Consider the following 113080-nt stretch of genomic DNA (forward strand, 5'->3'; position numbering starts at 1 on the left):
CGGGTCTAGCCGACGGCACCCAGCCAAGTCTGTCCGCCGCAGACGTGCGGGACGGGTACAGGAAGGCGCTGACTGGAATGCATGTCGTGTTCTTCAGGGAATCGGAAGCGTTGATCGACGTCATCCGCATCCTGCATCAACAGATGGATATCCCCCGTAGGCTCGGCGACGACAACTAGGTGTGTCGGCACGCTGGTGCTACCCGCGAAGGCGGCGTTCTGACTTTTGCACTTCTGCTACGCGATCGTCCGGCGCCAGGCCATGGCCTCTCGTGCCGCTCGTAACGACAGGGCGAAGGGGCATCTCACATAGATAACATCCGTACGGCTTCACGAGGCTGCCGGCAGCGTCTGGCGCGGTCCCCCGCGATTGCATGTACACCCCCGATACCTGGGGCGCGATACGGTGGATCACGCATCACTGATGCTCAACGCCTGAAGGTGCGATGTGGCCTGGCGCGGCATCCCCAAAATGTGCGCTGACTGGTGGCCCATTGAGGGTTGCACGCACGGCGCGCGCTACGCGGTTTCCTTCCCGGAAAAGCAGCGCCGATTCCGTCTGGTCAATCACGACGTAGGGCGGGTCGGGCCGCCAACGCAGAAGCACTTGCCCGCCTGGCGTATCTGCGAGGATCGCAGGCACGCGTTTCGGATCGTCAAACTGTAGATAGATCCGCTGGCCGTCGTCAAATACCTGATATGGCCTGACTTCGGCTGCGCCGCTTATACGCCAGTCAAAGTCGTAGACCGGCCCAGTCACGGGCGACGGTTCGGCACAGGCCGATTGAAGCAGACAACCAGCGACCATCAGTGCCGCGCAAAGCGGGGGAACGAAAGGTTTCATCGATGGCAACTCCCGTCAGTCGTGCTGGGCGGCAGCAGCATGTCTCGCTGGGTGATGAACGTGATGCGCTGGCCCGGCTCCAGCCGCAACGTCGGCTGGATGTTCATGTTGCGTTGAAGGATCGTCTGGGTGGTCTGGGACAGCGATTGGGCCGCTGCCTCCGACAGATCGGTCGACATGCCGCCGTTGATGTTGATCGTCGTGCCGTTCGACTGGCTCTGGTCGTGACCGATCCAGGCCGCTATACCTGCGATGAGGAACGTCGATCCGAAGATCTTGAAGAAGTGGTTATTGACGTCGGCGCTGACACCCGCTTCACCATCGGGATCGTTGCCGGTCAGTCCGTCGAGCCGCATCGTGGCGTGGCGGAAGATCATCCGCGTGGCGGCAATCAGCATCAGGTCCTGACCGATCGCCACATCGTTGTTCGTGCGACCGAGGATCCGCGTGCCCTTCGGGATCAGCATGCAGCTTCCATTGATGCTGTCGTAGATGTCGCGATCGACCATCGCGCGGAACGTGCCTGGCATATCGCTCTTCGCGCCCTGCAGGATCACGGTGGGGATCGGTGTACCGCCCATCACCATGTAGGGCGAACTGACCGGGACAGGGACCAGTGGCGCGCTGTCGTCGTTCCCTTCGCCCTGCTGCCTGATCCAGTCGACGTTGCGATGATCGGTTGCACTGGATACGCTCACGGACTGTGGCCCTGATACGGGTGGTTCTCCACCGCCGCTCGTAGAGGCGTGGCCCGCCGCCGTTTGCTGGTCCAGGTGTTGCGACAGGTTGTCCGCGATGCGATCGAGTGGGGAGACGTTGCCGGCGGGCGCGGTGCTGGCGACGCTGCTGGTGTCTTCGTAGGCGACGAGCGACTGGCTCTGCATGGCCTCGATCTGCCGCTGCAAGGCGAGACGATCCGCGTCGCCCAATCCCGGAGCCTCACCACCATTCCGGTAGTTTCGGGGGAGTGGTCCGCTGTCGTCTCCGGGTGCGCCCTTGGGGATGCCATCGAGCGGCGTACCGCCCAGCGGGGCGCTCGCGCCCGATGCCGCATCACCCGCACGAGCCCGCGCCAGGTTGCGCTGGTCTTCGAGGCGCTTGCGGATCGCATCCGGCGAAGCCTTGGGCTGCCGGGCGTCCGCCTCGATCTGTTCGCGCTCGCGCCGTTCGGCCGCGGTCTCGTGGGGATGGGACAGCGCATGGACGAGGACGATTGCAAGCAGCGCCGAGCACAGGACAACGAGCAGCGTTTGCGCGAGGTTGCGGCGAATGCGTGTGAGCTTCGCCGGTTCCTGCGTGAGCGGGGCACCGCTGTTTTCGGGAGCGGCCATGATCACGACTTCCCGTAGATGTTCTTCATGCGGGTCGAGTCACAGCCGAACAGGCCACACCCGTGACCGCGACCATTGAAGACCCGGACTTCTTCCTTGCCGCGTCTGAGGAGCAGACCGTAAATCGTGATCTGCTGCACTTCAAAGAAGTCGCTCCCGAGCGGGATGAAGCTCGCGATTTCGGCCTGGCCTTTTTCATCCATGACGAGGATGGCGGGCAGCTCGGCGTGATGGGGAAACTGCAGGTATGTGAAGCGCCCGTCGTCGAATACGGTCACCGGCGCAAACGGCGCGCTACCCTCGACCCGATAGTCGAAGTTCGCGCGATCGAGGGGGATGCTCGGGCCGGCCGCGTGCGTGTCGCCGGGCGCGGATGAGTCCGGCGGTGTGCTTCCATCCGACTGCGTCGCGACATTCGCGCCGGGAACGTTGGCCGGGTACTCAATGCCGAAGGGCGAAACCTGTCCCGCGGTCATCTGCAAGTCGGTATCCAGGTATTGCCAGGAGACGCGTTGATACGCGGCGTCATGGTCCGACGAACGGAGGTCCAGTTCGTAGCGCCGGCGCGTCGTGATGACCGTCGCTGCGTTGTCGAGTGCGGGCAGGCGCGCCTCGATGAATACGTCGCGCTTCGTGAGGGCGGTATGTTCGAGCCAGCGTTTGCCGGTGTCGGACAGATAGACCCCAACGACCTCTTCGTCGGGACCGAAGACCAGATGGGTCTCTTCGTTCGTGCGCACGAGGACTGGATACCGGTAATCCGGATCATAGTCATAAACCACCAGCGACGAATCGTCGGGTGCAGGGTACGGGCCATTGACGTAGGGGCGGTTCGTCGACGTGCGGGAAGTCAACGGATTGGATGCTCGTCGACGCCGCGCTGGCGCGGGGCTCGTGTCCACGGTCGGCTGCGGTGAGATGGCTGTCACCGCGTTCGCGGGAAGCGGCGCGAGGGGCGTGGATTCTGACGCTGGGACCTGCGCCGCTGCTGAGCAGATGCATGCGGTGAACAATGCCGCGCAGCACGCGGCAGAAACGACGGGATTCATTGCGTTGCTCCCGGATTGACGCCCGCATAGGGCGTGAGGCTGAAGTGGGTGATGCGCAGCCCGATGGGGTTGTCCTTTTCTTCGCCGGGTTTCAGCGTTTCGGGCGCGAGCAGGAAGCTGGCCGTGAGCAGCATCTGTTTCGGTCGGGACGGTTTGCCGTTCAAGCTCTCGACCAGCGTGAAGATCAGGTAAGCGACCCGACCGTCCGGCGAGAACGACGTCGAGTTCTCGACGAATTCGCGGGTGAGACCAGGCGTCTGCACGACGCGCTGCGCGACCGGGTCGGTTGCGGTGATGTACGTTTCGAGTTCCTGCGTCGCGGCGCCCGACGTCCAGCCGAACGCTGCCGGTATCTGACGGGTGAGGGTATCCTGGCTGTCCGCCTCGATCGTGAACACGCGCGAGGCCCACTTCACGAGGAAGTAACGTTTGTTCGCCGCGGTGACAGAATAGGTTTCCGCATAACGGTCCGAAACCCACACTGCGCCGCCTTTCTCGTCGTGCTCGACAAAATAAGGGCGGGGACCGCTGTGTGCGCTCTGCACGATCAGCGCCGCGCATTCACCGGCGGCAATCAGCGCGAACGCGACGGCCACCTTGATCGCGAGCCGCTTTTCCCAGATGGGGCGCTGGAATGCCGCGAACCAGGCGGAGACCGCCTCACCCGTATTCGGTGGTGGCGTGAGATTGGCGCCCGATATTTTGGTGCCGGAAGAGGTGTGCACGCGTTTGCGCATCGCCTATTCCCTCCGGCGCGGGTACGCCCGCGGTGCTACACTGGGATCCAGTTCACCTGCTGCGAAGGTGCAGCCATGGCCAAGCTCAAGATCATCCTGCTCTATTTCGTGCTGCCGATCCTGCTGTTCGCGGCGTTCGTCCTGTATCAGGTCGGCGCGCAGCATTTCGGCGTCGCGATGATGCTTGCGGGTGCAATCGCATTCATCGCCTGGGCGTGGATCAGCACCACACCCAAGGAGCGAGAGGAGTCGCTTTGCGCCGACATGGAGCGGCAGCGTCGCCTTGACGATGAGCGGACAACCTACTATGTGATTCAGGAAGGTTCGAGGCATCAGCATCATTGAACTCACCTCAGCGGCTTGGGCGTAACGTTTCGGCCGAGTAGCCCTTTGCCGAACCCGGCGGACCCACCACCGCCGCTGCCCGATACAAGAGCGCGTGCAATATCCGGCACCTGCCACATCATGAAAGCCCCCACGCCGCATACCAGCGCGAGCGCGAGCATCGCGAGGTAGTTCGTCGCGTAGTAGGCGTCACTGTTCGTACCGTTCTGTGCGGCGGCCTGTTGCACGAGGCTCTGGATGCCAGGCAGTACACCGCTGTTGACGATCGCCATCATCAGCCACGCGACGACCTTGAAGAGCCCTGCGGAAATCGTGAAGCGGAGCCATCCATTGAAAAGAAATTCGCCCGCTGGCAGGACATACCAAGGAATCAGCACCGGTCCAAGACAGAAGGCAATGTCGAGCAGGAACGAGCCGAACTGCACGACCACCACGAAGATCATCGTCATCAGCGCGATCGCGATGACCGCGAGCGCCTTCGCGAGAAATGCGAGCAGGATCAACGGCAGGTTTTTGACGAGGGTCCAGATTGAGTTCAAGCCTGCGGAGTTCGCTCCGGCATCATTCGCGGCTCCGCACACCTGATGGTCGGTGTTCGGAATCACCACGCCGTCGGGCGTGATGTCCGGCACCTGCTCGCACACCTGGGCCGCTTCCGTGCGTACACCCTGCATGATGGTCGAGGCGGCGTTGACGAGCGCGCGCAGGAGGTCACCGGGACTGCCCTCGCCACCGGACACACGTGACGCCATCGTCTGCATGTTGTCGACGAAATAGCTGTGTACGGTGCTCGACCAGGCCGTGAGCAGCACGAGAATCACCGCGCACCGGATCAGATGCCGGAACATGTTCGCGAAGAAACCTGGGAAGTCACCTTCGAGCAGCCACAGGAACACGTGCCACGTCGCCATGACGAGGCCGAGCGCGGCAAGCAGATCCATGCCGTCGGAGAGGAACAGCGTCTGCAGGCTCGTCCCCTTCGCCTGCATCGCGGCGAAGAGCGCATTGAGCACGGAGATGACGTCGTTCATGGTCGTGACCTGTTCGCATCGTGGTGAGCGGTTCGCTATCGCAGGGCGCCGCCGAGCCGCAGCAACGCGAGCAGCAGGGCGAGCGGCAGCGCGATCCAGGCCGCCGCAAATACCTGTGGGCTCTCGACATGCACGACCAGCAGTCCGACGAGAAGCGACAGACGTACGCTGCGGGTGATACGCCGGTCGAACGACCAGTGCGGGTCGCGCTCCTCGAACGGCACGCGGTTGTGCAAACGGTATTGCTGCAGGGCGTGCAGCACCACGCGCAACTCGGCGGGCGTCGCACAGAGATGGCGGATCAGCCAGCGCAGCAGCATTCCCGGTTCTCCTACTGGTCCTGCAGCAGATCGAAATCGGGCGCGCCCTGCATCGTCTGCTGCTCCTGCTGGTTGGTCTGGCCCAGCGCTGCCGCACGGGCGGCCGCAAGCTGTGCCGCATTGCCCTGGGCCCGCGACTCTGCGATCCTGTCCTGCATCTGCTGCGCAACCTGGCGCTGCACGAGTGCATGCAGGTCGACCATCTCACCAGCGAGCACGTTCGACTGCTGGTTGAGCATCTGCAGGCCCTGCACATTGCCCGTGACACCAGGAATCTGCGACTGAATCTGCTGCAGGTTCTGCGCACGCTGCGCGAGCGTGTCCACGTTCTGCATGTCCTGTGTCAGTTGTTGCTGGTATAGGCCGCCACGAGTCGAGGCGAGGGACGTGTAGGCCGACAGCCACTGCGAGGGCGACATGCCCGTCGTGTTCATCTCGGAGAGGCTGCGACCGAAGAGCCCATTCGTGGCAGTGGCAGCCTGCTGCAGTTGCGTGACAGCGGTGGACAACGACTGGAAGCTCGCAAGCTGCGTGCGGTAGGGAGCGATGGTCTGGTCGATCAGTGAGGTGGGAACCTGCTTCAGGTTCTGGACCATCGTCACGTACTGCTGAATGCGGGTGATCTGCGCCTGGACGTTCTGCTCGACCATCTGCGCCTGCTGGGCGACCGAAGAAGCCAGCTCGGCATGGTTGAGCAACTGTGTGATTTCGGTGGCACCCCCGTCAATGCCGCCACCGGCGTGAGCCGCTCCAGCGTGCAGCATCATCGAAAGGAAAGCGACGAGCGCCGCGCCGGGAATTGTTGGCTTAAGCATGATGGGCTTCCTGTTCCGATGCTGAAATCGCACTCCCGCTGGACTGATTCATCGCATCCTCTATGTAGCGATCTTTCCAGTCAGGACGCCCGGAATGCAGGTGCCGGTCGAACATGAGCTGGGCGCTCATCTCGGATCGCAGGATGGCGATCGACGTCGGGTCCAGTGGCACCGAGATGCGACGTGACGCGCCGCCCTGTTCGATCACGAAGTAGTCGCGTTTGGCGACAAGTTGCTGGATCGTGCGGATCTGGGTGTCGGACAGACCGAAATCGCGCTGATACGCAGTTTTCGCGGACGGGGTGAAATTTTCGACCGGCACGAACACGCGCACGAGCACGTTGTCGCGGATCTGCGGCCAGATCTTCGAGGTCGAGACCTGCTCGGGCGATTGCGCATCCATCCACACGCAGCCGAGCTTCTTACGCATCGTGACGATCCAGTTGCCGATCTGCGCGGCGAACGTATCGTCGTCCAGCAGGTTCCAGATCTCCGGAAGCATCACGAGCGTGGGACCGATGACACCCGTGGCGCGCCGCTGCTCGAGCGAATCCTGGATGCGATAGGTCACGTACGACAGGAACGGGCGGGCAATGGCCGGACTGGCGAGAATCCGGTCCGTCGCCATCGACACCCAGCGGCCAGCGTTCGAGTCATGGTCGAAGCTGTCGTGCACATTGTCGAAATAGTGCGCGTGGACGGCTGGACCAACCCACAGTGCCAGTTCGTCGGCGAGTGGACCGGCGGGCAGAGACGCGTGGACCGTACGCAGTCGCCACAGCCGCTGGTCGCTGCGGCTGCGCGTCGCGGCGAGCGCGGTTTCGAGCTCGCGGCGGTCTCCCGCCGTTACCCGGTAGGTGCCGCGCTGCTGGACGAGCATCACGATCCACTCGACGAGGAATTCCCGGTGACGGAGGTCCGCGAGCAGCACGAGCGGGTTCATCTGTGCACGTTCGTCATCGGAAGCGCCGGCTGCGGCATGATCGAACTGCAGGTATCGTCCGCCCTGGAGGATCGTCGGGATACGCATCGACAGGTCCTTGTCGAACCCGTACAGCCACGCACCCGGATACTTGCGGAACAGCGTCGCGCACAGCAGCATGAAGATCGTCTTGCCAAATCCGGTGCGCCCGCAAATCAGCATGTGCCCGACGTCGGCGAGAAACGCGGTGAACCAGTAGGGCGTGCCGAACTCGGTGGGAAAGGCGGCCAGCGCGGGACAGAGGGTACCGGTCTCTTTCGTGAGGTGCGCGTTGATCCGGTGGCCGTCCGACACGCCGCGTAGCGGCAACAGGCGCGCCAGTGCAGCGGTGTCGATGAACGACCATCGCGCGCATTCGCGCCACATGCCCGGGATGCTCGTCGCGAAGGCGGAGAAGGCGTGGAGAGTTTCGCGTACCGGCGTGAAGTGCGCCGAGCGCAGCGCTTCCTCGACAGCCCGGTGCGTCGTGACTGCCTGCGTCCACGCGGTTTCGACGGTGATGTCATCATCGAATGGCGTGGTCTCGAAAACGGGCGAGAAGGAGAGGACTGACAGGTTGTAATACCCGTACATTTCCTCGGCCATCTCGACCTTGCCGATACGTCGGTTGGCGTCGTCCGCAGCAGTCGAGCGGGACTGGTTCTGGCGGGCACCCGAGGTGTCTCCGCCGCGCAGCGTAGCGGCCAGCAGCGAGCGCGTGTCGAGCCGTCGTCCTTCGTGATAGCGGCGGACGCCGTCGATGAAGCGCATCGCGGCAGTCGGCGTGGTGAGCCGGAAGCAGTGACTGACCGTCAGTTCCCCGGGCACCTTCAGCAGGCCGTCGAGGCTCTTGGGTCGTACGCTGTCCGGCCAGAAGTCACGCCGGGCAGGGATGCTGGCCGCGATCGCGAAGCGCTGGCGGCCGTGCGAGTAGAAGTGCAGGTAATCGTGACCGGGACGGACCTCGGTGTCGCACATCGCGAGATCCAGTGCCGGAATATCCGGTACCGGTACGGTGTGCACGTGATCGCTGGGCGGCGAGCAGCATGCGTGCATGAATGCACCCAGTGCGTCACCGCGGAGTCGCCGGCAGGCCAGTCGCGGATTGCCGGCGACGAATCCGAACAGGATATTCTCGAAGGTCTCGACGACGGCAGCCAGTTCCGAAGCTGTATACGCGAAAAGGTACTGGTCGGAAAAGGTGCCGCGCACGGCCTGCATCAGCGCCTGCGCGATCGACAGCCTGTCATGCGTCATGCCGTGCGTCACCTTGCCCGCAAACCGGTCGAGTCCGACCTCGGGGGCCAGCGCAAAGGTGACGAAGTGGCGGTTCGCATAGTTCGCACCGCGCTCGAACGTGTCGCGCCGTGCATCGTCAACGCGCTGCGAGATGGGGTCAGGCATCGGCGCGCTCAGATACCGGGCACTGCGGCGGCGGTGCACGGTCCACCACATCGTTACGGGCCGGCGCGCGATATCGCGCAACGACGTGATCAGGTTGTCCATGAGTTCGAGCACGTGGCCGGTCGAGAGCGCATCGGCATCGGGACCCGAGAACTCATACGTCGCCATCACCGACGAGTCCTTGTTGACGACCAGCGAGTCACTGAAGCGGAACAGCCACGGCACCATCTCGGCGGTCGAGCGGCGGTCACCATCGGTACGCTGCGCGACCCGCTCAAGCGATTCCGCATCGTACGGAGAGAGGGGTAATGGCGAGAGCGTGACAGAGGGCTTCAGCACGGTATCCCCCGGGCGAAGCCTTTCGGTCGGGCGTTGATCTTCTGGCGCAGCAGTTGACGGGGCTCGTAGTAGTCGCCCTGACGGCTGTATTTCGTATAGCAGCGGATCTGGTCGGGATCATGCCGCACGGCGAGCCAGAGCACAGGGTGCGTGATCAGTACCGCGAGCAGCACCCAGCCGTTGCGCAGACCTGCTGCGAACGTGATGACGATGGCGCATTCGGCAATGCACCATTTGCGGTCGATCCCGAACAGCAGGAAGGGTTCAAGCATCGTCTTGCGGACGCGTGTCGAAAGCGGGTCCGCCGGATCCTGCGGATCGGGTGGTTCGCCGGATGCGTCGTGCCCGGAGGAACGAAGCGTTTCCATATCAGCCCCCTCAGATGCTGCCCGTGCATGCGGCACCATGGTTGAACACCTGCGCCCAGAGCAGCGGCATGTTCAGGATCGCCAGCGTGCCGAGCACGCCGCGCAGCACATGCGTCTTGATGTTGCTGCGGCCGTCGTCGAGCAGCCACAGCACAATCGAGCCGACGAGCGCGGAGAGCGAGACGACCTCCAGCAGTTCGTTATCGAGCACGTCCTGGTAGACGGTGCACAGGCCACCGTTCCAGATGCCGGCATGCGCGATGGCGGGAATCGTGCCGAGCCAGAGGGCCGCGAAAATCAGGCGCAGCGCCCGCTGGTGCCGGACGACGAGGGTTCGCCATGCATCGCGCAGATCCGCGCCGTGCTGGGAGAATGCGGAGATGACCCGGCTGGCGCTGCGTGGCAGGCGGGCGCGACGATGCTGATCATGCATGGACCATCTCCTCATGCGAGGCGAAACGGGAGAAGAGACAACGGGTCTGGTAGCGCCCATTCCCGGCGCCGAGCACTTCGCGGATTTCGACCGGGCCACGCACTGCACCCTGGCGCTCGGCGTGCACGAAGAACCGGAATGTGGAGGCGATCTTCTGGCGCAGGTCGTCGATGGAGAGGAGCCGGCCTTCGTCGCTCATCCGGATCAGCGATTCCAGTCGGGCGGGCGCGGTGTCGGAAGAGTCGGCGTGGAACGAGACGATGGAGCCGGGATGTCCGGTGTTCAGCGCTTCCATCAGGTCGAAAGCCTCGGCACCACGGACCTCACCGACGATGATCCGGTCCGGGCGCACGCGCAGCGAAAAGCGCACGAGGTCGCGGATTGTGATGCCGAGATTGGTTTCGAACGCAACGTGATTGGGCGTATGCACCTGCAGCTCAGCCGTGTCCTCGATCGTGACGACGCGATCTTCCTCCGGCACGGCATCGATCATCGCGTTGAGCAGTGTGGTCTTGCCGGAAGAGGTTCCGCCTGAGAACGCGACATTGATGCGCTCGCGCATGACCCATTCGAAGAACTCGCGCAGCGCAGCGCCACCCGTAGCCAGACGCTCCAGCAGCGCGGCATGGCGGCGGCGCGCGGTGAGCGGTGACGCACCTCGAAGCACCTCGAACGCGCCGCTGCGCTCATAGTCGGCAAGGCCGATACGTCGACGCGAATGCTTTCTGATCGACATCATGTCGCCGTGTACGGCAACCGGATGACGGGCGGCAGCGAGGCGCAGGCCAGGCAGGCGCGCGTCGAGCAGCGGCGTCTGCGGCTTCGCATTGACGTTCGCGAGGATCGTGATGGCGCGGTCGAGCGCATCGGGATCGAGCTTGCACCCGGCGACGTATGTGACGCTCCCGTTGCGCTCGACGAAGATCGCGTCGGCGCGGTTGACCATGATTTCCTGCACGTCGGGATCCGCGAGCATCGGTTGCAGCGGACAGAGGTAGTCGTTCAGTACCTCGATCGCGTATTCGTAGGTGAGCCGGCTCATCGAATGCGTCCCCATGTGAGAGGCTGGAACAGCTTCGTGATCAGCCCGGAAGCCGGCGCACCTTGCTGAACGACCGTGGGATCGGACGATGCAGAAGGCAGGTGTGAGGCCGCCGTGTTGAGTGCCCGATACACGCGGCGCGCGTACGCGATGCGCTTCTCGTGCGCCCCGGCGTTGTAGGCGCCCACGGCGTCCCAGTTCACGCCGAGTCGGTGAAGATTCTGCGACAGGATCCATGCGCCGACATAGGCGTTGGTGCAGCCGTCGTGAAGATCGGCACGCGAGATGTCAAAGCGCGAGAGCGTCGCCAGCCACCGGCTGTTGATCTGCATCAGGCCGATATCGGTGCTGCCGTCGGCATTCAGATGGACGACGTTCGCGTGCTGTCCGGACTCGACGGTGACAATCGCGCGGACGAGCGGCACGTTCACGTGATGAAAGCGCGCGGCGTCATCGATGCAGTCGGCCCGGCAACTGAACGTCAGCCCGGACATCACTGCACCCACCAGAACGATCCACACACACCTCACCGTTGATCTCCGTTGTTGCCAATCCCCACGTCGCGCCGATGATCACGAAAACCAGAAAAAGAGCCTGCCGGACGCGGGGAGCATCCCGGCAGGCCAACAGCGCGCGTCGGCCCAGGGGGAGCGGACCGACGGGTTCACTGTAGGCAGCGATGGCGCGCGGAGTGGCCGGATACCTGCCCGCGTGTGCGTCCGGGCCGGCAGGTTTTTGCGGACTGCCTGGTCGCCAGGTCGTTGCCAGGACAGACTGTCCAGCGCGATACAAAGGCGTTGGCGGAAGGCTGCAAAGGCAAGGGGAACAAAGGGCGACGAAAAGGGAAGGGCCTTATCCAAAGGCCGCGGGTGAAGCTTGGGATGAGTCGCTTCACCCGCTGAAAGGCGCAAAGGGTGAAGGGTAAAAAAGGCGCTTGCAGCAAGGGAGAAAAACGCCGCGGCGCACGCCGGGAAAGGTCGGAAAGGGCCAGGAAGGGACAGCGTGGCCGACCGAGATTTCCGGTCTCCGCGCGTTCGACATGACTGCATGCGACGTCCGCTTGCCGTGCAGTTATTTTGGACCGGGAGTGAGGGCGACTGCGTACTGTGGGGACAGTCGAGCGAGGCACTGCGCACGCCGCGCAGCCCAATTGCACTTATCTCCTGCGAGCCCACATGGCACTCAGTACCGCCCTGACCTGGCTGGGACGCGCTTCAGCGGCCTCCACGAGGCTCTCCCAGCCAGCGTTGCCTGCTGCACCCGTCGCCGCTCCGACACCGCGGCGCTCGCAGCCGTCTGCGCAGCATCTGCCAGTGCTCGCGTCCGGTGAGCTCCTTGTGCGAACCGGCATGCAGGGCACAGTGCGCAGTATCGGAAGCAGCCTGGGCCTGTCGGCGCAGAGTGAACGGAGGGACGTCGAGCCGCTGATCCAGCAACTCGCCGAATTCGTGCAGCTATTGCCCGCATCGGAATCCCATCATCATGCACAGCCCGGTGGCCTGCTGATCCATCTGCTCGAGGTGGCACGGTCTGCGCTGCATTTCCGCGAAGGCTACCGGCTGCCACTCGGCGCCAGTCCCGAGGACCAGATGCAGCACGGCGCGCGCTGCAGTTATGCCGTGCTGGTCGCCGCGCTGCTGCACGACATCGGCAAACCCCTGGCAGACCTGAACATTGAAATGGTGAGCGGCACGAACGCCCGGCCCTGGGTGCCGCTGGCGGGCAGCATGATCGCGCAAGGCGGCGAGTGGTACCAGGTAGATTTCCCGGAGCCTGCACAGCGCGACTATGCCGAGCACGCGCGGCTGTCCATCGTGCTGCTCCAGCGTCTCGTTCCCTCGGCATCGCTCGCCTGGCTCGCTCAATATCCGCCAGTCATCGATGAACTGGCAGCGTATCTCTCCGGCGACGCCAATGCAAAGGACGGGGCACTCGCGAAGATTGTGGGGGAGGCGGACCGGCGTTCGGTTGCGCAGAATCTGCTCTCGGGCCCTCGCACCCGCTTTGCGACAGCGCGCGCGGTTCCGCTGATCGAGCGGTTGATGGGCGGGTTGCGGCGGTTGCTCGCCGAAGGCGAGCTGCCGATGAACCGTGCGGGCGCCACCTGTTACTGCGACGGCGAATCCCTGTGGTGCGTCGCGAAGACGCTTGCCGAGGCCGTGCGCGCGTGGCTGGCCCGAAACGAACGGCAGCAGCCTGGTGCGGCCGGTATTCCGGCTGACAACAACCGGCTCTTCGACACCTGGCAGGAGTACGGCGCGCTCGTTCCCACACCGGAGGGCGGTGCGATCTGGACAGTGGCGGTCACGGTCGGCGCCTGGAAGCAGACCTTTACGGTGCTGCGCTTTCCGCTCGATCGGTTGTACGCTAACCCGGACCAGTGTCCGCGTGCGCTGTCGCCCGGAGCGGTGCAGATGGTCGAGACCGCCGAGGCTGGAATGGACGTTAAGCCGCCGCCGGTTGACGATGTGTCACCGGTGCCGCATGGCAACACGATCGATGTCCAGTCCGCTTCGCTGGCTGCGGACGAGCCGGAGCACTTGGGAACTGCTGAGGCAACGGCTGATCGCGGCGGAACGCCTACGGCCGAATCCGACGCAGCGTTGCCCATGTTGCTCATGATGCCTGATCTGACTGGCGCAGCAGTCGATGAGCCCAGCCCGGTCTCGACTGCTACTGTTCCGCTGCCGGCTTCGCGCGTCGACTCGCCAGATTTTCTGCCTGACGTCGAGAGCGCATCGACGTTGCAGGCCGAAGCCGTAGGCGGCGGGAAGGCGGACACGGCAGACAACCCTGTGCCCGACCAGGTCACTTCACCAATGCGCCCGAAGCAGAAAGCGAAGGCGCCGGCGAGGTCCGTGGCTGCGCGCGAGGGTGGCCGGCAACCGCGACCGAACGCCGAGCGTTTCATGGCCTGGGTCCAGAAAGGGATTGCAACCGGCGCACTACCGTACAACGAGTCGATGGCGCGGGTGCACTTTGTGCCGGAGGGCATGCTGCTCGTGACACCAGCCGTCTTCCGCGACTTCGCGCATGCGCACCCCGAGGCGATCGAACAGACGCCCGCTGAGGACGGGAGAGCGCCTGAACCGTGGAAGCAGCTACAGCGCGATTTCCAGAAGTCGGGCTATCCGGTGGCGGCGGATTCGGGCGGTGCCGCGCGATCCTACCTGCTTCATTACACGATCAAGGGTGCGGGTGGACGGCAACTGTCCGTGATGCTCGTGCCCGAGCCCGAGCGGTTCTTCAATCCCGTTCCGTCTCCGAACGCGATGATCCAGTCGAAGCAGAAGCCGGTGCAGGACGCCGACGGCGTGCCGCATCCGTCGCAGCCATAGACGTTGAGTGCGAGCGGACAGGCGATGGGCTATCCAGTCGAGAACCGCTTTCGCAGACCCGTCGAACTGCTGTCGTCGTTTGCCGCGCTTGCCGCTACGGGTGTGCTCTGGTCCCACCCCGCGCTGTTTCTGCTCACCCCAGCGACCGGCGGTGTGACGACTCTCGGGTTGCTCGCCCTGGCCTGGGTGCGTGCCAGGCAGGCGTGGCAACTGATCCGTTTCCAGCGTAACCTGCGGCGCCTGCCGCAGTACGTGATCCCGGCCGCGGTCATCCCGTGCTCCAGCAGGGAGGTATTTCTGGGCCGCGGTTTCCGGTGGAGCGGTATCCACACACAGCGCCTGTATCAGGCCCGTCTTCCCGAGAACCGGCGACTGCTTGCCCGCAACGATCTCTACGACCACGCACGGGACCACGAGCGGCGCTATCCCGACGGCCGGCTTGCGCGTCTCACACGACGGCAGGGCTGGTGGAATCCGGTCGAGCCACTGCCACCGGTCGGCGGCGATCCCGGGTTGCATGGCGTTGAGCCCGAAGAGCGCGATGTCTGGTTCGACCTTGGCGAGCGCGTCGGTCATATGGCGGTGCTCGGCACGACGCGTGTGGGCAAGACCCGCCTGTGCGAGGTCCTGGTCGCCCAGGATATCCGCCGTGGCGATATCGTCATCGTGTTCGATCCTAAGGGCGACGTGGACCTGCTGCTGCGCATGTACGCGGAGGCGAAGCGGTGCGGTCGCGACGGCGAATTCACGTTCTTCCATCTGGGCTACCCGGACCGTTCCGCACGCTACAGTCCGATCGGCACCTACTCGCGGATCACGGAGGTCGCGACCCGCATCGCGGGCAACCTGCCGAAGGAAGGCCAGTCGGCTGCGTTCCGCGATTTCGTCTGGCGCTTCGTGAACGTGATGGCCCGTGCAATGAGCGCGCTCGGTATTCGCCCGACCTACGAGATGATCTACCAGAACGCGGTGAATATCGACGGGCTGGCGCTGCGGTATTTCCGCTTCTGGCTCGATCGTGATCACCCAGGCTGGGAAGACGGGCTGGAGCCGCTCGAGAAGGAGGAAGCGAAGCAGGCGATGCGCCTTCAGCGCAATCAGGAGGTGCTGCAGGTCGCGAACCTGATCCGTCAGCAGGGCTGGACCGATCCAATCGCGAACGGTCTGCTGTCGGTGATCAGTAACGAGCGTTCTTACTTCGACAAGCTGATCTCCTCCCTCTACCCCCTCCTGGAAAAGCTCACCACAGGGCGCACATCGGAGCTGCTGTCACCCGATTACAGCGATCCGGACGACCCGCGCCCGGTGTTCGACTGGAACCGGGTGATGGACCGCGGCGGGATCGTATACGTCGGGCTCGATGCGTTGTCCGACTTCGAGGTCGCGGGCGTGGTCGGCAACGCGATGTTTGCGGATCTGACGTCCACTGCCGGCCGGATTTACAAGTATGGGCACGGTTACGGCCAGAGCACAGCCGGCGGCAGGCGCCGCGTATCGATCCACGCGGACGAATTCAACGAACTGGTCGGCGACGAATTCGTGCCGATGGTCAACAAGGCCGGTGGGGCAGGCTACCAGGTGACGGCCTACACGCAGACGAGCGCCGACGTGGAAGCGAAGATCGGTTCGCGTGCCAAGGCCGAGCAGATCTTCGGCAACTTCAACACGATCGTGATGCTGCGTGTGAAATACGTGACGACCGCGAAGATCCTCACCGACCAGTTGCCGATGGTCGACGTGAAGACGCTCACGCTCGCCTCGTCGGCAACGGATGCGGTGCGACGCGGGGAGGGTGTGCATTTCACGGCGCAGACGCACGACCAGATTTCGGTACGCCCTGTGCCTATGCTGCAGCCCGCCGATCTCACGCAGTTGCCAAAGGGGCAGGCCTTTGCGCTGATTGAGGGCGGCCAACTGGTGAAGGTTCGGCTACCGCTACTGGAGGAGAACGATCCCATCATGCTGCCCGGGCTGGATGAAGTGGTGGCAGATATGCGGGCGAAATACGCGTCCTATGTACAGGCAGTCTCGCCGTTCGACGAGGCGGGCGGGGTGGCGCCGGATGTTATCGGAGGCGTAGTGGGCAGTTTCCTGCCAGTCGTCAGTCACACCCAGCCTTCAGCCGGCGAGCCCTGGGCGGTTGAGGGCAAGGGTGCGGGATTCTGAGAGGAGCGGGCATGAGCGCGACGCGCCGGGATGGGAACGCTGACGGTGTGAAGTCGTTTTTCTGGATTGTCGATCTGGCGATTCATGCAATGCTATGGCTGCTGCTGGCATCGCTCCTGTCGGTGCTGGCTGACGTCGCAGCAGCCCACCTTTTATGGCGGGATCATCCCGTGGGCGGGATTGAGACGCTGCTTCGCTATTACCTGGAACAGACATCGGATCGCGAACTCGCAAGGCGCGCAGCAGACCTTGCGTACTGGAGCTGGTTTGGCTGGACGGGCGTCGATGCCTCAGCGCAGGCGTGGCAGGCCGGGACATTGTCTGCCCAGGGGCTCGGCTCCATGCTGCGGCCCGCATTTACCGGATCGACACGCGAGGTGTTGATCGTGGCGATGGTCGGAGTGAAGCTGTTCGGCGTTCGCGTCTCGATGTTGCTGATGACGGTCCCGCAGTTTCTGCTGGCCATTGCGGTCGCGCTCACGGATGGACTGGTGGCGCGTCACGTCAGGCGGGCGCAGGGCGGCCACGAATCTGCGACCCGCTATCACCATGCAAAGCGTGGGCTGGCATTTGGGGTGATACCGCTGACGGCCATCGTGTGGCTTGTCGCGCCGCTGTGCCTGCCGGTCTATCTTCTCTTCTGGCCGGTCTCGGTGATGATGCTGCTCGCGGTCTGGAACATGGCCAAGTACTTCAAGAAATATACATAGGAAGTAAGGGCCACCCTATACTTCACTTCGACAATGAGAGAAAGGAAAGGCAGGTCATGCAGCGACGTGTGGTGGTCCGGCGCTCGCTCGTGCACGGGCGAGGCGTATTCGCGCTTCAGGCGCTCGAACCCGGCGAGCGGATTCTCGAATACAAGGGTGATCTGATCAGGTGGCAAACAGCGGTCAGGCAACACAGGAAGTCGGGCGTGTCTGGTCACACTTACTTCTTCGGGCTGTCTGACGGACGCGTGATCGATGGTGGGCAACGGGGAAACAGCGCGCGCTGGCTCAATCACTCGTGCGATGCAAATTGTGAGGCCATCGAAATTGATGATCGCGTCTTCATCCATGCGTCGGCCGCGATCGCGCCTGGCGACGAGCTCTTTCTGGACTACCAGTTAGTGACCGACGAGCCGGCCGACGACGAGATCAGGCGGTGCTACGTCTGCCGGTGCGGCGCTCCCCGGTGCAGGGGAACGATGCTCGTAGCGAGCGAGGCGTAGCTCCCGCAAGGCAGGATCAGTGACTCCGGGGAAAGGGGGGTGCTGGCTCTCTCGCCTCTGACCGCCTGGCAAGCCACGCTTCCAGTTCAGACTCACGCCATCCGGTCGCGCGCTCACCGATGCGGATGGGGCGCGGGAATTCTCCCCGGCCGATCATCGCGTAAATGGTTGCACGGCACAGGCCGATTTTCTTGACGACGTCCTTCATGCGCATTACCTGGTCCATTTTGCACGACTCCGGATTGCATTTGTCGTAGCCGATTATCCGCAAAGCCTGCTCTTGTGCAACGGACGCGCCGGGGCGTCGGCGTGATGTGGAAAGCGTCAGAGGGAGATTGTGTCGATGTTCCCGACACTGATAGACACCGGAGCTTTACATCTGGTTACCTATTTGTTCTCGAACCGTCCAGCCCAAAGATGGAAGAGGATGCGTGAGCCAGCGCTCGATCGCGTTGACCGGACCAGCAAGGCGTGGAGACACTCGCATGAGGTTCGCCATCTGGTGGTGCAGCGCCTCGTTGATCTGTCCGGTCTGCTGGGAAACCTGTCAACGGGGAGCCGCAATTTCTGCTGAGTCGTGCCGTTGGCCGTTCAGGCGCTCGGGAAATAATCCGGCGGTTGGCGCGGCAATGAATTTTCCGAGGTTGGCAGGTTTGGCGCGGCTTTGAGATTCATTGTGATCATCTGTTATGCGAAGTACTATCTGAGTAGTCCACGAAGCGGAATTTTCACGGATGGCCAAAGCACCTGTTGTTGAAGAACATGATTTGCGCCGCATGCTAAAGATCGCGGCCGTAACGGGGGAGTCGCCGCTTCGCGACGTCGCCCTGTTATACGTCCTTTACGGGACCGGCGCGATGCTGACCAAACTGGCCCAACTGAAAGTGGCGGACTATTTGACGGAAGCCAGCTAGGTGCGTCGCGACAGCGTTATCCGTGCGGAGATCGCGCACAACAACGTGGAGCGACCAGTGTTCTGGGTCAACGCCAAGGTCGTAGCGGCCATAGATGCTTACCTTGCCTTTAGGGCATCGAGCGGCCAGGGAGTGACGACACGCAAGGCGGCGTATCGCTCACTCGACCCGGAGAGCTATCTTTTTCTCCGCGCCGATGGGGAGCCGTATGGGTTGACGGCACGGCGGTCGGCGAGTGGTGTCGTCAACTATTCATGTGATTCCCTGAGCCAGGTATTCCGTCGGTTGCATTCGCAAGCGGGTGTCGAGGGGCACGCATTGGCCGGGCGGCGCACGTTTGCCGTCAGGCTTTATCGCAAGGGCTACGACCTGCGTCATATAGCTGCGTTAACCGGTCACCAGACGCTCACGGCAGTACGTAGGCTCGTCGACAGCGACCCAGTCAAGCTGGGTGATCTCGTGTCTGGGGTGGTATGAGCGGCATCTCACACCGGTATCGGTTTGGCCATCATCTTGTTCGCTAAAGCAGTTGCAGCATCGAGTGGACCGCGTCATGTTCTTCGCATGAAGCCACTCGTCATGGTCCGCAGGCCACAGGATGTCGACCGAGCGATTTTCGTGTCTGGAGCAGTGCATGTGCCCGATAACGGCGTGGCCCTCGGCGTCAGCCATCGTGACGCCGGTCAGGGGCCCCTGAGGCGTCTCGTTGCGTTTCCCAACGGCGAACGGCCCGCCGTGGGCCAGGTCACACCGATGGCAGCCGTGCTTGCCCCTCTCCCAGTTCAGCTCGACTGCGTGGCGACCAGCCGCACCCGACAGGAGGATTTTTCTTGCCTTCTCCGACGCCTTACCATAAAGTAAGTAATATTGGAGGGACCAATCATGCCGTCTGCAACCATTACATCGAAGGGCCAGGTCACGATCCCGGTGGACGTGCGCAACCAGCTTGGCTTGGAATCCGGCGACCGGATCGAATTCAGCTTCAACGAGGAATCGGGCCGGTACGAAGTTTATCCAGCCACGCGGGCACTCGCGTCGCTCAAGGGCATTGTGAAGAAGCCCGCCAAGCCAGTGTCGATCGAGGACATGAACCGCGCCATCGCCGAGCAGGGAGCGTCCGCACGATGATCGGACTGGATACGAACGTACTGGTCCGCTACTTCGCTCAGGACGACGCCGTGCAGTCGAAGCGGGCGACGGCGTTCATGGAGTCCCTGTCGGCCGAGCGCCCCGGTTACGTCTCGCAGATCGCGTTGGTCGAACTGGTGTGGGTGCTCGCGCGTTGCTACGGCGTCGAGCGCGGACAATTGAAGGACATCCTCGAATCCATGGTCGGGACGAAGGAACTGCTCGTCGAAGGAGCGGATACGGTGCGCAAGGCGCTGCGGGTTTTTGTGGCGTCCGACAAGGCAGATTTTGCGGATTGCCTGATCGAGCGGTCCGGGCACGTGGCCGACTGTGAATACACGGCAACCTTCGATGTAACTGCATCGAAAGTCGCAGGAATGCAGTTGATCAAGTAATCACGTCTCAAGCCGATATCAGGGAATGCGAGGACCAGAAAATGGATGTGCTGTTTTCCGCCAATGCGGCGGTACAGGAAGTCGTGCCAGCGGTGGTGCAGCGTCACCGCGCCGCGGGTGTGCTCACGTGGGCGCTCCTGCACAAGATTGAGGCGGAAGTACTCGCGCAGGTGGCAGCGACCGGCAAGCACAGCATGCGCATTCTCGACATGCTTCGTGCGCCTGCCGCGCTCGACTACCCGAAGGACGACCGGCCGGTGTCGTTCGAAGGCCATGATTTTGTTCCAATTGTTTTCGGTGCGATTGATGACGCATGGCGCCGGGTTCACTGATCACGGAAAGCAAGAAGGGGCTGAGTGTTGATAGAAATGGCGCTTACGCCAAAAAAGGGCTCCAGCTTCGAGAAAGCGACGAAACGAAGAGGCGGATACTTAAGATATCCGTGCCCTCGTTTCAGGGCAGGACGCATGGCGCAGTCTTTTCGTAGAAACCGGGCGGAGCACCAGACAGGCAAGGCACTACAGCGACGTGGTCGCAACCGCATGGCGGTGGCCGGAGGGGTACTAGCCACCTCCAAGGGCTAGACGCGGTGCGCCACAGCCACAGCCGCAGCCGCAGCCGCAGCCGCAGCCGCAGCCGCAGCCGCAGCCGCAGCCAGAAATTATGCGGGGTTGATGCACAGACTCCTTCCGTCACAACGATAATTCGGCTTCTAACTTTTTCGCTGTCTTGAGCTATACATGTCGACGCTTCGTCCGAACCAGCTTGTCATCAAACCGGGGGCTTTGCCGCCCTCGCTGATGGTTCGTCATTTCAAACCGGACGAATGGGAGGAGTTCATTGAGCGCAGTGCATTGCAGCGTGAGGTGAACGGTCGCAGATATCACCAGGTCAAGCGCTTTGGCGGACCAGGTGACGCCGGTCGGGATGTTGAGGCTAGACTTGCGGGCGCGCTGGTTGCGTACGAGTGGGACCTGTACCAAGCGAAGCACTACAAGGCGCCGCTGACCCCGGGCGAGTTCTTTCCGGAACTCGCCAAATTCTTTCGCCATCTCGCCGCAGGTACCTATCCGCCTCCGCGCCGGTACTTTGTGTGTTCGCCGCAGAATGCCGGACCGGATCTGCATGATCTGATCGCCAACCCGGCGGCGCTCAAACAGCGGTTTCTGGCCGATTGGGCCGCCGGCAAGACGGGTATGAAAGGGCTGGTGAGCGGCCTGAGCCCTGAGGTCCGGGCGGTGATTGACTCATTCGAATTTGCGCGGATTGAGGAATGCCTGCTGCGTGATCTGCTCGCGTGGCACGCGATCGATCATGCCAGCCACTGCAGGATCTTCCATATCGAGGCGGAACGGGGCGACGATCCGGCGATGCCGGCATTGCCAACCGAGGACGAGTTGATCTACGTCGAAGAGCTTGTCGCGGTGTACGCCGAACAGGGGAGCGCCGCGCACACGGTCGAAGAGATCATGCAGACGCCGTACGCCGAACATTTCACCGACTGCCGCGTGGAGTTTTACTGTGCCGAGGGCCTGAAGAGATTCAGCCGCGACCTGTTCGAACGCGACGAGTTCGCGACGCTGCTCGATATGGTCCTGAAGGGCGTGCGCACCGCCGTATCCAGCCCGCGTCATCGCATCGGTCTGGACCGGCTGGACGCGGCGGTCACTCGTGCCGCGTCTCTCGCGCTGACGGACAGTGCATTGCACGGCCGGCTGCGCGGCGGGGATCTCCCCGGCACCTGCCATCATCTGGTCAACGAGAAGAAACTGAGGTGGATCAAATGACGCGCACGCACACGACGCGTGTGTTCAACTCGCCGTTTGAGCTCGGCTTTCGCATGGTCTATCTGCTCAGCGCGCTCCGCCCGGCGGGCGCGGACCTGCAGAAGCTCATCCTGCTCGACTATGCCGTCGTGTATTCGGGCGATCTGGGCGGACCTGAAAGCCTGCACACCCCGGTTCCCTACCGCGGCAGCGAGCTGCTCAGCCGTCGGACTCTCATTGAGCAGGGGTTGCATCTAATGAGCAGTCGCGGGCTGGTGACGGCGCGGATGGACGATGAAGGGATCACGTATGTTGCCGGACCGGCGGCCCTGTCACTCGTTGGCTCCGTGACGGCGTCCTATTTCACGCGCCTTAACCGCCGTTGCGAATGGGCAGTCAGCCAGTTTGGACAGACCGATACCGAGGCGCTGACGCGGCAATTTACCGAGCAGGGCCATCGCTGGGGCGCGGAGCTGGAAGGTCTCACACTGGAGGGGAGCGGGCAGTGGCGATTCGACTGATACGACTGGCGGCATCGGGACCGGACCGACCGGTCGCAGAGATTGAGTTTTCGCCGCTGCATTGCCTCATTCGCGGTCCGAGCGACACTGGCAAGTCCTACATCCGTGACTGCCTGTGGTATCTACTCGGAGGCGAGAAGACACCGAAGAAGGTACCCGAAGACGATGGATACGAGTCGCTGGAACTTGAGTTCGCGGACGGCACGGATACTTACATTGTGCGGCGCGCGCTGCGCGGTGGCGGGGCCCACATTTTCCGTACGAAGCGCGCGACAGACGCGGCGGACGGTGCTCGGGCCGACGACGGCTCGGCAGAAGGCGCGGCCGTGCTCATGGATGCACCCGAGGGGATGGAACCCATCGATGCGGACCTGTCGGAACTCGTCGTCGAACTGTCTGGTGCAGCCGGAAAGCAGATCCTGAGATCGAAAAGCAAACGGGGGCCCGTCACGGGGTCGGACATCAGGCACTGGTTCATGCTTTCGCAGCCGACTGTAATCAGCGAAGATCCGACGAGCGGGGCGAGCCACAGCGATCGGCCGCAGCGCATGGCCGCGTTCCACCTCTTTCTGACGGGAAATGACGATTCGGCCGTTGCGCTCGTCAAATCCCAAGCAGAAAAGGATCGTCTCTTCGGGCAGCTTACGTCTGCCCAAGACGCGCTTAAGCGGGTCTTGGCCGGCGTCGACCCCGAAGCAACGCGTGTCGACATCGAGGACGCGATCGAACGTGTGGACGAGACGCTTACAGAAATTACCCGACAATACGACGCGCGTGCCGTGCAGCTGCGTGATGTTCGCGGCCAGATCGTTGAATCAACGGACGCGCTGCGCAAGCATGCCACGCGAGCCAGCCATTCCCAGTCGATGCTTGATCGATTCAAGTTGCTCGACCAGAAGTATGTGAGCGATCTTGAACGCCTCGGCGCCCTTAATGAGGGCGTAGCCCACTTTGCGGCGCTCGAAGCGGTACCTTGCCCGATTTGTGCGACGCCGGTCGAGCTTCACGTCGCCCCCCCTGATCTTGGAAAGCGCGCACCGGGCAGCTATCGGAAGGCGGTCGCGGCTGAGTCCCAGAAAATCACCGGGCTTCGAGCGGGCCTGCTGCATTCGATAGCAATCGAGCAGCGGCGTCTTGCCGATGCAACGGAGCAAGCCGATCTGAGCAGGCGACGGCTGCGCGAGCTTGAGAAGGAAGAAACCAGACGGATCAGTGGCGCGCGCGTGGAATTCCAGGCAGATCCGAAGGAGCTCGCCGTGCGCCGCAGCGAGCTCGCGAAGCAGCTAGGTGCCTTCGACGAAAAGGCGCGACTTGAAGCAGAAATCGAGAGGCTGAAGAAACTGCGGGTGTCGAAGGCGGCGCCCATCACACGTGATGCCGGCGAGCCGGCGAAAGTGGTTGCCACTCTGGTGAAATCGCTGCTTGTCGAGTGGGGATTCGACGATGTCCAGCAGGTGACACTCGATACGGGCGAATGCGACCTTGTCATCAATGATCGCGCTCGTCTGAGTTACGGGGCCGGCAAGCGCGGCATCTTCCTGACCGCGTTAGCCATCGGCCTGATGAAATATGCGCTCGAGGCCGGCAATCCGCATCTGGGCCTGGTCGTGATCGATTCCCCGCTCAAGGCCTACGCTGATCCAGATTCAGGAGAGGAGCGCGCGCTGCCAACCCGGACGCTGACTGACAGGTTTTATGCTTGGCTGTCGACGTGGAGCGGACCGGGGCAGGTTGTGGTTGCGGAAAACGAGAAGATTCGGACCGCGACTGCTGATGTGTTGAAGCCGATCGAGTTCACGCGTCGCAATGATTCGGGGCGTGCGGGCTTCTATCTAAAGAGCGTTGTACCAATGCAGACGGCGGACGATACCCGCCACGAATAGAGGTCTCTGCCGGAGGTTGGAATCCACAGATGGACGCATACGAACTCGGGACCCTGCACGATAGTCAGGGAAGCATAGTGGCGTTTCAGGCCCATGCAAAGACGTTGAGTACGGCGGTCGCATGATGGCCGATCACCAGTACACAGTCGGAATGCGCGATGGACGCTACGTTGTGCTCCGGGACGGCGTGATGACTTCCGGGAGGTTCGCCTCGATCCAACAAGCCAGGGCCGAGATGGATCGCTTGTGCGCGATCGACGAGGACCGTCGGCGAGCGTTCGGGGAGCGAATGGCCGATCTGGTGACGCGAAATTTAGCGTACACCGTCGATGGAGTACCAGAATTTGATGATTGGGAAACAGCTTGGGCCTGGTTCTACGAGCAGCCCCAAGACGTTCGAGAGCGTATCGACAGGGCGGCACAAGAGTTGAAGGCGGCGGCCACTTCAGTGAAGGACGGCGCCAAGAAGTAGCGGCTGCGAGATACTGAAAACAACGGAAAATATGCGTTGTGCATGCAAGGATGTGATCTGACAGCCGACTACAATAAGGCAGGATCTTGAATCCTATCCCCGATGGGGATATAAATCTCAAAGTAACTGCGAGGCAACAAAATAGATGACGCCAAAGGAGGATCTCGCGACTCTTGCCCAACAGGATCTCCTGCGCGTGGCGATGGAGCGACTAGGTATGACGCGCGCCGAATTTGCGGCACGCTTGAGCATTGCCGTACGCACGCTAGACAAATGGCTGCTCCCGAGTGACTCTGCGGATGCACGGACGATGCCCGAAATGGGGCGGTCGTACGTGTGCGAAATCTTGAAATGGCAAAAGAAGTGAACTGCTTCGGATTATCCCAGAATGGGGATATACGCTGATGATACTTTGGAACATCTGCTATCAACGTCGGGACGAGCGGTAACGACGCTATACCTGGAGGTTGCAATGAAACGGGTGAAGCGGTTCGCGGAATACGACGGCTGGAAGATCGAGGCATCGCCGATCATTCTCGCGAAGCAGCGACTTTTCCAGGCTGGTGCAGTCATCGAACATGCTGACGGCGTGCGCTTCGTGTTTTCGGATCTCGGCAATCGAGCCTATCGATGGCAAGCCTATGAGCGGGGCATCGAATGGGCAAAGCAGTGGATCGACATCAACTACAGGTACGGGACTGTCGGCCGCAGCAGTTGCGAAAACGTGCGATGACGCGGCATGCGTGAACGCGCCGAGTAAAGTCAACGCGCTGACCATAGAAAAAATGGGCGCGTTGTCGAGCGATTCGAATAGGAAAAAGCTGTGATCGTGGAAGCTATCGCATTGACCAGAGTCGCGTTGCTGCTGGCCGCATGCACGGATATGCGTGCAGTTGCTCACGCGTGAGGCCTGCGCTACGGGCATCGACCTCCGGATGGACAAGGCGAGCGGTTGGCGTCTCGTTCGACAACTGACCAACGACTAGGTGAAGGAGTAAGTGTCGATGGAGAAGGAAGGATCAGAATCAGCTGATAGGCCCGAAAAGGCGCCTACGGCCATCTACATCGAATCACATCGCTCGGCAAATGCCCTCATATCGCCCTTGCCGCCTCCTCAAATCGATGCTGCGCTAGTCGGTAGAACACGGACGTTGCTGGAGCCCGTTTGGATGCAAAGGTTGCAATCGACGTGGAAACCTGATGGCATCGTAGGCACTGTTCTGAGCAAGCTACAACTGGCACCCGCTGGACTGGTGCCGCTCATGGAGCGTACCACCCAGATCGCGAACCAAATTGGGAATAGCATTGCTCGATTCGAGGGTCCATGGCGAAAGATCGTCGAAGATATCGGAGCGATTGCTAAGCAATTTGAAGCCTATCCTGACGAGATGCGTGCAGGACTTCTGGCTATGAGCCGTTCCGGCTGGTACCTCGACCTCGAAATGGGTGCAGGGGAGCCGATTCGGTTCAAGCAGGCCGTAGACGTTGGGCGGGAGGTTGACGCAGAGCGCGAGATGATCGATCACTTCGACCGGCGAGCAGATGGTATTCGCACTGAATTGATCCAAAAATATCCTCATCGCCGGAGGATTTTCGAAGCTGCATTCGATGCGCACGCAAACGGCCAATACGTCCTCTCGATACCAGTGTTACTAGCACAGGTGGACGGGATCTGCTTCGATGTGGCGAAGGCCCACTTCTTCATGGGAAGAGAGCGCGCCAAGGTAGTCGAACACGCCGTCGAATTAGCCGGATCAGAAATCGCAAAGGCATTCCTCGCACCGTTCCAAACCGAAATGTCGGTGACCTTTTCGGAGAAATCCCGCCCGGAAGGTTTTGCTGGGCTGAACCGGCACACGGTACTACACGGCGAATCTGTGGATTACGGTACTCGGGAGAACGGGTTGCGCGCGATTTCCCTGCTGAACTATATGTCACAGTCTCTCCAGCATGAGATCGACAAGCCTGATGAGGATACGTGCGACTCGAGCGGGAACGACGCACAGAACGCCAGAAGTTAGCGAGACCACGGAAAACTGAACGAGTCAGTCGATGACCAAAACTATCGAGTTCGACATCCCTGACGTGCCCGCGCCGACAAATCCGTTTCTCGGGTACTGGGGCGCCCAGTTGATCGTCGGGCACTTTTCGGATTCACCGAAGGTCATCACGCTCTCTTCGACCTTTGTGCGCTGCGTTTTTTCGGCACGCGAAGACTATCTGGCAGCCACGAACCATCTCCGTGCCGCATTTCAATCGACTCGGGCGTTGCAGCTCAGTGAAATGTATAGGAGCATCTCGCGGTTCGAGTTGTGTATCAGTAGCATGTATCTCGCCTCGCGTGCGTTCCGTCGGCTTCGCCGGTGCGCTGAACTACCTCCCGATAGCTATGTGGTAGTAAACGGCGAAAAGCCTGCGTTCATCGCACCGAGGATCGGGGACAGGCTCAAGGTCATGCGTGACACGATGCAGCACATTGAGGAAAGGCTGGCCAAGGGAGAATTGAGGAATGATCTTCCCTACATGGTGCAGCCCACGGGCGAAGAACGCACGCGGAATGATTCCTCCCAACTTGCACAGACCGTTTTGACCATCGACCGGCTCCGCATTGCTGAGCACGAGGTGCGATTTGCAGAAGTCGTTGAGTGGCTCGGTGAGATGATCGTATATGTGGAAAAACTTCGGTCGCTGATGCCGACACGCTGGACGTCAAGCTTGGCAGCCACGGCTGGTTGAGGAAGTGCTAACACAACGGAAAACGGGGGCGATATGCCGCAAAAAGCGCGACTACGAATTCACGGGTACGGATCCGTCGAGCTCAAATATACAACCGAATACTTGGTCGACCTTGAGCACGCGTATGAATCGATTTTCCACTTCGAATCATTGCTCGACGATGCTCGTCGTATCCCAAGATACCTTAAACCGTGGGACTTCTTTGACTTGACGGTGTGGCCGGAACGCATCATTCGCGGCGGGCGGTCCGATACGGTGCGCGTAAACATTCCGCATTCCGAGCAGCTCATACTTGCGAGGACGCAGCTCAATTCACCCGGCTTCTGGGAGTTTCTCGGCGCACTCAATCCGCTGGAGGTGATTCGTCAGTACCTGAACGACCGTCACGAGAGGCGCAAGGATAAGGACTATCGAGAATCTGCCGAGGAACGTCGACTGATCTTGGAAAACCTGAAATTAGAGAACGAAGTTATGTCAGAGCGCGTGAGGCTGGCAAGGGACCTTGGTGCAACGAACAGTGATCTCGCCTTGATGTGGGATCAATTGATTTATCAGCCGCTCCGTGCACTTGACCGCCATCAGGACAGAGGAGTGATCGACGGAGCTGAGATTACGGTTGTCGATGAAGACGACAAAGCATCGGAGTGATCGGAAAACAGGAGGATCGGCAGATGGCGAAGTGACAAGGCGTGCCCACTCACTGGACTGGCATTTCGATCACGATTGGCGGCGTTGAGGTGACCGGCTCATACAGCGTGGACAGGACGGACTGGATGACAGTCCGGATGGCGGGCGGTGGTACGAAGAGCGCAAGGGGTGGTCCAGCCGCCGAAAGCGTCGCGCGCCTCATTTTGGGCGAGCTGTATGCCGAAGCGCACCGGACGCAGAAATAGGAAAGCGAAAAATGAGGCAGGGGCTGACGAGCACGCCGCATCCGATAGCAATCGCACTTGCCATTGCGGCCCTCATCGTGGGCCTGGTAGGGGCGTGGTATTGGCTGCGTTCGGCACGCGTACCACTAGCTTTGCCCGAAAGCGAGGCTTACGATCCAAACGTGATTGAACCGGTCGAGCTGGAACTCAAAGTGCTCACCTGGCATGTGGAGCAGTTTCGAGCGAATCAATCCACGTGGGAAGCGCAGGTCCGTGCGAGTGGGGAGATCGGGCGCTTAAACGCAATCGCCGCGGTGTTGACCGCGTTGGCCCTCGTGCTCAGCACAGTGTCGGCCGTGATCGCGGCCTTGTGATTAGTGCCGGACATTTAGTGCAATAAAAGTTGAGACGGAAACTACAGATGACAAAGATCAGCGAAACCGAATGGAAGGCAAGGTTAAAGCAAGCCGAGAGCCTTGCAGAAGCCGGCACTGAATGTGCCTTGTGTGGCGGAACTGGAGGATGGCCTGGCTTGGCCGGTTTCGTCGCTTGTAAGCCGTGCAATGGGACTGGCTCGACGGTTCCAACCAGCATGAACGTGAACTAGGAAAACACGAGCAATACGGGGGATTGATCTATGGAATATTACCGTTTCAACATCGGCAAGCCGAATACAGCTCACGAGACTAATGAGTGGTGGGCAGAGAATCTTGTCCGTGGTGTCATCACCGCTGGATTCGATGGTAGCGTTGGCGACGAAGGTGAGAAGCATCTGCGGGCCCTGAATGAAGGGGATTGGGTTCTCGCCTACGTTAGCAAGAAAGGATTCGTCGGCGCTGGACGAGTACTGGCTCTTGAAACGTACAAACTGCACGCGCACCCTCCTAAGGGAACGCTGTCGGACCATCAGCACGAACGCAGCGTGAAGTGGGAGTACGTCATCCGAGACGTGGAGCAGGCCATTTCCGAGCACGAAGCTGGACTTTACCACCCGGTATCAACCTGTCAGCGGGTGACGGATGTTGCAGCGGCAGAGCACCTCATCGCGATGCTCCGCGCGTGTGGTGAGCATTTGGCGGAGCCCGCCAGCATGCTATCGATTACCTCCACCGATTTGGTTGCACTTTTGGACTCGCTCGACGCGCCCATACTAATTACGAAGAACAAGAGGCCCGAGTCGTCCTGGACTTTCCGCGAAGATCGCGAAGTGGACGGGCGCTACCTCGATGGCTTCTGGACAACACGTCCTACGCTCGTCAAGGAAGGGCACGGGTATGTTCTTCATCACGTTGTACACGAGTCCGTCATATGGCTTGGTCCGTTTGGTGGATCAATACAGGACGGCGACGGCCGATACTCCTATGTGATGGATGCTGCGACGCCATTCCTTCTTTTAGATTTCGGTCATGCGACCGCGGAACAACGCGCGCTATGGGCGATCCTGAAACAAGAGGGACCCGTCGTGACGTATTACGAACCGCGCGGCGTCGACGGTACCTCTCCGAGCGTTGCGTTTGCGCTAGCCAAACGTCGACTGCAGCAGGCGAACTTTCGGCTCGCAGTGTTCGCACACCATGGTGTGCGCTGCAAGGTAACCGGTTGCAGGGTGCCGGAGCTACTTGAAGCAGCTCACCTGCGGGGGCGCAATTGGCAGGACGGACACAACGCAGCGACAGACGGGATTCCGCTGCGCGTTGATCTACACCGAGCGTATGATCGAGGCCTGATCAAGCTTGATGCTCAGCACCAATTGGTCACCGTGGCAGATAAGCTACGCGAGCAGTATGCGGAATATCTACGAGCAGAATGAGAAAAAAGAACGACGAATCTACTATGACCACGAAAGCCGCTGCATATCATTTCTTCCTCAACGCGTTGTCGCGCAGGATTGTCCGGATTCAACACGCTTTGGATGAGGCATCACCGGGCTCTCCGCAGATGTCGGGACTTACCGCGCAATTGACCGAGACGCAGCGGTTGCTTGCGGCACTGGACGATATCGCGAACGCAGTGGTTGATGCATAGGAAAACGCAATGCGAATCACGCTCGACAGTGCCAAGGCGATCTATCGCAAGGCGATTGACTCGCGCGCAAGTGACGGCGAAGGTGCGGCATGGTGGGATGAGGTTGCGGACGAAGTTCGCGACGTAATCGCCGCACGCACGTTGAGTGATGCGGCGGTGGTGATCGGATGGTGGCATCACGACTGGGCAGCGGCATCCGACACACCGCGCGATGCGGCTAGGCGCATACGAGAGGCCGGCCGAGCGCTGCGACTTAACGCACAGGAAATTGCCAACGATACCGGCATCGAGGAAAATTGAATGGCAACGATAAATCAAAATGGACACGTGCAGGCGCGTTGTCCAACGTGCAGCGGTGCGCTAACCTCGTTCCAGATCGGTGATCCTCAACGTGGGCACTACGGGCAGTTGTTCCGACATCTGGAAGGCGGGGGCGTTGAAACCTACAGATTGGCATGCTGTTCTGGATGTGGCGCGGGCGCATTGATCACGCTCCTGAATGACGGACGCCACACGACGCTCGAAGATTTTTACCCCGAAGCCGAGGAGCGCCACACTTTACCCGCGAGCGTGCCTGACGGGATCGTCAACGAGTTTCGAGAAGGTGAAGAGTGTGCGGAGGCAGGGTGCTATCGGGCTGCGGCTGCATTGTTTCGATCTGTCCTTGATAAGACGCTGCGGGCTAACGGGTACAAGCTCAAAAGGGGAACGCCGCTTGAGCAACAAATCGACCTGGCGGCTGAAGACGGTGTGATAACTGCGTCACGACGCAAGCGTGCCCATGATGAAATTCGTACGCTTGGGAATGATGTTCTGCATGATGAATGGCGCAAGGTACTACCGGAAGAAGTGCAAACTGCCAAGGACTACGCGGCAAGGCTACTGCATGACTTTTACGATGACCGTGAGACAGTACTATCCGTACTTCGTGCGAAGGGGCGTGTTTCTGATGGCGACAAGCTCGTCGATCGCGGCCCTGAATAACCACGGAAAACGGGAAAGGAGAAACCCATGGCGATTTTCAACTTGCGTGTACGACGCCGTCCGTTCTCTGGTAGGGCTGAGGACAGTGCACGGCTCAACATCGTCGCCGGCGCCTACAAAGTCACTCACGAAGGGGATACGCTCGTCTTTGCCGGTACCGACTAGCGCACGCGCATAACTGTCAATCTTCGCGACTACCCTGAGATCGGCTCGTTTCCGGACGCGATCGAACCCAACACGCAGATTGAGCTGGTGTTTTAAGAAAAACGCCGAAACGTTCGGCATTGACAGCATCGATTTCCATATGATACTTGACGAAGTACGCAGCCAACTACCTGAATTCGAGCGAGGCGTCGCGGCTGTGGCCCAGGAGGTCGGAGATCATAAGCCTTGTGAGATGATCTACATGTCGGTCTTGCGACAGCTCGTCCGCTATGAGGCGCTTGGCGCCTGTCATAAATACTCTGCAATCCTGTACTTACTTCTGGCGGAATTCGAGGCTCGGTTGTCCGCCGAGGCCGCACAGGAGGTGAGCTTGCGAATCGGTGTCGTGTCTTCTCGGTATGGTGGCAGGTTCGATCATTCATGGGTCCAGTATGGACCCTTTGTATACGACCCCACGGTCTGCCTGCCGAGCGAAGAGGGTGGCAAGACGGACGGTCCGGTCTTTGCCTCGCACGATCTACTCACCGGACAATACGTAGATCTGCTTTACACGGAACTGGCGGCTGAACCGCTAGACGAGGTCGCGCATCGTGTGGCCGGGTGGTCGCTGGAGGACTATTCCGATCACATTGCTCAGGAGGGTATCCCGAGCCTGTGGGAAATTGCCGTAGAGATCGGGGCGCAGATTGGCTTCCCGCTGAACGCCGACATACTTCGTGCAAAGTATGGAGCGACTCGTCGCACGCACGCCGAGGCGACCGTGGTGCACCGGGAGCAGGCGTGAATTTGTCGGTCCGGATGACCAGGAAAACAATGAACAATCAAAGTCACGATACAAAAGGTCTCGAGCGCGAGCTAAAGGCTGTGCTCAGGGCGATCGAATCTGCAAAGGTGTCCGTTGCTAACGAACTCGGAAAGGGCGGTGACATGCCGTATGCATACAGTCAGTTGCAAGACGCGGAGCACAAGCTCACACGTGTGTTGCGCGACTTGAAATAGGAAAATACGAATGTACAACGCTGCCGCACAATCTACCGCAGTTCATATCGCCAGTGACCTCGCCGAGGTGTTCAACAAGGTCTACGGCAACATCAAAATCGACGATTTTGCATCGCTCGATACGGTGCTCCGAGAAATCGCTTTGCGGGCAGAGCGTGAACTTGGTTCCTGCGGAGCTCTGACGGAGAATCGCCGAAAGTTATTGGTTGACGCCCTCGCGGAGCTCGCGCATGCACACGAAGCTGCGCGTGCCCAGCACCTGATCGACATGACGAATGCACTGAAGCGAGCCGCTGGCCACATCAACGCTCTCGTCGTGGACGTGATGACCAACATTGGGTGACAAGGAAAAGTCTCCGACAACTATGATCGCGACTGCCCCTCACATCTTCAACTCGAACGAGCTGTGGACTCTCGGAATCGCGGCATACGCTGCCTTCATCTCGACGTTCGTGCTCGGGTGGGATGCATACAAGTGGCTCCGATCCGGCCCGAGGATCATGTTGTCGGATTCAACCGGGATGAAGATGGTCGGTGGGGGAGTCGAAGATCCTCGGACCTACGTGACGGTGACTGCGCTGAACGTCGGCGACCGTCCGACGTCAATCACGAACCTCGGAGGAATGTATTTCGAATCATGGTGGCACGCCTACGTCCGGCGTCGAAAGCCAAAGCAGGCATTTATCATAACGGAGCCCGCACCAGCGCAACGCATACCATATCGGTTTGATGTCGGAATGCAGTGGATCGGGATGGCCGAACAGACCGACGAGATCGTGCAAATGGCACGGGGCGGATACCTATGCCTGATCCTGTACACAGCAACTGGTGGTCGGGGGAAGTGGGTACGCGTAAGAGGCCCCGAACGGGTGAACAATGGTGAACAGCACGACTAGGAAAACAGCACAGGGGAGGCCTGAGTGTTGATAGAAATGCCGAGCGTCGTCCGTGATTTATGGTGCGCGCAACAAGCGCTTGCTCTTCACTACGCAAGTACGGGCCTGAAGTTTACACTTGACGGCCGGCTTGTGGGTGACATTGCAGAAGCGTTGGCCCTGCATCACTTTGACTTGGTGGTCCCGAAAAAGCGGACCAAAGGCGTTGACGCTCTGACCAGATCCGGGCGGACGGTACAAGTCAAAGCTACTGGGCGGCCGAACGCGGGTCCCGCTTTCACGCGCGGGCAAGGCTTCGCTGAATACCTCCTGTTCCTTCGCATCGACTTTCATGCGGGCACTTCATCGGTCGTCTACAACGGACCCGAAGCACCAATTCGTGCTTTGTTGCCCACCGAATGGGAAGGCACCTACGTCGTCAACCTTGCCGGTGTCATAGAGGCCGCGCGCACCGTAGCGGACCACGAGATGTTGCGGAGTCGGCTTACGAGTCTGGTATAGGAAAACGGAAAAGAGAAAAGGGCAAGCTTCCGTGAAACCACTGCCGCGTACCGCAATTCCTCGCTCACTTTGGCTAGACATCAGCACCCGCGCCAGATCGCGCCGCGCTGCGTTAGAGCTAAATTTTGCAGAGATGGCAGAGTTGGTTGGAGTCACAGGGCCGACCATTGCTCGATGGGAGTCCGGTGATCTCCCGGACAGTATGCGAACGACCAAGCTAGAGGCGTGGGAGGCGGCACTGCAAGCGCCAGTCGGCTGGCTGCTCTCACCAGAGGACAAGGTCCTGCCAGATCCGATCATTATCCTTAGGGTACCGATCGAGTCCACTACCCGGCCCGGATATGTTGAAATTCCAGCGGACAGCGGTGTCGGACTCGGTTTACGGGCGCGGACGCGCCGCGTCAATCTGGGACTCTCCCGCGCGCGCATCTGCGAGCTGATTGGCGTATCAGTGGCAACTCTAGTGAAGTGGGAAAGAGACGAGTTACCTCGCACTTTGCGTGCGGACCGTCTCCTGGCCTGGGAGAACGCTCTCTTGGCGCCGGCAGGCTGGCTTCTTTCCGCTCAGACTGCCGATCTGCCGCTTCCGGAGACGGGCCGACTGAGGGTGGTCATCACCGCTGAGACGTTCGCCGACGCGATTCGAGAAATTGCGCTCGTCGCGCTCCACCGCGGCTGGGATACGGCACTGGAGAGCATTCCTCTCGACACGACCAAACAACGCGCTGTTGATCTTTTTTCCCGTCGCTATGGCGTCAGTGGGCCTCATGGCACCACGTTGACTGAGCTCGCCGCCCCCCACGGGATCACCCGGGAGCGAGTCCGGCAGATCGTCGAGACCATGATCGAGCGGTCCGCAAGATATGAATTTGTGGTCCCAATCCTAGAATCACTCAGGCAGGCCTGCGTTCCTTTTCTACCATGTCCGGCGGCTATGCTGACCGAGAAGGTTCGCCCCCTGTTAGGATCTCAGTTGACGATCGAAGACGCATGCTCGTTCGCTAACGATCTTCTCGGCACGCGAATTGTCCGATTGAGCGACGCCGTGACGGCAGGAGTTGGCCCGCGCATCGAACGAATCGCTTGCGGGCTCAATAATGACGACGTCGTGCCGATTGATAGTGTAAAGGCGATGCGAAGTGCCGCATACGCAATGATCCGGTCGTGCGGCGTTGCGCATATGGCGACGGTTGCCGGCACCGTAGCGCTGGAGGGCCCGGAAGATCCCTCGCACGTGCGGGCACTAATGTCGGTAGAGGGGTTCGAATGGCTCGACGCGGACAAAAGCTGGTTCTGGTTTGGACCAGAAACCCCTTCGAGAAATATCCTGCTCCACGTTATACGCAAGGTGTTCTCTGTCGCGCGGGAGCGTGTCGACATAAGCGATCTCATGGCAGCGCTGATCCGATACCGAAACCTGACCGCGAAGGCTGAGTTCGAACGTGATCGCTCGCTCATGCTGATCCCGCCTGTGCATATTGCACGGGCAGTTCTGGAGCGCATCGATTGGCTTGAGGTCGTCCAGCACGACGACTACCGTGCCACCAAGAAGCTCAATCCGGCAGAGGAGTTGGCCGAAACGGAGCAGCGCCTCGTGGCCGAACTTGAAAAATGCGGCGGCGTTGCAAGTCGCCACGAGTTGCGAACTGCGCTTCCAGATGTCAAGCTGATCATATTTTCCGTTTCCCTGAGCAACACACCGACGATAAGACTCGTCTGCAGAGGCATCTACGCTTTGGTCGGGTGGCCGCTGAATCCAACCGCATTTGCGCGGGCGGTTTCGCCGAGCATGGCAAACAGAATCGACGTTCGTCTAGATCCCAATGGCACGGTGAGCTTTCCATGGGTTCTCACTGAGTTCGCGGCGGAAAGCAAGGCGTGCCTAGTTCCAGCGGCTGGGGTGCCGCACATACCTGCCGGCCCATATTGCGTTGCCGATTCTGATCTGACCGTGGACTGCGTGAACCGTTCCTCAGGGGCCACCGTCATCAACCGACTCGTTCAGGTGATGCTTGCCCAAGGCTATGATGTAGGTGACGTGATAAGAATTACCATTTATACCGCGAATAGAACGATCGTCCTCGCGGCAGACGATGTAACGAACGCCGAGAGCGACGGACAACAAGTAATTGCCGAGGCGAATGGCGAATAGGAAAAGTGATGGATCTCTACAGTATCGATGTATCGGCGCTCGGCGACACCGTCTGGGTGACGGGTGACGACGGCTCATGCGTAGGTCGATTCAGCATGCGTTTCGGAATCGACGTACATCGGACCGTGACCGAGCAGATGGCCGGCGCGGATCAATGTTTGCATTGCACGCACGAGGCAGCGGGTGCGGTTGAATGGCAGGAGTTTCGCGAGGCCATTCGGCGGCACCACGGAATCGAAGTTCCGGTCGACGTAATCCGGTTTTGAGCAAGGAAGGCAATGTGGAAGTTGAAGTCACAGTCGATGGCCGAACATATGTCGCAGAGGTTCACGAGGTCGATGGCGCTGTCACGGTTATCACGGACGCTGGAGGTATAGAGGCGACTACCATCGGTGGCAGCAGGGTCGAGTCGATCGCGCGAACGATGCTCCTACGGATCGCGCGGACGAGCAAGGCCCAACCGAAGGCTCAGTGACAACGGAAAACGGAAGATCCTCGTGATGACCACTCTGCACGCATTGATTCCCGATGTGGACGTCCTGCTCGCGCTTGCGCCTGAGGAGCTTGCGCCCATTCTCATACGCCTCGCCAAGCAAGCCCGCGTGAACAATAACAATATGCTCACACTCTCATTGGGAGCCATCATGAAGAGCTTTGTTCCGGTGGGAGTTCTGTTCGCGACGATAACCATCCCAGCCTTCGCCGGGCAGGAGAGCACGGGTTCGATAGGCTTAGGGGACTACGCAACGTGGGCCGGCGCAATTGTCTCCGTAATCGCCGCGATTTGGGCGGGGTCGGCTGCGCGTCGCGCAGAGCGGCTCTCCGAGCATGCCAACGAGATAGCGTACAACGCTTGGATTGATCAGTACTTTGACGGCGTTCGCATTTGGGCAGACGAAGTAAGCAACACGATTCAAATGGGTTTGCATGTTGGGAAGTTAGCTCCGTCGAAGGATCGGGACGAAAGGCTTCTCTCTATTCGAGCTACCCTAGCTTCGCTGACAGATCGGGGACGTTGGCATTTTCCGAACGAATGGCAAGAAAAATATGGTACGCACAAAGCACCTGCGTATAGGGGCTTCCGTCAGCCTGTCGTTACGTCTGTAGTTAGAGCGTACCAAGTGCTGCAAAAGATTGATAGCCTTCCGGATGGGGCCTTGAATGAGTTGATGGTTAAACATCAACGAGAGTTTGTCAGCGCCATTCAAGAAGTACTCGACCCGCGATCGAGGGCAAATGAGGCGCAGCGGATTATCAAGCGTTTTGCAGACGTGGAGCGCATGCGAAAGCCAGCTAAACCTCCGCTCAAACAATAGGAAAACGTTGGGCAGGCGATCACCAATGCTAGCGGTGCTTCTTGTGATGTTGCCTACCTGCCGAAAGACCAGTTGAGAGGACGGCCACAGTCGTCCACGTGAAATGGAACAGAAACCAAATACAGCCCGCCAGAAGGGACAGCCTTACACCGACAACCATTATGTTCCGAAATTTCTTCTGGATGAATGGTGTGTTCCGGACCCCAAGCGCGACGACGCACGGTTTTTGCATGCAATCGGGCACGGCTACGCAGGGCCGGCCATCGTGACGCGAGTACCAAGGCGCGTTGCAAACTCGCCATTCCTTTACGGGATTAGGCTAGAAGACGGCCACTTCACCACGCTTCTCGAATCGGGTTATTTCACGCCGAAGATCGATACTCGTGGTGCGGCGGCACATTCGAAGCTTGCGTCTCTCGGTGTCGACGGCCTGAGCGAGACGGAGCGCATGTGGTGGGCCAGGTTTCTCTGCGCGCAGATGATCCGAGTGCCCAGCATGGCAGAGAGGATGCACGAGTTGCTCGAGCACGATAGTGCGTTCGAAGGCGCTAGCGTAGAAAGCCTGAAGTATGGTCTCGATTCCGATGAAGAGGAGTTGATCGATGAGGTTGTTGATAAAGTGGGGGCGAACGTAGTGATCCACGCGCCGGCGTGGTTCCCCGTTACCATCGCAGCCCTCGTCAGAACACGTCCGTTCCTCACAAGCCATTGGTCAGTTCGCGACGTCCCCCCGCTGGGCAATGAGTTGCTCCTTAGCGACAATCCTCTTATTCTCAGTTCTCGCGAAGATGACGAAGACTTCATCTGCGTACTTCCACTTACACCGCGAAAACTTTTCATCGCCGCGTCTCCACGATCGGCTGCTGACAAACTGAGTTCGGTCGAGATTTCGCAACTGGTACGCGAGACGAACGAGTTCGTGGTGTCAAACGCGATGAAGTGGGTCTTCGCGACGGATGATCGATTGGCCGACTTCGTAACGAAGCATTTACCTCTGGCGCGGCAATAGTTCTCCTCGAAAAAATGAAGCAAGGGCTGACGTGCACGCCGCACCCGATCGCAGTCATACTCGCCATCGCGGGCCTCATCGTGGGCCTGATTGCGGCGTGGTACTGGCTTCGCTCGGCACGCGTCCCACTAGATTTCCCCGAAGGCGAGACTTGCGATCCCGACGCGATCGAACCGGTGGAACTGGAACTAAAGGCGCTCACTTGGCACGTGGAGCAGATCCAAGCGAATCAAGCAACGTGGGAAGCACAGGTCCGAGCGAGCCGGAAGATAGGGCGCTTGAACGCGATCGCTGCGGTTCTGACTGCGTTGGCCCTCGTGCTCAGCACAGCGTCGGCTGTGATCGGAGCCTCGTGATGAAGCGCGTGCTCTGGGGCACGGAGAGCAAACCGACTAACGGCTAGGAAAATACCGCAAAGGCACGCATATGGATGAACTCGAGATGTTCAAAGCCGTCCCATCGGACGTTGTTAAAGCAGCCTATGACGACGCCGCTTCGGGGGCACTGAAAGAGGCCGGAAAGATAGGTGAGGATCTAGTTAAAACAGTTCGTCTGGTGCTGTTCCCGCTGCAGTATACCGCGGCGCTTCAGGACAGACTTGCGAAGCATCTCCGCAGGGCGATTGACCGCGTGCCGGAAGAGCGTCGAATTGCCCCGGTTGAGTCTCTGGCATTGCCGATTGCGGAACAGTTGAGATTCCATGACGAGAAAAGCGTCATCGGCGCTATGTTCGTCAGCCTTTTGTCTCGCGCGATGGACCGAGAACGTGTCGGTGAAGCACATCCGGCATTCGTGCAAATTGTTGGCCAGCTTGCATCCGACGAAGCGGTGTTGATTCAGCAAATTTCTGCAGCGCAACCCTCAGCCTATATGCGACCGCCCAAGAAGGGCGTAGCAGTGCTGGTTAAAAAGGAACGCGAGGCGTTGATCGATGCTTCGAGTATGTCGGAAGAGCAGAAGCGACACTTGCAACGTGTTGCCGTGCGGCCGGAAGAACTGGCGCAACCCGAGTTGGTGTACACGTATATTGAGCATTTGGTGTCCTTAGGCATTGTCTCTTATACCAACGAACCTTGGAATGAGGGATTCAAAGGTGCGAAAGGTGCCAGCTTTGATTTTTGGTTCGTGGGCCTCAATGGGCTAGGCGAATTGTTTCATCGTGCTTGTCTCGCTGACGAGTAGGAAAGCATGGGTCTTGAAAAGCGGTTCTGGGATGGCCTATGCTCGTCCCCTTTAAATACCTTGAGTCACCAGCATGATTAGCTATCGCACCAGATTGTCGCTGTGCCAGTTTCTCGCATTACAGGATGCCTATGTCTGCACGGTGCTGCTCAACAAAGCCGGGGTGGACGAAGAGCTTCATCCGGCCATGCTGTTGCGCGGCCTGACGCATGCCCTAACAGGTGCCGGGCAAGTCGCGCTGATGCAGGTGCTCGATGAAGTGGTGCGAACGCAAGGCGATCTGCGCTCCCCCGTCAGTCCGAAGCATCGTTTTGACGAACGTTGGTCGGATCTCGTGCAATGCCTGGTGCTGGATGGGTATCTGATCGAAGGTAAGCAACTGCGCGCGGGCGCCCCCTCCATGGGCGACGCGGCACCCATCGACGACGACCTGTTGCACGAACTGTCGACCTGCGGGACACCACGCGCTAACGACATCATTCGCAGGATCAATGAATCCAGTGACGCCTTCCGGCGTACACCGCCCAACTATAATGCTAGCCTGAACGACGCGCGTGTAGCGCTGGAAACGCTGGCCGTGGACATCGCCCACGCACGGAGCGCACCAGCAGGAGGGGGCTTTGAGCCCACCAAATGGGGATCGGTGATCCAGTATCTGCGCAGCTCAGGCCTCATCACCCTCGAAGAAGAACGCGGCCTAGCGGGGGTTTACGGCTTCATCAGCCCGGGCTCGCACCGTCCTCTGGGCGTGTCGGAAGAGCAGATGGCACGACTGGGCCGATCGCTGGCATTGAACTTGTGCTGGTTCCTGCTGAAAAGGCAACTGGCAGCATAATCACCACAGTGGCGTATGCGGCAATCCAACGGAAAACAAAATGGGATCTTGGGTAGACGTCGCAACTGTCATTTTGTCGTCGGCGGGCGTCAGTGCTGCGCTTTCCTGCGCACTCGTCTGGCTCGCGCGGACTTGGATCGGCGAGCGTCTACGGAGCGCGATCCAGGCTGAGTATGCGGCGAAGCTGGAGACACTCAAAGTTCAACTGAAAGCCGAGGCGGACACTCAGCTCGAATCGCACAAGGCCACGCTCAAAGCACGAGGTGACGTTGAGCTCGAGAAGCTCCGCTCGGCGCTCGCTATCAGTGCTGCCGTACAAAGCACGAAATACGGGGGGCTGGTGCAACGCCGCTTCGACGCGATCGCAGCTATACACGGACAATTGCTTCGGTTCCATCAGGCTGTACAGCAATTAGTTCAGGCCATCGAATTCTCGGGCGGACCGAGCAAAGAGGATCGCGCTCGTGCGGTGGCGGACGCCTTCGAAGCGTTCGATGCTGCGTATCTCCCGCAGCGGATATTCCTGACGCAGAGCACATCCGAACGGATCGACCAGATTCGGCAGTCGCTAGTGAGTAGCGCAAACCTGTTCAACTTGGTGATATCGCGACAGCAAAATATGGCCGAAAAGTGGATCGAAATCGAGCAGCGCGTCTCGAAGGAAGTTGCCTTAGCCATGGCAGAGCTCGAACGCGATTTGCGCGCGTTGATGGGCGATGCCGAAGCGCAGACTAGTTGACGCAGGAAAACGGGGGAGACCGATGGATCTCTACAGTATCGATGTATCGGCGCTCGGCGACACCGTCTGGGTGACGGGTGACGACGGCTCATGCGTAGGTCGATTCAAGCGTTTCGGAATCGACGTACATCGGACCGTGACCGAGCAGATGGCCGGTGCGGATCAATGTATGCATTGCACGCACGAGGCAGCGGGTGCGGTTGAGTGGCAGGAGTTTCGCGAGGCCATTCGGCGGCACCATGGAATCGAAGTGCCGGCCGACGTAATCCGGTTTTGAGCAAGGAAAGCAGGGCGCAATTCGGGATGGGCGAGACTAAAAATCGTTACCAGTGCAGGTGGAAACAGGCCGATCCTGAACTGGGCGAAGCCGGTCCGCAGATGCATTACTGGGTTGATACGTGCCCCCAAGAGGCCCATTGGCCAGACAGCGGTGTGATGCGGTGGGATTTGCGACCGGATGACTGGCATGAAGTTTGGCCGGAGCTTATTGATCATCCTTGTGCGATTCTATTCGCGCCTATACACCCGCATAGGGATGGTCCGCCGCGATTCAAGGACTGGGTCAGCTCGTGGCCTGAAGGGTACAACTGGCAGGCCAATGTTCATGAGCATTTGCATGCGCGTGTTCTCGCAATCCTCGAAGGCGGGAATGTGGACATGGCAGAAGAGAGCAAGCAAGTCGAGCCGGTCGCGGCCCAGGTGGATAGAGAGTGTGCCGCGCCACCTGGCTCGATAGCCTCTCCTGCAACGACGGATATATGCCGAGCAAAGTTGTCAACGCTTCAGATTGCGGCGATAGACGCATTCGAGACGGCCTTGAGGAAAAAACTGATCTCCAATACAGAGTGCCTGAAGTTGCTGACCGATTGGCAAACCCGAATCAACGACAACTAGGACAATAGAGTTTATGGTTGAGTCAAACGAAGCCTCGATGGTGTCCCAACGACCGTGGGGAAGAGGATTGCACTACGCGTCCCTGCGTTTTCTGCGGGTAGTGCTTTGGCGTCAAGGGGCGGCCTCGAACGATGTCGTTGATAGCCTTGCTGCGGAGCTCACATCGGTTGCAGAAGAGCACGCGGAATGGGCAATAGAGCAGCGAGGTGATTGGGAGATAGTTGCTCGAGCGATCGACTACATGGCGGCGATCCATGACGGCCCATGGCAGGGTAAAGTGTGGTTTGAATATACGCTGCGCGTTCTGATGGAGGTGGCGGTGCCGAACACCGGTCTCGACGAAGATGCCGCGGCATTCCTCGTCGACCTCCAGCGCGGGGCAAACGAGTCATACCAACGGGCGCCGGTAGCGAAGTCGGAGCTCCGCGTAACAGACGAAGTTGCGGCAATGGTGACCACGTTCACTGAAGCCGGGTGCGAATACGGGCTCGTTTCCGATCTGCTGGACATGTGCGAGGGCATCTTTCACGGCGAGGCGATGGCAGAGGAGGATCGCTACACATTGCTGGTTGCAGCGACAGCCGCTCCATTTGTTCGGCAGGAACGCAAAAAGCGAAAGATTGACAAAGCCGACGCGTAGGAAAACAAGGAAAGACATGACGCTTCCAGCCAATAGCTATCTTTGTTGGGATCACGTGACCTGCGAGCATTGTGGGTCACGCGATCGTCCGATGGGCTACAACGACAATCAGTCGAGCGACTTCTATCATGCCTGTCAAAAGTGCGGCCATCGATGGGTTGCGATAACCGCTGAGGAGGAGCGCGCCGCCGCCGAAGAGCGGATGAAGGATGCGTTGAGCACCGGTTACACGCGCGACCATGGCGAGCAGCCTGACTAGGAAAACAGAAAAAGACAGGGGCTAGAGGCGATGAGCAATGTAAAACGGTTTCCAGGATCGAAAGAGAGACGCAAACGCCGTGACTTGAACGCGGGCAAGGTTGTCTGTCAAGTTTCAAATCGTTGGCTGCAGTTTCCAGAACGCGCTGCGAACGTCGCGGGCGAAGCCTTCATGATCGTCGATGTAATGACGCTCGATACCAACGACGAGCCTCGAAAGCTCTGCGAACTGGTGCTGACTAAGGAAGACTTGAGCGCGATGTTGATGCGCATTGCGGTCGAAGATCAATCGTAGGAAAGCACGTAGCGCGCGAGCGCCCGCCTCTCCGACCGGTAGTCGGACAATGAAGAAGAAAATAGTTGGGTAGTCATGCTGATTTCGATCGACACACTACAGGAGATCACCTACATCCCGCACGAGAGGGAATATCAGGCGTGGAAGGCGATGCTATCGGACGAGCAGTATCGCCAGATCGAAAGCGAGATCGCCACTCGCATCGGCGAGTGCGAGGTGCATACCGCTGGATGGCTACCGGGCAGCGACTGGTCCGACACACCGTTCGATCCGATCTGGTCGATCGCCTGCGAACGCGACCATGTCGCATCAGGGCTCTTTTTCGGCCTGATCGTGTGGGTCTTCATGCAGAAGCACGGCGAGGCATGGGCATTCGGAAGATACGCGAAAGATGGCGTACCGATCCGCAGCCTGACCTATTCCGCGTGTCGTTACAGCGGCCGCTGCGCTGACCGCCCGCGCCGGCAGCTAATAGCCCGGAAAACAAGGGATCATTGAATGCATCTTTTCGCGCTTGCACTGGCCGCTATCGTGTTTGCATTCGGAATTGCAGCCGCATGTTTCTGGTGGAAAGCGAGTCGCGTATCGCCGGTTCCAGATTCGGAAGGTGGCTTGGCACCGGTTATTCCTGAACTCGAGCAACTGGGGTGGAACGTTGCTTTCATCGAAGCGGCTCAGAAGTCGGGCGCGTTGAATTGTACTGCCGCGATCTTGACGGCGATTGCGGTCGTGTTGACGACCTCTTCAACCATCGTCGGGCTGTTGCCGCTATAACGGAAAACGAGAGTGACTGACATCGAGCTTAAACCAGGTACCAAGGTCCGCGAACGCGACAAACGGCAGGTAATGACCGTCAAAGGACAAGCCGGCCTCGGGGCCGTAGCGCATCGTTTTGGAAGCAGTAAAGTAAACCTTGCCCACAAGGTGGTATGTGAGTGGCTTACGTCGAAGGGCGCGCCGCGCAGCAAGGGCTTTCTCGTGTCGGCGCTTGAGGTCGTGGCCGACTCCGGCGCAAACGCCAACCAAGAAGTCGCTCCGCCAGCTGTTGGCACAAACCGCCCGCTCTGCAAGGCCGGCGGATAGGCCGATCAGCGGGTAACCAACATTTCAGGAAGGAAAGCGAATGGACAAAATTACGCCTGGTCAGGATGAGCTAAAAGCGCTTGCTATCGCGCTAGCGCCTTTTATGGCAGCGGCTGCTCAAAGGCGGCATTCGATGGTTCATCTCGAGCTTGATCCCGCACAGCTACTCGGCCTTCCCACCGCGCGGGCGAGTGCTGGTCGAATGCTCGTCGCGGTTGCCGGCGGACCGTCCATCGAGTTTTTGGCAAAAGCTATTGAGCTTGCTCAGAGTCCGCAGTGAACCCTATCGGAAAACAGCAATGAAGGAGCTTTGCCCTGCGCGCGGCCATCCTAACGGAAGCTCATGGGTGCCGCACTACGAATTACGCGGGGACGAGTTGTGTCCCGCTCGTGGCCATCCCGGCGGAACGTCGTCGGTGCCACATTTCGTGATTCGCGGCGGTGACGTATGTCCCGCGCTCGGTCATCCGAGCGGTAGTTCCTCGACGCCGTGGTATGTGCTCCGCGGTTGAGTTTCACTCAACGGAAAACGAGGAGCGGAACAATGACACGCGATGAGATTTTGATAGCGGTGGATGCTGCCTTTGGCGCCAGTGCATGGGCGGTGGTGGGATCGTGGTCCATAATGATTGAAACAGTGCCGCAGCGACAACTCATCATCGCCGACACTTTGGTGAAAAAGCTCACGGACGGCGAAGTTGACGCTACCGAGTTCGAGGGCATTCTTCACGAAGCGCAAGGCGGTCGTTGGACGCCGAGCAAGGACGGCTCGCTCGCATATCTTTTGAAATAGGCTCTCCATCGCCCGACGCAAGGCATAGAAAAACAACAGGCGCCGGCTATGCCGATGCCGCAAACGAGGGGCAGAGACTGTGGACGTTGGGCAGGAACATTATGTTGTCGATCATAGCGACGAGGTGGTTGAGACGTCCGGTCTGGGGCCGTGTATCGGTGTGGCGATCATCTACCAGGGTCAGGTCAGTCTGATCCACACAGCAGGCGCGGATGAGGTCCCCACTTTTGGCGACTTCTGCGAAGCCGTCGACCAGGTGATTCCGCAGGAGGAGTGCTCATCCATTAACCCGATCGTCGCGGGTGGCGACGATAGTGAGCTTCCCGAAGACGCAGTTCGAAAGCGGGAGTATGTCCTCGCCAAACTTCAGGACATGGGTTTCGGTCTTCCGCAGGTGATATGGTGCCCACGCCAACATGCGCAAACGATCCTTGTGGACTGCATCCGCAAAACTGCGACGCTGGAATGCTGGAACCCTGTAACTGACGCCTATCTACCGTCGGTGCAGCTAAAGTTTTGAACGGCTCGGGAAAAAACGTGAACGTGCAAGTCAATGCTGGCGAATGTCGAATGTGTTCCACTGTCGGTCCATTTGTAAAATCGCATATCGTGCCAAGTGCCTTCGTGAGCCCGTTGCGGCCTGAAGGTGAGGACGCAGCGGTGCGCATGTATCCGACAGACGGTCGCGCGAAGAATGTGTGGACCGGGGTTTATGGCCGATTTCTCTGCCCAGAATGCGAGAAGCTTATGCAGCCGTGGGACGACTACGGCACGGAACTGTTTCTGCAGGAACCTCGCGTGGCGCAGGGCCCAGACGTACTGCTTGTCGGTGACGGTACCTTCAACTATCAAAAGTTGAAACTATTCGTCATGTCGATGGTGTGGCGCGCGTCCGTGTGCGGACACGAATATTTTGCTCGCGTGCGCCTTGACGAGCGCGAAGATGAATATCGCCAGCGGCTTCTTGATTCCGACCCGGGTACATCGACTGACCCGCGAATCATCATCTACAAACTGCGGTTTCCGTTCGGTCCAGTCGCCTTACAACCTTGTGTATATACACTCGGTGATGCGGAATTCATCATGATCTATTTCGGCGAATTTGTGGCCTACGTTCAAGTTGACGGTGGCACATTGTCCGCGGCGGCAGAAGAACAGGTAATCAGCGAACAAGATGCGGGCCCTCTCAGAGTTGCCTGTCGAGATCTGTACGACTGGGAACTCGCCGGTATACGGGAGGCCGCTAAGGAGCGCTTCAGGTTACAGACACGCTCAGGAAGTTAGGAAAACACCCATGAGGCTTGTAAAGCCGCTTGACCGGCAATCCCTCATCCGCATCCCCTCTGCGCTGGAGGGAAAATTCTATTTGGGCGGCCCATACGAATTTGACTCACTGCTTCGGGAACCCGGCCTGTTTGGCGATGAGGATGTCGACTGGCGCCCAATCCAGATCGCTCAGCCAAACGGCGAACCGGTCCGCCTCGCCCAGGTGGACGTGGCGTCTGGGCTACACGATGCGAAGGTCGCTGAGTGGCCAGGTTTCCCGACAGAAGTGCGCTACAGGTTGCGATATCTTTACCGGGACTCGCCCGGTTCAGCAATCCTGGGCGTGGTGGAGTTGAAGGTTTCCCATAAAGTCCTTGGCGTTCAAAACCGCTTCGCCACCGAGTGCACCAAGGTCATTCATACCGTGTATGTGACGCCTTCGAGCCGGGGCAAGGGCATCGCCCGCATCCTGCTCGCCGAGGTATTGAGTGACGCACCCGACGTTCACGTACATCCTCAATTCTCTGAGGAGGGTGCAAGGCTGTTCGGGTTTGATCTTTACGGCAATCGTGCGTGATGAGCCGGAAATCGGGCGCTTCCGGTCTACGATCGGCTTTGCGGGCCGCGCGGCATTCGAGAACCCGCGTAGGCACTCGCAGGAAAACGCTACACGAACCCACCGATTTCCTCATGTATCGTCTGTCGCCGGATCAGTAGCCGTACCTTGCAACCTTGATCACAAAGTCATCGCCTGTGCGAAAAGCGCCTTTCCGGCTTCAGCGAATCGCGCGCCGGCACGAACGAGTAGCATTAACGCGGCAACGCGAGGAAAACACGATCATGAACACCCATGTACCCAATAAAGACGCTCTCGACTATCACGCCGCCAGCGAAGACCTGGATCTGAAAGAGGTCAACGGCTTTTTCGTCGAGGGTCCTGCCGATGTCCTGATTGAACGCCTGCTCGATCAGGTCACTCATCGTGGCCGGGACGCGTTCGAATGCGAAGAGGATTTTCTGCGCGAAGCGATTCGACACTACGCATCAGGAAATATTCACGGCGCAGTGAGTAATGCCCAGTATGCTGCGACGCTGGGTTCGGGGAGGGTGCTTGGCTGGCAGGGCAATCACGATCGCTCGTTGCCACTGCGAGAAGCGCTGAACCGCGCGCGCAACTCACGCTATGTTGTAACCTAGCGTGATTGGGCGGCGTCGGCCACGGCTGCTTGTTCGCCGTGAGGACTGAGGCATAGGACGCGTTGAGGAAGGAAGACAGCCGTCCCGCTCTGTAGGATCGCGGTTTGAGGGCGTGACGATCATAGGATTCCAACCAGATCGATGGAAGTGGCGATAGTGGCAAAGAGAAACCGAGATGATTTTTTGGATTCGACGCGGATGCACCTTGCGATGCGGGCGGGTTTTCGTTGTTCGATGCTCGGGTGCGGCGTTTTAACCATTGGGCCCAGCGACGAATCCGCCGATGCATTTGCCAGCATTGGCGTCGCTTCCCACATTCATGCTGCGGCGCCGGGTGGGCGCCGCTATGACCCGGACATGTCCGTCGGCGAACGAAAGGATATCCGGAATGGTATCTGGTTGTGCGCCTCGCACAGCGTTGAAATTGATCGCGACGAGGCTCGTTACACCTCGGACGTCCTAAGAACGATGAAGGCGGATCACGAGCGCCACATCGCCGAGGAACTAAATTCTGGCCGCGGCTTTCTCCGCGGTTCGGACCTCGTCGCGATCGGTCCTGATATCGTCGTGTTCGGCGAGCTATTGGGCACTTCTGGTCGGCAGTGGTCTGTCCGGATTGACCATTTTGTACAAGGTGACATTCGAACGCTCATTGACTTCAGCGAGGGCTTTCGGAAGCGTGACCCGTTTGACAGCTATTTGATCGTCAATGCGCTCGGCGATGGACGCCAGTTGGCCTCCGAACCGGCCTGGCGCCGAGTCGGTAAATCGTTGGAACTTACCTTTACGGTAAATGACAACTTTCCACGGGCGGATGCCCACGATCTTGAGGCTACGGCTGCAACAGGTCCCACAAACGACTTCCTCATTGAAGGCGGCGACATCGCGACCGTCTCTGGTGTCAACTCCCTTCCACAGCGGATCAAGCAGATACTTTCCCTTCTCCAAGGCGAGTCGCCCTCGAATCCGAAGGCCGGGTCTCGTATCAAAGAGTATCTCGACGATTTTGGTGATTCTCCTTGGCTAGAACGCTGGTTCAAGCTCGATGTCATTCGGCTGACCTGCGTTCCATACCACGATCGGATATTGGACAAGGTGTACACGCTGGTTCCCAGCGTGCGGTACGTCGAGGAGGTGCAAGTCCTGGCGGGTGAGCGCGACGGCGACTGGCAAAAGGTCCGATTTAGGCTAGGCGTGGAAGGCGTTGGTCCCTGGGAAGGTATTGTTCCCATTTTCATGCCGCTAGGGCCAGTTCCCCGCAGACCAGCGGAATGGGACCACATGTCGTTTGACTGAGGCAAAATTCACTGATCGTCGCCGGCTTGACTGCTTCCGGCCGCGGAACGGAAAACAACGACATGACGTTATGCGAAATGCTGAGCACCGTGTTTGCCGTCGCGGCAGTTGGTGCCACATTGGGAATCTTGCTATTGTGGTTTCTGCGAAAGCCGAGGTGAGACCACAAATGGAAGCATCATAAGGTCCGCAGTGCTTGGCGGATTCTGATCTCAGGCCAAGTAGTCACTCAATTTTTCGACGCCTTTTTTGAAGGCGCCGCGCACAACATGCTCCAAGATATGCGCGTTCCAATGGTCGATGTATGAGGCGGTGCCAGACACTTTCTTGTCGTCGCGTGAGGCCATAACGACTTTACCGCTGGCTGACCAAATATGGACATGGTTCCAATCGAGCTTCACTGTGTCGCCGACGCCGAACAGCTTTGATCGCACAAGATACGCGTGCGTGTCGGTTACTTCAATGCTGCCAAAGGATAGCCTCTTGCCCGCCTTGAGTGCCTGCATCATCTCGATAATAAGGCGGACGCAGACCGCACGCCATAGGCAGTCGATGAACTTCGTATAGGTCGCCTCTTTCTTCAAATCGATAAGCGTCGATCCGCTCTCCGTCCCAATGCCAATTTTGTAATCCGTCCCTGTGGGTATCCCGTTGACCGATTTCCGGATTCCACCCCAGCGCACCGCTGTAATCGAGGGAAGCGCGTATGTCCGTCCTTTCCACTGGATTCCCTCGGGGCCAATGGAAAGTTCGTCCTTGAAGAGGATGCCGACATCGGAGCGGAAGGTGATGGAGCTTGCCCATTCCTCGTCTTGCCGCTTGGCATCGATCGCGCTTTGTTTGATCTCAACGATCTTCTCGGCGTCAAGGTCAGCGATTTCAGCGAGTTCGGGCAAATCGGCGAACAACTCCTGCACCAATGCGGTCGTGCGCTCCGCCGATTCAATCATGTCGTGTTCGTTGTTGAGGGTGATTCCCAATGACCGGATTTTCGCCCCCAATCCGAAGCTGGATTGATCGGTCGTGCCGCGTGCCTTGGCGTTTAGTTGGATGGGCTTTGCGATCGTGCACCAAACACGGCTCATCTCCTCAATGGCGTTGATCGCGCCACCGACTTTGGCCTCCCCAAGCGGCGCGAAGTCGATCGCGCTCTGGATTTCCAAAGCGATCCTTTCGGCGCGCGCCGAAAGAATTGGCTCGACCTCTAGCGCGTAGGTGTCGACCAAGTCATCGATCAATGAGAGGGCAGGGTTCCTGCCTTCGTTAGTCGCTTGTCGGACCATCAGTACCATGGATTCGACCAGGCGTGACGACTCCATGCGGTCAAGGGCGCCTTTGATTGCTGCCTTGTAAGCGGTGCGTCGATTGTCGAGTTCGGCTTCGACGGCGGCGCCGTCTAACACCTCCGGGAATCCAGCGATCGCGCGATCCTCATTGATATCGAGCAATGTTGTTGCTGGGTCGATCGCGTCGACAAGTTCGGCCAGTTTGATGGCACGCGTGGCCATTTGATGCGGGGCCAAGTCTTGAGCGAGTTCGAACGCAGCTGCCGTTAAATTCGCCCGCGCCAGCGGTGGAAGCCCTTCTTCATATGCAACCGCCAAGCCGCGCTCCCCAACCGACGCCACAGCTTGCGATGCTTTTTTCGGTGCGACGCCAGGGAGCCACGAGACTTCTTGCGCGAGGCGGCCTTTTGGGTTGGTCAGGGCTGCGCGTGCCTTTTGTGCCTCATCGCCGCCTTGTTCCAGAGATTTCTCGTCCGCGAGCTCGACAATCTTGCGCCGGTCGTCTCGGGTCGTCGCTCCGATTACGCAAAACGCATTAGCGTGAATGCTTGTCCTGCTTATGGATCCAAGGCGTGTTTCCTGCGCGTTGGTGTCAGGCGATGTGCTCATGATGGGCCGTCTCGTGATTTTTTTGACTATTCGCTTCCGTTTCCGCTGTCGTCGCTACCTCTGTTTCCGTTGTCATCGCTGCTATTGCTATCGTCACTGGATGTCGAGGGAGCCGGAATGACGGGCGGATAGACGGGAGCCGGAGTCTCGTAGCGACTGGACAAGTCGGGAACATAGGTCGGGGCCGGTGCGGGCGCCGGTGGCGTGGTTGCGAGCCAGCTCGCGCGCGCCATGCTTTCGATGCGAGAGCGCTCGCTTTCCAACTCGCTAGCGACGCGCTCCTGCGCACCTTGCTGATATCTGTAACTCGAGCAGCGCGAGTTATAGTCGCTGATTTGTGCATTAAACCGGTCCACGTCAGCGCTGTTCGTCACCTCTGTCACGTTGCGCCAAGTTTCCAAACGCATCTTTTGTGCCACGCAGTAAGTTATCTGCGAGTCGCTGAGCAGCAAGCCAGTGCCTTGGGGAGGGAGCGATTCAACAACCAGCGCGGGAGCGTATACCGGGGGTTGCACGGGTGCAGATTCCGCAGCGGGAGTGGGGGGGACATATGCTGGCGCCGGCGAAGCCGGCGGCTGGTCAACGGGCGCAGAAGGCGCCGGCGTCGACCCTGCGTTGTTCGCCGAGTTTGCCCCGTAGATCAGGATAGCCGCGAACGCGACGGCGCCGGTGATCCACAACGCTTTTCGAGCATCCTTTGTTTTTTTAGGAATGCTGTGCGTTTCTCGCTGTGGGCTGTGTGCCGACGGCTGCGGCCCTTGATCATTCAACGCGGGCGGTGGGACTGAGGGCGGCGGCGAGGGCGGGGGTGGGGGTTCCAAATCCGCCAAGCCCGCGAACCCACGCGCTTTTTCCTTTGATCCATCTGTGCTCATGCCCACACCTTATACAAAACCAATGCGCCGGCCTTGGCTTTGGTCGGCGCGCGACGGCGCGCCATCCAAGGCCGAAAGCAAGAACACCTGCTCAATCTTCGATTTACCCGCTCGGGCTGAAAGTCGGGCGCCTTCCCGAACGACGAAAGCAACGTCTGACAGCGGCCTGCCCGCCAGACGTTTCGCGAGAGGGGCCCGGTCCACGCTAGCGTCTTTTGGAAGGTCAGACAGTAGTTTGCTGAGCAGTGCGGCCACTTCTTCCTCTGTGGCAGGAGGGACTTCGATCACGTGGTCGAAGCGCCCGCGCCGCAAGATGGCCGCATCGATCATCTCGATCCGGTTCGTCATTCCTACGACGAGGACATGGTTTCTTCCGGCCTCGGGAATTCGCCGCAGAAACTCTGCCACCTCCTCGACACGATGATGGCTTCCACCAGATCCTGCTTCGCGGTCGGCGAGGAAAGACTCCATCTCGTCGATGACCAGCACGGAAGGAGCACTCTTCATCGCCTTGTTGAAGATCTCTGCAACCTTCTTGCTGGTCTCGTGGATGTATGGGCTCGCGACGCTCGATGCATCGATCTGGAAAGATGACCACCCTAGGAACTCCACGAGCTGCTCGACCGCAAAAGTCTTGCCACAGCCGGGCAGCCCGTGCAGCGCTATGGCCGACGGAAAGCCTACCCCCAAAGCGGCGTATCGCTCTTTGTTTCTCACGATGTCAACGATGTGCTCGTTGAAGAACGCCTCAAGCATTGGCCGGCCGGGCAATGAGAACGGTGCGTCTGAGTCGATGCCCGCATTGTCGCGAAGCATCGGGATTCGATCGGCAATCGCCGGTTGGGGGAGGGCCGCTTGCTCGTCATCGTCCTGCGTCACGTTGGTAAGCGCCACTACTCCGGACGCCGAGACCACATCGGTTAGGTTCGTAGACCCCATCCAACTGAGCATCTGCGACAGACGCCGGCCCGCCGTGGCGGACACTCGTGCGCCCCCTGTAAGCCAGTATCCGAGGAGCACATCGTCGTCAACGCGCGACGTGATCGTATAGGTCGGCAGCAATCGGCTGATGGCCTCGACATAAATCGCATCTTGCAACGGCGACTCGGCATCCGCCTCACGCGTCGCTTTTAGCGCCAGGGCGAAGCTGAGAGCCTCAGCTTTGTTGTTTGGAGATCGGCAATCGTTGACCGGAGCTAACATCTTGCTCGGAGCACTCGAGAGAGAACGGAGCTTGGTAGAGCCGAACGACAGAGGTTTTAATGCCGTGTCGTCAATGAGCCCTGCGGAGACCCATTTTGCATGGAGCGTCTCGTCGACGATAAGCGCTCGGCCGCCACCGTCAGTCGCGACGATCTGCCAGCCGAGGCCTCCATGGAGCAGCCTTCCACAACGTGCTCCGTCAGGCAATTTGTGGCTGATCGGTAGCCAGGCATCTAACGACATGGCCTATCCTACCAAGATGTTTGAACCGGTCAGCATCTGATCATCCCCGCCGAGGCTGATGCGGATCGAGTCCAAATGGTCAACGACGTTTCGCAACTGGTCGATGTCGTTCTTCTCAAGAGCGGTGAGGCCTGCCAAGGCGAGTTGCTCGTGTTCCCGGGCACTGTGGAATAGGTGGGGAGAGCTCGCAAGCCACTTGAATCGGTCGATGACGAACCAGTCCTGGCGGGCGAGAATGTCCCAGTTTTTCCCACGCAATTCGCGCAAGTGCGATTCGAAGTCGCCGCTGTTGTTGGCGATGGCGCGCCGCGCGGTGGCGGCGAGGTTGTCGAATGCAGATTCCTCAGCGGGCCTCGCATGCTTTCTTACAATTTCGTCGAAAATCGACACGCAACTCTCAAGGTCTATTGTGCGAATGTCCCGCAAGTTTGCTCTGCGGGTAAGAGCCAAAAGCTTCTTCGCATCCTGCACGTCATCCATGGCCTGCTTGGCGGATTCAGGATCACCCTTTGTCGCGCCGGTCCTCGCGCTTTGAAGCTTGTCGCGAGCGCGATCGAGTTGAGGATCGTTGACTTTTTTCGCAATAGCGTCGATGCGAGATTCCAGACTGCCCGCGTCGTCCTCGATTAGTTTCGCGGCGTTGGAGTAATCGATCTGACCGTCCTGGCGCGAATAGAAATTGCGGCCGCCATTAAAGTTCGCGCCAATCGACGGGACCGTGACGTCGAGCTCGATCGCTCCGGAGTCATGCGCCTCGTAGTCGACGAGCAACTCCGCTCCTTTGACGATGACACCGTCCGAGAAATCGGAGCCCCGAATCTCGAAGAGCCCAATGAAGCGATTGTCTGTGGGAGGTTCGTCGATCGAGCCCTCGAACAGCTTGAACTTGAGAGAACCCGGAGCCCCGGCCCGCAGCGATTCGTCTGCGCGAAACGTAATTTTCCCCCTCTTCGGAAGAGGGTCGCCCTCGCGCACGATATAAGCCATGATCATGCGGCCGCCAAGCTTCTCGCGTGCCTCGACCCCGATCGAGTGCGAGGCGGGAATGGCGTCGATTTGTGCGGCCGTGCGGGCAATGATGATCTTGTCTTGCGGCAGTGTGATGTGCCCTCCGGCTCCATCGAAGACGAAGACCTTGAAAACATTCTCACCGGGTTTGGCTAGAGGCACTTCAACGTTGGCGCCATCCTTGAGCTCGACTCTTCCAGATGACCAGCCGGTATCGAGGCTGTCGATCTGGAATGCGGCGCTGGCGACAACCTGGCCCGTAGCCTTGGCGACGATGCGCGCTTTCGTGTCGGGCGTGCGCGCAACGTAGTTGAAAGTGAGGTTTAACCCGCCGCCGGATGAAAGTTCCCCACGCCCGCTCTTGCGTCCCCGGCTGTGGCTCGTCCAATCAATGGATTCCGCGAAAACTGCCGCACCCTCCGACACCGCGGTCATCGGATTGACATCCGTCGATGCGGCGATCCCCAGCTCAAAGGCGACCTTATCGCGCAGTGGCTTGTACTGGGTTGGTCCGCCCACGAATACTACGCGGCCCACGTCGTGTGCGGTGAGTCCTGCCTTGTCGAGCGTATCCCGTGCCGCCTGGATGGCTTCTTCGAGTTTATCGGCGATCAGATTGTCGTATTCGGCGCGGGTGACGGGAATATCCAAATAAATATCTGCCCCCGATCTATCCTTGACGCGCAGTTCACTGTCGTCGAGGCTGATGATCGACTCGTCCCTGGCCGAAAGCTCGATCTTCGCTCGCTCGGTCGCCCACTCTGCCATGTGCCGCAATGCGCTGTATTGTTTGTCTAACGAGAAGTTATCCGGCAAGTCGAAGTTTTGCATCAACCACGGCTTGACGACGTTGTCCATGAGAGCGCGATCGAAATCGCGTCCGCCGCACATTGCCACGCCACCATGCGCCAGCAGGCTGACGCGCCCGTTGATGCTTTCCGCTATGGCGATATCCAGCGTGCCACCGCCCAAATCAAAAACGAGGAAGATGCCGTCAGACTTACGCTGGCGCATTACACTCATCACAGCGGCTACCGGCTCCTGCATTAGTGCGACTTTGCCAAGGCCTGCGGACTCCGCCGCAGCCATCGTCGCGTCTTTCTGCATTTGATTGAACGCCGCCGGCACCGTGATCACGGTGCCCGTGTCCGGGTCGTTTCGAATCTCTTCCGGCAGATAGCCGAAGAGCACGCGCAGAATCTCCGCGGAGCACTCTTCGGGCGTCATGACCAGTCCGACCGCCGACAGGTTAATCGGCGTGCTTGTGCCCATGAGACGTTTGAAAAGCTTTGCCGCATTGTCGGGACTGCGCGCAGCATTTTCGTAGGCCCGTTGGCCGAAGTATCTATTGCCGCGCTTATCTACAAAGATAGCCGAAGGCGTCACGTCGTTCTGCTCGGGGCTTTTGTAAAGCCTTACGTTTTCGCCGTCGTAGGTGGTAATCGCGCTGTTCGTGGTACCGAGATCAATTCCAACATAATGCTTCATGTGCGGCTCCTGCTCGCGAGCAACATGGTTCCTGCCTTGACGACACCGTCGGCGCCCATGAGGATCGGCTCGACCATCTGTTCGACGTAAAGCTGTTCGTCCGTCCCGTAGTCGCCGATATTGAGCGCAGAGGCGGCCATTCCAAGGTCGTAGTCCTGGCCCTCGAGATTCACAAGGCGCAGGCCAGCAACCTGAAGGCTCTCGTCGAGCCTCTTTTGGAAATAGCGAAGCTGATTGGCATATCGGCCGGCCTCGCCGGCGTCCAGTTTTGTCAGAACCTTGGCGAAGATTTTTGCGAATCGCCAACTCTCGACGGCAATGTCGATCAATGGCTGGCGATCGACCATTGCACTCTCGATCTCAGTGTCCATGCATCCCCCGCCGCAGAGAGCCGACGCTGTAGAGAGTCGCGGCGTGCCTGCGAAAATTGGTTACAAATTGTTGCAATATTACGTGCGAGGACAGGAGTTGTCGACTGTACGGCTCGCTACAAAATCACTTTTCCAACAGAGAGCTTCGACTTCCCGATTGCCAACATTTTTTCGTGTGCGGCTAGTCGCGATCCCCCTTTGATCGAGCATTTTGCGATTGCGCGGTGGAATGGTCGTCGTGGAGTCGGATGGTGATGGCTGGTGGTGGACTTGCGCGGCATTCGACGTTGAGGCGTGCAGGATAAAGCTTTGTTGCGTTGTCCCCATACTTGTCGCGTTGATGGCGTAGGCGAGGTCGTCTGCACTTTTGCCACGTATCCGGCCAGTCTGTAGGTCGACAAGCGTCAAAGGCCACGAAGATTCCAGAATCGCCGGACCATCGGCGAGCGCTGATAATCAACTCGGTGACGTACTCGGGCAGCGGTGCTCAGGGAAGGTTGGAAGGAGGCCCTTCGTCGAGTTACGATGGGACTTAAACGATGTGGGCGGTGGGTTCGCTTCTGAGGCTGTCTTCGTAGCTAACTCGGTAATTCATCTAAGGCTCCGGCCGTCTGGGCAATATCGGAGCGTCGAATGTGGCAGTTGCTGAATTCTTTTCGATATCAAGCGGCATGAGAAGGCGACCGCGAACGCTATATGTATAGAGAGAGCAGGCGGCGACAGCGATTTCAATGATGCTTTATCGCTGGCACCAGCCCGGCACAGATATTGTCTGCCCGGACGCGCCAAGGATTGGGGGGCGGTGCAGTCTGCAAATTCCTGTTGCGGACTGACCACATCCAGGGCAAAATCTCGCCTCGTTGTATTTTTTGTTGTATCTGCAGGATCGAACTGGAGGCAAGCCTTATCTATCAAGGCGAGCGAGGGCTTCTTGGAACCCCTCAGCACCCACCAGTTTCGCGATCTGCAGTTGTCCAGCGCAGTCTGAAAAAGTAGGTTGTAGTCCCTGAAACCCGCATGGCCATTGGCTTTGCGGGTTTTTTGTTTTCTGCGGACGGTTCAGAAACGTCCATGGTCGGTTGTTAGAACCCGGACTTTTATCGTTGTATTTTCCCGTGTATGTTGTATCCCGTGCCCAATTCAGATGCGGGATACAACGATGGCTCGATCTCCTCTCCATAAGCTCACCCGACTCGAGATTGCCAACGCAAGGCCGACGGTCAAACCTTACACCCTGTCGGACGGCGGACGCCTCTACGTGCTGGTCAAGCCCGAAGGTGCCAAGCTGTGGCGCTGGAACTATGATTTCGCTGGAAAAACCAGGACGATGGCTTTCGGCAGCTGGCCGGAAGTCTCGGAGAAGGAGGCACGCGCCGCTCATGCAGCCGCACGGGAGCTATTGCATCAAGGCATCGATCCCATGCAAAAGCGGCGCGAAGACAAACGTCGTGCAAGATTCAGCGCGAATGCCACCTTCGAAGCTGTCGCCAAGGCATGGATCGCGGAGCAGAAAGAGCACTGGTCCGCCAACTATCTCGACAAGATCGAACGGCGGCTCTCGAAGAACGTCTACCCCTGGCTTGGCAAGCGGCCGATCGCCGAGATCACCACGCCGGAATATGTGGAGCAGATCATTCGTCGCGCACGCGATCGTGGCGTACTCGACACGGCAAGAAGGGTGAGAGAAACCTGCAATTGCGTCTTTCGGCATGCGGTCGAGAACGGGCTCATCAAGTCGTCTGAAAATCCCGCGATCGATCCCAAGGTGGGCGGCGTGAGAACGCCGCCGGTGCAGCATTACGCAGCCATCACGGACCCTGAGGCGCTGGGTCAGTTGATGCGGGTGATCAGGTCGTACAAGGGAACACCGATTGTCGGGCCGCGTTGCAGTTCGTGCCGTTGGTCTTTCAGAGGCCGGCCCAGATAAGGACCGCGCGATGGGAACAGTTCGACCTAGATAACGCACTCTGGACCTGCCCGGCGGCGATGATGAAGGGAAAGTTGGCGCGCAAGAAAGACGGACCGCCTCACTACGTGCCACTGTCGCGCCAGGCTGTCGCAATACTCCGCGATCTGTATCCGCTAACGGGCCCGGTAGGTTATGTGTTTCCGAGCAGGAAGGCGGGGCTACCTATGTCGGACGGTACGATCAACGCGGCTCTGCGGACTATCGGCTATTCGGGGCACGAGATGACCGGGCATGGCTTTCGCGCAACCGGCCGTACTCTAATTCGGGAGCGCCTGGGTTACGACAGGGAAGTCGTTGAACGGCATCTTGCTCACGGGAGCGACGAGGAGCTGGGAAACGCGTACGACCGGGCGCAATTCTTCGACCAGCGGCGACAGATGATCCAAGGCTGGTCCGATTACCTCGATCGGCTAGCGTGCGACAAAAGCGAAGCCGATTTCGCTTCGTCGCATGTGCCGGCTCAGGAGAAGGCACCGTTCGTGGAGGGAGCGATCACAAGTGCGGAGCTGGCATACTCATCTGCACAATGAGTTTGCTGCAGAGAAGCAGCGAAAGGGCCAGAAAAATCAGTTATGCTAAATTGATCATTACCAAGTGATCATGCGAATTTGCAAATTCTGCGAGGGCGTAGTCTCACGACTAATATTGTGAGACTAGCTGACTTCGAATAGTTCACGTGCACGATCAGCGATGAATGACACACGCCGGGCACGATGTGCGGGCAAGCTCGGCGAGCATTGACGGATAGCCGGCACGCCGCAAATACGCACGACTGCCTACAAGCCGGAACGTAACCTTGCCGATGGGCCGCGCAACCAGCGTGGAAGGCAATAGTCCGCGACTCGTGACTCTCAGCGCCAGGTCGAACCCCTCTTCGACAAGATTGACCTGCCGGCCGGACATGTCGATATCGAGTCGAACCTCGGGAAAGGCCGACTGATATCCGGAAAGTAACTGCACGAATTCGGCGTTGGCCATCCATACCGGCACGCTGACTTTCAACACGCCAGTGGGAGAAGTCGTGGCGTTTCTGACAACCGCCTCGACTTCGTTGAGTTCGTCCAGCATGCGTCGCGAGTGATCCAGATAGATCGCGCCGGGCTCGGTCAGGCTCAAACGCCGGCTGGTCCGGTTAAGCAGGCGCGTACCCAGTTTGCTTTCGAGGTCGATGACGTGTTTGCTGGCCATCGCCGTCGAAATGCTCATGCGCCGCGCGGCGGAGGAGAAACTTCCGAGTTCCGCGACTAGCCGGAATATTTTTATGCTGACGAGCGTATCCATCCGCGACAGCGTCAATCTCGCGGGGAAATCGAAGAAGTCATGCCGGACTCGTCACCATAGTGCGCGCATCAGTAGCTGAACGCTCGTGAAGCGTCACCCGACTGCGGCGCACCGCTGAAGCGTCCCGCCAACGCTTCGGACGCACGGGCGAGCATCACAGCGTCGATCCCGACGGCGACGAACCGTGCGCCCATCTCGAAGTAACGTTGCGCGCTTGGCTCGTCGACCATCAACAATCCCGCCGATTTGCCGCAACGCGCGAGGCGGCCAATCGCGGCATCGACGGCGCCGCGCACTTCGGGGTGGCCCGCTTTGCCCATGTGTCCGAGGCTTGCCGCCAGATCCGCCGGTCCGATGAACACGCCGTCCACGCCGGGCACGGCCGCGATCGCTTCGAGATTGTCGAGTCCCATGCGCGTCTCGATCTGAACCAGCACGCAAAGCTGCGCCGCTGCCTCGCGGGCGTAATTGCCGATACGGCCGAAGCGGGTCGCGCGCACCGTCGATCCGCCTACGCCGCGCACACCGTCCGGGGGATAACGCGTGGCTGCGACGGCGCGGGCCGCTTCTTCCGCCGTCTGAACGTAGGGAATCAGCAGCGTCTGCGCGCCGAGGTCGAGATAACGCTTGATGAGTACGGTGTCGTTCCAGGCCGGGCGCACCACGATCGAAGTAGGCGAAGCCTGCGTGGCCTGAAGTTGAGCCAGTATCGACGATACGTCGTTGGGCGCGTGCTCTGCATCGAGCATCAGCCAGTCGAATCCCGCGCCGGCGACGATCTCCGTCGTGTAGGCGTTCGCAAGCACGGACCAGAGCCCCACCTGCGGACGTCCGTCGGCGAGGGCTGCTTTGAAGCGGTTCACGGGGTTGTTCATGATGGTTCGTCGGTCAGTCAGGAAGGCGCTGCAGCGAAGTCACTGTACGGATCTGTCGTGCGGCGGGCAATGTGTTCGTCGCATAATGTTCCACTGTGTGGACATTGTTGATGAGCGGAGAGGACCGGATATGGAGATCGCAGGGCAGGACGACGATTCGTCGAAAGCGCAGGGCGTGCGGGTGGTCGATCGCGTTATCGACACGTTGCGGATTCTCGCGTCCGGACAGGATCGGGGCGTACGCCTGACCGATGTGGTGACGCAAACCGGGCTGAGCCGGCCGACCGCGCACCGCATTTTGCAGGCGCTGATCAAGGGCGGGGCCGCGGAACAGGACGAGCATACGCGCCGTTATCTGATCGGCACGGAAATGATGCTGATGGGCTTCGCTCGCGTGAAGTTTCCGATTTGCGTGGCGGCCGAGCCTTATCTACTGCAGCTTGCCGAGGAACTCGGCGACACCGTGTTTCTCACGATCCGTTCGGGCTGCGATTCCGTCTGCGTGGATCGCAAGATCGGCAGCTATCCCGTCAAGGTCATGTCGATCGATGTGGGCGCGCGCCGTCCACTGGGTGCTGGCGTGGCAGGTGTCGTATTGCTGGCGGCGTTGCCGGACGAGACCGTCACCGATATTTGCGCGATGAACGAACCGCGCTTGCGGCAATTCAATCTCGACGGCTCGGCGATTCTCGAGCGGGTCGGCGAAACGCGCTCGCGAGGCTACGCATTCGTGCCGATGGGCGTGATGCCGGGCACGCGTGCGCTCGCGGTGCCCGTGCGCAACGCATCGGGCGCCACCATCGCCGCGATCAGTATGACGTCGATTGCGGAGCGTTTGCCGCCCGAGAGCGTCGAGCGAGTGGTAGCGCTTCTCGCCAAAAAAGCGACCCTTGTGGCACGCCGGCTCGATCAGATGGAAAGCGCCCGCTCTTCGCGGCGTGCTCCATCCTCACGTAAAAAAGTCCAGCCAGCGGAATAGACGGCAACGTGACGGTTGTTGCGCCGCAGGCGGCGGTGCCATGATCTATTCAACAGCGAGGGGCACGGCTGCGAGGCCGAGTCCTTCACCACATAACATGCCGCCCGAAGGACCGATGTCCGTTACGGCGCGGCGCAGGAGATTATTCGATGCGTATCGAAGCCAGCGAACTGGATGCCCAGCGGTCATACCGGCTCATTACCGGGCTCGTGGTGCCGCGCCCCATTGCATGGGTTTCCACGCAGTCTGAAGCCGGCCTCGTGAACCTCGCGCCGTTCAGCGCATTCACGTTCGTTTCCCCCAAGCCGCCGATGCTCGCGATCAGCGTGGGTCATAAGGCCGGCGTCTATAAAGACACGGCCCGCAACATCCTTGCTACGGAAGAGTTCGTCGTTCATATCGCCGATCACGCGTTGATGGAGGCCGTGCATTACAGCGCGAAGGAATATCCGTCCGATGTAAGCGAGGTGGAAGCACTCGGGCTCGAAACCATTGCGTCGGACAAGATCAAACCGCCTCGCATCGCTGGCGCTCCCGTGGCGATGGAGTGCCGGTTTCGCCAATGTATCGAATTCGGCGATACGCGCAGCCGCCTGATCGTGGGCGAAGTGCTGGTTTTCCACGTGCGCGACGGATTGGTGAACGACGGCAAGGTGGAAACGCGCGAACTGGACCCGATCGCGCGCCTGGCTGGCCCGAACTACGCGCGCGTTGGCGAAATCACGACATTGCGCCCCATCTTTCAGACGCCCAAGCAGTAATCCGCCTGACCCCGGCGCCGAACGTATTACATCGATAAGCCGTTAAGCGGCATTCAGGAGACAGACGTGGCGGTTGGAACATCGAGCGACTATTCAAGCGCGCAGCGGTTGACCATCATTGTGTCGTGCATTCTGGGTTTCGCGCTGGATCTTTACGACGTGCTGATCCTGCCGTATCTGATGCCGTCCATCCAGCACACGCTCGGCCTTTCGCTGGTCGAACTCGCGAGCGTCACGACCGTGACGCTAATCGGTTCCGTGATCGGCGGTGCGTTGTTCGGCTGGCTTGGCGATCGCATCGGAAGAAGGACTGCGCTGCAGTTGACGTTGGGCGTGTTCGCGCTGGCTTCGGTCGCCTCGGCGTTCGCCTGGAGCTACGGCTCGCTCGCCGCGTTGCGCTTCGCCACGGGCGTCGGTCTTGGCGGCGAGTGGGGCGCCGGCATGGTGCTTTTCAACGAGACATGGAATCCGAACCGGCGCGGTCTCGGGAGTGCGCTCATCCAGGCGGCCGCGACGATCGCCACAGCCGGCGCTTCCATCGTCGGTCTCTGGCTGGTCGCCGCGTTTACGCCCGAATGGAGTTGGCGGCTTGGCTTTCTCTCGGGTGGTTCGCCGGTCGTGCTGATGATTGCGATCCGCTTCTGGATGCCCGAGTCGCGTGCATGGCAGGCGTCGGTCAGTCAGCGCAAACAAGCGGCGGCGGGTGCACGGCTCGCATCGCCAATCCGCGCCGTGATGACGCGCCGCCTCACGCTGGTCGCAGCAGCCAGCGCGCTCTGGATGACGGGTTACATGTTTTGCTATTACGCCATCGTCGTTTTTCTGCCGACCTTGATGCTTAGGGTGCTGAAGGCGCCGCCCGATGTCGTGCGCGAGACGGCTGTGACGGCGGCGGTGCTCGGTGGCGTCAGTTATCTCGTGATGGGCTGGTGCAACGATCGTTTCGGCCGCCGCTTCGGCGCTGTGGTTCCCGCGCTGGGCTGGGTGGTTTGCCTCGGCCTGCTGTATGCGACCGGCGGCGGCCATTACGAAGGTCGGCTGTTGCTCTGGCCGATGTTCTGGATCGCCGTGACATTCTCGATCGGCAATTCCGCCGTAGGTGTGGTCGGTGCCTGGTTATCCGAATTATTTCCAATCGAGGTGCGTTCGACGCTGGTTTCCAGCGCCTACATGATCGGCCGGGCGATGGGCAGTCTCGCGCCGATTCTCGTGCCGCTCGTGGCGACGGCGCGAGGCGGGCTTACGCAAGGGATGCTCGTTGCGGCGCCCGCCGCTGCGCTCTTTCTGGTCATTTCGCTCGTGTTGCCGGAAACGCGCGGCAACGCCTCGCGCCGCTCGCAAACTGACTACGCGCCAGAAGACCGCAAGAACGGCAGCGCGATCACGCATTAGGCATCTGCGTTTTTCTTTTTTGATAGGGTTTTCATTCCATGCGACTTCTCAGTTTTGTTACGGTCGACGATGACACCGCTTCGTTGCGTTACGGCGCGGCCGCGCACGGAGGTATCGTCGATCTGGGCGCGCGCCTCGCGCCGCGCCATCCGTCATTGCGCTCGTTGTGCGCGGATCCCGAAGGCCTCGCGCTCGCGCGTCATACCCTGGACGGCGTTGCACGCGCCGATTTTTCGCTCGACGAAATTGTATGGCGTGCGCCGATCGGCAATGCAGGGAAAATCTGGTGCATCGGCGTCAATTACGAAGATCGCAATGCCGAGTATCGCGATCAGTCAAAGCAGCCTGCGTATCCGAGCCTTTTCGCGCGCGCGGCCGATTCGCTCGTCGGGCACGGGCAAGCGCTCGTGCGCCCGCGCGTATCCACGCAACTCGACTACGAAGGCGAACTCGTCCTCGTGATAGGAAAGCGCGGGCGACACATTTCACGCGAGCGCGCGCTCGAACACGTATTCGGCATGACGCTGGCGAACGAAGGCACCGTGCGCGACTGGCTCTATCACGCGAAGTTCAACGTGACGCAGGGAAAGAATTTCGACGCATCGGGAAGCATCGGGCCATGGATCGTAACGGCGGACGAGCTCGATCCGGGCGCGATGCACACCATTCGCACCCGCGTGAACGGCGAATTGCGTCAGGAGGAAACGACGCAGCGGATGATCTTCGATTTTTCGTATTTGATCGCCTATTTGAGCACGTTCGCCACGCTGCATCCGGGCGATCTGATCCTCACGGGCACGCCCACGGGCGCGGGCGCACGCTTCGATCCGCCCCGCTGGCTCGTGCCCGGCGACGTGGTCGAAATCGAATCGCCGAATATCGGCGTGCTTCGCAATACCGTAATCGACGAGGTTTGAACGATGCTGACTCACGATGTAATCGACACGCTCGCGGCGAGACTCGACGAAGCGGAAACCACGCAGATGCCGCTGCCGATTTTCACTCACGAGTTTCCCGATCTCGATCTGAGCGACGCCTATGCGATCCAGAGCGCGTGGATCGCGCGCAAGCTGGCCCGTGGCGGCCGCGTGGTCGGGCACAAAATCGGACTAACCTCGAAGGCAATGCAGGACGCGGTGGGTATCGACGAGCCGGATTACGGCGTGTTGCTCGACGGCATGATCGTGACCGACGGTAGTTCCGTTCCCGCCGATCGTTTTCGGGCGCCGCGTATCGAAGTCGAACTGGCTTTCGTGCTGGAAAAAACGCTTAGTGGTCCGGACTGTTCTCTATTCGACGTACTGGAGGCAACGCGCTACGTGCGGCCCGCGCTCGAAATACTGGATTCGCGCATGCATCGCCGAGACCCGGAAACGGGACGTCTGCGCACGGTTCGCGACACGATCGCCGACAACGCGGCCAATGCCGCGATCGTGCTTGGTGGCCTGCCGATCGCCCCGCATTCGGCGGATCTGCGCTGGATCGCGGCGCTGCTTTCACGCAATGGCAGCGTCGAGCAAACCGGCGTGGCGGCCGGCGTGCTGAACCATCCCGCCAATGGCATTGCGTGGCTCGCGAACAAGCTTGCTGCGCACGGAAGCTCGCTGGCGGCCGGGGAAATCGTTCTTGCGGGGTCGTTCACACCTCCGGTCGACGTGAGTGCGGGCGACACGTTTCACGCCGACTATGGCCCACTCGGCACGGTTTCGTGCCATTTCAGCTAACGGAATCCTTATGACGGCACGTAAAAGTATTTATATCCCCGGTTTCAAGCACGTGAATCCGATTCCGAATGCCTGCCGGCTCGGCGATCTGCTGATGTCGGGCATCATCCTCGGCATCGATCCGGCGACGGGCGATGTGGCGCCGACGCTCGAAGAACAATGCGCGCATCTGTTCGCACATGTGCGGACCATTGTCGAGGCGGCTGGCGGCGATACCGGCGACATCATCAAAATGAACGTCTGGCTGAAAGACCGTTCGCAGCGCCAGGCGGTCAACGACGAATGGCTCAAGATGTTTCCCGATCCGCAAACGCGCCCGGCACGTCATGCGCTGCCATTGAACGTCGATGGGCCGTCGCTGGTGCAGTGCGATTTCATCGCGGTATTCGCGCCGACCTCGGCGATCACGCCGCAAGCCTGACCGGAGAATCGACAATGCCCGAGTATTTCCCGTTTCATCCCGAACCGCGTGCGCCGCGTTCGCCATTGCCCGCCCTCGCGTGCGACAGCCAGTTTCATGTGTTCGGACCGTCCGAGCGGTATCCCGTGCAACCGGGCGCCGTGTACGAGATGCCCACGGCCACGATCGAGCGCGCGCTTGCACTGCATCGCACGCTCGGGCTGCAGCGCGGCGTTATCGTGCAGGCCACGACGTATGGCGCCGATCATCAGGTGGTGCTCGATGCATTGCGCGTTGCAGGCCCCGATTATCGCGGGTGTGCGAACGCGCTCGTGCTCAAGGAAAAGGGCGACGCCTATCTTCAGACGTTGCACGACGCCGGCGTGCGCGGCGCACGCTTTTCCCGAGCCGGGCTCGGCGCGTCGCTGGCGCCCAATGAAATTCAACGCGCGTTGGCGAAAGTGCAGGAATTGGGCTGGTATGTGAAAGTCCAGCCGGGCCCGGATGGCGTTGCGTCGTCGATTGCGCCATTCGAAAATCTCGATGTGCCGGTTGTCATTGACCACATGGGGCGGCCCGATCTGAACACGGGCCGCGACGACCCGAGCCTGCGCAAAGTGCTGGAACTGCTCGAGCGCGGCAATGTATGGGTGATGCTCTCGCTCGGTGAGAAAACTTCGCGCACCGGCTATCCGTGGGACGACGCGGTGCCGCTCGCACGTACGCTGATCGAGGCCGCGCCGGATCGCTGCATTTGGGGAAGCGACTGGCCGCATCCCGTTTCCACGAAGGCCCCGCCGAACGACGGCGAGCTGGTCGATCTGCTGTGCCGATACGCGCCCGACGCCGTCACATTGAAGAAGATTCTCGTCGACAACCCAGTGATGTTGTTCGGCTTCCCCACCGAGTAACGGACACAGCCAGCCGCGCGGTTGGCTTGACAGGAAAGGCTTCGCGTTAGCGGCGTTATCGCGATCGACATAAAAAATAAGCATAACTAATTAATAGAGACGGGTATGAAAAAAGTACGGGTGGTGGCTTGCGGACTGACCTTCTTGGCGATATCGGGCACGGCGTGCGCGCAGTCGGGTGTGCAGCTTTACGGCGTGATCGACGAGTTCGTGGGCACGCAGACGCCGGTTGGCACGAAGCACGCTTATGGTCTTTTTTCCAACGGGATGCAAACGAGTTATTTCGGCATCACCGGGAACGAAGATCTCGGAGGTGGCTATGCGACTGTCTTTCGACTCGAAGCCTATCTCACGCCGTCGAGCGGCAAAGTGGGGCGCTTCGCCGGCGATCCTTCGTTCTGGGGACGCAATGCGTATGTGGGCCTGGAGACACCAGCGGGGTTAGTAACGACCGGACGTAATACGGTGCCGTACTTTCTGGACGCACTGAGAGTCAATCCGTTTGGGAACGCGTTCGGTTTTTCTCCGGCGATGATCCAGATGTACAAGGGCTTGCCGGGGCAAGAGATTGCTGGCGACACCGAGTGGAACAATTCGGTCATGTACACGAGTCCCGGCATCGGTGGCTTCGAACTATCGGCGATCTATGGCTTCGGCAATGCGGCTGGGCGGCCCGGCCAGAATCAGTGGGGCGGTAGCGCGGCATACGGGCGTGGACCTTTGTATGCCGTGGCCGCGTATCAGCAGCTGAAGTACAACGTGACGCCAGGTGATCTCACTACGTCGATTCCCGGTTTCGAACAGCAATCGGCGTTACTCGCGGGCGCGACCTGGGATTTCCGCGTGGTGAAGGTGTACGGCTTTTATCAGCATGTCGACGATTCGATCACCACGGGCGATCTGTCGACGAATAGCGGGCAGCTTGGCGTATCGATACCGTTTGGCGACGCGGGCAAACTCACGGCGTCTTACATGTACATGAAGGGCATCGGGCGCGGGGACCCGATTCGCCGGACCTGGGCGGTAGGCTATGACTACCGTCTATCGGTGCGTACGGACGTGTACCTGGCCTACACGAACGACCATGCCACGTCGGCCGGCACGGCAGGCGTTGGGATTCGAACAGCGTTCTGATCCGGCGCAGATAGGTCGCGGGCAGGCGTGCCCGCGACGCGAAGTCGATAGTCGTTTGTTGCGCGCGGACCTGAACCGGAGCAAGCGGGCGCGCTTCAGGCGCCCGTGAAGCTTTCCGCCTTGAGTGGCGGCCCAAGTACCTTGATTCCACGCTGCTCCGAGAGCACCATGGAAACGATGGAAATCGGGATGACCGGGGGTATTTAGCACGTTCGCATAGTCAGCAAAAAACTACTCGATTTCGCCAGCCGGATCGAACACGTTGAAGTGGTCTCTAATCCTCCCAGACACCAATTTAGGCGAGAATACTCGCCGTGAAGAGGTGTTTGATGAGCAAGCAACGTCGTACGTTTTCCCCCGAGTTCAAGCGGAGTGCGGCCTCCGTGGTTCTCGACCAGAAGTATAGCCGCGTCAATGCCAGCTGTTCGGTCGGCGTCATGGAGTCAGTTCTGCGTGGTTTGGTTCAGCAACTGCATCAAGAGCGTCATGGAATCACGCAGCAGAGCGCGGCAATGACCCCGGAGTAGCAGCGTATCCAGGAGCTGGAGGCGCGGGTTTAACGCCTCGAAAGGGAGAAACATTATAAAAAAGCTAGAGCGTGTTAGGCACTTACGACCAGACCTGGTATCCTGGCTGGATGGCAAAACGCAAACCCTACCCGACGGATGTGTCCAATGAAGAATGGGCTTTGCAGCTCCGTATCTGACTTTGATGCACAAAGATGCCCCGCAGCGTCGATATGAACTACGCGAGATGTTTAACGCGCTGCGCTGGATCGTGCGCGCGGGAGCGCCTTGGCGCATGTTGCCAAATGACTTTCCGCCTTGGGAACTGGTTTATCAGCAAACGCAACGCTGGATTCAGGCGGGTTGTTTCGAGGCCATGGTCAATGATCTGCGTTCGGTTATCCGCGTCGCGCAGGGCCGTAAGGGTCAGCCCAGTGCGGTCATACTCGATGGGCGTACGTTGCAATCGAGCTGCGAGAGTGGACCTCGCGCCGGTTACGACGGCTATAAGCGTAAGCGGGGCAGCAAGGTTCACATGGCGGTCGATACGTTGGGCCAGTTGCTTGCTGTGCACATTACGCCGGCCAACGAGCAGGAGCGAGCCCAGGTTGGCGAACTTGCGCGTCAGGTCCAGGAGGTCACAGGCCAGACGGTGAAGGTCGCGTTTGCCGATCAGGGCTATACCGGTGAGGAACCCGCTCAGGCAGCGCTGGACGAAGGAATCGAGCTTGAGGTAATCAAGCTGCCGGAAGTGAAAAAAGGCTTTGTTCTGTTGCCACGCCGCTGGTTGGTCGAACGCAGCTTTGGTTGGTTGAACCGCTTCCGCCGGTTGGCCCGAGACTATGAGCGATTGCCCGAAACCCTGGCTGGTCTGCATTTCGTCGTATTCGCCGTGCTTATGCTTGTCCACTTCGCAGCCCTTAACACAAGTGCCTAACACGCTCTAGCGTGAGGGCGGCGAGGCTGCTCCGCGCTACTCCCGCACCTGCGTAAATTCCTTCGGGCTCTTGACGTTAAGTCGGTAGTGTGTGGGCTGGCAGCTGCTATTTGTGGCTGGCCGGAGGACAAGTACGGAACGCAATGCCGACTAACGAGGATCGATCGCACGCAGATGGCTGCTACGCCGGAAAGCGTAGGACTCATGCACCTTGCCCTCGAACCGGGTCGAGAGCACGCTGCTCGCCCGTAAGGCGAGTTCGCCGCCGCCAGAACCTGAGGCTCCTTGCGATCAAGCTGCGCACGTCCCGTGAGGTCGCTGACCGCGTGCGAACATTTCGACTTCCCCGCGCCCGACAGAACTCGGATCAGCCCTTGCGACCAGACTCTAAAGAGCGTTTTCGATCCACACGCAACCGGTATTGGAACGTGCCGCCCCTAAAATAGAGATATTCGAAGTCGATCGGTTGACGATCGCTGTCGTACGTGAGCCGTTCCACGCGCAACACCGGCGCGTCCTTCTTCAATTCGAGCGCACGCGTCATGGGCCCATGCGCCGGAATGGCGTCGATACTCAGGTCGGCGCTGCCCAGGGTAACGCCGCAATCGTTCTCCAGAATGAGAAAGATGTCACGCGTGGCGAGATCGGCGCGCTGGAGCTTCTTGCCGAGCGCCTCCGGCAGGAAAGTGACTTCGTACGACGTAGGTTCGCGGTTGACCAGCCGCACCCGATGGATCTCGGCAACCCTGGCGCCCTGATCCAGCGCCAGCCGGGACGCGACTTCCTCGTTGGCGGCGACGAAGCTGAACGAGACGACGCGATTCACGATCTCATGCCCCTCGTTCGACATGGATTCGGCGAAGCCTTGCAGCGACGTGATGTTCTGAATGGTCTTGGGCTGCGAAACGAATGAGCCCTTGCCGTGCACCTTGAAGATCAGCCCTTCGTTCTGAAGATCGCCCAGCGCCTGCCGGATGGTGATACGGCTGACCTCGAACATTTCCTGAAGTTCGCTCTCGGACGGCATGCGGCTGTGGGGAGGATAGCTGCCGTCGAGAATACCGCTGCGCAGCGTGTGTTTGATTTGCTGGTAAAGCGGAACTGGCGAGTCGAACTCGAATGTGTGGCGGCTGGTCGGCATGGTCGATGAGCGAGCGGGCACGGGAGTCCTGATCGTGCGCCTGTGGCGTTCATTGATTATAACCGCGCGCCTGGGCTGCGTGATGCGGGACCGGTGGCGGCAAGACATGACATGGCCTGCCATGGCAATGCCTCCCCCGGTTGCCCGCACCGCCGGGTTGCGAAGCAGCACCGGTCTGTGACGCGATGTACTCCAGCCGGCCGGCCGACGAGCGATGAAGCGCGGTCGGCTCTTGGCTCTCTGTATGGCATCGTATTTGCTTGAGTCGAGACATCATATCTTGTTATGACATGTTGACGCCATGATCGAAGTGCGACTTTGGCTCGCATCCGTGACGGCACGCTCAGCAAAGGAGAGGAGATTGGATGCTTTGCCCGTATTCGTGGCCACGGTCACGGCTGCCTATGTGTCGACCAACGTCGACGGTTACGCGCTTTTGCTCACGTTCTTCAGCAACGCGCGCTTTCGCACTGTCGAGATCGTAGCCGGGCAGTTCGTGAGCATGGCGGTGCAGTTGATGTCGTCCATTGCTATCACGCAGTCGGCATGGGTGGCGAATGCACCGTCCATCGGTCTTGCAGGCATCGTCCCGCTGGCGGTCGGGCTCGCGCGGATTGCGGGTTTGCGCCAAGGTAACCGGTGCGACGAGTGCAGCGCCGAGGGCCGCACGGCGACGGGCTGCGCGAGTCGCATCTTCACGGTGGCAGCCGTGGCGACGTCAGGAGCGGTAGACAACGTGCTGATGTATTCGGGCCTGTTGATCGGTCGTCCACCGGCGGCTGTTTCCTTGGCGACCGTTATTTTCGGTGTACTAACGGCAATCCTATGTCTGGGTGCATTCGTCACGACGCGCTCGCACGTATCGATCTCCGGCCTGCAGAAGGCAGCAGCGCGTCTCTCGCCGTTCGCAACGACCGCCATCGGCTTGTCGTTGCTGATCCGCTTCGACACGCTCGCGTGGATTTATTCCTTCGCCTGAGCGAGCGACGGCGTGCACCACGCCGACACTCCGATGCACCGTGTGCCGCAGCCGAGTTCGGTTATGGGGCGTAAGGCAGCGGGAAAAGGCTGGAAATACGGCAGTTCTGGTAGCAAAAAGCTTGGCACGACCTTTGCGTTATCCATATCAACTTGTAATGACGAGTTATATCCACTGACATGCGTGTAGCCAACCTGATCTTGTCCGAAGCGAGCGCGATGCCAACAGGCGGGTCGCCCGCGCAACTGGATGGGCCGAGCCCGCTGTACATGCAGATTGCCGACATCCTGCGCAATCGCATCCTGCAGGGCGCGTACCGGCCGAACCAGCAGATGCCGTCCGAAAGCGAGCTGATGAGCGCGTTCGACGTGAGCCGCATCACCGTTCGGCAGGCGCTCGGCAACCTTCAGAGCGAAGGGCTGATCTTCCGCATTCACGGCAAGGGGACATTCGTGTCGCGGCCCCGTGCGTTTCAGGATCTCGGCAGCCTGCAAGGCTTCGGCACGGCGATGCGCGAAATGGGCTACGAAACGCACTCGAAGGTGCTGTCGTTGCGCAGTGTCGTGCCCCCCAGGCATGTGCGCGAGCGAATCGAGAGCGGCGGTCGCGTCACCGAACTGCGGCGCCTGCGGTTCCTGAACCGGATACCGATCTCGCTCGACGTGTCGTATCTCCCGTCCGCGGTCGGTCAGCGCGTCGCCAAGGCCGATCTGGCCAATCGCGACGTGTTTTCCGTGCTGGAAAACGACTGCCAGATCGAGCTCGGTCACGCCGATCTGCGCATGTGCTCGATTCCCGCCACAGAAGAGTTGCGTGATGTGCTCGGCGTGGAAGAGGGCGCGCCGATTCTGTTCATCGAGCGCGTTATCCATACGAGCGCAGGCACGCCGCTCGAATACGAAGAACTGCATTACCGGGGAGACGCCTTCCAGTTCAAGGTCCACGTCGAAAGGCAGGCGCCCGGCGCCGGGAGTTGAGGACTCGGGCTGGATTACGCGCGGGTGCCGACATGGCGTCCCGGTTGTCACTGTCTGGCATGGGCGGCAACGAACCCGCTTCATGTCACTCATTCTTTAGGGTTACATCATGCGAATCAGAGGTTTGGCAGGCCATGCGTTATGCAGTGCTTCAATCGTCGCGATGGGCTCCGTGCTGGCATTTGGGACTGCCGCGCACGCGGAAACGATCGACATCGGCATCGGCACGCAGGACACCACGACCAATACGGTCACGGGCGGGATCGTCATCAAGCAACTCGGCTTGCTGGACAAGTATCTGCCCCATACGGGCAAGTACAAGGATGTCACCTATAACGTGACGTGGCAGAACGCGACGTCCGGTCCTCCCATCACCAACGGGATGATCGCGGGCAATCTGCAGATCGGCATGATGGGCGACTATCCCCTGCTCGTGAACGGCGCCACGGGACATGCCACGAACAACGACACGGAACTCGTCGCCGTGATCGCCTACAACGCGCATGGTGGCGGCAACGGCGTGGTCGTGCCGAAAGACTCGCCTTACTACGATCTCAGCGACCTCAAAGGCAAGCGCGTATCGGTGCCCTTCGGCTCCGCCGCTCACGGCATGCTGCTCGCTGCGTTGCAGAGCCGCAATCTGCCGGCGGATTACTTCGCGCTCGCGAATCAGTCGCCGGAAGTGGGCAGCACGAGCATTCAGGAAAACCGCGTCGACGCGCATGCGGACTTCGTGCCCTTCGCCGAACTGCTGCCTTACCGCGGCTATGCACGCAAGATCTTCGACGGAGCCGAGACGGGGCAGCCGACGTTTCACGGCGTCGTGATCCGCAAGGACTTCGGGCAGAAGTATCCGGAGATCGTCACCGCCTACATCAAGGCGTTGATGGAAGCGAATGACTGGGTGCGCAAGCACCCGGAACAGGCGGCCGAAAAGATCGAGGCGTGGACCAAGGTCAACAAGGAGGTGGCATACATATTCCTGGGGCCCGGCGGCATCGACACGCTTGATCCGACCATCAAGCCGCGCTGGATTGCTGCGCTGAAGACCGACTATGCCGTGCTCAGGAAGCTGAACATGGTGAAGGATCTCGATATCGATAAATGGGTCAACGACTCCTTCGTGCGCGAGGCCTTCAAGGAATCGGGCCGCGACTACGACGCCCAGCTCGCGAGTTTCAGCAACTACCAGGTTCAGGGCAAGGACGCCGTGTGCAACGTGCCCATCAGCAATGCGTCGCAGGCAGGACAGGTCTGGGTCCAGGGCGGCGAGATCGTGCCGTTCAGCTCGCCGGTATGCACGCTCGAAGGCGTGAACCAGTATCGCGCACAAGGCAGGAAGCTCGACGCTGTCTATCTGACGGACAAGGCGCTCGGCGTGAAGGTCTTCGCAAACGACGCGTTCTACACGCTCAGCAGCGCGGACGGCGGGAAGCCGGATGTGGAGCCGTTCCTGCTCAAGCGCGATGCCGAAGCAAGTGCGAAGCAGTCGGGCGCGAAAGTGGTCGACTACACGCAGGCGTTGAACGCAGTCCATAACGGGGAGAAATGAGATGGAACGCTCATTCGATCTTGAACTCAAGCATGGTGTGTCCGCACTTCCCGCGCCGCCGGCGCGCGCACCGGACAGGAGTCGGCGTTTGAAAGCGCCCACGCTGGGCAGCACGCAGGCGCTCGGCATCAAGGCGGCGTTTGCTGTCGTGTCGATCGGCGCGTTGTTCTTGCTGTGGTATCTCGGCACGCGTTATCGGGTGCAGTTCTATATCCGTTTTCAGAACGTGCCGACACCCTACGAGGTGTTCCGTGAGGCGGTGCACGTTGTCGGATCGAATACGTTCGCCGCGAATATCGGCAACAGCCTGCGGCGGATCTTTCTGGGCTTCGCTGTCGCGGTGGTCACGGGCGTCGCGCTCGGTCTGCTGATCGGGCGTTATCGCGTCGTCAATCAATTGCTGATGCCGGCAATCGAAGTGCTGCGGCCCGTTCCCGCCATCGCGTGGGTGCCAATGTCGATCATGCTGTGGCCGACGACAGAATCGTCCATCGTGTTCATCACGTTCATCGGCGCGTTCTACCCGATTCTGCTCAACACGGTGGACGGCGTCGAATCGCTCGACGGCGTGCTGATGCGCGCAGGCCGCTGCCTCGGCGCGAGCGAAGTGCAGCTATTCCGGTACGTCATCCTGCCGGGCGTGTTGCCGAACATCTTCACCGGCCTGGCGGTGGGCATGGGTGTCGCGTGGGTCTCGCTGATCGCAGCCGAAATGATCTCCGGCCAATATGGCGTCGGCTACTACACGTGGGAGGCGTACTCGCTAGTCAACTATCCGGCGATCGTTCTCGGCATGATCACCATCGGTGCGCTCGGCCTGCTGTGCAGCGGCGCGATCCGTCTGGTCGGGCAGATGTCGATGCCGTGGCTCGCCTATGTCAACGGAGCGCGCAAATGACCAGCAACGACAAAGGACGTATCGATTGCCACGACATCGGCGTCGTATTCGGCACGGGCGATGCTCAGACCGAGGCCGTCAAGGATGTGACGATCACCGTCGAGCCGCATGAGTTCGTTTCGCTGATCGGCCCTTCGGGATGTGGCAAGTCATCGCTCTTGAGCATCGTCGCGGGTTTCACGAAGCCGACGCGCGGCACGGCGCTGCTGGACGGCGTGCCCATCAGGAAGCCCGGCGCGGAGCGCGGCGTCGTGTTTCAGCAGTATTCGTTGTTCCCGTGGTTGCGCGTGCGCGAAAACGTGGAGTTCGGCCTGAAGATGGCCGGCGTTTCGCGCGCCAAACGGGAGGGCATCGCCCGCACACTGCTCGGGCTCGCAGGGCTGCTGTCGTTCGAGAATCACTACCCGGACCAGCTCTCGGGCGGCATGAAGCAGCGCATCGGCATTGTCCGTGCGCTGGCGGCCAATCCCCGGGTGTTGCTGATGGACGAACCGTTCGGCGCGCTCGACACGCAAACCCGGACCGTGATGCAGGAGATCCTGACGAACATGTGGCAGCGCTTCCGCCTGTCGGTCATGTTCATCACCCACGATATCGAGGAAGCCGTGTTTCTCTCGGACCGCATCTATGTGATGACCGCGCGGCCCGGTCGTATCAAGGCGGAAATTCGCGTGCCCCTGCCACGTCCGCGCACGGCTGCGATGTTCGATACACCCGAGTTCACCGGGTTGGTTCATCGGTTGAAAAACCTGATTCGGGAAGAGTCCCTCACCGCAATGGGTACGGAATTGCAGTCTGGCGGGGTGGAGGGGTTCAGCATGGAAATGGGCCCTGACGGCGTCGAATCGATATTCTGAACCCGTTGAAGTGTCGCCGGAAGCCATGCACCGTACGTTTGATTAGTATCCCTAACCGGGAGCGGGGGATAACGCTCCCGATTCGATGGAGTTTTTCAATGAGCAAGAAACCGAACATCCTGTTCTTCCATGTCGACAACCTGGGCATGGGCGAACTCGGCTGCTACGGCGGCGGCAAGCTGCGCGGCGCGGATACGAAGCGCATCGACGCGTTCTGCAAGGAAGGCACCAAGCTCACGCACTATGTGGTGGAACCGCAATGCACGCCGACGCGTTCCGCGTTGATGACGGGCCGTTACCCGATCCGCTCTGGCAATCACACAATTGCGCTCGGTGGCAACGGCGGGGGAATCGTGACGTGGGAAATCACCATTGCCGAATTGCTGGCGAAAGGCGGCTACAAGTCGTCGTGTCTCGGCAAATGGCATATCGGCGCGGAAGACGGCCGTTTTCCAATTGACCATGGTTTCGACGAATGGTACGGACCGCTGCGCACGTATGACGAATGCATGTGGCTCGAAGATCCGCACTATGTTCCCGAGCGCGACGGCTACTCGCACATGCACGAAGGCTTCAAGGGCAAAGGCACGAAGCCGCTGCTCGACGAGCAGCTCACGATGGAAACCAAGAAGACCTGCGACCTTGAGTATCAGAAGCGCGGCATCGACTTCATGCAGCGTTGCGTAAAGAACGACGAGCCGTTCTTCCTCTACTTCAATCACTCGCTGATGCATTTCCCGATGTTGCCGCGGGACGAGTTCGTCGGCAAGAGCACCAACGGCGACTGGGGCGACTGTCTGCTCATGCTCGATCACGACTTCGGCGTGCTGCTCGATGAGCTCGACCGTCTGGGCGTGGCCGACGATACCATCGTCATTCTTTGCGGCGACAACGGTGCGGAAGATCACCTCGCCGGTCGCGGCACGGGCGGCTTCTTCGACGGCTCGTACTTCAGTTCGGCGGAAGGGGGCATCCGTACGCCGTTGCTCGCGCGCTGGCCGGGACGCATTCCGGCGGGCGTCGAGAGCAATGAAATGGTGCACGTCACCGACATGTTCACGACGTTGCTGAACTTCGCCGGTGAGGAGACCCCGAAGGACCGGCTCATCGACGGCCAGGACCAGACCCGGTTCTTCCTCGGCGAACAGACGACGTCGAACCGCGAGTCGTGCATGGTGTGGCTCAAGGACGAACTGCATGCGGTAAAATGGAAGGACTTCAAGATCAACTTCAAACGCCAGCAGCATTTCCACGACCCCGAATTGCCGCTCGGATTTGCACGCATCACGCACCTGCAGGAAGACCCGAAGGAGCGCGAAGCCGTGAACCAGCGCTATGTGCGGTGGTGGGTCATGCAGCACGCGCATCGCGTTGTGCGTGAGTTCGACGAGAGCGTGAAGCAGGAAGAACTGATTCCGCCGGGCTCCGCGCTGGAGTTCGTGCCGAAGTCGGTTTTCAACTCCTGACGCCATGAGCGCGCCGATGACGGACGCACGACCCGAGAAGCGTGTATGCTGCTGCTCCCGCGCGAAGGCTGCGGGACTGGCGCCATCGAATGAAGCGGCTCGCACTGAAGGCATGGTGCGGATTTTGGGCGGCGAGTTCACGATGGGTTCCGATGTTTTCTATCGCGAGGAGCGTCCGGCGCGGCGCGCCACGGCGGCAAGCTTCTGGATCGACACGCATCCGGTGACGAACGCACAGTTCGAGGCGTTCGTCGACGCCACGGGGTATCTCACCGTATCCGAACGGCAGCCCGATCCGTCGCGCTATCCGGATGCGGATCCTGCTCTGTTGTGTCCGGGGTCGCTCGTGTTCACGCAGCCTTCGTCCCGCGTCGGGTTGCGTGATTACCGCAACTGGTGGGCGTACGTGCCCGGCGCGAGCTGGCGTCATCCGCAAGGGCCGGGCAGCGATCTCGAAGGCCTCGCGGATCATCCGGTGGTGCATGTGTCGTTCGCGGATGCGAGTGCGTATGCGGCGTGGGCAGGCAAGTCGCTGCCCAGCGAAATCGAATGGGAATACGCGGCGCGCGGTGGCCTCGATGGCGCCGCCTATCCGTGGGGCGACGAGTTCGCGCCCGAAGGGCGGCAGATGGCGAATACGTGGCAAGGCGAATTTCCGTGGCAGAACACGGCGCTCGACGGCTATGAGCGCACCTCGCCGGTGAAGTCCTATCCGGCCAACGGCTACGGTCTTTACGACGTCGCGGGCAATGTGTGGGAATGGACCACGACGCGTTACGGCAACGCGCCGGGTGTCGAAGAAGCCAGGGCATGCTGCATCCCGTCCTCGGGGCTGGACGATCCCGACGTGCGCAACGTCGTGAAGGGCGGCTCCCATTTGTGCGCGCCGAGCTATTGCCTGCGTTATCGACCCGCAGCCCGTCAGGGCCAGACGCTCGATACGGCGACGAGTCATATCGGATTCCGATGCATCGTGCGCGTGTGATGCACGTGTGATGCGCCTGGACGCGCGGCGCGAGTCGTCGACCTGCGCCGCGTTTCTCGTCTCAAACAAACCGGTTACTGTCATGACAAATCCTGTGAACAGGATCGAAACACCCCGCGCCAACTCGCGCATCGCCTTGCCCGCATCGCGCGCGCTACTGCTGCGCGAAGTGCTCGCGGGCGTGGTCACGAGCCTCGCGCTCATTCCGGAGGTGATCTCTTTCTCCTTTATTTCAGGGGTCGAACCGCGTTCGGCCCTGTTTGCTTCGGTGGTCTTGCTGATCGTCACGTCGCTGTTCGGTGGACGCCCCGCGATGGTCACTGCCGCGGCGGGCTCCGTCGCGCTCGTCGTCGGGCCAATGGTGCACGCGCACGGCGCCGGCTACCTCCTTCCTGCGGTGTTGCTCGGCGGCCTCATCCAGGTGGCGTTCGGTGTGCTCGGTTTCGCGCGCATCGTGCGCTTCATCCCGCGCTCGGTGATGCTCGGCTTCGTCAACGCGCTGGGCATTCTCATCTTCAGCGCGCAATTGCCCCATGTGATCGGCAAACCGCTTGCAGTCTATCTGCTTCTTGCGATCACGCTTGCCATCGTGCTGATCGGGCCGCGTGTGACGCGCGCGGTGCCGTCGCCGTTGATCGCGATCGTCGTGGCGACCGGCGTGGCCGCAGCGCTGCAGTGGGCCGTGCCGACTGTCGGCGGCGATCATCCTGGGCCGGCGGATTTGCCGGGTCTCACGCCCTGGACCGTGCCTTTCGATCTGGGCACGCTAAAGATCGTCTGGCAGACGTCGATCAGCATCGCGTTCGTCGGCTTGCTGGAAACGCTGCTTACCGCGAAGCTCGTCGATGAAATGACGGAGACGCGCTCCAACAAGACGCGCGAATCGTGGGCGCTCGGTCTTGGCAACCTGTGCGCGGGCGCGTTCGGGGGTATCGCCGGCTGCGCGATGATCGGGCAAACGGTCGTGAACGTCGGTATCGGGGGGGCGCGCACGCGCGTATCCACGCTGGCCGCCGCCGGTACGCTGTTGTTGCTGATGACGGGCCTGAGCTCGGTGATGGCGCATATTCCCATGGTCGCGCTCGCCGGCGTCATGATGGTCGTTGCAGCCAGGACGGTGGACTGGCACAGCCTGCGTCCGGCGACACTCAGGCGCATGCCGCTGATGGAGACGTCGGTCATGCTCGTATCGGTCGGACTGACCGTCTATACCGGCAATCTCGCGCTTGGCGTGGTCGCTGGCGTGCTGCTTGCGACGGTGCTGTTCGCGCGCCGCGTGGCGCACGTGATCCGCACCACGCGCAGGGTGTCCGCCGATCAGCAGAGCGTGCGCTACGAGGTGCATGGCCCGCTCTTTTTCGGCAGCAGCAACGATCTGGTTGACCGCTTCGAGTATGGGGGCGATCCGCGCACCGTCGTCATCGATTTTTCGGATTCGCAGATCTGGGATGCATCGACGGTGGCCGCACTCGATGCCATTGAACTGAAGTACCGGCAGCACGGCATCGAGGTGCAATTGACCGGTCTCGACGAACGCAGCCGCGCGTTCCATGCGGGTCTGAGCGGGAATCTCAATGTCGGCTAATCCGAAGACGCCCGCGACGCCGGCCGCGAGCGCGTACTCCGCCGCGCAGATTCAGATTCTCGAAGGACTGGATGCCGTCCGCAAGCGTCCGGGCATGTATATCGGCGACACGGCGGATGGTTCCGGCCTGCATCAGCTGGCGTTCGAAGTCGTGGACAATGCCATCGATGAAGCGATGGCCGGGCATTGCGACTTCGTACTGGTGACGGTGCACGCGGACGGCTCGCTATCCGTCGAAGACAACGGCCGCGGCATTCCGGTCGACGTGAAACATGACGACCGCCATGAGCCCAGGCGCTCCGCCGCCGAGATTGCATTGACGGAACTGCATGCGGGCGGCAAGTTCGACCAGAACAGCTACAAAGTTTCCGGCGGTCTGCACGGCGTGGGCGTGAGTTGCGTGAACGCGCTGAGCACGTGGCTCGAGTTGCAGATCTGGCGCGCGGGGCGCACGCACGCGCTGTCGTTCCGGCAAGGCGTGTTGCAGGACCGGATCGTCACGAAGACGGACGAGGGCGTCCTCATCAGTCCCGCGCGCGTAATCGGCATTGCCGACCGGCGCGGCACACGCGTGCACTTCTTGCCGGAGGCGGCAATCTTTCATCACGGTGCGTTCAGCTTCGACGTGTTGTCGGCGCGACTGCGCGAACTCAGCTTTCTCAACGAAGGGCTGATCATTCGCCTCGTCGATGAGCGCTCCGGCAGGGAAGAAGACTTCGCGTGCGCGGGCGGCGTAAAGGGCTTCGTGCACTACGCCAATGGCGGCAAGCGTGCGATTCAGGACAGCATTTTCCATGCGAGCGGCACGCGCAGGATCGGCGCGGCAGACGTGAGCGTCGATGTCGCCATGCAATGGAACGATGCCTACGGCGAAACCACGTTGTGCTTCACCAACAACATCGCGCAGCGCGATGGCGGCACGCATCTCACCGGCTTGCGCGCCGCCACGACGCGGGTGCTCGGCAGATACGCCGAAGACAACGGCTTCATGAAGAAAGGCAACGCCGGCTTCACGGGTGAGGACTTCCGCGAAGGCCTCGCCTGTGTCATCAACGTGAAGCTGCCCGACCCGAAGTTCGGCAACCAGACCAAGGACAAGCTGGTCAGCGTGGAAGCGCGCGCCGCCGTGGAGGACATCGTCGGTGCGGCGCTTGCGCAATGGCTGCAGGAACACCCTGCGGACGCGCACGCCATCTGCGACAAGATCACGGGCGCCGCGCGTGCACGTGAGGCCGCGCGGCGCGCACGGGAGATGACACGTCGCAAATCGGTATTCGCCGGTTCCGGCTTGCCCGGCAAGCTGGCCGATTGCCAGCAGCGCGATCCGGCGCGCTCGGAAATCTATCTGGTCGAGGGCGATTCGGCGGGCGGCAGTGCGAAGCAGGGGCGCGATCGAGCGTTCCAGGCGATCCTGCCGTTGCGCGGCAAGATCCTGAATGTCGAGCGGGCGCGGGACGAGAAGGTCTTGTCGTCGGGCGAGATCGTGACGCTCGTGACGGCGCTAGGGTGCGGCATTGGCGCCGGGGACTTGCGTATCGACAAGCTGCGTTATCACCGCATCATCATCATGACCGATGCGGACGTGGACGGCGCGCATATCCGCACGCTTTTACTGACGTTCTTTTATCGGCAGATGCGGGAGTTGATCGAGCGCGGTCATGTGTATATCGCGCAGCCGCCGCTCTATAAGGTGCGGCACGGCAAGACGGAACGCTATCTGAAGGACGACGCGGAATTCTCGCGGTGGCTGCTCGATATCGCGCTCGAAGGCGCGAGCGTGCGTTGCGGCCCGAACGGGGAGGCCATCGAAGGCGAAGCGCTTCTCGCGCTTGCGCGCGAATGTCAGCTCGCGCAACTCGCGTTGCAGCGGCTTTCCTTGCACATGGATCGCCTCGTGCTCGACGCCGTCTTTCGTGGGCAGCCGCTGTGCCTCGATACGCCGGAGATGGCGAGCGAATGCGCGCAACAGCTCGCCGCGCGGCTGCGTGGCGCGTCGGTGTGGGCGGAACTGGCGGCTGGCTCCGTTTATCCGCGGCTTCATGTCGTGCGCCGTCATCTGGGCAACGACAAGCACAGCATCGTCACACAGGACATGCTGCGCAGCGCCGATTTTCGGACGCTTACCCGGATTGGCACCGAACTGGCGCAGCGCTTTGCTCAGCAGGTGAGCGTGGCACGTGGAGCGGGCGAGCGCCGGCGCGAACGCACGGCAAGCGACTTTCCGACCGCGCTCGAATGGCTGCTCGACGAGGCTGGCCGAAGTGTGGCGCGTCAGCGTTACAAGGGGCTGGGCGAAATGAATCCCGCGCAACTATGGGAGACGACGATGGACCCCGATGCCCGGCGTCTTTTACAGGTCAGGATAGAGGACGCCATCGAGGCGGACCGGTTGTTTTCTGTGTTGATGGGCGAAGACGTCGGTCCACGTCGCGAATTCATAGAGCGTTACGGTGCGGCTGTGGTCGAAGTGGACGTTTGAGGTGGCTGCAACGGGACGTTGGACAACCGGCGCGTTCCGCGTTCAGGCATGGGCAAGTCGCGCGGGTGGGCAAATGTCCCCCGATTCATAGGCTCGGAGACGCTGGGAGAGAGTTACCCGGCATGTTGAACAACACGGATCGCTTCTGCAGATGAAGCCTACCCGACCCAGGATATCGGAGAGAAGCTCACGAGTGACGGTTGGGAGGTAGTGCCGATCTTTTCGCTGCCCGAAGGCAAGTACGTCCGGCCACTCGTCGAAGCCCGATATCGGCTTGATGCATTCGAAGTAATCGATGCGGCGGGCGCGGCCACGCTACGCCGGCCCCGACACACCGGTCATACCACTCCGCGGCTTTGCACGAAGACAACGCCGGCGTCGACAAGAGGCTGCGCTGGAGCCGCAGTTCTAATCCACTGCGCGGCTTCAACGCTCGCATCATCGTCGCGCCGATCCTGTTCGCACTGACTTGCGGAAGCACGACGAATCAATGGCGTGCTTCGCAAAAGGCACCGAGTGATGTTGCTGCCAAGGCGGTCAAAAGACGTGGCGAATGCCGATGGTCGCCCCCACCGTCGTTCCGTACGGCGCAGACAGAGATGCGGGTGCATCTCCGACCTGCAGGCCGAGACTCGCCTGGCCACGATTGCTGACTGTCCCCACCTGCGTGTAAAGTGTTGTCGCCTTCGACAGGAAGTAAGATGCGCCGAGCGCGCTCATTAGCGAATGGCTCGAACGGTCGTTGCGATTACTGATGTACCAGATGCCGCCATTCAAATCGACCGCTGGCGTGAGGGCGTAATCGACCCCACCTCCATAGACATTGTTGTTTGCTCCGGTCTCCGCCATTTTGTAGTTCGTGAACGATACCTTGGCTGTCAGCTTTCCATATTGATACGCTGCCCCGATCATCCGGCCTTCGAACCCGAGCGTCGACGGCGGGATTGTTTGCACAGTTCCGCCGGGATTGCCATCGTAAAAGGCCGCATCGATCGTCAGCCCGCTCCATTGATACGACAGACTCGCTGAGTACTGGCGTCCCGCAGCGAAGTTGCCTGCCGCGCCCCCGAGCGCGAACATCACACTGCCCTGGAGTCCGGCCATTCGCGGACTCGTGTAAGAGAGCGCATTGGCGTTGAACACACCCGTTGCAGCGGCGTTGTTCAAATAGATCGGCAGACTGCTGCCAAATTGCGAGAGGCCGCGCGGATCGAGGTCGAAGAGGGTGTCGAAGAAGGGTGAGAATTGCAGGCCAGCCTTTATCTCGCCAAATCCTCCCGTCAGGCCGACATAGGCTTGGCGCCCAAAGAAATTCCCGTTCGAATCGTTGAAGCCACCATTGGCTATGTCGATGCCGCTTTCCAGCTTGAACTCGGCTGAGAGGCCGCCGCCGAGATCCTCTTTGCCGGTCAGGCCTAATAGCGATGGCACCAGCCCGCTATCGGTAAAGCTCACCAGCCTGCCGCCATCTCCCCCTGACGTATTTCGCGTCTTACTGAGAAACAGCAATCCAGCATCGGCCATTCCATACAGTGTGACACTGCTTTGGGCGTGGGCTCCTGCCGCAAACATTAAACCAGTTGTGACGACCAATACCTTACCGAGTCGATCCTTCATATGCACGTTTCGTCTCCAATATTTATTTACTCTCGCTGGGGAGTCGGTCTGCCTTCGCCCAGCGAAAGATCCCAATCACATCAGTCGATGCTGGCCATCTGCCGCGCGCTGCCGGCGCTGATACGAGCCGGTGCTGTTTCGCGCAGAAAGCAGGAGAGCAGGGCAGGAACGAGTGCTCCTGCGGACGCGATCCACATCACGACGGGCATTCCGTAATGGTCGGCTGCGAAGCCGGCGATGGTGGGGGATAGAAAGCCGCCGACCAGTTCACCGACGCCCATGATCAAGCCGAGCGCTGTTGCGATGGTGCGTGGATTCGTACTTTCTGCAGGGATAGTTGCCATGAACAGCGTGAAGCAACCGAGTCCCGTATAAGTCGCAAGGACGAGCGGAGCCATCGTGGCGGCGTCAGTCACGTAAATCATCAAAATCGGGCAGACAGCCGCGATCAACGAGAAGATCACCATGGCAGGCTTTCGCCCAATTCGATCAGAAATCGCGGGGACGACGAAGCCCCAGCCGACCCATGCGAAACCGAGCATACTCATGACATAGCTCATCGTCCGCGCGGAAAAGTGGTGAAATTGAACCAGAAAGGTGGGCGCGAACGAGACGATCGTGACAAACCAGGTCAGGTAGAAACATGCGATGACGACACAGAGGGCAATGTTGCGGTTCTTCAGCAGCGCAGCCCAGTTCGATAAAGACCGGCGATCATGCGCTATGTTGATCGAGTCGCCGCGTCCTTTCGATCTGGATTCCTTCACATAACATGCGATCAGGAGTGCGATGATAATACCGGGTGCAATCGACAACAGAAACGCGGTGCGCCATCCGTGAGTGGTCGCTAGCCACACGAGCACGGGCGGTCCAATGACGGCTCCGAGCAAGCCGGGCGCCGAACCGTTGACGATGCCCATGTTCAGGCCGCGGCGGGCTGGCGTGGATGCATCGGCGAGCAGCGACTGCGAAACTGGCAGTACAGGGCCCTCGGCGATACCCATCAGCGCCCGGAACAACAGCAGCGACAGGAACCCGGTGACCAGACCGGACAACGAAGAAAGCACCGAAAATGCGATAACTGCGGCGATCAATACGGGCTTGCGCGATGCACGCTTATCCGACCATGCGCCAAGAGTCGCGCCCGAGATCGCCCAGGTTAGCGACAGCGCCGAGGAAAGCATTCCGAGGTCTGCGTTGGTTAGGTTCAGCTCGTTTGAAACGAATGGGAAAAGAAACGACAGTGCCAGTCTGTCGAAGAACACGAAGCCAAAGCTCAACGACAGAATCAGGAGCAGTCGGTTTTCATAGCTGGGGCGCATCATGCCTCCCCGAAGCATTGATTGTCCGGGTGCTCGAATACTTCATTTGGAAGCAATGAGCGCAGATGGCTTATGGCAGTCATGAATCGTCTCCTCACGGGTTGTGTAATGGGCCATAAGATAGAAAATTAATGAACCGGTACTTTGATCGGGCGAGACGCATCGATTGACCAAGTGGGACACGATTTCAATTCAGCATTTGACGAAAAGTACCCGCGGGGGAGGCTAGAAACTTGTAAGGCGCAAGAACGAAAAACAACGGTTTGCGGGTTCGCGAGGATACTTCGGCGTTTTCCGTCTTGGTAAACTGGGCTCCCCTTCGGGGGGAGGGGGTCCGGGGTCTGCTCGGAGCCAGGTAAAACAGCATGTCCGGAGCCATGATCATGTCGACAACCGGCCAGGAAGAGACCACGATTTCAACCCGCTCGCTGCACCAGGACGAACGAATCGACTTCTGGATCGATAGCGTCGCGCGCATGCTCGTGCGGCTCGAATGCAACGGATCGACGCTGGACGGAATCGATGCGACGCTGACACAGCACGATTTCTTGCTGTTCAAAGCGTGCGATATCGCCGCGAACCGGCATGCGATCGTGCGATCGTCACAATGCATCCGTGCGGACCAGCGCGACGCGGTGTTCGTTTGCCTGATGAACTCGGGCAGCGGCTATACGTTCCAGGGCGTCAACTGCATGCTGCACAAGCCCGGTGACGTCGTTGTTTACGATACGGCAAGCCCTTACGGGCACGGTTTTCCCGACGATATGGCAATGACCGTGCTCGATATCCCGCGCAAAGTCTTCGAGACCAGCGTGGGACCCTGGCGCTACCGCGATCTGATCAAGATCGATCACACGGACGGCGTGACACGCTGGGTCGTCAAGCAAATTCAGGAACTGCTTTGCGTCCCGTCCAGCTTGGCGTCCCACGAGCGGGAACAGCGGGGGATGCGGGTGCTTGATCTGTTGCAATCGGCACTGGTGATTCGCGACGGCAGCCCGTCTGCCTCGAGATCGACGATTCATTTGTTGCAGCGCACGAAAGCCTACATTGAAGCCCATCTTGGCGACGAAGCACTCGACTGCAATTCGATAAGCCGTGCGATGAACATGTCCCCGCGCCAGTTGGCACGTGTTTTTGAAATCGAGCGTATGTCGATCACACGCTTCGTCTGGTCGCGACGTCTCGAACGCTGTCATGCGGATCTCCGGGATCCGTCGCTGAGGCATCTGTGCGTCAGCGAGATTGCATTCCGATGGGGCTTCAATAATAGCGCGCACTTCAGTCGCAGTTATCGCGGGCGTTATGGTGAAACGCCGACGCAGACGCGCGCTAGCATGTCCGGAAAGGGCACACCCAGAGAGGTCTGATCCACACGACGAGACGGCAATTCCGGTCAAACAGAGCGTCCCAGCCAGACAAATCTCCACTCCGATGCATTGCTAATCTGCTCGCTCAAGGCGGCGTGACACTCGCGCCGCCTCGCAACGAGGAGAAAGAACAGGATGGAGACCTACGACTATATCGTCGTTGGCGGAGGATCGTCCGGCTGTGCCGTGACACACCGGCTCGTCAAGGCAGGCAAGAGCGTACTGCTGCTCGAGGATGGTCCGCCTGACAACAGCATATTCATTCAGATGCCGGCCACGTTCATTCGTGTGCTCGGCACCGAACGCGCGACCGTATTCACGAGCGAACCCCAGGCCGCGGCAGCCGGGCGGCAGACTTTCGTACCGCAAGGTCGCACGCTCGGTGGCGGCAGTTCGGTCAACGCGATGGTGTACATCCGAGGCACGTCGCTCGACTACAACGGATGGGCGACGCTTGGTTGCACGGGATGGAGCTGGAGTGAGGTGCTGCCGGTATTCAAGCGGGCGGAAAGCCATATGCGGCTGTCGGAACCGTTTCACGGTACGCAGGGGCCGTTGAAGGTAAGCGATACTCGCTATCGGCATCCGCTGAGTCTTGCGTTCGTGCGAGCGGCTCAGGAAACGGGTTTCGGCTACAACGACGATTTCAACGGGCAAGATCAATCCGGATTCGGCTTCTATCACACGACTACGTTCGATGGTCAACGAGGCAGCACGGCTGCTACCTATCTGGCCGAAGTGCGGGGGGCGCCGAATCTGACAATCGCGACCGGAAAGCTCGTTACCCGTATTTCGATCGATGGCCGGCGTGCCACGGGTGTGCAATGGCGGGCGAAGAACGGAGAGTCAGGCTCCGCGCTTGCGCGCGCCGAAGTGATTCTCGCGGCCGGAGCACTCGCGACGCCGAAGCTGCTCATGCTATCCGGTGTGGGCCCTGCCGAGCATCTGCGTGAACGCGGCATCGCCGTGGTTCATGACAGCCCGGGCGTCGGTCGCAACTATCAGGACCACCTCGAAGTGTCGATCTATGGCCGTGCATGCGAGCCCATCAGCCTCCTGGGTAACGACAGGGGGCTGAAAGCGCTACGGCATGGATTGCAATGGAAACTCTTCCGGTCAGGTCTACTGACATCGAACGTCGTTGAATCGGGTGGATTCGTCGATACGACGGGGGGCGATCGGCCGGATATTCAGTTTCACGTATTGCCGACGCTCGTCGGCGATGTCGATCGTGAACCGCTGCCGGGACATGGTATTTCGATTAATCCATGTATTCTCCGACCAAAGTCACGAGGATCGGTGCTGCTTCGAGACGATGACCCCGCCAGTCCGATTCTGTTTGATAGCGGTGCTCTCGAAAACGAGTCGGACGTTCAAGCGCTTGTACGCGGCGTCAAGCTCGCGCGAAGAATCTTGCGAGCGCCTTCGCTTGCGCGAGTCGTTAGCGAGGAAATCAAACCGTCGCGTGAGGCGGACGTTTCCGACCGCGAGCTCGAGGATTATGTCCGCCACCACGCGAAAACCGTTTATCACCCGGCGGGTACTTGCCGCATGGGCAGCGATGTCGCGGCGGTCGTTTCGCCGTTGCTGAAGGTCAATGGTGTCGAGGGATTGCGTGTGTGCGACGCCTCGATCATGCCGACGATCGTGTCCGGCAACACGAATGCTCCGACCATCATGATCGCGGAACGATGCGCGGATTTCGCGCTTGCCGTGTAACGAAGAGGAAGAACGACATGACGCAAGATTTGGTATCCGTGCTGGAGGAAGTCGACGCTTTCGTTCAGCGCCGCCACGGCTTATTCATCGATGGTAGAAGTGTGCCGGGTCTCGCAGGGCGCTACTACGACGTATTCAACCCCGCGACCGGCCTCGCGCTGTCGCAGGTTGCCGACGGCGATGCCGGTGACGTGGATCTGGCTGTTGCGAGCGCGCATCGTGCATTCGTGTCGGGCGTCTGGTCCGGACTGCGCCCAGCGGATCGCGAGCGTATCCTGCTACGCCTGGTCTCGATCATCGAGCAGCATGCCGAAGCTCTTGCACAGATCGAGACGCTCAATCAGGGCAAGTCAATTCATTTGTCGCGCGCGATCGAGGTAGGCGCATCCATCGAATATGCACGGTATATGGCGGGTTGGTCGACGAAACTCACCGGTGAAACGCTAGACGTCTCGATTCCGGTGCCGCCTGGCAGCCGCTACACGGCTTACACACGGCGGGAGCCGATCGGTGTCGTCGCTGCGATCGTTCCGTGGAATTTTCCGTTGATGATCGCCGTCTGGAAGTTGATCCCCGCCTTGGCTGCTGGCTGCACGGTCGTCCTGAAGCCGGCACCGGAAACGCCGTTGACGGCATTGCGGCTGGCTGAACTCGCTCTCGAGGCGGGTGTCCCTCCCGGCGTATTCAATATCGTGGCCGGGGCGGATGCCGCGGTCGGGCAGGCGTTGGTCGCCTCCAGTCTGGTCCGGAAAATTTCGTTCACGGGCTCGACCTCAGTCGGCAAGCATGTCGGGCGCGCTGCGATCGAAAACATGACGCGAATTACGCTGGAGCTCGGCGGAAAGAATCCGATGATCGTGCTCGACGACGCCGATGTGGACAAGGCGATCGGTGGCGTGATGATGGGGGCATTCCTGAATCAAGGACAGGTTTGCGCAGCAGCGTCGCGCCTCTATGTGCAGCGTAAGCGTTTCGATGCGGTGGTCGAAGGGGTGTCGGCAGCGATGCGTGAATTGACGCTCGGCCCAGGCATGGATCAAGCTGCTCAGGTTACTCCACTAGTTTCGAAGCGCCATAGGCAAAGCGTTTCTCGATACATCACGAGCGGACAGCACGACGGTGCAAAGCTCGTCTGCGGCGGAGCTATGCCCGAGTCGCCAGGGTATTTTATCGAGCCGGCGTTGTTCGTCGCTCAATCGTCCGAGTCAACATTGATTCGAGACGAGATCTTCGGTCCCGTAGTCGTGGTCGTTCCGTTCGACGACGTCGACACAGCGGTGAGGTTGGCGAACGATACGCCATACGGTCTTGCTGCAAGTTTATGGACCAATGATCTGTCAATGGCGATGAACCTGGTGCCTCGAATTGAGGCAGGGACGGTATGGATCAACAGCCATGTTCCGGTTGACCCGAACTTGCCGTTCGGCGGCTACAAGCAGTCGGGGATCGGTCGCGAGTTCGGCCGCTATGCCGTCGAGGGGTTCACCGAGCTGAAGTCCGTTTGTATCGCCCACTGACCAGGTTGCATACACGCCTGGCATTAGCGAGCGTTCGGTGAAATTTCGATTGTCCACTTCTTCCTGACTCGCACATGGCGGCGGCAGCGTCGCGTTTCTGCAGGGGTATGCCGATGACGCCTGGCGCGAGCGCGATATCCTCAGTGAGGACCGTCCCAATCAGTAATCCTCTTACGTGGACCAGCCTTTGGTGGAGAGCGCCGTGTTCGATAAATGCGCGCTACGGCTGCTCGTGGACGTCATTGAGGAAGAGGGTTAATGCTGGGGCGGACTATCCGTATCCGCGTGGCGAGCAGAGAGGCGGCCAATACAAAGACGCAAAATACCAGGGGACGCGGTCGTTCCGTGGCAAGTAGTTCGGATTTGCTATGCACGATGTCGACGATATCGACCCGTAGTACGTCCCCTGTGAGTGCTCTCCTATATGGTCCGCCTCCGTGGATATGCGTCCTTCGTCCCCGCATGCTTGCGCAAGCGGGTGGAAATCCCTTCAAGGGGGTAATCGTTTTTTTCCGTTTTGTTTCGTCTCCATCCATAGCAACATCGACCGGAATCTGGACTTGCACGACGCCAGACTTCAGGACATTGCACATAAACGACGAGATGTTGCAAAGGAGATCGGAGTGAGAATCGGAAAAGGCGTGAAACTTTGGGGCGGCGTGGGTTGTGTTTTATTGGGGTATTCGTCTGTTTCCCTGGCACAGAGCAGTGTTTATATAACAGGATTTCTTGGCTCAGGGATCGGCTATACGAGCAACGTCGCGGGGCACTCGAGCGTCTATGAGGACTCTGGCGTTCTACGGCCAAATACAATCTCGATCCAGGGCAAGGAAGATCTCGGCGGCGGGCTGCAGGCGCTTTTCTATCTGGGCACCCTGTTCTCAATGAACAACGGAACGATTCTTGGGGCCCCCGGAAGTTTGTTTTCTCGCGAATCATACGTTGGTCTGGCCGACCAATACGGCTCGTTGACCTTTGGTCAACAGCGCGACTTCATGTTCGACACTCTGACCGTCCATCAATATTCGGGCACCTTCTATCAGGGGCTATACGGCGCTCATCAGGGTCCGTTTCCGGCATTCGGCGTCCCGTACGTGATTGGTGGCGCTTACGACTTCGACCGGCTCAATGGCGAGGCACTCAACAACGCCGTCAAGTTCAAGAGCGCAAATTTCAGTGGTTTGACGTTTGGCGCGATGTACGGTTTTGGTGGCGTAGCCGGTCAATTCGGGAATTCCAGCTCATCGAGTTTCAGTATCGATTATGAGTTCGGTTCGGGGGGGCTCGCCGCCGTGTACACCTCGGCAAAGTCGCCTACGATCGGCAACGGCAATGATGGTATCCGCAATATCGGCGTGGGCGCCAAGTACAAGGTCGAGGCCGTTCAATTCGCGGTGCTGGGAACAATTTCCCACAATACGGCGACTGCGGCGCAGATTGATGCAGTCGATGCGACCGTGAGCTACGACATTTCGCCGTTCTGGAACCTCGCTACGACATACACGTATATGGGAGGCAACGATGCACTCGACAACGTACACGCGAATCAAGTTGGTGCTACGTTGACCTATCGGCTCTCCAAGCGTACGTCGGTGTACGGTACTTATGACTGGCAGAAGGCATCCGGTGAGGGTGCACTTGCTCGTATCAACTCGACTCAACTGAGCCCCTCTAGCTCCGATTCACAGACGATGGTCGGAATCAGCATCATGCATATATTTTAAGCATTGAATGGCGCTATCTCCAATGGGGAGGAAATGTCCCCTGCGGAGTGACGAACTACTATCGCCTACGTTGGCTTTCTCATGGTTTGCAATTTCTGACGACGACTGCGAGACGGCTACTCGGGCGGATCGATTAGCCGCTTCGCCTGCGGGTGGCGGCATGGTAGTACAGCAATGAAATGGAACGACGAATGGAGAGAGCTTGTATGGGCATTGAATCGAAAAATGACACGCGAAGGATAGAAGCACGCTGCGAACAAGGGACGCTATGCGGTGTTAGCGACAATGGTGTACTGAGTTTCTTCGATATCCCATATGCGTCGGATGGCGGGCGCTTTCGCGACGCTCTTCCACCCGCGCAGTGGCAGGGGGTGAGGGATTGTACGCGGCCGGGACCGGTCTTCCCGCAGTCGCCGAGTCGTCTCGATTTCGTGATGGGTGCCACGGCGCGCGGCGCAGCATTGTCGGAGGATGCGTTTCGCGTCAACGTCTTCACACCTTCACTCAAGGACCGATTGCCTGTTTTGTTCTGGATTCACGGCGGTGGATTCCTTACCGGGGGCGGCGCGTTGCCATGCTATAACGGCGCCGAGTTGGCGCGGACCGGTCGGGTGATCGTTGTGACGATCAATTATCGACTTGGCATTCTCGGCAATCTCTATCTGCCCGGTGTTGCGGAGGGGAACTACTCCGTGCGGGATATTGCCATGGCGCTCGCCTGGGTGAAGGACAACATCGAACATTTCGGCGGAGATCCGGACGCGATCGTGATCGCGGGGCAATCCGCCGGTGCGTGGTACACGCAGTTGCTGATGGCGATGGAATCGACCTCAGCGATTCCGCGGGCCGCGGTCATGCTTAGCTACCCAGGTGTCGAGCCTCTCCAGCCGGAACAAGCGGCGGCGCTTGGGGAGCACTACTGCAAGCTTGGCGAGATCAGCGCATCGGAGCGCACGCTTATGGAAATGCCGCTCGATGCAGTGCTGGCCGTCCAGGGAAGACTACTCGCATCGAAGGTGCGCTTCGCGTCGGTGCCCACCGGATTCATACCGGTTTGCGACGCACTTGTTCCTGCTAGCCCAACTCAGGCATCCGCGAAATTTGCGCCGAAGCCTTTGATGATAGGTTGGACTCGCGATGAAACCGGAAGCTTTTTTGCCGGCAATCCCGCTGCGGTGAATGCGACTGCCGACGAGGTGCGGGAACGGTTCGAGGAGCTACTGGGTGCGTTAGGCTTGACCCGCTATGAGCAGCTCCTGAACCGGCGACTCCAGGGGAGCCCGTATTCGGTCTTGGTCGACATTACCTCGGATCTGCTGTTCAGGCAGCCATCGATCGAGCTTGCCAAAACCTTGGTGGAGGAGGGCGGCACGGTGTTTGCCTATCAGTTCGACCTTAGCTCGCCTCAATCTCACGTGGGTGCCGGCCACTGCTACGAGTTGCCGTTCTTCTTCAACAATTTCGATTACTGGCCCGATGCGCCGATGTTGGCTGGTCTAGAGGCGGTGAAGGCGCAGGCTCTCGCACACCGGGTGCAATCATATCTGCTCGACTTCATACAGTCGGGAAATCCCAACCGTTCTGCAATGCCGGTATGGCATCGCTTCGAAAGCCAGTCCCCTCACTGCCTGCATTTGGACGATGTCTTATCCTGCACGTGCGATACGGCGAACCTCGCTCAGTAGCTTGGCTGATGAGCCGCATACGGACTCGAAATCCGGCATTTCACAAGATCGACGTAAGGAGATCATCCGATGAGGACAACTGCATAAGGCCGGCTTCCGGGGGGGAATTGTCGCTCGCGCTGACGTTGCCCTCCCGAACTCTCTGTCTGCCATGAGCATTTTTCGCAGCCGATGGCCGGCGCGCCGTGAACGGTGGCCAACAAGATCGAGCCATGGCAGCCGAAGTCCGGTTCGATACCGGTGCTGAGGCGTTGCCGCGAACTACGCGAGACTGTGATGCGTTTCGTCGAACTCGTGAAGCCGGAGAAGACGGGACGGCGCGTTATCTATTTCGGCAATTCCGGCGAGCGTGCGGTCGTATAGGGATGAAGTATGTGACGAAAGAAGAATTGGCCGCGATGGACACTGATAGCGATCGATACGCCCTCGAATTGTCGGACGCCGACGATGATCCGACGGGATACGCCTGTCTCGTGGCAATCATCAGCATGGGATGCGGTATCTGCCTTCACGCTTGCCGATGCAGCGCCTCCTTTATAACAGTGTCGATCACCATAAGGTGCGACGCCATCAGCCATGTTAGAAGCCCCGTGCTTCAAGCGCCCTTTCTTTCGCCGAGCTGCACATTTGTGAAGCCAGCAGTACGATCTCGACGACCGCGAAAGGAATGCAGCTAATCAGGACAATGCGCTGGGTGCTAAACCCAAGGGAGATCAGGAGGCCGCCAACGGAGGGTCCCAAGATTGCTCCGAGACGTCCGATCGCGGCCCCATATCCAACGCTCGTGGTACGCAGGGAAGCTGGGTAAAGAACGGTGGCGAGCGTGGATTGCCCCACGCAAGCGCTCGCGCTGCCGGCGCCAATGCCGAAGATGAGAAGCAAGACGGTCCATCGGCTGAGACCTTCCAACTGGAACCCGACGATGCACAGCATTGCGATTGCGAGCGTGATGACCAACGACCGTCGCAACCCGAGCCGTTTCACTAGCAGAAGCAGGAGAACATTGCCCGCGATTCCGCCGAGAGCGTTCGCAGCTGCACCGACAGGCGCACTTGAAGAAGAGAATCCATAGGAAAGGAGAAGAATCGGCGTCCAGAAGATAAACAGGTAAGTGACGAGGAAGCCAAAAAACGCTACGAGCCAGACTGTCACGGTATGTAAAAAGAAGGTAGGTGCAAACAGGCTTCTGACTTCCGCGAACCTCGGCGACCACGTTGCAGTTTGCACGGGTACATTAGTCGTTCCCGGCTGTGTTCGAACTCCCGGTAGCGCGTACCACACGAGAGGGAGCAGCAGCATCGGCGCAACCCCTCCCGCAATAAACACTGATTTCCAGCCATAAGCGGTGATCAATTTCACGGATGCGAATCCGCCGAGGGCTGCGCCAGCGGACAAGCCGGTCGTTGCGACAATGGTGACGGACGCTCGAGCATTGTCGGACGCGTTGTCCGCCGCAATGGAAATTGCGGTAGGGACGACTATGCCAAGGCAGAACGTTGTCAGAAAGCGAATGGCGGAAATCGCAGGAATGCTGTTCGACTCGATCGTAAGGAGCGACAAACCGCCGAACGCTAGCATCGCAACCATGATCACCGTGCGCCGAGGAGTCACGCGGGCCAACGTTCCAGTTGACAAATATCCTACGACTGCACCCAAGCTAGTCGAGATGAAAGCAGGAGTCATCGCCGCTTGAGGAATGTGCCACAGATGCGTCAGTGCGGGTGCCACATAGGCGATGGCCGCGGTATCGAAGCCGTCGACAGTGATAATCAAAAAGCAGACTGCACAAATTAACCAGGTATTGAAGGAAGGTGAAACCCCGGCGGGTCGATTTTGTTCCTTGATGTGCTGCATGCTTGCCTCTAAAGGATGTATCGGAGGAAATTTTGACGGTTGCGGGCTGAGCTAATGCATGATCGATACAGTGAGCTCGTGGCCGTCGTGGCCCGAAAAGATGACGCCTCCACTACGGTTAGTGGGTCGCTCCTCGCTAGTTTTGCGGCACCGAAGTAACCATAAAAGCGAAAAATGCGATTGACGTAGTGAGGAAAAGTTATATGGGAAAAAACACCAATATAGTCAAATCCGGAAGGCGGCCAGTGTGCTGGGAAAACTCCCCGCGGGTGAGTGGCGGCATGTTACTGCGCGGACACGTTCGATGAAGCAGCAAAAAAAGCGGATAGCGAGCGTCGACCAGGCGGATAGCGCTTGTGTTCCATCGGGTATTCAATCGAGCCCATCAATGACCTGGTCGCAAGGCCGCTGAACGGTAAGAGGAAGACATAGCGTGAGCACAGAGAAGAGTACGTCGCAGTGGCAGGCATTTATCGAGGGATGCCTCGATTTTCGTCCGGCGGAGGGCGTCTATCGCGTCGCGCGCGAGATGTTCACCGAGCCGAAGCTGTTCGATCTCGAGATGGAGTTCATCTTTGAGAAGAACTGGATCTACGCTTGCCACGAGAGTGAGCTTCCTGAGCCACACGACTTCATCACGATGCGCGCGGGCCGCCAGCCGATGATCATCTCGCGCGATGGAAATGGTCAGCTCAACGCGATGATCAATGCGTGCCAGCATCGGGGCGCCACGCTCACGCGTATGGACAAGGGCAATCAAGCCACCTTTACGTGCCCGTTCCACGCGTGGTGCTACAAGAGCGATGGGCGCCTCGTGAAGGTGAAGGCCCCTGGCGAATATTGCGACGACTTCGACAAATCGACGCGTGGCTTGAAGAAAGCGCGCATTGCCAGCTACAAGGGTTTCGTGTTCGTCAGCCTCGACGTCGAAGCGACCAACACACTTGACGAATATCTCGGCGATGCCCGCATCTTTTTCGACATGATGGTGGCCCAATCTCCGACCGGCGAGCTCGAAGTGCTGCCGGGCAAGTCCACCTACACGTTCGATGGCAACTGGAAGCTGCAGAACGAGAACGGACTTGACGGTTATCACGTGAGCACGGTGCACTACAACTACGTTTCCACGGTGCAGCACCGCCAGGGAGCGAGTGCACAGAAAGGCAGTGCGACGAGCGGCACGCTAGATTACAGCAAGCTCGGTGCAGGTGACGCCGATACCGAAGACGGCTGGTTCGCGTTCAAGAACGGCCATAGCCTGCTGTTCAGCGATATGCCGAACCCCGGCGTGCGTCCGGGTTATGCGAGCGTGATGCCGCGCCTCGTTGACGAGTTCGGTCAGCACAAGGCCGAGTGGATGATGCACCGACTGCGTAACCTGAACATCTATCCGAGCCTCTTCTTTATGGAACAAATCAGTTCGCAGTTGCGCATCGTGCGACCGATTGCCTGGAACAGGACTGAGGTCATCAGCCAGTGCATCGGCGTAAAGGGTGAATCGGATCAGGACCGCGAAAACCGGATTCGCCAGTTTGAGGACTTCTTCAACGTGTCCGGCATGGGCACACCGGACGATCTCGTGGAGTTTCGCGAGCAGCAGCGCGGCTTCCAGGCGCGGCTCGAACGCTGGAGCGACATCTCGCGCGGCAATCACAAGTGGCTTAAGGGTGAAACCGCGAACTGCCGCCTGCTCGATATCGAGCCAGTGTTGTGCGGCACGGAACTGACGCACGAGGGTCTTTTCGTCAACCAGCATGGCGCGTGGCAGGAATACCTGTTGAAAGGTCTCGCCCAGAAATCGAACGGCAAGAAGGAGATCTGAATCATGTCGGTCACGCATACGTTGCAACAATCGGTCGAGCAGTTTCTCTACTGGAAAGCCGAGCTTTGCGACGCGCAAAGCTGGGATGAGTACCTCGATCTGTTCGACGAGCACAGCGAATTTCACGTGCCGCAGTGGGACTCCGAGCACGTCTACACGACGGATCCCAAGCGTGGCATGTCGCTTATCTACTACGCGAACCGCACGGGTTTGGAGGATCGCGTGTTTCGTCTGCGCACGGGCAAGTCAGCCGCATCGACGCCACTGCCGCGCACGCTGCATCAGATTACCAACGTGCGCATCGTGGAACGCGAAGGCGGCGAGTTGGAGGTGAAGGCCAACTGGACCACGTTCTACGCGCGCCAAGGCAACGGTGAACACTTCTTTGGGCGCGCTACCTATCATCTGCGCGCTAACGGAAGCGGCTGGAAGATCACGCGCAAGCATGTGCTGTTGCTGAACGACACCATCAACGCGGTGCTCGATTTCTACCATCTGTAAGCGGGAGTTCCACGGCATGAGCCACAAGATCGCTTTTAGTTTTGCCGACGGCAAGACCGTATTTATCGATGCTCGCGCGAATGAACTGCTGCTCGATGCCGCGTTACGCAACGGAGTGAACATCCCGTTCGATTGTCGCGAGGGAGTGTGCGGCACCTGTCAAGGCCGCTGCGAGTCCGGTAGCTATACGCTGGACTATGTCGATGAAGAGACGTTGTCCGCCGACGATCTCGCCGAGCGCAAGGTCTTGTCCTGCCAGACGCGCGTACAGTCCGATGCGTCGTTCTATTTCGATTTTGATTCGAGTTTTTGCGGTGCAGGCGGCACCACGCTGCTCTCGGGGAAGGTCGCCGCTGTGAAGCAGGTTTCCAAAACGACGGCGATCCTGCATGTAGACGCCAGTTCCCATCCGACGAGGTTCGATTTTCTACCGGGGCAGTATGCCCGCCTGAAAGTGCCGGACGCGGGCGTATGGCGCTCGTATTCGTTCGCCAACCGGCCAGGCGACGACAACCAGTTGCAGTTCCTGATTCGTCTGCTGCCGGACGGCGCGATGAGCCGCTATATGCGTGAGCGCTGCCAGCAAGGCCAGACGATCGAGTTCGAGGCGCCTCTCGGGACGTTCTATCTTCGCGAGGTGGAACGGCCGCTCGTGATGGTCGCAGGCGGCACTGGGCTGTCAGCGTTTCTCGGCATGCTGGACGATCTGGGCCACAAGGGGGGCTGTGGGCAGCCGGTGCATCTCTACTACGGTGTGACGAATGCATGCGACCTGTGCGAGCTTGACCGTTTGAAGGCCTACGAGGCGCTCATTGCGAACTTCTCGTGCGAGATCGTCGTAATGAATCCCAGCGAAGGCTGGCAGGGCAAGACCGGAGTCATCCCCGAACACTTCGACCGCGCATTTCTCGAAGCAAACCCATTCGATATGTACGTGTGCGGACCGCCGCCGATGGTCGAGGCGATCAGGACGTGGCTCGAGAGCGAACGCGTTTGCGGACACCGGTTATTTTGGGAGAAATTTGCGGAAAGTCGCGGTGCATAAGTGGCACCGGAAGCTGCGGCGCGCTGTGCGCTTTTGGGTTGTTTCGGTATTTTGGTTTCTCGCAGCGTGGTTTAACATTGGCCATCGCCTACCTTCAATGCCGCGCTATGTCAGCCTCCATCGTCAACGATATTCGTGGCATCGACGCATTGCGTCACGACATAGAGGGAGCGCGGGACTGGATGTCCTCGATTTGCGGACCGCATGCGCTGCAGATACGCGGTCCGCAGGCACTGCAGTTCCGTCATTCGGGAACTGTGATGCGCGCTATGGAGAGCACGTTGGGATACGTTGAGTACGGTACCGATGTCGTGGTCTCCGTACACAGTGACGCACCGCTCAACTGCTATAGCGTAAGTCTGCCGCTCGTCGGGCAGCAGGAACTCTCCGCGCGTGGCCACCTGTGGTTGTCAGACCGGGACAGCGGGCTTGTCGTTTCGCCGCATGAGACGCAGGAGCTGGCGATCATGGGCAATTGTCGCAAGATCATCGTATCGATTCCGTGTCTGGCCCTGCGCCAGATGCTTGAAGGGTTTCTGCAGCGGCCACTCGATGCCACCTTGACGTTTGAGCCGGAGATGAGCGCCACAGACGGCGATCAAGCTGCCTGGTGGCGCATGGTGAAGTTTTTCCTGGCCGAAATGGGGCAGGAGGGAAGGCTGCTCAATCACTGGCAAATGGAAGAGGGTATCGAGCAGGCGCTGATCAAAGGCTTGCTGCTTTCCCAGCCGCACAATTACTCGCAGGCGCTTGCTGACGCGATGCGTCCTTCATGCCCGCATTACTTATTGCGCGCGAAACGGTTCATCCACGACAACGCACGCGAGCTAATTGCGCTTGAGGATATAGAGCGTGCGGCCGGCGTGTCGCGTCACAAATTGTACAAAAGCTTCCGGCAACACTTCGGGTACGCTCCTATGGCTTTTTTGAAGCGACACCGGCTCGAAGAGGCGCGGCGCGAGATCCTTGCGAACAGATCGGAGCGGAATATTTCCTCGATCGCAATGAACTGGGGTTTTTCTCATTTCAGCCGCTTTGCCGTCGATTACAGGCTGCTCTTTGGGGAGACGCCCTCACAGACGCTGAAACGGTTGAGGGGTCGCTAGAATCGTTCCTTCTGGCGAACGCCGATTTCGTTGCTGAGCGGTGAGTATATTTACCCGTGGAAGTAGCCAAGACATAGCTGCCCATGGGGCGCCGCCGTCCATGTGTCGTCCTGCTTCAAATACCGTGCCGGCCTGTGTGGCAATGCGAGGCGCGGTGCTTTGGTTCAGAATGCGGGTTAGTCCGTAAAGGCTTCTTCGTGCGAATCATTAGTTTATTTAATTCGACGAGCCCGCGGCCACTGACTTTCGCGGTGCTCGCGAAAGTCCAACAGATCAGGCGGATGAAATTGGGGACAAGCGATAGCCGCTACCATCCTTTTCCACGATGTGTGACGGCCATTCTGGCACGGAATGATCAGAGGGGTGATGGCGCTCCAAGTTGCACATTCCCCACCAGGGATGCTTCCCGCTAAACTAGCGTTATCGGACGATTTCCTTGAGTGTGACGGAGGAACGGAGAAACTGCGGCCCGCTTCCGTGAAAATAAATGGACATACCATGACCCCGTTCCGCCAACGACTGAAACTTCGGCATATCAGTGTCGTGATTGAGGTGGCCCGACAGGGAAGTCTGCAGAAAGCAGCGGATCTTCTCATGGTTAGCCAATCAGCTGTTTCAAAGGCGCTGGCCGAGGTGGAGTCTATCGTCAATTGCCAACTCTTCGATAGAACCCCGTCGGGGGTGCGACCTACGGCAATGGGGCACGCACTAGTTCGGCATGGTCATCTCATCCTTGGAGATGTTCTACGGGCGGAAGCGGAGATTGACGCTCTGCAAAGTGGAGAAGCGGGAAATTTGTCCGTTGGCGTGTTCACCCCTCTCAGTTGGTGGGGCAACCTTGCGACATGCGTCACGTTGTTCCGGGCGCAGTGCCCTCGCATTCGTCTTTCCGTACAAGAAGACTCTATGGAGATCTTGCTGCAACGTCTGGAGCAAGATCTCGTTGATATCGTTATTGGCCGGCCCGCGGGCAACTACGGAAGTGAATCATACGAAATGGAAACGCTCTGCGAAGATCGTCCGCTCTTCGTAGCACGCGAAGGACACCGGCTCGTCCAGGGACCGGTTGAGCTCGGCGACTTACTAGGATTCCCCTGGATATTGCCAGCGCCACCAAATGTTGTCCGCCAGCAGCTCGAGCTTGCCGTGCAGGACGCCGGGATGCGCCAAACATCCGAGATCATTTCTGCACAGCTTTCGAACATGATGCTTCGACTCGCTAGTCAGAGCGATACCCTTATCCTGGTCCCGCAGTGCATCCTGCGGGAGGTTCATGATACGTATCGCCTTTGCCCGGTTCGGTGCTCGTTGCCGCTTCCCTTGAGTGCATTGGTCGCAATTGTAAGGCGCGACAAGCCACGAGGCGCGACAGTAGCGACATTTCTATCGAAGTTGAAGAGCGAGCTATATGGCAGATCCTCAGAGCCCGTTTGAAAAATCAGGGATGAGCGATTCATCGTAACAACAGACTATCCATCGCGATATGGATCATGGCTTCTGACACGTCGGTGCGCTGCCCGTAGTCGCGGACCAGACGACGCCAGCGAACCATCCAGCCAAAGGTGCGCTCCACGACCCAGCGTCGGGGCAACACGGCGACGCCCGTCTGCTGTTCGTGGCGGCGCACCACCTCGACGACAAACTCAAATCAGAACCCCATCGTGCAACGTGCGAAACAGAAACCGGCGCATCAGCCGACGAAACCACCAGTAGACAGTCTGCCGGGGTGGAAAGTCCTTCGGCAACATTATCCAGCCGCAACCCGCTCGCACCAGATAGCGCAGCGCATTGATCACTTCGCGCAAGTCGCACCGACGACGCCTGCCACGCGACGATGCTCGTGGCAGCAGTTCCTTGATCGCGGCGCATTCCCCATCGGTCATGTTGGTGGGGTAACGCTTCGTCTTCTTTGCCAGCTTTGCCTGGCAATCCTGATGTTCTTTTTTCCATATCCTGCATTTAAACCACATCCAGGATTCATTTTCGAACATGCTTTCCCTTTTTAGGGGTGTGTCGCCCTCTTGACGGCAGGCTTTGTGCCTCAGCTTCATGACGACAACCTCGATGAGAAGAGAATCTTGGAGTACGCATTGACGTCGCTGGGACGACTGCTGCCTGCGATCACCTCCATCGTGGAAGTCGGGTCCCGCCTGTTGCTTCGCGAGAATCCCGAAGCGCGGCGACATCGAACCGTTAGCCTGATGCGCCGGAATTGCTGCCCAATCCTCCGGCGCTGCGGGTTCGCATTGCTGGGCTTACGCGCGCATGTGATGATCAGATCCATGGAAACGCTGACCGAAATCGCGGCCGTGATTACCCGGCATGCCTCAAAGGATGGCTTCCACGCCACCCCCATCGAACGCGTGACGCTTGCTCGATCCTCGACAGTGACGATGCCGATGCCGATGCCAAATGTCTACCGGCCGCAACTGTGCCTCGTCGCGCAGGGGCATAAGGAGGTCACGCCGGGCGGCCGCGTCTTCAGATACGCACCCGGACGCTATGGGTCGTGACCTACGACTTGCCGGCGATAGGCCACGTGGTCGGGGCGACGCCTGACAATCCCTAACTGTGTCTATACCTGGATTTTGATCCGGTCATGCTGGGGGAATTGGCGCAGCGCGTGCCGCGCCCGCCGGGAGACCACATCCCACCTTTAGGCAAGACGGTGTCCGACGCTGGTGCCGCTCTCCTTGACGCGGCACTTCGCCTGCTGCGTCTGCTCGACGACCCGGCAGCGCGACCGGTACTTGGGCCGCTTGCCGAGCAGGAAGTTCTCTATCACCTGCTTGCCGGCCCGGATGGCGCCAGGATGCGCCACATTACCTCCAGCCAGGGTCGGGTGGCCCAGGTTCGCGCCGGAGACTGGTGAAAACGGAACGGTCCCTCCGCATCGTAAGCAATCCGTCCGCCGGGGCGAACTATCGCTTGCGTGTAGGAGCGGGGGCCATACGGTCGAGTTCACTGGCCATCATCCGGGCTACCACAGGCGCGACGGCCTTGGCATCCATTGATTCGTCGAACAGCATCTCCACTGCCGCATAGAGCATTTCGACGACGATCCGGCTGGCCAGGCGCAGTTCCTTTGGGTTCGCATCCGGCAGCGCGCTGACCAGCAACTGGGTCTGTGCCTTTGTGACCGCGGCGTGTGATGCGAGGCGGACTTCTTGCAATGCGGGAACGGCTCGTAACGCGCGCATAATCCAGACGCCTGCGGGGGTGTCCTTCGTGGCCGAATAGGTGTCCAGCAGCAGCCCTTCCAATGCGCATTCCAGGCCTTTCGTCCCTTTCTTGAACACCCCGGCATTCATCCAGTGGGGCACGCATTCGTTCTGCCGTTGCATCAGCCGCTTTCCGAGCTCACATAACAACGCGTATTTGTTCGGGAAATAACGATATAACGCCGGTGGCGTCAACCCGGCGCGTTCGCAAACAAGGTTCGTCGACAGCCGTTCGATCCCCACCTCGTCCAACGTTTGCGCCGCCGCATCAAGGATTCGCTCGAATGTGTCCGTCGCCCTCTGCTGCGCCGGCTGCTTCTTGGTCGCCAAATCAGGTTGGACTCGACGGACTTGCTTTTCTGCGCTCTTCATTACGGTCCCAGGGATTATCCCGAGTCTCCAGATGCGGAGAATCGGTAGTTATAGCTATATGATAGCCGAGGCTACCCCTCCAGAGTATATCCATGTCACGCCGTAACGAACGGGTCGACTCTTCGACTCTGATAACCGTACTTACCGTGGGTCCGGTCGCACCGTTGACTATCGGCTTGCCGCCGATTTTACCTGGAGAGTTGCTCGAAGCCCACCAGGTTGGCCTGCAAGGGCCAGGTTTAGTGGTCAAGTGGAAGATCTGCCGCCTGGCTCTGGGCGCCCTGATCGGCGATCGGGTTTTGTCTTTGGTGAATATGCGCTCCGCGACCAGCCTCGCGGCATTAGCAGCCGCGTTCGCAGGGTTCGGACACTTCTTCTTTGAGCACAACGAGCGTACCACCGTCTGCTATCCGTTCCTGAGCTTCGCAGGCGATTGGCGTACGTGGCGGCATATGCTCGTTGCCCAGATCAAGTTTTGCCGGCGTCGCGCCAGTCCTGCCACGCTTTGTAATGCGCCACGAGCGTTTCATCGATCGGCCGATAGCGCAGCCCCAGCTCGTCAATGCTGCGCTGATTGTCGAGCGTGAACCGGATGCCGAGATGGTTGCGAATGTAGGACTGCGACAGCCCGAACAGCGGCCCGATCAGGCGTACCAGCGCGTTGGGAAGTTGGTGAGCGGGTATGAGCCGAGCGCGTTTGTGCACACGCTTCACGATGCGCGCCATTTCGACGAACCGCGTCATCGTACGCCCGGCCACAATATACCGCCCTTGAGCATGATCGTTCAGCGCCGCAGCCACGTGTGCCCGTGCGACATCGCGGACGTCTACCGTTGCGAAACTGAAGTCCGGAACGCCGTAGAAAAATACGCCGCGCATCAACTCGTCCAGCAGGAACAGACTGCCCGATTCGGAGTTGGCAGTCAGCGCCGGTCCCAGCACGAGGCCTGGATTGATAGCGACCATCCGCCAGCGCGATTGCCCTTTCGCGATACGCCAGGCTTCCTCCTCGGCAACGACTTTGGAGTAATGGTATGGATTGTTCTCCAGCGTGCTGCTGCGATTGAACTGGTCCTCAGTCAGAACGTGATCTTTCATGCCCAGTACGTCCGCATAATCGCCGAACATTGCACCGATCGTCGACGTGATGACGACCTTGCGAATCGACGCAGTGCGATTCACGGCACCGAGCACGTTGCGCGTGCCCTTAAGGGCCGGCTCAAGCAATTCGAGTCTCGGATCTTTGATCTGCTCGGGCAAATAAAAAGGAGACGCTACGTGGAATACGGTGTCTGCACCCTGCATCGCAGCATCGAATGTCCCATCGCGCAGCAGATCGGCGGCGAACAGCGAGAGGCACCCAGGATGTGCCTGTTGCAGCGCTGTGAGAACCTGAACTTTTTTGGAATTGTGAGGATCACGCACAGTTGCGTGCACCGCCCATCCCTCGGCCAACAACAGCTTCACGAGTTGGCCGGCCACGTATCCCGTACCGCCCGTTACCACGGCAGTTCGCATCTTCATTCTCCTATGTTTTCAGACAGCTTAGCGCTCCCCGGTTTGGCCAGGAGGGTCACAAAGGACAAATCAGGGGTCGCTTCGGCCCGCATGCCATGAACGTCCAGGAGGGCGTCCGGCACGGCTGCGCTGATGTGCCACCCATGCTGATCCGGACCCTGCTGAGGATCGCTCAAGCCAAGGGGGCATCTCCCACGCGTTTGTGTCTTGGATTAGGCTTCAGCCCCGATGACCTTTGCAATCAAGAGTTGCGAGTGTCATATCGACAGACTCGAGAACTGACCGCGCGCGTGCGCGCCGAGCTGAACGATCCTGCTCTGGGACTAACCGCAGGGCAAGCGCAATCCCCACTATCCTGGGGGCTGCCAGGCTTGACAATGCTGACCTGCCGCACGTTGGGGCAGGCAATGGTGTTTTGCGCCGACCACCATCACGAGGCTGGATCGCTCGTCTCCCACCGTCTCGATTCGCATAGCGGCTTTCTCCTGGTCGAGGCTACTCCCCGGTTTCATGACCCCACCATGGAGTCCTTGCTGATCGAGGAGTTTTTTGCAGCCATCGTGACGGTCGTCCGCACCCTGGTTGGGAGCAGCTTTGCGCCTGCAATGGTGGAATTTGCTCACGCACCGCCACCGCATGCACAGGACTATCGGCGCGTGTTCGGTTGTCAGGTCCGGTTCAACATGCCAGCCCACCGCTTGTTGACAGCGCAGCATTGGCTGTCGCATGAGTTGCCGGGATGGGATCCGTATGGCTGCGACGCGATGCGCCAAAGCCTGAGCACACTGCTAAAGCCCACCGACGGACGTGATGATTTGCTCGAGAGTTCGTTGACCTGGCTGCGCGGACGGCTGAACGCAAACCCCTCGCTTCCCGATCTGGCTCGTGATCTCAATCTGGGAGAGCGCACGCTGCGCAGGCGCCTTGCTGCATTGGGCGTTTCCTGGCGCGAGCTGTACGACCGGGTTCGCTGTGATCGCGCCCTCGCGCTGCTGCAATGTACGGCGTTGCCTGTCGATGAGGTGGCTAGCGCAACCGGGTTCGACGATATTCGCGCATTCCGTCGGGCATTCAAGCGCTGGACCGGAGAGTTACCAGGCACATTGCGCCAACGCTTACCAGCTTCGCTCGGACCACGCGGCGTGCCTGGGGGTTTGCCATAAGAAAAGAATTTTATTTTTCGGTAGTTATGACTATATACTAGTCATAACTAACTTATTGTTGAGGCATCCATGACCTCATTGACCCGCGCATCCCATTCGACCGCGCTGCTCATCCTTCCAGTTCCGCCCGTATTCGCGACCAGCCCTGACTATCTCTACGTTATGTGGAATTCGGGGGAGACCGGCAGCGTTGTCGGGAGCGATCGTTGCGCCGCGCGGCGCGGCCACTCATGCATGTTCTGAGGGTTCGATGAGTATCACGCAACGTCTTGTCCTGGCGATAGACCTTGGCACCTCCGGCTGCAAATGCGCGCTGGTTACGCTTGAGGGCACTGTCCACGCCTGGGCATTCCGCCCGGTTCCGCTGCATGTCGACGGGGTACGGGCAGAACAGGACCCGGCTGATTGGTGGCAGGCGTTACTCGAGGCCGCGGGCGAACTGCTGCAAGCTGATCCGCAACGACGTCGGAACGTTGTTGCCGTCTGTTGCTCCACGCAGACCGAAGTCACGGTCTGCGTGGATCGTCAAGGGGAGGCAATCGGAAACGCCATTAGCTGGCTCGATGCACGGGGGGCCGCGGCCATCGCCCGTCGTTCGCGCGGTCGGCTTGTCAATATCGAAGGCTTCGCGCCACTGAAGCTCTGGCGGTGGCTGCGCCTGACCGGCGGTGCACCATCAAGCACGGGGCGCGACCTCGCCGGCCACATTGCCTATATCCGTGACGAGCAGCCCGAGGTCTATGAGCGCACGCACAAGTTCCTGAATGCGCTGGACTATATGAATCTGCGTCTGTGCGGCCGCATTTGCGCTACGCAGGACTCCATCCTCACGGCCTGGGTCACTGACAATCGCGATGCTCATCAGGTGCGCTACGATCCGCACTTGCTGCAGCTGCTCGGCGTCGGGGCAGACAGGCTACCCGAGATCGTGCAGTCAACCGACGTGATCGGCACGCTGCTACCCGAAGTTGCCAGTGCCCTCGGCCTCGATGCAGGCACCGTCGTCGTGGCCGGCGCCGTCGATAACTCGGCAGTCGCCGTCGGCGCCGCGGTGGACGATTACGCGACGCACCTGTACCTGGGTACCTCGTCCTGGCTGGGCGCGCACGTGCCCTTCATGAAGACGGATGTGTTCCGCAAAATTGCGGCCGTGCCCTGTGCGGTGGCCGGGCGTTATCTCGCCATGGCACTTCAATCCACGGCAGGGGCCAACCTGTCGTTCCTGCGCGATCGCATTCTTTACCACCCGGACGAACTGGCGAGCGATGAGGAGCACCCGGAAGTCTACGAGGTGCTCAACCGCATCGCCGCGCGTGTGCCGCCGGGGGCGCGCGGACTCATCTACACACCATGGCTTTTTGGTGAGCGAACGCCGGTGGACGATCCCCGGCTTCGCGCCGGCCTCATCAATATGTCGCTGGAGCATTCGCGCGAGGACATCTTCCGGGCGTTCCTGGAAGGCGTGGCCCTGAATACGCGCTGGATGCTTGAACCGTTCGCCAGGCTTCTTGGGCGCGATCCTGGCGGCATCACGGCGGTCGGCGGTGGCGCGCAGAGCGAAGTCTGGTGCCAGATTATGGCGGATGTAACCGGGCAGCCGATCCGTCAACCCGAGAGCCCGATTCAGGCCAATGCGATCGGCGCCACCTTCATCGCGGGAGTCGGCATCGGCGAATTGTCCTTCTCCGATCTGAACAGCCTCCGGCAAACGCGTCGGGTGTACGAGCCGACCATGTCATTGCAAAGCCTGTACACCGACAAGTTCGAAACGTTCAAAGAGGTGCGATCACGCCTGGCGCCCCTTTACCACCGACTCAATGCTCCGGCGACCCCCTGACTGCGAGGATCCCATGAAGTATGTCAATCAACGAGAACATGTCGTTACGCTGTGCCTCGAGCTTTCGCGCCGTGGCTACTTCGCCGGTACCGGCGGCAACATCATGCTGCGGCTCGATTCCGAACATGTGGCCGTCACACCTTCTGCGACGGACTACCACACGATGAGCGCGGCTACTGTCTGCGTGCTTCGGCTAGGCGATCTGCACCAGCTCGACGGCGAGGCCGCTCCGTCCGTGGAGAGCGGTCTGCACGCGAGCGTACTGCGTGCTCGCCCTGAGATAGGCTGCAGTATCCATACCCATCAGCCAGTGGCCAGCGCGTTAGCCCTGCTCGGTGACGAAATCTCCGTGCCATCGCGCTGGCGTCCGACGTTGGGACCACGGATTCCGGTGGTCGGGTACGCCCCTTCCGGCAGCAGTTGGCTCTCTTCGAAATTCGGTCACACCGTGCATCCCGACATCAACGCCTATCTGATGTACAACCACGGCATCTTGTGCTGCGGCCGCGACAGCGCAGCAGCCATGAAGGCCCTGGACGACCTGGAGGCACTTGCACGCTCGCTTCTGGATCAGCGCATTTCCCAACACGCGGCAACAGCGACTCCGGCCCAGGGACAAGCGCTACTGCGCGCACGGAGCGCGCTCAATGACCGCTCCACCTCCTGAACTTCGCGCATATCGAGACCCTTTCATGAGTAATCTTGCACATATTCACTCCGCAGGTGGCGCTGCTCCCACGCAGGCCATTTCCTCCTGGCCCGATACCCCAGACCTCTATGCACGTCTGGCGGAACTCGTAGGCCAACCCATGCGGCCCATCCGGCGCGACGCCATGCCCAAAATCCTGCGCTGGTTCGACGACAGGTGCCCTGGCTCCAGGCGGCTGGCCGAGCAGGCCAAGACGGTCATTCCCGGCGGCATCCAGCATAACCTCGCTTTCAATCATCCGTTCCCATTGGCCATCACCCAGGCCGAGGGAGCTCACGTAACCGACGTGGACGGTAACCGCTACATCGATTTCCTGCAGGCGGGTGGCCCGACGCTGCTGGGTAGCAACCACCCGGTGGTCAAGGAAAAGGTTCACGCCCTTATCGATAGCTGCGGTCCCGTGACGGGTCTGTTGCACGAATACGAGGTCAAGCTCGCCGAGCTGGTCTGCAAGCACATGCCTGGTGTGGATATGCTTCGCCTGTTGGGCTCCGGGACAGAAGCGGTGATGGGGGCCGTACGCCTGGCGCGTACTTACACGAAGAAGAAGTGGATTATCAAGATCGGTGGCGCGTATCACGGCTGGAGCGACCAACTCGTCTACGGGATGCGCCTGCCCAACACAGGCCGCATGGAAGCGACCGGCATCCCCCGCGGTGCAACCGGGCACACGCAGGAGTGCCTGCCCAACGACCTGGACGTACTGCGCCGCAAGCTGCAGATTAACCGCCTGCGTGGTGGCACTGCCGCAGTACTGCTGGAGCCGCTCGGGCCGGAGAGCGGCACCCGGCCGGTGCATAAGGACTACAACCAGCAAGTGCGTAAGCTCTGTGATGAGTTCGGCACGCTGCTCATCTTTGATGAAGTGGTAACCGGTTTCCGCGTCGGTATGGGCGGTGCTCAAGCCTACTTCGGCGTCACGCCCGACATCACGGTGCTGGGCAAATGTCTGACCGGTGGCTACCCGATGGCCGGGGCGATCGGCGGCAAGAAGGACGTCATGATGTCGCTGGTGGGCGGCATCGGCACCACCTCGCGCCGCGCCTTCGTCGGAGGCACGCTTTCGGCAAACCCTCTGTCATGCGTAGCTGGCTACTATGCGTTACAGGAAGCCGAGCGGAGCAACGCTGCTGTCTTGGCCGGTCGTGCCGGTGATCGCCTCAGACGCGGGCTGGAAGAGATCATCCGGCGACGTCGTCTGCCTTATGTGACCTACAACATGGGGTCCATCGTGCATCTGCAGACGTCGGGCGTGCTGCTGCTGGACACTAGCAGCCTATGGAAGCTGCTAAAGATCAAGGACGAAGCCAGGCAACGCAAGCACATGATGGAGGAGATGGGGGCGGCCTATACAGCGCATGGTCTCATCACTCTGGCGGGTAGCCGCGTCTACACGAGCCTGGCCGACACAGACGATGTGATCGACGACGCACTCAATCGCTTCGACGACGTTTTTGCGCTGGTGTGATATGTCCGATACCGAACTGGAACTCGCCCGGCTTTGGCACCTGCTACGCGAACGGTTGGCAACCGGGCAACTGCTGGAGGGCATCGCTCCTGCGTTGTCATTGCGCGTGCCGGGTACCGACGCGATGTGGTTTGGCGAAATCGATGATCAGGAACCCTCGCGTACGTCTTGGCAAAACTATCCAGGCGTCGCCTCCGCAGTTGCAATTCACTCCCGCGTGTACGCCGCTCGCGATGACGTCTGCGCCGTAGCCACCGGTGGCGGGAGGTTCGGGCTGGCATTGGCCGACTTCGGCGGCACCATGCCCGGTGTCTTCGATGAGCAGGTGCGTCATCTCGGGCGTATGCCGCCGCCCGCGATTACTCATGAGCTTCCCCGTGCGCTTGCTCTGAAGGGCAATGTGCTGCTAGTCAACCGTCAGCCGCTTGTGATGGGTATGACTGGCGCACGGTTAGCCTTGAACGCCGAGTTGTTCGAGAAATGTGCGAAGGCCTATGTGCTTGCCACGGCCAGCGCCGGCAGGGTGAAGCCTCTGCCCTGGATCGTGCGGTACGTCGCGAACCGCCGCCTGGCCAGGGATGAAGGCCGGGCCCGTCTGCGTGTGCTGCAGGGCTTGTTGCCAGAAGAGAGCAAGGGGTACTAGACCCTGCTGCACATACCGAACCCATCTGGAATCGGGATAAAAATGGACTTCAGAAACAAAGTAGTGCTGATCGTCGGCGCATCATCGGGCATCGGCCGGGCCTTGGCATTGCGTTTGGCGGGACTCGGCGCGCGAGTCGCAGCCGTAGGCCGCCGCGAAGAGCGGCTACGCAGCCTGATGACGGAGATCTCGGCGCAAAGTGGCTATTGCAGCATCCACGCCGCCGACACTCGGGATACGCGTGCGGCCGAGCAGGTTGTGCAGACGGTCCTTGTTCAGAACGGGCGCATTGATTTGCTCGTACTCAATGCTGGGGGAGCGCCCGCTATCGACATGCGCACGATGGATGCGGCTCAGGTGCTCGACTATATGCGCTCGAACTACGATGTTTCGGTAAACGTACTGTTTCCTGTGCTCCGCGCAATGCGCGCACAGAACAGCGGTGTGGTGGCAGTGACCAATTCGCTTGCCGGCTTGCTCGGTGTACCGCTGCAGGGTCCGTACTGCGCAGCGAAGGGGGCCTTGAAGTTGCTGATCGACACGTGCCGCGTAGAGTTCGGCAGCTTCGGCATCCGCTTTGTCTCCATTTATCCGCGATTTATCGCAACCGAGGCCACGTCCGGCGATGGTATGCCCGCGCCGTTTCAGATGTCGGAAGCTCGTGCTGTCGACCATATTCTGCGCGCCATTCGCGGCGGCTACCTCGATTACGCATTTCCGTGGTCGATGGCAGCGCTGGTCCGAGTGGCCAACGTTCTGCCCAAGCGGTTGGTCGTGCGCGTCCTGCGCCGAGACGTGCCACGTTTGCCTGCGTAACATGCTCGTGAAAATTCCTCCTCCCGAGGCCGATGCCGCCCAGATTCAGGCCACCTTCGCTGCGCAGGCGGCGGCTGCGCTGACGCTCCGAGGCTCCCGTTCCTCTGAACGTCGCGACAAGCTTCGCCGACTCAGCAAGGCGGTGCCGGTACGTGTCGAAGAAGTCGTTGCCGAGGTGTTCGACCCCGTGGAGGTTGCAGTCCTGCAGGGTGCCGTGCAGACATCTACGCAGTTGCTCGCGTTACCGTTCGACCACATCTTCTTCACCGGTTCGCCTGCTGTAGGCAAGGTGATGATGACCGCCGCCCATTCGACATTAGTAACGCCGGAGCCAGGCGGGAAATCCCCGGTAATTGTGGATGCCAGTGCAGACGTCGAGGCTGCGGTGCGCATGCTTGCCTGGGGCAAGCCCTGCCGCGGCCGAACGCAAACAATGTATGGCGTTGCCGACTAACCGTGATTCACCGCAGCGCCCTGGACGAAAAGTATCAATGGGATGCCAGATCTGAGTCTGAAGACCGTCGACGTGCGGGAAGTGACTTACGGTAGTCGAACCATCACGATAACTGGCTCGCGACTCGCCCTGTTCGCGCGTTTGTAATGTAACCAGTATTGCCACGAAGGCCCAGTTCCGTTCGAGGTTTTCCGGGACCCTGCTGAACCATCCAGAAAGTCCAGGCGTGCAGGGCGCTATCGCCTTGCCCGTAACATCCTCACAACGCTTGTTTCATCGAGTATTTCCTCTATTGCCGGACCCGCGCTCCTCATGTGCCCGTGTGCGGGTTTGCGGCAACCGATGATGCATCTTCGCAACATCGATGACGCAGGGGTAATCCCCGACTTGCATCCCAAAATTGTCGCCAATACGATAGTCACAACTACCGTTAATTTTTGCGGTTGTTGCTCCAAACTCTCGCGGTGTCGCAGGTACTAAAGGCGGACACGGGACGTTCGCAGCAGTTGAGAAAAATGGATCCCGGGAGACCACGGTATTACGGTGGGACGCACCATCAATTTAGTAAGGATATCGAAATGTTTAATCTACGTGTTCTCTTCTGCCTTGTTCCCGTTGTCGTGACGGCGACAGTTCAACCCGCGTTTGCATCCGGACCCGACGACGCAAAAGGCCTGTGGCGCTCTGCGGACGGCAATGCCGTTATCGAATTCAAGGCATGTGCCGACGAACCCTCTTCGCTATGCGGCACGATCGTCTGGGACAAGGATGCCGGCACGCCCATCGATGATTGCGGCGTACGTATTGCCAAGCTCAAGCACTATGACGATGACGCGTGGCGGGACGGATGGGTCTTCGACCCGCGCACTAACAAGCATTACAAGGGCGCAGTCCGCGTCAACAGCTCCGGTCTCGCCGTACGGGCGTTTATCGGCACGGAAATGCTGGGCGAAACAGAGCAGATGACTCGCGAACAGGTACTGCCGACGACGCCCGTTTGCAAAAAGAATTGACGCGCGTTCCCACCGGAAGACCATCATGACGAAATCCACGCTTTCGACCCTCTGCCTCGGGCTGATACTTTCATCGGCCTTCTGCGCTAACGCACATGCCGACGATGTCGACATCGCCACATATTCAGTTGTTCCGTCCATCAGCCTGTTGTCCGATGTCCGCACCCGAGGGGTTTCTGACTCGCTCGGCGGCCCCGGTGCAAAACTCTCGGTCGAGGTGGCCCATGAAAGCGGACTGGTTGCAATCGCCGAGATCAACAACGTTAGCCGCGAGGAATTCCCGAACGGAAACGGCACGGACATTACCTTCGCAGGTGGCTGGCGCTTCGGCAATCCGGATAAATGGCATTTTGGTATCGGCCTCGCCACCGAAATTTTTCCCGGAGCTAACTTCGACTCGCCGCAATCCTTCGATTTCGTCAACCAGGTGCCCGCTAATGTCACGAGCACCAACTACAACACCGACTATGTGGTCCTCGAGTTGGGCTACGATAAACTCCAGGGACGCGTGATCAGTGTTATCTCCAAGGATTATCGCGGGGCGAATACCGGTGGCGTGTGCGGCGCCATGCTGCAGTTCGACGCCAATCCCACACAAGCGCTGGAGTGCTATGCCAGAGGTAATCATGGATCGCGCGGTACATTGCTGTTCGACCTCGACTACGATTACGCGATACGCGGCGACACGACCCTGAAACTTCATACGGGGTATCAGAAGGTAGCGAATTTTCCCGAGGCCGACAGCTTTGACTACAGCATCGGAATA

Annotated in this window: 120 protein-coding genes and 4 pseudogenes (2 of these 124 cut by a window edge); 98 read left to right on the forward strand and 26 right to left on the reverse strand. The window is 59.9% G+C overall.

What is annotated here, in order from left to right; genetic code table 11:
- A protein-coding gene (locus tag BFE01S_RS07315; protein ID WP_028224916.1) for a type II toxin-antitoxin system RelE/ParE family toxin crosses the window boundary here: on the forward strand, positions 1-179 show its 3' portion. 124 nt of this gene lie to the left of the window's left edge; the window shows 179 of its 303 coding nt (coding positions 125-303); its start codon lies beyond the left edge, outside the window; its stop codon occupies positions 177-179.
- A gap of 238 nt (positions 180-417) precedes the next feature.
- Here the strand turns inward: BFE01S_RS07315 and BFE01S_RS42835 are convergent, their stop codons facing one another.
- Genes BFE01S_RS42835 through BFE01S_RS07335 form a run of 4 tightly spaced genes read right to left on the reverse strand, consistent with a single transcriptional unit; the run spans position 418 to position 3960 of the window.
- A complete protein-coding gene (locus BFE01S_RS42835; protein WP_080763853.1) occupies positions 418-843 on the reverse strand; it encodes a TrbG/VirB9 family P-type conjugative transfer protein in 426 nt (141 codons plus the stop codon).
- On the reverse strand, positions 840-2174 hold the full coding sequence (locus tag BFE01S_RS07325; RefSeq protein ID WP_028224917.1) for a TrbI/VirB10 family protein: 1335 nt from the start codon (positions 2172-2174) through the stop codon (positions 840-842). The genes BFE01S_RS42835 and BFE01S_RS07325 overlap by 4 nt, the downstream gene beginning before the upstream one ends.
- A gap of 2 nt (positions 2175-2176) precedes the next feature.
- Positions 2177-3223, reverse strand: a complete 1047-nt coding sequence (locus tag BFE01S_RS07330; RefSeq protein ID WP_028224918.1) for a TrbG/VirB9 family P-type conjugative transfer protein — start codon at positions 3221-3223, stop codon at positions 2177-2179.
- Positions 3220-3960, reverse strand: a complete 741-nt coding sequence (locus BFE01S_RS07335; protein ID WP_028224919.1) for a VirB8/TrbF family protein — start codon at positions 3958-3960, stop codon at positions 3220-3222. The genes BFE01S_RS07330 and BFE01S_RS07335 overlap by 4 nt, the downstream gene beginning before the upstream one ends.
- 75 nt (positions 3961-4035) lie before the next feature.
- On the opposite strand from BFE01S_RS07335, the gene BFE01S_RS07340 reads away from it, so the two are divergent.
- Positions 4036-4305: a hypothetical protein gene (locus BFE01S_RS07340; protein ID WP_028224920.1), complete on the forward strand. Its 270-nt coding sequence runs from the start codon at positions 4036-4038 to the stop codon at positions 4303-4305.
- Positions 4306-4307: 2 nt separating this feature from the next.
- Here BFE01S_RS07340 and BFE01S_RS07345 read toward each other — a convergent pair whose 3' ends face one another.
- The 8 genes from BFE01S_RS07345 to BFE01S_RS07380 all read right to left on the reverse strand — a co-directional run bounded on the left by BFE01S_RS07345 (position 4308) and on the right by BFE01S_RS07380 (position 11539).
- The gene (locus tag BFE01S_RS07345; RefSeq protein WP_028224921.1) at positions 4308-5336 is read right to left on the reverse strand and encodes a type IV secretion system protein; all 1029 of its coding nucleotides are present in this window, start codon (positions 5334-5336) and stop codon (positions 4308-4310) included.
- Between the two features lie 35 nt (positions 5337-5371).
- Entirely contained in the window at positions 5372-5656 is a 285-nt protein-coding gene (locus BFE01S_RS07350; RefSeq protein ID WP_028224922.1) for a hypothetical protein, read from the reverse strand.
- Positions 5657-5667: 11 nt separating this feature from the next.
- A complete protein-coding gene (locus BFE01S_RS07355; RefSeq protein ID WP_235355805.1) occupies positions 5668-6471 on the reverse strand; it encodes a conjugal transfer protein TrbJ in 804 nt (267 codons plus the stop codon).
- Positions 6464-9064 (reverse strand): VirB4 family type IV secretion system protein, encoded by a 2601-nt coding sequence (locus tag BFE01S_RS07360; protein ID WP_245621066.1) that lies wholly within the window; start codon positions 9062-9064, stop codon positions 6464-6466. Before BFE01S_RS07360 ends, BFE01S_RS07355 begins: the two co-directional genes overlap by 8 nt.
- Positions 9065-9168: 104 nt before the next feature.
- A complete protein-coding gene (locus BFE01S_RS07365; protein WP_080763854.1) occupies positions 9169-9543 on the reverse strand; it encodes a VirB3 family type IV secretion system protein in 375 nt (124 codons plus the stop codon).
- Between the two features lie 10 nt (positions 9544-9553).
- Positions 9554-9976 (reverse strand): hypothetical protein, encoded by a 423-nt coding sequence (locus tag BFE01S_RS07370; protein WP_028224926.1) that lies wholly within the window; start codon positions 9974-9976, stop codon positions 9554-9556.
- Positions 9969-11018 (reverse strand): CpaF family protein, encoded by a 1050-nt coding sequence (locus BFE01S_RS07375; RefSeq protein ID WP_028224927.1) that lies wholly within the window; start codon positions 11016-11018, stop codon positions 9969-9971. The genes BFE01S_RS07370 and BFE01S_RS07375 overlap by 8 nt, the downstream gene beginning before the upstream one ends.
- The gene (locus BFE01S_RS07380) at positions 11015-11539 is read right to left on the reverse strand and encodes a lytic transglycosylase domain-containing protein (protein WP_235355806.1); all 525 of its coding nucleotides are present in this window, start codon (positions 11537-11539) and stop codon (positions 11015-11017) included. The genes BFE01S_RS07375 and BFE01S_RS07380 overlap by 4 nt, the downstream gene beginning before the upstream one ends.
- Before the next feature lie 654 nt (positions 11540-12193).
- On the opposite strand from BFE01S_RS07380, the gene mobH reads away from it, so the two are divergent.
- From mobH to BFE01S_RS07400, 4 genes are read left to right on the forward strand one after another with little or no spacing between them, the layout of a single operon-like run.
- Entirely contained in the window at positions 12194-14356 is a 2163-nt protein-coding gene (gene mobH / locus BFE01S_RS07385; protein ID WP_028224929.1) for a MobH family relaxase, read from the forward strand.
- Positions 14357-14380: 24 nt separating this feature from the next.
- Positions 14381-16522 (forward strand): type IV conjugative transfer system coupling protein TraD, encoded by a 2142-nt coding sequence (gene traD, locus BFE01S_RS07390; RefSeq protein WP_028224930.1) that lies wholly within the window; start codon positions 14381-14383, stop codon positions 16520-16522.
- A gap of 11 nt (positions 16523-16533) precedes the next feature.
- Entirely contained in the window at positions 16534-17232 is a 699-nt protein-coding gene (locus tag BFE01S_RS07395; protein WP_028224931.1) for a DUF4400 domain-containing protein, read from the forward strand.
- A gap of 56 nt (positions 17233-17288) precedes the next feature.
- On the forward strand, positions 17289-17735 hold the full coding sequence (locus BFE01S_RS07400) for an SET domain-containing protein (RefSeq protein ID WP_028224932.1): 447 nt from the start codon (positions 17289-17291) through the stop codon (positions 17733-17735).
- A gap of 16 nt (positions 17736-17751) precedes the next feature.
- On the opposite strand, the gene BFE01S_RS07405 is transcribed toward BFE01S_RS07400, so the two are convergent.
- The gene (locus tag BFE01S_RS07405) at positions 17752-17961 is read right to left on the reverse strand and encodes a helix-turn-helix transcriptional regulator (protein ID WP_028224933.1); all 210 of its coding nucleotides are present in this window, start codon (positions 17959-17961) and stop codon (positions 17752-17754) included.
- 508 nt (positions 17962-18469) lie between these two features.
- Here BFE01S_RS07405 and BFE01S_RS45720 point away from each other — a divergent pair.
- From BFE01S_RS45720 to BFE01S_RS37830, 47 genes are all read left to right on the forward strand, one after another.
- On the forward strand, positions 18470-18649 hold the full coding sequence (locus BFE01S_RS45720) for a hypothetical protein (protein ID WP_245621052.1): 180 nt from the start codon (positions 18470-18472) through the stop codon (positions 18647-18649).
- 57 nt (positions 18650-18706) lie between these two features.
- On the forward strand, positions 18707-19126 hold the full coding sequence (locus BFE01S_RS45725; RefSeq protein ID WP_245621053.1) for a tyrosine-type recombinase/integrase: 420 nt from the start codon (positions 18707-18709) through the stop codon (positions 19124-19126).
- Positions 19127-19531: 405 nt separating this feature from the next.
- A complete protein-coding gene (locus BFE01S_RS07420; protein ID WP_028224935.1) occupies positions 19532-19777 on the forward strand; it encodes an AbrB/MazE/SpoVT family DNA-binding domain-containing protein in 246 nt (81 codons plus the stop codon).
- Complete coding sequence (locus BFE01S_RS07425) at positions 19774-20172, forward strand: PIN domain-containing protein (RefSeq protein ID WP_028224936.1); 399 nt, start codon at positions 19774-19776, stop codon at positions 20170-20172. Before BFE01S_RS07420 ends, BFE01S_RS07425 begins: the two co-directional genes overlap by 4 nt.
- 41 nt (positions 20173-20213) lie before the next feature.
- Positions 20214-20504 (forward strand): DUF2471 family protein, encoded by a 291-nt coding sequence (locus BFE01S_RS07430; protein ID WP_028224937.1) that lies wholly within the window; start codon positions 20214-20216, stop codon positions 20502-20504.
- Between the two features lie 408 nt (positions 20505-20912).
- The gene (locus tag BFE01S_RS07435) at positions 20913-21959 is read left to right on the forward strand and encodes an ABC-three component system protein (RefSeq protein ID WP_028224938.1); all 1047 of its coding nucleotides are present in this window, start codon (positions 20913-20915) and stop codon (positions 21957-21959) included.
- Positions 21956-22459, forward strand: a complete 504-nt coding sequence (locus BFE01S_RS07440) for an ABC-three component system middle component 2 (RefSeq protein ID WP_028224939.1) — start codon at positions 21956-21958, stop codon at positions 22457-22459. The genes BFE01S_RS07435 and BFE01S_RS07440 overlap by 4 nt, the downstream gene beginning before the upstream one ends.
- On the forward strand, positions 22444-24342 hold the full coding sequence (locus tag BFE01S_RS37785; RefSeq protein ID WP_042337308.1) for an AAA family ATPase: 1899 nt from the start codon (positions 22444-22446) through the stop codon (positions 24340-24342). Before BFE01S_RS07440 ends, BFE01S_RS37785 begins: the two co-directional genes overlap by 16 nt.
- Positions 24343-24463: 121 nt before the next feature.
- Entirely contained in the window at positions 24464-24814 is a 351-nt protein-coding gene (locus tag BFE01S_RS07450) for a hypothetical protein (protein ID WP_028224940.1), read from the forward strand.
- Between the two features lie 472 nt (positions 24815-25286).
- The gene (locus BFE01S_RS37790; RefSeq protein ID WP_042337309.1) at positions 25287-25547 is read left to right on the forward strand and encodes a hypothetical protein; all 261 of its coding nucleotides are present in this window, start codon (positions 25287-25289) and stop codon (positions 25545-25547) included.
- A 271-nt stretch (positions 25548-25818) separates the two neighbouring features.
- Positions 25819-26835: a hypothetical protein gene (locus BFE01S_RS07465; protein WP_156966930.1), complete on the forward strand. Its 1017-nt coding sequence runs from the start codon at positions 25819-25821 to the stop codon at positions 26833-26835.
- A 31-nt stretch (positions 26836-26866) separates the two neighbouring features.
- Entirely contained in the window at positions 26867-27550 is a 684-nt protein-coding gene (locus BFE01S_RS07470; RefSeq protein WP_028224943.1) for a hypothetical protein, read from the forward strand.
- A 33-nt stretch (positions 27551-27583) separates the two neighbouring features.
- Positions 27584-28198, forward strand: coding sequence for a hypothetical protein (locus BFE01S_RS07475; RefSeq protein ID WP_028224944.1), 615 nt, complete (start codon positions 27584-27586; stop codon positions 28196-28198).
- Between the two features lie 256 nt (positions 28199-28454).
- Positions 28455-28796, forward strand: coding sequence for a hypothetical protein (locus BFE01S_RS07485; protein ID WP_028224946.1), 342 nt, complete (start codon positions 28455-28457; stop codon positions 28794-28796).
- A gap of 263 nt (positions 28797-29059) precedes the next feature.
- Positions 29060-30232, forward strand: coding sequence for an HNH endonuclease signature motif containing protein (locus BFE01S_RS07490; protein ID WP_028224947.1), 1173 nt, complete (start codon positions 29060-29062; stop codon positions 30230-30232).
- 23 nt (positions 30233-30255) lie between these two features.
- The gene (locus tag BFE01S_RS07495; protein ID WP_028224948.1) at positions 30256-30447 is read left to right on the forward strand and encodes a hypothetical protein; all 192 of its coding nucleotides are present in this window, start codon (positions 30256-30258) and stop codon (positions 30445-30447) included.
- 9 nt (positions 30448-30456) lie between these two features.
- Positions 30457-30747: a hypothetical protein gene (locus BFE01S_RS37795; RefSeq protein WP_042337310.1), complete on the forward strand. Its 291-nt coding sequence runs from the start codon at positions 30457-30459 to the stop codon at positions 30745-30747.
- Positions 30748-31431, forward strand: a complete 684-nt coding sequence (locus BFE01S_RS42845; RefSeq protein ID WP_084169618.1) for a DUF4145 domain-containing protein — start codon at positions 30748-30750, stop codon at positions 31429-31431.
- A gap of 27 nt (positions 31432-31458) precedes the next feature.
- On the forward strand, positions 31459-31596 hold the full coding sequence (locus tag BFE01S_RS44070) for a hypothetical protein (protein WP_156966931.1): 138 nt from the start codon (positions 31459-31461) through the stop codon (positions 31594-31596).
- Between the two features lie 79 nt (positions 31597-31675).
- Positions 31676-32380: a transposase gene (locus tag BFE01S_RS37800; RefSeq protein WP_245621054.1), complete on the forward strand. Its 705-nt coding sequence runs from the start codon at positions 31676-31678 to the stop codon at positions 32378-32380.
- 29 nt (positions 32381-32409) lie between these two features.
- Positions 32410-32595: a hypothetical protein gene (locus tag BFE01S_RS07515; RefSeq protein ID WP_028224950.1), complete on the forward strand. Its 186-nt coding sequence runs from the start codon at positions 32410-32412 to the stop codon at positions 32593-32595.
- A gap of 10 nt (positions 32596-32605) precedes the next feature.
- Positions 32606-32938 (forward strand): hypothetical protein, encoded by a 333-nt coding sequence (locus BFE01S_RS07520; protein WP_028224951.1) that lies wholly within the window; start codon positions 32606-32608, stop codon positions 32936-32938.
- 22 nt (positions 32939-32960) lie between these two features.
- Entirely contained in the window at positions 32961-33491 is a 531-nt protein-coding gene (locus BFE01S_RS37805; protein ID WP_042337313.1) for a hypothetical protein, read from the forward strand.
- 24 nt (positions 33492-33515) lie between these two features.
- On the forward strand, positions 33516-33992 hold the full coding sequence (locus BFE01S_RS37810; RefSeq protein ID WP_156966932.1) for a DUF6998 domain-containing protein: 477 nt from the start codon (positions 33516-33518) through the stop codon (positions 33990-33992).
- Between the two features lie 202 nt (positions 33993-34194).
- Positions 34195-36144 carry a helix-turn-helix domain-containing protein gene (locus BFE01S_RS37815; RefSeq protein ID WP_169742604.1) on the forward strand — a complete coding sequence of 650 codons (1950 nt, stop codon included), beginning with the start codon at positions 34195-34197 and terminating at the stop codon, positions 36142-36144.
- Positions 36145-36152: 8 nt separating this feature from the next.
- Entirely contained in the window at positions 36153-36410 is a 258-nt protein-coding gene (locus BFE01S_RS07540; protein ID WP_042337316.1) for a hypothetical protein, read from the forward strand.
- 231 nt (positions 36411-36641) lie between these two features.
- A complete protein-coding gene (locus BFE01S_RS07550; RefSeq protein WP_156966934.1) occupies positions 36642-37460 on the forward strand; it encodes a hypothetical protein in 819 nt (272 codons plus the stop codon).
- A gap of 103 nt (positions 37461-37563) precedes the next feature.
- Complete coding sequence (locus BFE01S_RS07555) at positions 37564-38469, forward strand: DUF4238 domain-containing protein (protein WP_028224955.1); 906 nt, start codon at positions 37564-37566, stop codon at positions 38467-38469.
- Between the two features lie 14 nt (positions 38470-38483).
- A complete protein-coding gene (locus tag BFE01S_RS07560) occupies positions 38484-38825 on the forward strand; it encodes a hypothetical protein (RefSeq protein WP_042337317.1) in 342 nt (113 codons plus the stop codon).
- A gap of 70 nt (positions 38826-38895) precedes the next feature.
- Positions 38896-39651 (forward strand): Abi-alpha family protein, encoded by a 756-nt coding sequence (locus BFE01S_RS41810; protein WP_052420806.1) that lies wholly within the window; start codon positions 38896-38898, stop codon positions 39649-39651.
- Between the two features lie 73 nt (positions 39652-39724).
- Entirely contained in the window at positions 39725-40486 is a 762-nt protein-coding gene (locus tag BFE01S_RS07570; protein ID WP_042337318.1) for a hypothetical protein, read from the forward strand.
- Between the two features lie 40 nt (positions 40487-40526).
- A complete protein-coding gene (locus tag BFE01S_RS07575; protein WP_028224958.1) occupies positions 40527-41225 on the forward strand; it encodes a hypothetical protein in 699 nt (232 codons plus the stop codon).
- A gap of 22 nt (positions 41226-41247) precedes the next feature.
- Entirely contained in the window at positions 41248-41502 is a 255-nt protein-coding gene (locus BFE01S_RS42850; RefSeq protein WP_084169620.1) for a hypothetical protein, read from the forward strand.
- The gene (locus tag BFE01S_RS07585; RefSeq protein ID WP_028224959.1) at positions 41499-42119 is read left to right on the forward strand and encodes a hypothetical protein; all 621 of its coding nucleotides are present in this window, start codon (positions 41499-41501) and stop codon (positions 42117-42119) included. Before BFE01S_RS42850 ends, BFE01S_RS07585 begins: the two co-directional genes overlap by 4 nt.
- A gap of 13 nt (positions 42120-42132) precedes the next feature.
- Positions 42133-42759 carry a hypothetical protein gene (locus BFE01S_RS07590; protein ID WP_156966935.1) on the forward strand — a complete coding sequence of 209 codons (627 nt, stop codon included), beginning with the start codon at positions 42133-42135 and terminating at the stop codon, positions 42757-42759.
- Positions 42760-42850: 91 nt separating this feature from the next.
- Positions 42851-43018, forward strand: a complete 168-nt coding sequence (locus BFE01S_RS44075; protein WP_156966936.1) for a hypothetical protein — start codon at positions 42851-42853, stop codon at positions 43016-43018.
- A gap of 30 nt (positions 43019-43048) precedes the next feature.
- Positions 43049-43312 carry a hypothetical protein gene (locus tag BFE01S_RS07600; protein ID WP_156966937.1) on the forward strand — a complete coding sequence of 88 codons (264 nt, stop codon included), beginning with the start codon at positions 43049-43051 and terminating at the stop codon, positions 43310-43312.
- A gap of 75 nt (positions 43313-43387) precedes the next feature.
- The gene (locus tag BFE01S_RS37825; RefSeq protein ID WP_052420807.1) at positions 43388-43810 is read left to right on the forward strand and encodes a hypothetical protein; all 423 of its coding nucleotides are present in this window, start codon (positions 43388-43390) and stop codon (positions 43808-43810) included.
- A complete protein-coding gene (locus BFE01S_RS07610) occupies positions 43811-44086 on the forward strand; it encodes a hypothetical protein (RefSeq protein ID WP_028224962.1) in 276 nt (91 codons plus the stop codon).
- A 12-nt stretch (positions 44087-44098) separates the two neighbouring features.
- The gene (locus BFE01S_RS44080; protein WP_156966938.1) at positions 44099-44395 is read left to right on the forward strand and encodes a hypothetical protein; all 297 of its coding nucleotides are present in this window, start codon (positions 44099-44101) and stop codon (positions 44393-44395) included.
- Positions 44396-44435: 40 nt separating this feature from the next.
- Positions 44436-44675 carry a hypothetical protein gene (locus tag BFE01S_RS07615; RefSeq protein ID WP_028224963.1) on the forward strand — a complete coding sequence of 80 codons (240 nt, stop codon included), beginning with the start codon at positions 44436-44438 and terminating at the stop codon, positions 44673-44675.
- A gap of 264 nt (positions 44676-44939) precedes the next feature.
- Positions 44940-45188, forward strand: a complete 249-nt coding sequence (locus BFE01S_RS07620; protein ID WP_028224964.1) for a hypothetical protein — start codon at positions 44940-44942, stop codon at positions 45186-45188.
- A gap of 160 nt (positions 45189-45348) precedes the next feature.
- Positions 45349-45708 (forward strand): hypothetical protein, encoded by a 360-nt coding sequence (locus tag BFE01S_RS07625; protein WP_156966939.1) that lies wholly within the window; start codon positions 45349-45351, stop codon positions 45706-45708.
- 17 nt (positions 45709-45725) lie between these two features.
- On the forward strand, positions 45726-46472 hold the full coding sequence (locus tag BFE01S_RS07630; protein WP_156966940.1) for a hypothetical protein: 747 nt from the start codon (positions 45726-45728) through the stop codon (positions 46470-46472).
- 10 nt (positions 46473-46482) lie between these two features.
- Positions 46483-47031 carry a GNAT family N-acetyltransferase gene (locus BFE01S_RS07635; RefSeq protein WP_028224967.1) on the forward strand — a complete coding sequence of 183 codons (549 nt, stop codon included), beginning with the start codon at positions 46483-46485 and terminating at the stop codon, positions 47029-47031.
- A gap of 263 nt (positions 47032-47294) precedes the next feature.
- On the forward strand, positions 47295-47651 hold the full coding sequence (locus BFE01S_RS44085) for a hypothetical protein (protein ID WP_156966941.1): 357 nt from the start codon (positions 47295-47297) through the stop codon (positions 47649-47651).
- 141 nt (positions 47652-47792) lie between these two features.
- Complete coding sequence (locus BFE01S_RS37830; protein ID WP_042337320.1) at positions 47793-48947, forward strand: hypothetical protein; 1155 nt, start codon at positions 47793-47795, stop codon at positions 48945-48947.
- Between the two features lie 212 nt (positions 48948-49159).
- On the opposite strand, the gene BFE01S_RS07650 is transcribed toward BFE01S_RS37830, so the two are convergent.
- The 4 genes from BFE01S_RS07650 to BFE01S_RS07665 all read right to left on the reverse strand — a co-directional run bounded on the left by BFE01S_RS07650 (position 49160) and on the right by BFE01S_RS07665 (position 56030).
- The gene (locus BFE01S_RS07650; protein WP_052420809.1) at positions 49160-50842 is read right to left on the reverse strand and encodes a hypothetical protein; all 1683 of its coding nucleotides are present in this window, start codon (positions 50840-50842) and stop codon (positions 49160-49162) included.
- A gap of 884 nt (positions 50843-51726) precedes the next feature.
- On the reverse strand, positions 51727-53163 hold the full coding sequence (locus BFE01S_RS07655) for an ATP-binding protein (protein ID WP_028224970.1): 1437 nt from the start codon (positions 53161-53163) through the stop codon (positions 51727-51729).
- A gap of 3 nt (positions 53164-53166) precedes the next feature.
- Positions 53167-55659, reverse strand: coding sequence for an Hsp70 family protein (locus BFE01S_RS07660; RefSeq protein WP_028224971.1), 2493 nt, complete (start codon positions 55657-55659; stop codon positions 53167-53169).
- On the reverse strand, positions 55656-56030 hold the full coding sequence (locus BFE01S_RS07665; protein ID WP_028224972.1) for a hypothetical protein: 375 nt from the start codon (positions 56028-56030) through the stop codon (positions 55656-55658). The genes BFE01S_RS07660 and BFE01S_RS07665 overlap by 4 nt, the downstream gene beginning before the upstream one ends.
- 1159 nt (positions 56031-57189) lie before the next feature.
- Here BFE01S_RS07665 and BFE01S_RS41815 point away from each other — a divergent pair.
- Together BFE01S_RS41815 and BFE01S_RS42855 are read left to right on the forward strand one after the other, a co-directional pair.
- On the forward strand, positions 57190-57957 hold the full coding sequence (locus BFE01S_RS41815; protein ID WP_169742605.1) for a tyrosine-type recombinase/integrase: 768 nt from the start codon (positions 57190-57192) through the stop codon (positions 57955-57957).
- Positions 57924-58529, forward strand: a complete 606-nt coding sequence (locus tag BFE01S_RS42855; RefSeq protein ID WP_169742606.1) for a tyrosine-type recombinase/integrase — start codon at positions 57924-57926, stop codon at positions 58527-58529. The genes BFE01S_RS41815 and BFE01S_RS42855 overlap by 34 nt, the downstream gene beginning before the upstream one ends.
- Positions 58530-58683: 154 nt before the next feature.
- On the opposite strand, the gene BFE01S_RS37845 is transcribed toward BFE01S_RS42855, so the two are convergent.
- Together BFE01S_RS37845 and BFE01S_RS07680 are read right to left on the reverse strand one after the other, a co-directional pair.
- The gene (locus tag BFE01S_RS37845) at positions 58684-59280 is read right to left on the reverse strand and encodes a LysR family transcriptional regulator (protein WP_052420812.1); all 597 of its coding nucleotides are present in this window, start codon (positions 59278-59280) and stop codon (positions 58684-58686) included.
- Between the two features lie 68 nt (positions 59281-59348).
- Positions 59349-60155, reverse strand: a complete 807-nt coding sequence (locus BFE01S_RS07680; protein WP_028224973.1) for an aldolase/citrate lyase family protein — start codon at positions 60153-60155, stop codon at positions 59349-59351.
- On the opposite strand from BFE01S_RS07680, the gene BFE01S_RS37850 reads away from it, so the two are divergent.
- The 10 genes and pseudogenes from BFE01S_RS37850 to BFE01S_RS37865 all read left to right on the forward strand — a co-directional run bounded on the left by BFE01S_RS37850 (position 60154) and on the right by BFE01S_RS37865 (position 68899).
- Positions 60154-61134, forward strand: a complete 981-nt coding sequence (locus BFE01S_RS37850) for an IclR family transcriptional regulator (RefSeq protein WP_245621055.1) — start codon at positions 60154-60156, stop codon at positions 61132-61134. The two genes, BFE01S_RS07680 and BFE01S_RS37850, sit on opposite strands and share 2 nt — an antisense overlap.
- A 149-nt stretch (positions 61135-61283) precedes the next feature.
- The gene (locus tag BFE01S_RS07690) at positions 61284-61895 is read left to right on the forward strand and encodes a flavin reductase family protein (protein ID WP_028224974.1); all 612 of its coding nucleotides are present in this window, start codon (positions 61284-61286) and stop codon (positions 61893-61895) included.
- Positions 61896-61961: 66 nt separating this feature from the next.
- The gene (locus tag BFE01S_RS37855; protein ID WP_042337323.1) at positions 61962-63287 is read left to right on the forward strand and encodes an MFS transporter; all 1326 of its coding nucleotides are present in this window, start codon (positions 61962-61964) and stop codon (positions 63285-63287) included.
- A 38-nt stretch (positions 63288-63325) separates the two neighbouring features.
- Complete coding sequence (locus BFE01S_RS07700) at positions 63326-64204, forward strand: fumarylacetoacetate hydrolase family protein (RefSeq protein ID WP_028224975.1); 879 nt, start codon at positions 63326-63328, stop codon at positions 64202-64204.
- 3 nt (positions 64205-64207) lie between these two features.
- On the forward strand, positions 64208-65011 hold the full coding sequence (gene hpaH, locus BFE01S_RS07705) for a 2-oxo-hept-4-ene-1,7-dioate hydratase (protein WP_028224976.1): 804 nt from the start codon (positions 64208-64210) through the stop codon (positions 65009-65011).
- On the forward strand, positions 64974-65432 hold the full coding sequence (locus BFE01S_RS37860) for a RidA family protein (RefSeq protein ID WP_245621056.1): 459 nt from the start codon (positions 64974-64976) through the stop codon (positions 65430-65432). Before hpaH ends, BFE01S_RS37860 begins: the two co-directional genes overlap by 38 nt.
- A 14-nt stretch (positions 65433-65446) precedes the next feature.
- Positions 65447-66322, forward strand: coding sequence for an amidohydrolase family protein (locus BFE01S_RS07715; RefSeq protein WP_028224977.1), 876 nt, complete (start codon positions 65447-65449; stop codon positions 66320-66322).
- 105 nt (positions 66323-66427) lie between these two features.
- Positions 66428-67456 (forward strand): porin, encoded by a 1029-nt coding sequence (locus BFE01S_RS07720; RefSeq protein ID WP_042337325.1) that lies wholly within the window; start codon positions 66428-66430, stop codon positions 67454-67456.
- Between the two features lie 329 nt (positions 67457-67785).
- The gene (locus BFE01S_RS42860; protein ID WP_084169626.1) at positions 67786-67983 is read left to right on the forward strand and encodes a transposase; all 198 of its coding nucleotides are present in this window, start codon (positions 67786-67788) and stop codon (positions 67981-67983) included.
- A gap of 110 nt (positions 67984-68093) precedes the next feature.
- A pseudogene (locus tag BFE01S_RS37865) lies at positions 68094-68899 on the forward strand (IS5 family transposase).
- Positions 68900-69266: 367 nt separating this feature from the next.
- Here BFE01S_RS37865 and BFE01S_RS07735 read toward each other — a convergent pair.
- A complete protein-coding gene (locus BFE01S_RS07735) occupies positions 69267-70040 on the reverse strand; it encodes a GntR family transcriptional regulator (protein ID WP_028224979.1) in 774 nt (257 codons plus the stop codon).
- Positions 70041-70401: 361 nt separating this feature from the next.
- On the opposite strand from BFE01S_RS07735, the gene BFE01S_RS07740 reads away from it, so the two are divergent.
- The 9 genes from BFE01S_RS07740 to gyrB all read left to right on the forward strand — a co-directional run bounded on the left by BFE01S_RS07740 (position 70402) and on the right by gyrB (position 81818).
- Entirely contained in the window at positions 70402-71019 is a 618-nt protein-coding gene (locus tag BFE01S_RS07740) for a cadmium resistance transporter (RefSeq protein ID WP_028224980.1), read from the forward strand.
- Positions 71020-71237: 218 nt separating this feature from the next.
- Positions 71238-71996, forward strand: a complete 759-nt coding sequence (locus tag BFE01S_RS07745; protein WP_042337364.1) for a GntR family transcriptional regulator — start codon at positions 71238-71240, stop codon at positions 71994-71996.
- A 109-nt stretch (positions 71997-72105) separates the two neighbouring features.
- Complete coding sequence (locus BFE01S_RS07750; RefSeq protein WP_052420814.1) at positions 72106-73548, forward strand: ABC transporter substrate-binding protein; 1443 nt, start codon at positions 72106-72108, stop codon at positions 73546-73548.
- 88 nt (positions 73549-73636) lie between these two features.
- A complete protein-coding gene (locus tag BFE01S_RS37870; protein WP_052420815.1) occupies positions 73637-74446 on the forward strand; it encodes an ABC transporter permease in 810 nt (269 codons plus the stop codon).
- On the forward strand, positions 74371-75303 hold the full coding sequence (locus BFE01S_RS07760) for an ABC transporter ATP-binding protein (protein ID WP_245621057.1): 933 nt from the start codon (positions 74371-74373) through the stop codon (positions 75301-75303). Before BFE01S_RS37870 ends, BFE01S_RS07760 begins: the two co-directional genes overlap by 76 nt.
- A gap of 98 nt (positions 75304-75401) precedes the next feature.
- On the forward strand, positions 75402-76769 hold the full coding sequence (locus BFE01S_RS07765) for an arylsulfatase (protein WP_028224984.1): 1368 nt from the start codon (positions 75402-75404) through the stop codon (positions 76767-76769).
- 16 nt (positions 76770-76785) lie between these two features.
- Positions 76786-77754: a formylglycine-generating enzyme family protein gene (locus BFE01S_RS07770; protein ID WP_281177392.1), complete on the forward strand. Its 969-nt coding sequence runs from the start codon at positions 76786-76788 to the stop codon at positions 77752-77754.
- A 94-nt stretch (positions 77755-77848) separates the two neighbouring features.
- Positions 77849-79339 (forward strand): SulP family inorganic anion transporter, encoded by a 1491-nt coding sequence (locus tag BFE01S_RS07775; RefSeq protein ID WP_218002899.1) that lies wholly within the window; start codon positions 77849-77851, stop codon positions 79337-79339.
- Entirely contained in the window at positions 79329-81818 is a 2490-nt protein-coding gene (gyrB, locus tag BFE01S_RS37875) for a DNA topoisomerase (ATP-hydrolyzing) subunit B (RefSeq protein WP_042337327.1), read from the forward strand. The genes BFE01S_RS07775 and gyrB overlap by 11 nt, the downstream gene beginning before the upstream one ends.
- Before the next feature lie 537 nt (positions 81819-82355).
- Here the strand turns inward: gyrB and BFE01S_RS07785 are convergent.
- Together BFE01S_RS07785 and BFE01S_RS07790 are read right to left on the reverse strand one after the other, a co-directional pair.
- On the reverse strand, positions 82356-83435 hold the full coding sequence (locus BFE01S_RS07785) for a porin (RefSeq protein WP_042337328.1): 1080 nt from the start codon (positions 83433-83435) through the stop codon (positions 82356-82358).
- Between the two features lie 80 nt (positions 83436-83515).
- Positions 83516-84775, reverse strand: a complete 1260-nt coding sequence (locus BFE01S_RS07790) for an MFS transporter (RefSeq protein WP_028224988.1) — start codon at positions 84773-84775, stop codon at positions 83516-83518.
- 347 nt (positions 84776-85122) lie between these two features.
- Here BFE01S_RS07790 and BFE01S_RS37880 point away from each other — a divergent pair, with 347 nt between their 5' ends.
- The 7 genes and pseudogenes from BFE01S_RS37880 to BFE01S_RS45730 form a co-directional block, all read left to right on the forward strand.
- Positions 85123-86127, forward strand: a complete 1005-nt coding sequence (locus BFE01S_RS37880) for a helix-turn-helix domain-containing protein (protein WP_245621060.1) — start codon at positions 85123-85125, stop codon at positions 86125-86127.
- A 135-nt stretch (positions 86128-86262) separates the two neighbouring features.
- Positions 86263-87846 carry a GMC family oxidoreductase gene (locus tag BFE01S_RS07800; protein ID WP_028224989.1) on the forward strand — a complete coding sequence of 528 codons (1584 nt, stop codon included), beginning with the start codon at positions 86263-86265 and terminating at the stop codon, positions 87844-87846.
- A gap of 17 nt (positions 87847-87863) precedes the next feature.
- Positions 87864-89363: an aldehyde dehydrogenase family protein gene (locus tag BFE01S_RS07805; RefSeq protein ID WP_028224990.1), complete on the forward strand. Its 1500-nt coding sequence runs from the start codon at positions 87864-87866 to the stop codon at positions 89361-89363.
- A 623-nt stretch (positions 89364-89986) separates the two neighbouring features.
- Positions 89987-91087, forward strand: coding sequence for a porin (locus BFE01S_RS07810; protein ID WP_245621061.1), 1101 nt, complete (start codon positions 89987-89989; stop codon positions 91085-91087).
- 206 nt (positions 91088-91293) lie between these two features.
- Positions 91294-92772 carry a carboxylesterase/lipase family protein gene (locus BFE01S_RS37885; protein ID WP_169742607.1) on the forward strand — a complete coding sequence of 493 codons (1479 nt, stop codon included), beginning with the start codon at positions 91294-91296 and terminating at the stop codon, positions 92770-92772.
- 189 nt (positions 92773-92961) lie between these two features.
- Positions 92962-93129: pseudogene (locus BFE01S_RS44090) on the forward strand (cupin domain-containing protein); the annotation flags it as partial.
- Positions 93129-93272, forward strand: a pseudogene (locus BFE01S_RS45730) (Asp/Glu racemase); the annotation flags it as partial. The pseudogenes BFE01S_RS44090 and BFE01S_RS45730, both read left to right, overlap by 1 nt.
- Before the next feature lie 79 nt (positions 93273-93351).
- Here the strand turns inward: BFE01S_RS45730 and BFE01S_RS07825 are convergent.
- Positions 93352-94626, reverse strand: a complete 1275-nt coding sequence (locus BFE01S_RS07825) for an MFS transporter (protein WP_084169638.1) — start codon at positions 94624-94626, stop codon at positions 93352-93354.
- A 433-nt stretch (positions 94627-95059) separates the two neighbouring features.
- Here BFE01S_RS07825 and antA point away from each other — a divergent pair, with 433 nt between their 5' ends.
- From antA to BFE01S_RS42870, 5 genes are all read left to right on the forward strand, one after another.
- Complete coding sequence (gene antA / locus BFE01S_RS07830; protein ID WP_028224993.1) at positions 95060-96448, forward strand: anthranilate 1,2-dioxygenase large subunit; 1389 nt, start codon at positions 95060-95062, stop codon at positions 96446-96448.
- Positions 96449-96451: 3 nt separating this feature from the next.
- A complete protein-coding gene (gene antB, locus BFE01S_RS07835) occupies positions 96452-96949 on the forward strand; it encodes an anthranilate 1,2-dioxygenase small subunit (protein WP_028224994.1) in 498 nt (165 codons plus the stop codon).
- Positions 96950-96965: 16 nt separating this feature from the next.
- Complete coding sequence (gene antC, locus BFE01S_RS07840; RefSeq protein WP_028224995.1) at positions 96966-97994, forward strand: anthranilate 1,2-dioxygenase electron transfer component AntC; 1029 nt, start codon at positions 96966-96968, stop codon at positions 97992-97994.
- A 107-nt stretch (positions 97995-98101) separates the two neighbouring features.
- Positions 98102-99100, forward strand: coding sequence for an AraC family transcriptional regulator (locus BFE01S_RS07845; protein WP_028224996.1), 999 nt, complete (start codon positions 98102-98104; stop codon positions 99098-99100).
- Positions 99101-99598: 498 nt separating this feature from the next.
- Positions 99599-100534, forward strand: coding sequence for a LysR family transcriptional regulator (locus BFE01S_RS42870; RefSeq protein ID WP_169742608.1), 936 nt, complete (start codon positions 99599-99601; stop codon positions 100532-100534).
- Between the two features lie 19 nt (positions 100535-100553).
- Here BFE01S_RS42870 and BFE01S_RS37895 read toward each other — a convergent pair.
- Positions 100554-101052, reverse strand: a pseudogene (locus tag BFE01S_RS37895) (transposase).
- A 330-nt stretch (positions 101053-101382) separates the two neighbouring features.
- Here BFE01S_RS37895 and BFE01S_RS46230 point away from each other — a divergent pair.
- Both BFE01S_RS46230 and BFE01S_RS46235 read left to right on the forward strand, forming a co-directional pair.
- Positions 101383-101613, forward strand: coding sequence for an AraC family transcriptional regulator (locus BFE01S_RS46230; protein ID WP_281177396.1), 231 nt, complete (start codon positions 101383-101385; stop codon positions 101611-101613).
- An 86-nt stretch (positions 101614-101699) separates the two neighbouring features.
- The gene (locus BFE01S_RS46235) at positions 101700-101972 is read left to right on the forward strand and encodes an AraC family transcriptional regulator N-terminal domain-containing protein (protein WP_281177393.1); all 273 of its coding nucleotides are present in this window, start codon (positions 101700-101702) and stop codon (positions 101970-101972) included.
- Positions 101973-102021: 49 nt separating this feature from the next.
- On the opposite strand, the gene BFE01S_RS37905 is transcribed toward BFE01S_RS46235, so the two are convergent.
- On the reverse strand, positions 102022-102693 hold the full coding sequence (locus tag BFE01S_RS37905; protein WP_042337329.1) for a TetR/AcrR family transcriptional regulator: 672 nt from the start codon (positions 102691-102693) through the stop codon (positions 102022-102024).
- A 314-nt stretch (positions 102694-103007) separates the two neighbouring features.
- Between BFE01S_RS37905 and BFE01S_RS46520 the strand changes: the two genes are divergently transcribed.
- Entirely contained in the window at positions 103008-103280 is a 273-nt protein-coding gene (locus tag BFE01S_RS46520) for an Mpo1-like protein (RefSeq protein ID WP_407668193.1), read from the forward strand.
- Here BFE01S_RS46520 and BFE01S_RS07875 read toward each other — a convergent pair.
- Positions 103162-104211, reverse strand: a complete 1050-nt coding sequence (locus BFE01S_RS07875) for an NAD-dependent epimerase/dehydratase family protein (RefSeq protein WP_084169658.1) — start codon at positions 104209-104211, stop codon at positions 103162-103164. The two genes, BFE01S_RS46520 and BFE01S_RS07875, sit on opposite strands and share 119 nt — an antisense overlap.
- Positions 104212-104306: 95 nt before the next feature.
- On the opposite strand from BFE01S_RS07875, the gene BFE01S_RS37910 reads away from it, so the two are divergent.
- From BFE01S_RS37910 to BFE01S_RS07920, 9 genes are all read left to right on the forward strand, one after another.
- Entirely contained in the window at positions 104307-105374 is a 1068-nt protein-coding gene (locus BFE01S_RS37910; RefSeq protein WP_042337330.1) for an AraC family transcriptional regulator, read from the forward strand.
- A gap of 250 nt (positions 105375-105624) precedes the next feature.
- Positions 105625-107211: a xylulokinase gene (locus tag BFE01S_RS07885; protein ID WP_028224999.1), complete on the forward strand. Its 1587-nt coding sequence runs from the start codon at positions 105625-105627 to the stop codon at positions 107209-107211.
- Between the two features lie 13 nt (positions 107212-107224).
- Complete coding sequence (locus tag BFE01S_RS07890) at positions 107225-107878, forward strand: class II aldolase/adducin family protein (protein ID WP_028225000.1); 654 nt, start codon at positions 107225-107227, stop codon at positions 107876-107878.
- Between the two features lie 25 nt (positions 107879-107903).
- Positions 107904-109388 carry an aspartate aminotransferase family protein gene (locus BFE01S_RS07895; protein WP_042337331.1) on the forward strand — a complete coding sequence of 495 codons (1485 nt, stop codon included), beginning with the start codon at positions 107904-107906 and terminating at the stop codon, positions 109386-109388.
- A gap of 1 nt (position 109389) precedes the next feature.
- Entirely contained in the window at positions 109390-110031 is a 642-nt protein-coding gene (locus BFE01S_RS07900; protein ID WP_028225002.1) for a hypothetical protein, read from the forward strand.
- Between the two features lie 42 nt (positions 110032-110073).
- Positions 110074-110847 (forward strand): SDR family NAD(P)-dependent oxidoreductase, encoded by a 774-nt coding sequence (locus tag BFE01S_RS45735; RefSeq protein ID WP_028225003.1) that lies wholly within the window; start codon positions 110074-110076, stop codon positions 110845-110847.
- A gap of 1 nt (position 110848) precedes the next feature.
- Positions 110849-111301 carry an aldehyde dehydrogenase family protein gene (locus BFE01S_RS44095; RefSeq protein ID WP_028225004.1) on the forward strand — a complete coding sequence of 151 codons (453 nt, stop codon included), beginning with the start codon at positions 110849-110851 and terminating at the stop codon, positions 111299-111301.
- Between the two features lie 578 nt (positions 111302-111879).
- Positions 111880-112314, forward strand: a complete 435-nt coding sequence (locus BFE01S_RS07915) for a DUF2147 domain-containing protein (protein ID WP_028225005.1) — start codon at positions 111880-111882, stop codon at positions 112312-112314.
- 25 nt (positions 112315-112339) lie between these two features.
- Positions 112340-113080 carry the 5' portion of a TorF family putative porin gene (locus BFE01S_RS07920; RefSeq protein WP_042337332.1) on the forward strand. It continues 147 nt past the right edge of the window, so the window shows 741 of its 888 coding nt (coding positions 1-741); the start codon lies at positions 112340-112342; the stop codon falls past the right edge of the window.

The organism is Paraburkholderia ferrariae NBRC 106233 (assembly GCF_000685035.1).
In the GTDB taxonomy this organism is placed as follows: domain Bacteria; phylum Pseudomonadota; class Gammaproteobacteria; order Burkholderiales; family Burkholderiaceae; genus Paraburkholderia; species Paraburkholderia ferrariae.

Excerpts from the sequence above, each read along its gene's own strand:
- BFE01S_RS42835 (WP_080763853.1), bottom strand. The coding sequence starts at position 843 with ATGAAACCTTTCGTTCCCCCGCTTTGCGCGGCACTGATGGTCGCTGGT.
- BFE01S_RS07325 (WP_028224917.1), bottom strand. The coding sequence starts at position 2,174 with ATGGCCGCTCCCGAAAACAGCGGTGCCCCGCTCACGCAGGAACCGGCG.
- BFE01S_RS07330 (WP_028224918.1), bottom strand. The coding sequence starts at position 3,223 with ATGAATCCCGTCGTTTCTGCCGCGTGCTGCGCGGCATTGTTCACCGCA.
- BFE01S_RS07335 (WP_028224919.1), bottom strand. The coding sequence starts at position 3,960 with ATGCGCAAACGCGTGCACACCTCTTCCGGCACCAAAATATCGGGCGCC.
- BFE01S_RS07340 (WP_028224920.1), top strand. The coding sequence starts at position 4,036 with ATGGCCAAGCTCAAGATCATCCTGCTCTATTTCGTGCTGCCGATCCTG.
- BFE01S_RS07345 (WP_028224921.1), bottom strand. The coding sequence starts at position 5,336 with ATGAACGACGTCATCTCCGTGCTCAATGCGCTCTTCGCCGCGATGCAG.
- BFE01S_RS07350 (WP_028224922.1), bottom strand. The coding sequence starts at position 5,656 with ATGCTGCTGCGCTGGCTGATCCGCCATCTCTGTGCGACGCCCGCCGAG.
- BFE01S_RS07355 (WP_235355805.1), bottom strand. The coding sequence starts at position 6,471 with ATGCTTAAGCCAACAATTCCCGGCGCGGCGCTCGTCGCTTTCCTTTCG.
- BFE01S_RS07360 (WP_245621066.1), bottom strand. The coding sequence starts at position 9,064 with ATGGTGCCGTGGCTGTTCCGCTTCAGTGACTCGCTGGTCGTCAACAAG.
- BFE01S_RS07365 (WP_080763854.1), bottom strand. The coding sequence starts at position 9,543 with ATGGAAACGCTTCGTTCCTCCGGGCACGACGCATCCGGCGAACCACCC.
- BFE01S_RS07370 (WP_028224926.1), bottom strand. The coding sequence starts at position 9,976 with ATGCATGATCAGCATCGTCGCGCCCGCCTGCCACGCAGCGCCAGCCGG.
- BFE01S_RS07375 (WP_028224927.1), bottom strand. The coding sequence starts at position 11,018 with ATGAGCCGGCTCACCTACGAATACGCGATCGAGGTACTGAACGACTAC.
- mobH (WP_028224929.1), top strand. The coding sequence starts at position 12,194 with ATGGCACTCAGTACCGCCCTGACCTGGCTGGGACGCGCTTCAGCGGCC.
- traD (WP_028224930.1), top strand. The coding sequence starts at position 14,381 with ATGGGCTATCCAGTCGAGAACCGCTTTCGCAGACCCGTCGAACTGCTG.
- BFE01S_RS07395 (WP_028224931.1), top strand. The coding sequence starts at position 16,534 with ATGAGCGCGACGCGCCGGGATGGGAACGCTGACGGTGTGAAGTCGTTT.
- BFE01S_RS07400 (WP_028224932.1), top strand. The coding sequence starts at position 17,289 with ATGCAGCGACGTGTGGTGGTCCGGCGCTCGCTCGTGCACGGGCGAGGC.
- BFE01S_RS07405 (WP_028224933.1), bottom strand. The coding sequence starts at position 17,961 with ATGGACCAGGTAATGCGCATGAAGGACGTCGTCAAGAAAATCGGCCTG.
- BFE01S_RS45720 (WP_245621052.1), top strand. The coding sequence starts at position 18,470 with ATGGCCAAAGCACCTGTTGTTGAAGAACATGATTTGCGCCGCATGCTA.
- BFE01S_RS07420 (WP_028224935.1), top strand. The coding sequence starts at position 19,532 with ATGCCGTCTGCAACCATTACATCGAAGGGCCAGGTCACGATCCCGGTG.
- BFE01S_RS07425 (WP_028224936.1), top strand. The coding sequence starts at position 19,774 with ATGATCGGACTGGATACGAACGTACTGGTCCGCTACTTCGCTCAGGAC.
- BFE01S_RS07430 (WP_028224937.1), top strand. The coding sequence starts at position 20,214 with ATGGATGTGCTGTTTTCCGCCAATGCGGCGGTACAGGAAGTCGTGCCA.
- BFE01S_RS07435 (WP_028224938.1), top strand. The coding sequence starts at position 20,913 with ATGTCGACGCTTCGTCCGAACCAGCTTGTCATCAAACCGGGGGCTTTG.
- BFE01S_RS07440 (WP_028224939.1), top strand. The coding sequence starts at position 21,956 with ATGACGCGCACGCACACGACGCGTGTGTTCAACTCGCCGTTTGAGCTC.
- BFE01S_RS07450 (WP_028224940.1), top strand. The coding sequence starts at position 24,464 with ATGATGGCCGATCACCAGTACACAGTCGGAATGCGCGATGGACGCTAC.
- BFE01S_RS37790 (WP_042337309.1), top strand. The coding sequence starts at position 25,287 with ATGAAACGGGTGAAGCGGTTCGCGGAATACGACGGCTGGAAGATCGAG.
- BFE01S_RS07465 (WP_156966930.1), top strand. The coding sequence starts at position 25,819 with ATGGAGAAGGAAGGATCAGAATCAGCTGATAGGCCCGAAAAGGCGCCT.
- BFE01S_RS07470 (WP_028224943.1), top strand. The coding sequence starts at position 26,867 with ATGACCAAAACTATCGAGTTCGACATCCCTGACGTGCCCGCGCCGACA.
- BFE01S_RS07475 (WP_028224944.1), top strand. The coding sequence starts at position 27,584 with ATGCCGCAAAAAGCGCGACTACGAATTCACGGGTACGGATCCGTCGAG.
- BFE01S_RS07485 (WP_028224946.1), top strand. The coding sequence starts at position 28,455 with ATGAGGCAGGGGCTGACGAGCACGCCGCATCCGATAGCAATCGCACTT.
- BFE01S_RS07490 (WP_028224947.1), top strand. The coding sequence starts at position 29,060 with ATGGAATATTACCGTTTCAACATCGGCAAGCCGAATACAGCTCACGAG.
- BFE01S_RS07495 (WP_028224948.1), top strand. The coding sequence starts at position 30,256 with ATGACCACGAAAGCCGCTGCATATCATTTCTTCCTCAACGCGTTGTCG.
- BFE01S_RS37795 (WP_042337310.1), top strand. The coding sequence starts at position 30,457 with ATGCGAATCACGCTCGACAGTGCCAAGGCGATCTATCGCAAGGCGATT.
- BFE01S_RS42845 (WP_084169618.1), top strand. The coding sequence starts at position 30,748 with ATGGCAACGATAAATCAAAATGGACACGTGCAGGCGCGTTGTCCAACG.
- BFE01S_RS44070 (WP_156966931.1), top strand. The coding sequence starts at position 31,459 with ATGGCGATTTTCAACTTGCGTGTACGACGCCGTCCGTTCTCTGGTAGG.
- BFE01S_RS07515 (WP_028224950.1), top strand. The coding sequence starts at position 32,410 with ATGAACAATCAAAGTCACGATACAAAAGGTCTCGAGCGCGAGCTAAAG.
- BFE01S_RS07520 (WP_028224951.1), top strand. The coding sequence starts at position 32,606 with ATGTACAACGCTGCCGCACAATCTACCGCAGTTCATATCGCCAGTGAC.
- BFE01S_RS37805 (WP_042337313.1), top strand. The coding sequence starts at position 32,961 with ATGATCGCGACTGCCCCTCACATCTTCAACTCGAACGAGCTGTGGACT.
- BFE01S_RS37815 (WP_169742604.1), top strand. The coding sequence starts at position 34,195 with ATGCGAACGACCAAGCTAGAGGCGTGGGAGGCGGCACTGCAAGCGCCA.
- BFE01S_RS07540 (WP_042337316.1), top strand. The coding sequence starts at position 36,153 with ATGGATCTCTACAGTATCGATGTATCGGCGCTCGGCGACACCGTCTGG.
- BFE01S_RS07555 (WP_028224955.1), top strand. The coding sequence starts at position 37,564 with ATGGAACAGAAACCAAATACAGCCCGCCAGAAGGGACAGCCTTACACC.
- BFE01S_RS07560 (WP_042337317.1), top strand. The coding sequence starts at position 38,484 with ATGAAGCAAGGGCTGACGTGCACGCCGCACCCGATCGCAGTCATACTC.
- BFE01S_RS41810 (WP_052420806.1), top strand. The coding sequence starts at position 38,896 with ATGGATGAACTCGAGATGTTCAAAGCCGTCCCATCGGACGTTGTTAAA.
- BFE01S_RS07570 (WP_042337318.1), top strand. The coding sequence starts at position 39,725 with ATGATTAGCTATCGCACCAGATTGTCGCTGTGCCAGTTTCTCGCATTA.
- BFE01S_RS07575 (WP_028224958.1), top strand. The coding sequence starts at position 40,527 with ATGGGATCTTGGGTAGACGTCGCAACTGTCATTTTGTCGTCGGCGGGC.
- BFE01S_RS42850 (WP_084169620.1), top strand. The coding sequence starts at position 41,248 with ATGGATCTCTACAGTATCGATGTATCGGCGCTCGGCGACACCGTCTGG.
- BFE01S_RS07590 (WP_156966935.1), top strand. The coding sequence starts at position 42,133 with ATGGTTGAGTCAAACGAAGCCTCGATGGTGTCCCAACGACCGTGGGGA.
- BFE01S_RS44075 (WP_156966936.1), top strand. The coding sequence starts at position 42,851 with ATGGGCTACAACGACAATCAGTCGAGCGACTTCTATCATGCCTGTCAA.
- BFE01S_RS07600 (WP_156966937.1), top strand. The coding sequence starts at position 43,049 with ATGAGCAATGTAAAACGGTTTCCAGGATCGAAAGAGAGACGCAAACGC.
- BFE01S_RS37825 (WP_052420807.1), top strand. The coding sequence starts at position 43,388 with ATGCTGATTTCGATCGACACACTACAGGAGATCACCTACATCCCGCAC.
- BFE01S_RS07610 (WP_028224962.1), top strand. The coding sequence starts at position 43,811 with ATGCATCTTTTCGCGCTTGCACTGGCCGCTATCGTGTTTGCATTCGGA.
- BFE01S_RS07615 (WP_028224963.1), top strand. The coding sequence starts at position 44,436 with ATGGACAAAATTACGCCTGGTCAGGATGAGCTAAAAGCGCTTGCTATC.
- BFE01S_RS07620 (WP_028224964.1), top strand. The coding sequence starts at position 44,940 with ATGACACGCGATGAGATTTTGATAGCGGTGGATGCTGCCTTTGGCGCC.
- BFE01S_RS07635 (WP_028224967.1), top strand. The coding sequence starts at position 46,483 with ATGAGGCTTGTAAAGCCGCTTGACCGGCAATCCCTCATCCGCATCCCC.
- BFE01S_RS44085 (WP_156966941.1), top strand. The coding sequence starts at position 47,295 with ATGAACACCCATGTACCCAATAAAGACGCTCTCGACTATCACGCCGCC.
- BFE01S_RS37830 (WP_042337320.1), top strand. The coding sequence starts at position 47,793 with ATGGAAGTGGCGATAGTGGCAAAGAGAAACCGAGATGATTTTTTGGAT.
- BFE01S_RS07650 (WP_052420809.1), bottom strand. The coding sequence starts at position 50,842 with ATGAGCACATCGCCTGACACCAACGCGCAGGAAACACGCCTTGGATCC.
- BFE01S_RS07655 (WP_028224970.1), bottom strand. The coding sequence starts at position 53,163 with ATGTCGTTAGATGCCTGGCTACCGATCAGCCACAAATTGCCTGACGGA.
- BFE01S_RS07660 (WP_028224971.1), bottom strand. The coding sequence starts at position 55,659 with ATGAAGCATTATGTTGGAATTGATCTCGGTACCACGAACAGCGCGATT.
- BFE01S_RS07665 (WP_028224972.1), bottom strand. The coding sequence starts at position 56,030 with ATGGACACTGAGATCGAGAGTGCAATGGTCGATCGCCAGCCATTGATC.
- BFE01S_RS41815 (WP_169742605.1), top strand. The coding sequence starts at position 57,190 with ATGGCTCGATCTCCTCTCCATAAGCTCACCCGACTCGAGATTGCCAAC.
- BFE01S_RS37845 (WP_052420812.1), bottom strand. The coding sequence starts at position 59,280 with ATGGATACGCTCGTCAGCATAAAAATATTCCGGCTAGTCGCGGAACTC.
- BFE01S_RS37850 (WP_245621055.1), top strand. The coding sequence starts at position 60,154 with ATGATGGTTCGTCGGTCAGTCAGGAAGGCGCTGCAGCGAAGTCACTGT.
- BFE01S_RS07680 (WP_028224973.1), bottom strand. The coding sequence starts at position 60,155 with ATGAACAACCCCGTGAACCGCTTCAAAGCAGCCCTCGCCGACGGACGT.
- BFE01S_RS07690 (WP_028224974.1), top strand. The coding sequence starts at position 61,284 with ATGCGTATCGAAGCCAGCGAACTGGATGCCCAGCGGTCATACCGGCTC.
- BFE01S_RS07700 (WP_028224975.1), top strand. The coding sequence starts at position 63,326 with ATGCGACTTCTCAGTTTTGTTACGGTCGACGATGACACCGCTTCGTTG.
- hpaH (WP_028224976.1), top strand. The coding sequence starts at position 64,208 with ATGCTGACTCACGATGTAATCGACACGCTCGCGGCGAGACTCGACGAA.
- BFE01S_RS37860 (WP_245621056.1), top strand. The coding sequence starts at position 64,974 with ATGGCCCACTCGGCACGGTTTCGTGCCATTTCAGCTAACGGAATCCTT.
- BFE01S_RS07715 (WP_028224977.1), top strand. The coding sequence starts at position 65,447 with ATGCCCGAGTATTTCCCGTTTCATCCCGAACCGCGTGCGCCGCGTTCG.
- BFE01S_RS07720 (WP_042337325.1), top strand. The coding sequence starts at position 66,428 with ATGAAAAAAGTACGGGTGGTGGCTTGCGGACTGACCTTCTTGGCGATA.
- BFE01S_RS42860 (WP_084169626.1), top strand. The coding sequence starts at position 67,786 with ATGAGCAAGCAACGTCGTACGTTTTCCCCCGAGTTCAAGCGGAGTGCG.
- BFE01S_RS07735 (WP_028224979.1), bottom strand. The coding sequence starts at position 70,040 with ATGCCGACCAGCCGCCACACATTCGAGTTCGACTCGCCAGTTCCGCTT.
- BFE01S_RS07745 (WP_042337364.1), top strand. The coding sequence starts at position 71,238 with ATGCCAACAGGCGGGTCGCCCGCGCAACTGGATGGGCCGAGCCCGCTG.
- BFE01S_RS07750 (WP_052420814.1), top strand. The coding sequence starts at position 72,106 with ATGCGAATCAGAGGTTTGGCAGGCCATGCGTTATGCAGTGCTTCAATC.
- BFE01S_RS07765 (WP_028224984.1), top strand. The coding sequence starts at position 75,402 with ATGAGCAAGAAACCGAACATCCTGTTCTTCCATGTCGACAACCTGGGC.
- BFE01S_RS07770 (WP_281177392.1), top strand. The coding sequence starts at position 76,786 with ATGACGGACGCACGACCCGAGAAGCGTGTATGCTGCTGCTCCCGCGCG.
- gyrB (WP_042337327.1), top strand. The coding sequence starts at position 79,329 with ATGTCGGCTAATCCGAAGACGCCCGCGACGCCGGCCGCGAGCGCGTAC.
- BFE01S_RS07785 (WP_042337328.1), bottom strand. The coding sequence starts at position 83,435 with ATGAAGGATCGACTCGGTAAGGTATTGGTCGTCACAACTGGTTTAATG.
- BFE01S_RS07790 (WP_028224988.1), bottom strand. The coding sequence starts at position 84,775 with ATGCTTCGGGGAGGCATGATGCGCCCCAGCTATGAAAACCGACTGCTC.
- BFE01S_RS37880 (WP_245621060.1), top strand. The coding sequence starts at position 85,123 with ATGTCCGGAGCCATGATCATGTCGACAACCGGCCAGGAAGAGACCACG.
- BFE01S_RS07800 (WP_028224989.1), top strand. The coding sequence starts at position 86,263 with ATGGAGACCTACGACTATATCGTCGTTGGCGGAGGATCGTCCGGCTGT.
- BFE01S_RS07805 (WP_028224990.1), top strand. The coding sequence starts at position 87,864 with ATGACGCAAGATTTGGTATCCGTGCTGGAGGAAGTCGACGCTTTCGTT.
- BFE01S_RS37885 (WP_169742607.1), top strand. The coding sequence starts at position 91,294 with ATGGGCATTGAATCGAAAAATGACACGCGAAGGATAGAAGCACGCTGC.
- BFE01S_RS07825 (WP_084169638.1), bottom strand. The coding sequence starts at position 94,626 with ATGCAGCACATCAAGGAACAAAATCGACCCGCCGGGGTTTCACCTTCC.
- antB (WP_028224994.1), top strand. The coding sequence starts at position 96,452 with ATGTCGGTCACGCATACGTTGCAACAATCGGTCGAGCAGTTTCTCTAC.
- antC (WP_028224995.1), top strand. The coding sequence starts at position 96,966 with ATGAGCCACAAGATCGCTTTTAGTTTTGCCGACGGCAAGACCGTATTT.
- BFE01S_RS07845 (WP_028224996.1), top strand. The coding sequence starts at position 98,102 with ATGTCAGCCTCCATCGTCAACGATATTCGTGGCATCGACGCATTGCGT.
- BFE01S_RS42870 (WP_169742608.1), top strand. The coding sequence starts at position 99,599 with ATGACCCCGTTCCGCCAACGACTGAAACTTCGGCATATCAGTGTCGTG.
- BFE01S_RS46230 (WP_281177396.1), top strand. The coding sequence starts at position 101,383 with ATGGAAACGCTGACCGAAATCGCGGCCGTGATTACCCGGCATGCCTCA.
- BFE01S_RS46235 (WP_281177393.1), top strand. The coding sequence starts at position 101,700 with ATGCTGGGGGAATTGGCGCAGCGCGTGCCGCGCCCGCCGGGAGACCAC.
- BFE01S_RS37905 (WP_042337329.1), bottom strand. The coding sequence starts at position 102,693 with ATGAAGAGCGCAGAAAAGCAAGTCCGTCGAGTCCAACCTGATTTGGCG.
- BFE01S_RS46520 (WP_407668193.1), top strand. The coding sequence starts at position 103,008 with ATGCGCTCCGCGACCAGCCTCGCGGCATTAGCAGCCGCGTTCGCAGGG.
- BFE01S_RS07875 (WP_084169658.1), bottom strand. The coding sequence starts at position 104,211 with ATGCGAACTGCCGTGGTAACGGGCGGTACGGGATACGTGGCCGGCCAA.
- BFE01S_RS37910 (WP_042337330.1), top strand. The coding sequence starts at position 104,307 with ATGAACGTCCAGGAGGGCGTCCGGCACGGCTGCGCTGATGTGCCACCC.
- BFE01S_RS07885 (WP_028224999.1), top strand. The coding sequence starts at position 105,625 with ATGAGTATCACGCAACGTCTTGTCCTGGCGATAGACCTTGGCACCTCC.
- BFE01S_RS07890 (WP_028225000.1), top strand. The coding sequence starts at position 107,225 with ATGAAGTATGTCAATCAACGAGAACATGTCGTTACGCTGTGCCTCGAG.
- BFE01S_RS07895 (WP_042337331.1), top strand. The coding sequence starts at position 107,904 with ATGAGTAATCTTGCACATATTCACTCCGCAGGTGGCGCTGCTCCCACG.
- BFE01S_RS07900 (WP_028225002.1), top strand. The coding sequence starts at position 109,390 with ATGTCCGATACCGAACTGGAACTCGCCCGGCTTTGGCACCTGCTACGC.
- BFE01S_RS45735 (WP_028225003.1), top strand. The coding sequence starts at position 110,074 with ATGGACTTCAGAAACAAAGTAGTGCTGATCGTCGGCGCATCATCGGGC.
- BFE01S_RS44095 (WP_028225004.1), top strand. The coding sequence starts at position 110,849 with ATGCTCGTGAAAATTCCTCCTCCCGAGGCCGATGCCGCCCAGATTCAG.
- BFE01S_RS07915 (WP_028225005.1), top strand. The coding sequence starts at position 111,880 with ATGTTTAATCTACGTGTTCTCTTCTGCCTTGTTCCCGTTGTCGTGACG.